Origin of the sequence: Microcoleus sp. Pol12B5, from assembly GCF_036701335.1 — a bacterium.
Lineage (GTDB): Bacteria > Cyanobacteriota > Cyanobacteriia > Cyanobacteriales > Microcoleaceae > Microcoleus.
Genome location: NZ_JAUBQQ010000015.1, coordinates 1 through 104109, shown reverse-complemented (window position 1 = coordinate 104109; position 104109 = coordinate 1). Strand labels below are relative to the sequence as shown.

Sequence of the window (104109 nt, the reverse complement as noted above, 5' to 3'; positions counted from 1 at the left end):
TTTACTCTCTATCTTGATTTTTTTGACGAGGTTAATAGTGCTTTAAGCTTTCAAACTATTCTTTTTTCTAGGTTCAGTTTCTTGCCTTTAGTTCGTGGTTCAGTGAACCGCTTCCCTTCTGGCGCTTTATTAATATACTTATTCCGCAAGGTGTTGTCAAGCGTTTTGTGAAAATATTTTTGAGGTTTTTTTGAACCTATACACAGTAAAGGTTTCGGCATTTACGGCCTACTCCGGTATCCCTGGCTGACTCCTCTTTTAACTATGGGGTCTTTTTTTGGGTTAAAATACGGCTTTTATGATGATGGCGCTTACTGGGACTAGAGAACCCATTTGACATCTTTGAGGCTGCGAGTCGAGAACCCGTTGTCTGTCGAGCGTCATAAATATCTCAAATGGGTTCAAAAGAAGCGGTATTGACCGGATACTCCGGCGTTGCTGAAAAACTAATGGTTATCATGGTAAAAGAGGAATAAGTAGAGTGGACGGAGGTTAATCCCGATGAAGTGTCCTAATTGCTACTCAAGCGAGATATAACCCTCTTTTGTCACCCTGGGAGAATAAAAATAAGAGCCAAATTTTTAACTGTAGATAAGCTGTTGTGCATTTAAATAGGGTGTGAGGATTTGGTGAAAGGGAACAGGAAACGGGAAACAGGGAACAGACAATATGTAATTTAAATCCTCGACAGCTTATAGCGAGCATTTGAGCGTTTATTTTCTAACAGAATAGCTGAAATCAGGATTTTTGGTAAAAGTCTTATGCTCTAAGTGTTCCTGATTATTTTTTTCCGAAAGTGATAAAAGAGGGATATAGCAATCCGATCTGAGTCTCACAACACAATGCCCTATAGTCTTCCTATACTTGTTGTATAGCAAGACTTTCAGACTTTACGGATCTAGAAAATTACTTAGAATTGCTATATATGGATTTCCCTTAGGAAAGGATGTTCGTGCAACAGTTGCTGTCATCTCTGGAATTGACGAGCAGTGGCGGGGGTGAAGAGTCATAATAAATTATTTAATATGCTGCGTGATTACACCATCATTCTGCTTATTCAGGATGGCGAATCTCTGAGGGGTGAAACCCCTCAGAGATTCGCCAACAGTCTCTTTCAACCGCCGAGTCATCCGAATTTGGGTTCCCCCACATCACCGTTAGGATTACTGTATTAATGAAAATCGCCACCTGGAACGTCAACTCAATCCGCACCCGCCTAGAACACGTTACTAGCTGGTTGCACACAAACTCCCCAGACGTTCTCTGCCTCCAAGAAACCAAAGTTACAGACAAAGACTTCCCCCTAGAACCCTTCACCAACCTCGGCTACAACTGCTACATTTCCGGTCAAAAATCCTACAACGGTGTCGCCATTTTTAGCCTATCGCCCCTAACGCAAATCAGCAGCGGATTTGCCCCCCTTCTCGGCGACGAAACCACAGGTATTTTTGACGAACAAAAACGCCTAATAGCCGGGGTTATAGACGATATTGGCATTATTTGCGTATACGTTCCCAACGGTTCCGAAGTTGGTAGCGAGAAATATGACTACAAGCTAAAGTGGCTCAAACTGCTGCAAGAATACCTCAAAATAGCACTAGATACATCCCCCAACTTGTGCATTTGTGGCGACTTTAACATCGTCCCGGACGATCGAGATATCCACAATCCCAAAGCCAATGCTAACTCCGTCGGCTTGTCTGTCGCCGAGCGCCTCGCGCTAACAGAAATCATAGAATTAGGATTAAACGACCCCTTTCGGAAATTCACCACAGAAGGCGGTCATTATAGTTGGTGGGACTACCGCGCCGCCGCATTTCCACGCAACAACGGCTGGAGAATCGACCACCATTATCTCAGCCCTCCCCTCTACGAACAAGCAAAAAACTGTATAATAGATATTGCTCCTAGAAAATTAATCAAACCCAGCGACCACGCCCCCGTAATTGTCGAAATTTGATTTATAAGTTATAAGGTTAAGAGAAACTGAGATATTGCACCATTCTCAATAAGCCTTGGATGGGCGGGCAGGATGCCCACCCCACAAGAAAATTCAATCTTTGTGGAACAGGCATCTTGCCCACTATTGAGAAAAGTACAATATGTAAGTAACAATCAACAACTAAAAATCATGTTCTTAGTAACCGGAGCAACAGGCGCACTAGGCCGCCGAATTGTACGAGAAATCAGACAGCAAGAAAAGCCTGTCCGCGCATTCGTTCGCCTCGCATCTCGCTACTCTGAACTAGAAAACCGAGGCGCCGAGATTTTTATCGGCGACTTGAAACAAGACAAAGATATTAAAAAAGCCTGCCAAGGCGTGCAGTACATCATCAGCAGTCACGGCACCGGCGGGGACGTTCAAGCAGTACACTACCGCGCTAACATAGAATTAATCGACTGCGCCAAGGAAGCCGGAGTGCAGCACTTTGTCTTTATTTCGGTACTGGGAGTCGATCGAGGATACGAAGATTCCGCAGTATTCAAAGCCAAGCGAGAAGTTGAAAAATACCTGCAAAACAGCGGCTTGAATTATACAATCTTGCGGCCTGCCGGTTTTGCTTCCAGCTTGTTATCCCTAGCAGAAAGATTTCGAGAAACCGGACTTTACCTGCTAATTGGCGACGGCAAAAACCGCACATCTGTTGTCAGTACCGACGACTTAGCAAAGATGGCCGCAGACTCGCCAACAGTCGAAGGCGCCCGCAACCAAATTCTGCGAGTCGGTGGCCCGGATGTGCTGACAAGAGACGACATTCCCCGCATTTTTGGCCGCTTATTCAAGCGCGAACCTATGGTGATCAACCCGCCGCTGGTTGTATTTGACGGTTTGAGAAATGCCTTGGGTTTATTGAATCCTCAAGCTCAAAAAGACTTAGGAACTTTGCGGGTATTGCTGGGTAACGAGTATTTTTGCACTCCCGAAGAAGTGCAAAACTTGGAATCAATCTACGGCATCAGAATGGAATCCTTAGAAAACTTTCTGCGACGCAATTTGAGCGTTTAAAATGCTAGTTATTTTCGTTGGCAGGCTTTGCCTGGTAATGAAAACCCGGAGGCTCTGCCTCTAAACTCTTGTCTCATTTTAATGGAGGCAAAGCCTCCCGATATCTGTCCCCAGGCTCTGCCGGGCTACGAGCAAAATGTAGCGCCCAATCTCAACTGGAAACCATTTAAGCAGAAATAGGTACTGGTTCAGCACCAATATAGCTCGTAACTGCGATCGGGGGAGAAGTCGGCTTAGCAATCAAATAACCTTGAACCAAAGTTGCTCCCCGTTCTCGCACCCACTCAAACTCCTCCAAAGTTTCCACACCTTCAGCAACAGTTTTAATTTCTAATTGAGCGGCAATTTCTAACATCTTTTCGGTAATGAGTGCCTTATAATAATCCTGATGGACGTTGCGAATCAATTGCATATCCAACTTAATAAAATCTGGACGCAGTTGGTGCATCAAATTTAAATTAGAAGAACCGCTGCCAAAATCGTCCAGGGCAATTAAAAATCCTGCCTCTCGGTAAAACCTCAGAATATTAATCAAGTGATCGATATCAGGAGGGTGCTGAGATTCCGCTACTTCAAAAACAATATTGCTGTGAGGAATTCCCGCTTCATCAATAGCCTGTACAGTTCTTCGCAGGCACGTAGCGGGATCGTAAACTGAAGTCGGAGAAAAATTAATAAAAAGTAGTTCTTTGATATCGTAAACATGGGCTTCGCGGATAGCGCGAGTCCGAGCTAAAACATCTAGTTGAAAAATCAGACCTGCTGATTCTGCTTGGGCAAAAATCCGACCCGGATAAATTAAGTTTCCTTGCTCGTCAATTCCTCGGAGTAGGGCTTCATGGGCAAAAATTTTAGAAGTATCTGAGGTATAAACAATGGGCTGAAAATGTGTAGTAATGCGTTCTTCCCACAACAAATCTAACAGCCAGTCCGACTGGCTGAAGTTAATAAAAGAGCATAAGGAAGTGCTGCGATAAAAATCGCTAAGTTGTGGCTTTTGAACTTCGCGCATCCACAAAACTTTTGTTTCTTTCAACTCTTGAGTTGTCAGCACAGATGATGCGAGGGCGCTAAACTTTTCTTTGGCAATTCCCTCAAGCATAACGTACAAACACTTGCTTTCTTCTAACAGCCGGAATTCAAGTTCAGCCTTGGTTAATGCAGAAATAACCTTTTTGAGCGTGTGCGATACTGGAAACCACAGGTATAGACCTCCACTGCCCTCTATTTTTGCGGGTATTGTTTCGCAGCTAGAGCAGGAGCCGAAGGCTTTGCCACTTATTTGCATTGGAATATCCTCCGGTTTTTAGGTTAATTTTAGACAGGCTAACTACTCTGTTATATTATAAGCTCATTCAGCTATTAATTCATCTATCTCAAGATGTAAATCTTAATGAACTTGTATTTAAGAATTATTGCAGTATTTATACTTGTCTCCGGTTTCAAACCTTGGTCAAAGTTCTCAGCATCGAGCAAGTAGGTGTGATTAAACACAGTCCCCAATCATCACAGACTGAGAAGGCGAAGACTTGTTCTCTACTCTCTACTGCCGATCTGATTGTTTACGTTTTATTCTATAGTTCGCTGTGCCAAAACAGTCGCTACAGCTAATTGTTTAGCAAAGGGGAATTCAAACGCCCGTGAAGCGCAGCTATCCCGTAGAGAATCGCCCGATCGACTAATTTATGCGTACCAGAAATCTACACACCCGGACGATCGCCCAAAACAAACTCACTTGCTGGGGCATATCCACTTTAATTTTATAATCGGGATGACAGGATTTGAACCTGCGACCCCCTCGTCCCGAACGAGGTGCGCTACCAAGCTGCGCTACATCCCGAAATTAGTCACTAGGTTTTAAGCTTATCACATTCAAGTAAAAATTTAGCAACCTCGTATATAATTATTTGTAAAACACTACTCAGGCGGAGACAGACGTGACAGTTAAGCCCCAGTGGTTGCGAGTTAAAGCCCCTCAGTGGGAGCGCGTCGGCAACGTCAAAGAAATTTTGCGGGATTTATCCCTGAATACGGTTTGCGAGGAGGCGTCGTGTCCGAACATCGGCGAATGCTTCAACGCAGGTACTGCGACATTTTTGATTATGGGCCCGGCTTGTACCCGCGCCTGTCCTTACTGCGACATCGATTTTGAGAAAAAGCCCCAACCTTTAGATCCCACAGAACCCCAAAGATTGGCGCAAGCGGTGCAGCGGCTCAAACTCAACCACGTCGTGATTACCTCTGTCAACCGGGACGATTTGCCGGATGGGGGGGCGTCTCAATTTGTCGAGTGTATTCAAGCAGTGCGATCGGAGATGCCCGATACAACTATAGAAGTTTTGATTCCCGACTTGTGCGGCAACTGGCAGGCTTTAGCAATCATTCTCACAGCCCGGCCAGAGGTACTCAACCACAATACCGAAACCGTAAAGCGACTTTACCGGAAGGTGCGACCGCAAGGAAAATACGATCGCACCTTGGAACTATTGCAGCGAAGCCGCGAACTCGCACCTGGAGTTTACACCAAATCCGGCATCATGGTGGGACTCGGAGAAACAGACGCCGAAATTCGGGAGGCGATGCAGGACTTACGGGCTGTCGGCTGCGATATTTTAACAGTTGGACAGTACCTGCAACCGACTCAAAAGCACTTGAACGTCGAAAACTTTGTGCCTCCAGAACAGTTTGATGCTTGGAGAAAGTTCGGCGAATCTTTGGGATTCTTGCAAGTTGTCGCTTCTCCCTTAACTCGCAGTTCCTATCACGCCGAACAGGTGAGGGAACTGATGAAACTTTACCCACGCTAGCAATTTTAATTGGAGTTGACTCGCGCCCGATCGCACCATTCTCACTAAAACCAGATCAACCGGGTAACAGCCAGGAAAAACTTGCGCTTGATATGTAGGCCTACAGCAAAAAACCCGGTTTTAGATGCTGGTGTTGTGGGCGTGATGTTAAGCGGGAAGCAGCAGCCAACACCAAAACAATTATCGGTTGATCGTCGTCTCCAAGTCGCGACTTACGCAAAAGAGATCCAGAAACCGGGTTTCTCCATCAAACTTCTAGGTTTTAATCAAGAAATTTGAGGAAGAAACCCGGTTTTTGCGTCAGCCAATAACTCAGTACAGCAGCCTCTAGCAACTCTGAAACCCATATTCTATAATGGATTAAACTTCTGCGCTCACTGTCGCGAATTTAATCAACAGCGCCGAGTTATATAAAGTTTTATTAAAAAAATGGCTAATTTTCCGAAGTGATCGGGAACCAGGTTATCGGTGATGAAGATTAACTTAACTTCTGACTAACGTCACTTGTTTCTAGCCAGTCACTATCTATACTAGCTACATAAACAAAGAAGTACAACACACTTTTCGGGCCTTCAACCTGTTACATCAGAAAGTTCTTAGCGTTTTCCAGAATCTTGGTAAAACAAGTGGGGCAGCAAAAGTTCGATCGAACAACAGCAGAAAAGTCAGAAAAGTTACTAAAGAAACACAAAGCGGTGATGCTTCGTCTTAACCAAATGGGCATCTTAATTATAAATAACCGCTAAGCGTAGCATCTTTTCACCCGGAGCCACTGAGAAAATCACTATGCCAGCCACCTCTTTTTACGCTGAAGCTGAATTCGACGAACAACTGCGAGTCAATCCCTTGCAAGGTGATGTGTTGGATGAAGATGCTGAAGAAGCTGGAGACGAACTGCTCGACCAAGACCCAGCAGAGACCGAAGATGCAGACCCAGCAGCCAAATTGCAAAAAAATGCCAGCCGTCGCACTACAGATTTAGTGCGCCTGTACCTCCAAGAAATAGGTCGGGTTCGTCTCTTGGGTAGAGACGAAGAAGTCTCGGAAGCTCAAAAAGTTCAGCGCTATATCAAATTGCTGGAATTACGCAACACCGTCGCCTCCCAGGAAGAAGGGCTAATTGGGCGCTTCGTGCATTTAATTGAGGTGCGCGATCGGTTAGCAGCACAGTTGGGACATAAACCTTCCCTGGAACGCTGGGCATTAACCGCCGGTGTCAGTGACGTGCCAGAACTCAAGCGAATTATGTCTGAAGGCAAGCGCCAGTGGGCCGAGTTAGCCGAGATGACGGTCGAGACGATCGAAAGAATTCAAGCTGAAGGCATCGAAGCGAAAGACCACATGATTAAGGCGAACCTGCGCCTGGTGGTTTCGGTGGCGAAAAAATATCAAAATCGCGGTTTAGAATTGCTCGACTTAATACAAGAAGGTACTCTCGGACTGGAGCGAGCTGTAGAAAAGTTTGACCCGACGCGGGGGTATCGGTTTAGCACCTATGCCTACTGGTGGATTCGGCAGGGAATTACGCGGGCTATCGCCACTCAAAGCCGCACCATTCGCCTCCCCGTCCACATCACCGAAAAACTTAACAAAATCAAAAAAGCCCAGCGCAAAATTTCTCAAGAAAAAGGTCGGACAGCTACGATAGAAGACATCGCGGTCGAGTTGGACATGACAGCGCCCCAAGTCCGAGAAGTTTTGCTGCGAGTCCCCCGTTCTGTTTCTTTGGAAACCAAAGTGGGCAACGAAAAAGATACAGAGTTGGGCGACTTGCTCGAAACCGACAGCATCTCCCCAGAAGAAATGCTGATGCGAGAAGCTTTGCACCGCGACTTGCAGCAACTGCTGGCAGATTTGACCAGCCGCGAGCGAGATGTAATTCTGATGCGCTTTGGTTTGGGTGACGGACACCCCTATTCGCTGGCAGAAATCGGTCGCGCCCTCGACTTGTCCCGCGAGCGCGTCCGTCAAATTGAAGCCAAAGCTTTGCAAAAACTCCGCCAACCTAAGCGTCGCAACCGCGTCCGCGACTATCTGGAGTCTCTGACTTAAATTTGGCCGGTCAGTCAGCGCGATTAATCAGGGAGCAAGGCATTGGGCACTTGTGCAGAAGGCATGAGGCATTCGGCAGAAGTAACGATATTTACTTCTAAACAACTTCTCTGTCCTCTGCAGCAAGTCAATCGATTTTAGATTTTAGATTTTAGATTTTAGATTTTAGAATTGAAGCCTTGACCCCACCCATAAATTCGGGGGGGAAGTTTCATCCGATACAGGTTTTTTATTTATGGACGGATGAATCCGGGGGCTTGTATCCTGGATGCTTTCAGTCATAAAGTTTGTTAAAAGTCAAAAAATATCAAAAACCAAATTTTTTCCTCAATCTTTTTTCAATAAGCTGCGATATTTGCAAAATATCTCGATCGTTGTGTATTATTGTCAATAGGCAGACTTTCTTGAGAGGGTCACTATGGCACTTTATACCGCGTCCTCATTCAAATCCGAACTCAATGACAAAGGCTGGCGGATGACTCCCCAACGGGAAACCATCTTGCACGTGTTTCAGAACCTCCCCAAAGGCAATCACCTGAGTGCGGAGGATTTGTACACTTTGTTAAAAAATCGCGGAGAAAACATTAGCTTGTCCACCATTTACCGAACTTTAAAGTTAATGGCAAGGATGAGCCTCCTCCGCGAACTCGAACTAGCAGAAGGTCACAAACACTATGAAATAAACCAGCCTTACCCGCATCACCACCACCACCTAGTCTGCGTTCAGTGCAACAGAACGATCGAATTTAACAACGACTCGATTCTGAAAATTGGTATGAAGCAAGCTGAAAAGTCTGGGTTGCACCTGCTAGACTGCCAGCTAACCATTCATACGGTTTGCCACGAAGCTTTGCGGATGGGATGGCCGTCTTTGGTTTCCAGCAATTGGTCTTGTCCGAGGTCGATCGCCCAGAACGGCAACAGCGCCCCGGATTCAATCGAGTGACATTACACTATTTTCGCATTTCAAGTACGACTTGTTACAAGTTTTAACAATAATCGGTAGCCCAAGTGCGATCACTGTTACGCGGAAACCGGGTTTCTTAAGAAAAATACATCATTTCAGGAATGAGTCGGAAAGCAGAAACCCGATTTCTTTGATGTAGCGTCCACAAGCTTGGGGCTAAAAAGTTTGGCTCAACAAATCGTCGCTGCTGACCCCGTAACTGCGCTGAGCTCGATCGAGGGCGTCTCTCGTCGGGGTATCAAAAACTCCGCTGATCGAGCCTGTGTAAAAGCCGAGGTCTTGCAGCCGCCTTTGTAATTGCTGAATGCTTGATCGAGAGTTGAAACTGCTGCTAATTGGAACAGCACGAACAGCTACCCGGCCAGCTAATCCGTTTTGGAGCGCAGCCAAAGTCGCCGGAGTGGCAATACCCGTCGCCGGTGACAAATTGCGTTCCTGCTGAAACGACAGCACCGCAAACTCGGTTTCGCCTCCAAATACTCCGTTCACCGGGCCGGGGTTTTTGCCCAGACTTCTGAGGGAAGACTGAAGTTGTCGGACAGCAGGCCCAGTATCGCCCCGTCGCAAACCAGCGGCAATTTGCGGCACAGGCGCTGCGGCCTGCCTGTTGCCTTGCCGCAAAGCCGATCGAGTGCTGCGATCGACTCTTCCAGTCCCGAACATCCCGCTATCTCTCTGAAAGCGGATCAAAGCTGCTTGAGTTGGTCGATCAAACCAACCGTGAATCTGGCTCCTGTAATAACCCAATTCTTGCAGCCGCCGCTGCACAAATTCTACTTCTCGGCCTCTGTCGCCCAACTCCAGAAAATCTCCGGCATTACTCTGTTGGTCATCTTCCTCAGTCCATGAGGTAATTTCAGCTTGCCTCATCTGGGAATCGATAGCAGTCAAAGTAGCAGTGTCAGCGCAGCCGTCAGAAACCAGATTGTAATCTTGCTGAAAACGAGTCACAGCGTAGAGAGTGCGTTCCCGAAACTTACCGTCAACGCCACCTTCAAAATAGCCCAAAGCTTTTAATTGTCGCTGGATCAAGTCTACCGTCGCTCCTCTGTCTCCGAACCGCAGCCCCTTGCAACCGCCATTTCCCGAAATATTCTCTGGAAGCGTAACGGGGGGAATCGGTCTGGTGGAACCAAACAGCAAAGCTAAAGTTTGCCTGTCAGCAACTCCAGTCACCCGCAGTCTATTAATTCGCTGGAAGTATCTCACCGCATGAAGAGTCACTTCCCGAAAACTCCCTGTGGGATGCGCGTTGAAGTAGCCTAGCTGCTTCAACCTGCGTTGGAGAGCAGAAACACCTGCACCCGCGTCTCCAAAACGCAGCTCCCGATAATTTGTATAAATAGTATTAAAAGGCCGATCGTCATCCCCGGCAAAACTGTTGAGTGCTATCACAGTAGCTCGATCGGGCCTACCGGTCAGCGACAGTTGATAGTCTCGCTGAAAGTTAGTCAGCGCTTGTTTTGTTACCGGGCCGAGTTGACCTGTCGATGATCTGGGAAAATAACCGAGTTCCCGCAACCTGTCTTGAATCGCTCGCACATTGGGATATCCCGGATCTATTTGAGCAAAAGCCGCACCGGCTGCACTCAAAACCGAGAGCATCAAAGCCAGAGACAACAAACGGACGTAAGTCTGACTCGATAGGTTTTGCCACTTGGGCTGATCAAAAATTTTCGACTCTGTGGGTGCTTCGCAAACAAGAGCAAGTTCAAGGTAAGCAAGAGATTCCATAATTTTTTAGTGTGAAATTGTGGGTGGGTTGTGTGAGCAAACTGCCAAAAATGATTTTTGGCACGCTTGGCTTGGATTCTATCAACGCTAAGTTCTACCTGGAAAGCGCGAAGCACCCGTTTTTCTAAAAAATTTACCGTCAAAAATAATTACAGGTAACAACTAAGATAGCATCGCTGCTTCTAGAGGCGCGAGACTCAGCAAAAAAGTTTGCAGGCATAGTCTTAGCCTTTAAGGCCAAAAAAGAATAAGTTCTGGGGTAGTGCTGGCTAATATTTTATCTGGCTGCAGCAGAAATTACCACAAGACTTGGGCGCAGGTTGTCATCACCTTAATTTGTTGTCGGGTAAAGAGCCTGAAATCGCAGGTTTTTTGTTAAGAAACGCGGCTTTTTCATGTGGCGAGTGCATCTGGGAAAGTACCGCTGATTAACCAAAAAACTAGCCACTAAAAATCCCCACTTTTGCTAATTGCAAATAGGGCGGGGATTTTCTGATAAGTTGACTTTCTTTTAAAAAATCGACGATCGCTTAAATTAAACCGAACCGATCGCAAATTACAGCTACTCCCGCTGCAAAAATAGTAATTGCGATGGCTACTAGCGGGTTTTGGCCTCTGCTCACCGCAAAAGAGGTAACGACCCCAGCTCCCAAAGCCGCAGTAACAGCAGCAGTCGCCAAATCTCGATCGGGACGTTTGTCGTACATATTTTTTATTGTTGGTAGCTGTTAAGCTGAAAACTTACATCTTGTAATCCAAGCTACCACTCTTGCCCCTGTGGCGGTTACAACCGCCTGGGTTTTGCAACTAACCTTAAAATTTTGCTAATTTTCTTAACATACTCTCCTGAAAACATAAGTTGGGATTATGTATTTTCGAGTTTTTCTGTTGAGTTTTAGCTTTGGAAACCTTTTGTCTGATGGGCTTTTATGTCAAATTCAGGATTTTGCAGTGGCGATCGCACCCACAATCTGTGCGCCTTAAACAGCAATCCCCTATATCGTAAATAAATTTAACTTGACTTTTTGTAAAAAATATGTACCTTGCCATTTGAAGCAAAAGACAGAAAAAAACCCGACCTTGGTGAAGAATCCACACACTGCGATTGCTTCGCTGCCCTCACAATCACAAGAGTATATTTTTTGTCTAATTTTTATTCGTCCTCAACTTTTTCAGTATTGCCACCTTTGACCCAACCTTCGCGATTGTCATCCTCAATCCGAATTCGCTGCCACTCTTTGTCGGGCGACTCTTCCAAAACTACGACTCTTTCCTTGTAACCAACACCGCCAATACGGTTCGAGTCTCGGCTACCAGTATCGCGGAGAATTAAGCCGATCGGCTGAGTCACCATCGCGCGGTAAGCTCCCGGTTCCAGCGGTTTGGGAGACGGGGCATCGCTAGATGTAGAAACAGGGCTAGCCTGGGCTGTTGACTTCGGCGCAGCGCCCGCAACCTGAGCTGGTGTTTTGTCGTTGGAAAAAACTGGTTTTTCGGGCAAAGTAGTTAGCTTAGCGGCAAAGTAAAGTGCAGCAGCCACGCTAGCACCTGCCATCAGGACGATCGCTAGCAGAAAACCTACTAAAAATTTGAAAACGCTATATACACTGTTCATAAAACCGCAAATGAAGGAAGTTCGGCAACGGATTGTGCAACGGATGTAACGGATAGAAGGTTGACGGTTGACTTCAAAAGCTTAACCTTGAATCCGGCGGCTCAGACTGCCGTATCGAGAAGCAAGGCGAGCTTTTCCAGCAGCGGCCCAATCTTGGAGAAACTGGATTTGTTCTTGAGCCGTTCTGGCTAAGGGCACCATCTGACTAGCTGATTCTAAAATATCATCTGTCGTAAAGTCTCGATTTTGGCTAAACCCAATGTGCATTGCTTCAATCAAAGTTTGCTCGATTTCGGCCCCTGAAAAATCGGGAGTTTCGTAAGCCAAGCGTTCTAAATCGTAATTTTTGATGCTGTGCGATCGCAACCGCAACAAATGTACCTCAAAAATCGCCCGCCGTTCCTCCTGGCTGGGCAAACCCACAAAAAATATTTCGTCAAACCTGCCTTTTCTCAGCATTTCTGGTGGCAAAGACTGGATGTTATTGGCTGTTGCTACCACAAACACCGGCGAAGTTTTTTCTGCTAACCAAGTAATAAATGTCCCGAACACCCGGCTAGTTGTGCCGGAATCCCCTTTACCGTCTAATCCCGCAAAAGCTTTGTCAATCTCGTCAATCCACAGCACGCAGGGGGCCAAAGCTTCGGCTAGCTGAATCATTTGCCTGGTGCGGGATTCCGATTCTCCTACTAATCCGGCAAACAAACGCCCGACATCCAAGCGTAGTAAAGGCAAATGCCAGTGGTGGGCGATCGCCTTTGCTGTTAAGGATTTTCCGGTTCCTTGAATCCCGACTAACAACAAACCTCTGGGATGCGGCAAACCGTATTGGCGGGCTCGTTCGGTAAAAGCACCGCCGCGCCGCAGCAGCCATTCTTTGAGATTGTCCAAACCACCGATATCGGATATATTTTCGCGGGCTGGGTAAAAATCCAGAATTTGAGTTTGGCGAATTGTTTGGCGCTTTTCTTCTAAAATCAGTTCCGCGTCGTCGGGATGGAGTTCGCCTCTGGTGGCGATCGCCTTGGCCAAAACTCGGCGGATTCGTTCGAGCGACAGCCCTTGACATGAGCGCACTGTTTCGTCCAGCAAACGCCCTTCAATGGCTTGTCCGGTAGCCCCTAATAGCCTTTCTACCTCAATTTTGATTTCCCCCGCCGCAGGCAGGGGAAACTCCAAAACAGTCATCACTTCGCTGAGGTCTTCCGGGATCGAAATTAGAGGAGATACGATGACAATATTTTTGGGCACTGATTTGAGTAGTCTCGCCAAATTCCGCAGCTTGCGGGAAATAGAGACATCTTCCAAAAACCGCTGAAAGTCGCGCAGAATAAAAATTGCCGGCGCGGTGGCGGGCAATTTTTCTAGAAATTCCAAAGCTTGCAGCGGGTTGCGCTTGCCAAAACCGACATCGTTGGGATTGCCTTGGTAGCCATCAACAAAATCCCAGATGTAGACGGCGCGAGAACCTTGTTTTTTGGCACTTTGGGCGATCGCCGCTTCTACGCGCTCTTCCTCCCGTGTGGGAATGTAAATTAGGGGGTAGCGCGATCGCAGCAGTAGTTCAAACTCGTCGCTAAAAATAGTCATTAGTTATTAGTCAACTGACTAAGGCAATTGCCGTTTAAGTGCTTCCAGAGACGCCCAGCGACTGTCTGAGACTGTTTCTGAGCTTTCTGTATTTGCATCATCAGTTAAAGAAATTCCCGGACATTCAGTATCGCATATCTGTTTGTGCGGCAGTTCCAAACACATTTGCTCGTACACCCAATCGCCCGGAGAGAAATAGCCACCTGGGGACAAATTTTCCACCAAATCTTCTAAAGCCACTTCTATTTCTGCTGAACTTGAATCTGTTTGATTTGCTGTTTCTTCGAGCCAGATTAGTTCAGATGAGTTGAGTGTCAAACGGTGATTGTATTGTTTCAAGCATCTGTGGCAGGTGAGAGTAACAATTGTTTCTGCTTTCGCCTTCACCTCAAGATAATTACCTTGGTGAGTTACTTGCAGTCGTCCTCGCACCGGAGTAAGAGTTTCTAAATCGGGGATAAATTCTTCAAAATCAATGACCTCTTTCCGCTCACTTTTTGTGAGGAGATGAGGGATATAAATTGTCTCCATAATCTTTTGCCTTCCTACTTCTTGAATTCAAAGGTCAAAAGGAATAGTTAATTTTTAACTTCTTCCTTCTTCCTTCTTCCTTCTTTAGCGTCCGCGCAGCCGCACTACCAAACGTCGATCGGGTTCTTGTCCTTGACTGTAAGTTTCTATATCCTCACATTCGCTCAAAAAGCTGTGGACTTGACGGCGTTCTGCCGAAGACAGCGATTTTATTTCAACTTCAACTCCCGTCGATCGCGCTTGATCTGCTGCGTACTCTGCCATCGATCGCAATTCCTCTTGGCGGCGGATGCGATACCCATTTAGTTCAACTGTATAAGGAATGGACTCCTCTACTTCCTGACCTATATTCTGAACCGTGTTGCATAGGTACTGAATGGCATCTATTACATTACCGTTTGGCCCGACTAAGATTGCAACTTGTTCTCGCGTCAGATTGCTTTCATCTATTGTCATCCAATAGCAATGTTCTTGTTGTTCGCATACCACTTTTGAAGGAATTGCGGACAGTTGTAGCAATTCTTCTAACCATTGCTGTCCGCGCTGCATTTGAGAGTCTTTCATTGTTGTTAAAATCAAGCCTTTTTCTTGGCACGCTTGGGCTCAAAGGGAATGGCATCTAATCCCTGGTCTTTTTTGGTTTTCGCCTCTGCTTCGTCCACTATTTTTTGCAGGTTTTCCGGCAGCGGTTCTCGCGACAAAATAAACGCCTGAACAGTCTGGAAGATGTTAGCAATCAGCATATACATCAACACGCCAGCAGGCAGTGGGAAGAACAAAAACATCCCCGAAAATATGACTGGCGTCAGTTTGTTGACTGTAGCCTGTTGGGGGTTGTCGTTTGGTCCTTGTGCTTGTCCCGAAAGAGTTTGGTTGATATACAAACTGATGCCGAAGCCCAGGATCATCACCAAAATATCCCAGTGGATTGTACCGTCTGAGTCGATCGCGCCAACGCGGCCTAGAGCTTCAATAAACAGGAATCCTTTGTTACTAGCCAATCCGGGGATTGTGCCTTGAACTGTGGCTTCACCGGGCGCTAATGCCGTGATGTTGCCCTGTTCATCTACCTTGACCAGTTGTTCGCCTTTGATGACTTTCCAGTGTGGTTCAAAGTCGATTTCGCTGTTATTTTCTGTCGCTAGGGCTTTGAGACGTTTGCCGTCTGGGGTTTGAAAATTAATCTTGGTTGTGTCGCCGACTGCGAGTTTGTCGCCGCCTGGAATTACGCCCACAACAGGAGCATGAAAAGTACCTGTGACGTAAATATTTTGTGGCGGTGTAGCAAAAGCTTGCGGTTGAACAGTTTCGATTTGTTCTTTCGGCAAAACTTGAACGTTGACGCTGTAATTTATGTCAGAAAACGGTGAACCCCGGAGCGTTGCAAACAGTGCAAACAGCACTGGCATTTGCAGCACCAACGGGAAGCATCCTGCTAGAGGATTACCAAATTCTTTGTATACCTTGCTCATTTCCTCCTGCTGTTTTGCAGGATTGTCTTTATAGAGTTTTTGAATTTGATCTACTCGCTCTTTCATCAATGGCTGCGCTACTTTCATGCGCCGCATATTGCGAAGAGAGCCTGCGTTTAGAGGATAAAGAGCAAAGCGAATCACAAGCGTCAGAGCTACGATCGCTAAACCGTAGCTTGGCACGATCCCGTAGAAAAAATCTAGGATCGGGAGCATGAGGTTGTTGGAGAGAAACGAGATACCGAAATCCATTCGCTTTGAGTTAATTTAGGTGCTCTATGTTTGCTGTTGAGAACTATTTTTACCCGCTGAAGGCGAGCCGCCTCAATTTTTAGGGTTTTGTCTCTATCTTAGGACATGGCCCGTCGATCGACCGCCCAGTCTGCGGGTTTGTTGTAAAGAGTTTGCCAATACTCGCACTCACTTTACCCTGATTTGAGGGCGAAGCGTTTCGGTTATTTAGCTTTGGCCGCGTTTGCTTTTTGAGCGGCTATGGGCAGTTTTTCGTTAATGTAGTCATACATTGCTCGAAATTTCGGCATAGCTCTGAGTTCCAAGCGGCTGCCATTTTTCATGGTGAGCACCATGTCTCCGTAAGTCCCGAAACCGCGAGGTACAGTGACGATTTTGACTATATCTGAGTAGATAACGTCTGTCTGTTCGCCCCCCATCCAACCGCTAGTTACCGACACTCGGCGGCTCGTGATCCGATAGCGCAGCCACAGAGCCCGGACAATTGCTCCTACTGCTAGGGGGATTCCCACCACAGTCAGCCCCAGGAGTAAATTCAGGATCAAGTCTCCCGGCGCGGGGCCGCCTTCATAATATACTTCCTCTCGAATTCCCATCTAGTACCTCGGCTTCTACCAACAACTGCTCTAATTCTTGCAGAATTTCTGCATAATTGCACTCTTGTGCGATCGGACGCACGACAATTACTAAATCCCACCCGAATTTTAATCGGGGCAATAGCTGTCGCAAAGCTGCCCGAATCTGACGCTTAATCCGGTTGCGGACTACAGCGCGTTTGCTGACTTTCAGGCTGATGGAAATGCCTGTGCGGGTGGGCTGCAAGGATTTTTCGTCTGTCGGTTTCGCAAATTCGGCGCTTTTTGGTTTACGCAGAGCTCTTAAACTGAAATGGGCCGAGTTGCGGCGCATTCCCTTGCGGTAGACGGCGCTGAAGTCTTTTCGGTGCTTAAGTCGGTTTGTCTCGGGCAACATGGCGTAGGGCGATCGTGGAGGCCTCTCAACCTTGATGCAGTGCTAGACTGCGAGGCGGTGGCGACCTTTGCTGCGGCGAGCTTTGATTACCAATCGACCGGTTGCGGTACGCATTCTGGCGCGAAAACCGGATGTTCTTTTTCTTTTGCGGCTGGTTCCGTGCAGGGTTTGCTGTGTCATTTTGATTTCTCCCGGCTTGTTACTTTACTTTTGATTAATATTCACAATCTTCTAGTGTACCATAGAGTGGTTTTCTTGGCAATAATGTTTTTATGATTTGAATTGAGACTAAGAGTGAAGTTGCGATCGCAGCCTTGAATGATTGGTAAAGGCTAGAACCCAGACTTCTTTTACGTGCTGCGGGGTTATGAACAGCTAACATCTATTGAAAGCATTGCCAAAAGAATTGGATGTTTAAAAAACAATCATGAAATTGAGGTGAAGGAAACAGCTAAGTGCCTTTGCTGAACAAAGTTCGATCGCCCTTCGTGCAAAAGAGAGAAAATAGAACAACAGCACGACACGGATAGCACGGATACACGGATGATATTGCAAGGGCGATCGGTTACAGTGTTTTTTAGCAAAGTAATATGGATGTAGTTTTTGGAGGGTTAGGGATAGGACTTCACAACCTAATGGAAAAGTGACTATCGTCCGCACAGAAAGGGGGCTGACGATCGCAGGGACACGCATCACCCTTTATGATGTAATAGATCATCTCAAAGCCCAGTATCCCCCTAAATTCATTCGTGAGGTATTTAACCTTAAAGATGAGCAGATCCGCGCTGCCATTTCCTACATAGAAGCGCACCAGACAGATGTAGAAGCCCAGGATCAAGAAATTTTGAAATCAGCCGAAGAAACTCGGCAGTATTGGGAAGAGCGCAACCACGTGAAGTGCTAATTCGCCGGAACTATTGAGTAAGCTAATGGCAATAGTTACCTACGGGTCAAACGCTCCATCCCACACTAATTATATTAGTCCGCTGCCTCCTATTCTGATGCTGTCTTGGGCAAAGGATTCAGTGGTTCCTCAATAACTTTCGCGTTCGGCATTTCAAAGGATACCAGCACCTGCAAAAACTTTCATTGAGTTGACTGGGTTCAACCACTACAGCATCAATAATTCTCAACAACACAGTGGAACACCGCCAGAGGAAAACAAAGCCGATTTTTCAAATCAAGACTCAGTAAGGTTGATCGCTTGGATCTTGAAATCCTTCGTGCAAAATGTTAAATCCCAACAGGAAAACTGGCTGAGTTACTTGGATAGCGATATTGTTAGTGCGATCGGATACACTGAATCAAGTTGCAAGGGTTAAACCTGTAGGAGTGTTAGTAGCGTAATTAATCACAGACAAAAAAAATCCGACCTCCGTTGGTGGGCCGAACTTGATTAAGAAAAGGAGATTCTGAATGTCCGAACGGCAACAACAATTGCTCGACAACATCGCTCGCGCGTTCCGTGGCGTCGAACTCGGTGACGGAGTCAGCCTCCACGAGACAACGCTCATCGACCTCTACGAAGGTCCCTCAGCGCGACAGGAGGCGAGATTACTGGACGAGAAGCATGGCTGGCGCAAGCTGGTCGGCGACCCTGCGTTGAGCCAGCTTCGCTGGGCGCTGTCCTTCTACGATGCGACTGGCCTCCGCTTCCATCTGCCGGCGTACCTGTCCCTAGCCGTGACCGACTTCGACCTTCGTGAGGATGCGGGCGATGTGCTGGAGAGTCTGATGTTTCTGCTCACGAACTTATCCGAGTACAACCAGGAGCGGTTATCGATCCTCGACAGTCCTCAACGGCGATGTGTCAAGGATGTGCTAGTTTATCTCCGCGATGAGTACGAGTACGAGTTGGAGGGTCTGGAACTTGACCAAGCTATTGGGGGTTACTGGAATTCAGAACCGACGGTGGAGAGACCGGCCTAACCAAACGCTAAAAAATCAGAGGCACGCTGCTAAGGCGCAGTCAGCGCGATCGTCAGCGCGAGTCCGGTAGTGTCATGGTAATACGTCCGGTTCCTCCCGAAGCCCACGGCGAAATCGATTGTATCGCCCTGAAGTACCGCAAGATTGCGATCGCCAAAGATGAGTTATTGCTCCAATTTCAGACTGGAAACCGGATTTCTGACCCAATGTCTGGCAAATTGGACTTTTCACAGTAATCCATCGGGATCGATACCTTGCGATCGCAGCATTTCCTCTAATCGTTCTACACATTGCTGGGCTTGCTCCTTCGCCTGTCGCTCTTGCTCCTTCGCCCGTCGCTCTTGCTCTGTGCGTTGTCTTTCCCGCTCTTGAGGGCTTAGTTCCCGATCCCCCGCTGCGTCAGCATTTTACTTTTGCGAGTGACTTACTGCCACGATCGATCGCACTCTTAGCACCAGCCGAGTGCCGGATGTCCGCCCTGCGAAGTGTGTTTACAATTCTTAATTGTTCTTAAACTAGAAAGAGTAAATCTAGTTTGCGATCGGAATTTATGTTGCTTCCAGCCGACCAACGCACCAAGTTAGACGACACCGACGACAATTTGTTCTATTCCGCTCCCCGGTTTGTGACTCACGTAGACGATGGATTCATTCAGCAACTAACCGATCTATATCGGGAACGGTTGAAACCGAATACTCGAATTTTTGATATGATGAGCAGTTGGGTTTCTCACTTGCCCGACGAGATGCAATTTGCCCATGTGGAAGGGCACGGCATGAATGAAGAAGAGTTGGCAAAGAACCGCAGACTGAATCATTATTTCGTGCAGAATTTGAACGCTAATGCCAAATTGCCACTGCCGGATGCAGAGTTTGACGCGGTTGTCAACTGCGTTTCCGTACAGTATTTGCAACACCCAGATGTGATTTTTGCCGAGATTCACCGCATTTTGAAGCCTGGTGGCATAGCAATTATCAGCTTTTCCAACCGGATGTTTTATCAAAAGGCGATCGCGGCTTGGCGGGAAGGTTCCGAGGGCGATCGGGTCGAATTAGTTAAGGGTTACTTTGATTCTGTCAAAGGAGCGAATATACCTGGATTTAGCAAGCCGGAAGTAATTGTTCGCAAGCCTAACTTGCCGAGTTTTATGCAAATGCTGCGAATATCAAGCGGCGATCCGTTTTATGCGGTAGTTGCTTACCGCCAAAGTTAGGATTTTGGGGCAGTAAGGACTTTAGGACTTTAGGTGGAGATTGAAAACACTAAAGTCCTTACTACAAAACGATCGAAAGCTACGCTCTTTAGGTTAGGATATATCTAATATTTGTTCCTAAAATATGGACAACCAACTTTTGCAGCGCATCACACTCGATCCAAATATCTGTCACGGAAAACCCTGTATGCGCGGTCTCCGATATCCAGTATAATTAATTATTGAATTACTTAGTTCGGGTATGAATGCTAAATAAATTATAGATGACTATGAGGATTTAGAACATAAGGATATTCTAGCTGGTTTGCTATTTGCAGCGCAACGGAATCAAGTGAAAAGCATATACTGAGTATTGTAGTTCATCAGTAATCATAAAGTAGGGTAAAACCTTGATATGAAACCATACCAGCAAATAGAGATAGACGAATGTGGCGAACCTTTAGTCCCTATTCCAGCAGAACATTTTGCATTTGAAATGCCGCACCCTTATCAAAAGTTGGGTGCACCGTATCACAACAGCAAAGCAGATTCCCCTTACTACTTGCGGCAAGGAGTTGTAGATAGTTTAATCGCCGCTCAAACCCAGCTACAGCAAAATTATCAAAATTGGAAAATTCTGATATTTGACGCTTATCGGCCGGTGGAAGTGCAGCAATTTATGGTAGATTATACTTTTAATCAAATTGCCCTAGCTCAAGGCTGCGAATTTCCGGTTTCCGAAGACAAACGCCAAGTGATTATAGAACACGTCTATCAATTTTGGGCAGTACCCAGCCTCGATCGCGCAACCCCTCCTCCTCACAGTACAGGTGCAGCTTTAGATATAACTTTAGTGGATGAAAACAATCGGCAAATTGATATGGGCTCTCCGATTGATGAAATATCAGAACGTTCTTATCCCGACTATTTTTGTAATAGCAAGAAGTCGCAAAAGCAGGAATATCACCGTCGCAGGCAAATATTAAAAAATGCGATGATAGCTGCGGGTTTTCAGCAACATCCTAACGAATGGTGGCATTTTTGTCAGGGCGATCAGATGTGGGCTTGGTTGACAAATCAAAACAATAGTGGTAGTCAATTGATTGCCCGATATGGCCGCTATTAAAAGGGTACACAATTAAATCGGAACGGGCGCAACCGCGACCTTAAGAAAGGGTTTTTTTGACCAAAAACCTCAGCTTTTAACTGCTTCCTGTGGCAATAAACCTGGTTTCTGACACTCTGTGCCTCCCGCACTATAAAACTATGAGCAAAATAAATCATTTGTGTCAGGATACACTGCAACTATTGCCAGCGGGGTAGCGGTGGTTTAAAATCAACGAGAGCTAACAAGTGCAGGCAATATTTGCCAGCACCGCAAACCCTAAAGGATAACTCAGAGTTCACCCAATGAAAGCACTCATCCTCTCTGGCGGTAAAGGAACACGCTTGCGTCCCCTCACCTATACGGGTGCTAAGCAGTTGGTTCCTGTAGCAAATAAGCCGATACTGTGGTACGGAATTGAAGGAATTGTGGCGGCTGGGATTACTGATATTGGGATTATTATTAGTCCCGAAACCGGGGAAGAGGTGAAGACGAAAACAGGAGATGGATCTCGCTTCGGGGCGAAAATTACTTATATCTTGCAAGCAGAGCCGGCAGGACTCGCTCACGCGGTAAAAGTTGCCAGACCATTTTTGGGCGATTCTCCGTTTATTATGTATTTGGGAGATAACTTAATTCAGAATCAGTTAGATCCGTTTTTAGAGATTTTTAACAAGCAGAAACTAGACGCTCTGATTATGCTGCGTCCCGTTTCCAATCCCTCTGCTTTCGGTGTGGCAAAAGTTGATGAGAAAGGCAGAGTTTTGCAGTTAGTAGAAAAACCCAAAGTTCCGCCGTCAAATTTAGCACTGGTGGGAATTTACTTTTTTGCTCCTACTATCCACGAGGCGATCGATCAAATTCAACCTTCGCCCCGGGGCGAACTCGAAATTACCGATGCCATTCAACAGCTCATCAATCAGGAAAAACACGTAGAAGCCTGCAATTTAGAGGGTTGGTGGCTGGATACGGGGAAAAAAGATGATTTGCTGAGTGCAAACCAAATCATTTTAGATAGCTGCATCGTAGCTTCAACTGAATTAAAAGTAGATGCGAAAAGTCAAATTATCGGGCGAGTGCAAATAGGAGAAGGAACGGAAATCATTAATTCTACAGTTCGCGGGCCAGTGGTAATTGGGGAAAATTGCCGCATTGAAAATTGCTTTATCGGGCCTTACAGCAGTATTGCCGATCGCGTGACGATGATTGATGCGGATATCGAACACAGTGTAATATTGCAAGGGGCGAAAATAGTTGGCATTCACCAGCGAATTGTTGACAGCGTGATCGGGCAGCGAGCTCAACTCACCAATGCACCTGCTCGTCCAAAAGCTCTGCGGTTTATGATTGGTGATGACAGTCAAATTGAGTTATAGCAATCCTTGCAGGAGTCGTAAACTTTTTACCCCACCCCACCCCTCCCCGCGGGTTCGGGGAGGGAGTAAGAAATCCACAAATTATTTAGGATTGCTATAGCTTAAATTGAGATATTGCCAATATCGGAAGCAATAATCCTGATTTAGCAAGAGATAAATTTTATTGTGGGAGTAGGGGTTGGGCATCCGGCCCGCCCTTGAACAGGTAAGATGCCTGTTCCACAATTAATTACAATTATTCACACAGCAAAGCGGCTTGTTCACAATTAGTTACAATGATTGCAACAGCGAAGATGCCTGTTCCATAATTAAGTCATAGTAAGTTATCTCAAGGAGAGGAAAGTTTGGAGTACGAAGAAATACCAACTCAACAGATAATACATAAATTGCGGCAAACTTTGGAGCCGCGAATTGGTATTGCTGAGCTGTCGCTGTTGGGAACAAAAAATAGTACGATCGCCCAAAATGAAGATGATGAAGATATCGCCCTTTTAAAGGCAGGTTTCGACATTTATAATATCCCCATTACCTCTTACCAAAGGCGACTCGGTTCCGCAGTCATCGTCGTTAGGAAAATAGTCCGAAAATTGCTCAGACCGGTACTCGAACGACAAGTAATTTACAATTTTGCTAATACGCGGGTCGTGCATACGTTAAGCACACAATTGCAAAAATTGCAAGAAAATCAACAAACTATCTTTGAAAAAATTGAATCGGAATTCAGCAGCGAATATCCCGAAGTTACAGCACAGCTTGAGACTCAACAAAGAGCCATCGCAACTTTTCAGTCTGAAATAGAGCAAATTAAAGCAGTGCAGCAGCAACATACTGCTATTTTAGAGAAGATTACCGCTCAATTGCTTGATCGACCACAATAAAGCATCCAAGATGACCACACCGCCCATATGCTCGTTAATTATAGTCAACTATAACGGTCTGCGCCACACGAAAGATTGCTTAAAATCTCTACAAAAACTTGCGTATCCCGAACAGCAACTAGATTTAATTGTAATTGATAATTGCTCTAAAGACGGTTCCGTTAATTCCCTGCGCGAACTCTTTCCAAAAGTTGGCATTTTTGTCAATACTGCCAACAACTTTGCTAAAGCCCTCAACCTCGGCATCAGCCAAGCGAAAGGGCAATATATCGGCTTTCTAAATAACGATGCTACCCTTGACAGTCGCTGGTTAGAGATTCTTGTAAAACGGCTAGAAACTAATAAAGAATTAGGTGCGGCTAGCGGCAAATTGTTGTTTAAAGACGGGCGAATTAACAGCGCTGGTATTCAGCAATTACCTAATTTTTATTGGCGAGATGTCGGTTTTGGCGAAAAAGATTCGGGACAGTACGATACAGAAGGGGAAGTCGAAGGGCTTTGTTGGGCGGCGGTGCTTTTCCGCAGGGAATGTCTCGAAGATGTCGGGCCAATCGATGAAGATTTTGTGATGTACTTTGAAGATGTAGAGTTTGCCCAACGCTGCCACAAACGCGGTTGGAAAATGCTTTATACTCCCGCCGCTATCGCCCATCACGAATATAGAGGTTCGAGTAAAGGCAGCAAACTTACCGAGTATTTCTGCAACCGCAATCGGTTTTTGTATTTGGCAAAACATGAACCTTTGCAATTAGTCAAAGGAATTCATACTTCAGATTTTTTCACTAACAAGCAGTACGATTTGCTGTTCGAGAGTTTATTTGTAGCGATTAAAAAGCTGCTTGATTATCAGAAACCAGAAATCATTGAAACTGTATTGCCGCAGTTGTCGGAAAAGTTGGCGGTGATTTACAGTCGCCTGAAGATCGATCGCATTTTGTCTCGATTGCAGGTGGTTCGGGGCGATCGCAAAATGTCGATCGCCATTTACGATCATGGGCTGCATTTTATTGGTGGCGGTCAAAAATACGTCGCTACCCTCGCCTCGCTGCTGCAAAATGAATTTGACATTACTTTTATCGCCAATAAACCAGTTGCTGTTTCCGACTTAGAATCCTGGTACGGACTCAACCTTTCAGGATGCAAAATTAAAATTATGCCCTTGGCGTTTTACGAGAAACGCGGAATGCAGTGTATCGATTCCAGCATCATCGTAGAAGATATGGAAAATCCCTTTGATGAAATTGCCAGAGAAAGCAAAAATTACGATATTTTCATCAACGCGAACCAACTGGAAAAAGTTAAACCACTGTCGCCAATCTCAGTATTTTTCTGTCACTTCCCCAATACCTTCCGCAACCGTCACTTTGCTGTCGATGATTACACTTTCATTATTGCCAACAGTCAATTTACCGTCAAGTGGTTGGAAAAACGCTGGAACCTACAGCCAACTTTTCTGCTTTATCCGCCTGTGGAAATGGCAACAGTTAAAGTGCCGAAAGAAAACATAATTTTGGCGGTGGGACAGTTTGAAGCTGGGGGAACAAAAAAGCAAATTGAACTAATTAAAGCTTTCCGTAGTTTGCTAGCGGATTATCCCGAAGATTTTCAAGGATGGCGACTAATTTTAGTTGGCAGCAGCATTCCGAAAAATCCTTATTTAAAGACTGTTCAGAATTTATTGAAGCAAGATTCAAGGGCGATCGAGTTAAAAGTCAATGTTGACTTCGATGAGGTAAAATCGCTTTATGCTAGAGCAAGTATATTTTGGCACGGCTGCGGTTTGGGTGAAGTCAATCCTCAAAGATTTGAGCATTTCGGGATGGCGACTGTGGAAGCAATGCACAACAGTTGTGCTCCGATTGTTTTCAACGGCGGCGGCCAACCGGAAATTGTGGAACATGGGCGATCGGGCTTTGTGTTCAATACCGTTGAGGAACTTTGTCAGCATTCACATCAACTAATTGTTAATCCTGATTTGCTAGCAGAACTTCAAGCTCGTGCACAGCAACGCAGTCAGAACTTTAGACTTTCACATTTTGAAAAAAAAGTCAATAGTTTTTTTGATATTATTCATCAAGAGTATGCTACAATTCGGCTGCCAAATCCTGCCGATATAGCTCAAATGCTCGATCGAACTTAAAGGCTAATTCAAGCGTGTCTAACCCACTTTTAATCAATTTATCCTTCTTAAGTCCTGAACCAACGGGAATCGGAACTTATGCAGCTAATCTTTTCCCGCAACTGCAAAAGCTAAAACCAACATTACTGACTTCCCAGCAAATTAACCATTATACTTGCCACCAAATTCCCGAAAGTCTGACACCGAATCGCGGCCCGAAAGGACAAATTAACAGGCTGCTGTGGACTCAATTTGACTTACCTAAAATTTACAAAAAATTGCAGTCAAGCCTGATATTTTCCCCTATTCCCGAAGCACCTTTGTATTCCGGCTGTCGCTACATTGTCACAGTTCACGATTTAATTCCTTTGCGATTTCCCCGACGGTTTTCTCGATTAACAGCTTATTTTCGCTACTACATACCGCAGGTTTTGCGGCAAGCAGAACACATTATTTGCGATTCTCAAGCAACAGCGGCAGATGTTGCTAATTTTTTCCACATTGCACCTGAGAAAATGACCGCCATTCCCCTAGCTTGCGATAATATTAATTTTAGATATCTCGACTTGCCAACCAAAAAATATTTTCTTTATACGGGTAGACACGATCCTTACAAAAACTTGGAGAGATTAATTGCTGCATTTGCGAGTTTGCCGGATCGCGCAAATTACGAATTGTGGCTAGCAGGGCCTCCCAATGCCTACACACCGCAATTGATAGCACAAGTTGAAAAATTAGGTTTACAATCTTTGGTAAAGTTTCTCGGTTACGTTCCTTATTCTCAATTGCCCGTACTGATGAATCAAGCGATCGCCCTAGTTTTTCCTACACTTTGGGAAGGATTCGGCTTACCAATTTTAGAAGCAATGGCTTGCGGCACACCCGTCATCACATCCAACCTCTCATCGATGCCAGAAGTAGCCGGAGATGCCGCATTATTAGTCAATCCTTACAGCGTCGGAGAAATAGCCGAAGCCATGCAAACAGTAGCAACAGATTCAAAAGTGCGATCAAACTTAAAAACTGCTAGTTTAGCCAGATCATCTCAATTTAGTTGGCACAAAACCGGAACAGCAACCGCCAACATCTTACAGCAATATCTTTAAATCTTCCCTCTCTTCCTTTCTCCTCTCTGCGTCCTCTGCGCCCTCTGCGGTTAAAAAAATCCCACCCACAAACCGCAATCTACATATTATCCCATGCCCAATCCCAAATCTAACTTACTAATTAACCTTTCTTTCCTAATTTCCAAACCAACTGGCTTAGCCATCTACGCCAAAAACCTATTTCCCCATCTAAAATCCCTCAATCCAACATTACTAACAGCCGAAAAATTCCCCAATAGTAATTGCTACCAAATCCCCCCAAACCTCACACCAGAACAAGGAACCAAAGGACACATCAACCGATTACTGTGGACACAAACCCAACTCCCCAAAATTTACAAACAGCTAAAATCTAACCTGTTATTTTCCCCAATTCCCGAAGCTCCTCTATTTGCAGGTTGCCGCTATATAATTACAGTACATGACTTGATAGCGCTGCGATTTCCCCGCCGCTTCGATCCTCTGACACCTTACCACCGCTACTACATTCCCCAAGTGCTGCGGCAGGCTGAACACATCATTTGCGACTCGGAAGCAACTGCTAAAGATATTAATAATTTTTGCAATATTCCTACTAATTTAATTACGCCAATTTTCCCCGGATACGATACCCGTTTTTTCCGTTTTTTAGACTTGCCAACAAGCAATTATTTTCTTTATATCGGCCGCCACAATCCTTATAAAAACGTGCAGCGAGTTGTAGCAGCTTTTGCGGCTGTTCATCATAATTCCGAATACGAATTGTGGATAGCAGGTTCGGAAGACAAACGCTATACGCCGCTGCTGAAGGCACAGGTTCAAGAATTGGGATTGGTCGATCGAGTAAAATTCCTAGATTACCTCCCCGCCGCCGACTTGCCTAAAGTCATCAACCAAGCGATCGCGCTGGTTTTCCCCAGTCTTTGGGAAGGATTCGGCCTCCCCGTGCTCGAAGCAATGGGCTGTGGCACTCCTGTCATCACCTCTAACCTGTCTTCAATGCCCGAAGTTGCGGGGGGTGCAGCCTTATTAGTCAATCCCTACAGCGTCGAGGAAATTGCCTCTGCTATGCAAGAGCTTGCAGCCGATGCCAAAGTTCGATCGCACTTGCGGGATCTCGGTTTAGCCAGAGCAAAACAATTTAGCTGGGAAAAAACGGGTCTGGAAACTGCTGCTATTCTCGATCGATATCTTTAACGAAGGAAGTTCGGCAACGGATGTAACGGATGTAACGGATGTCGAGAAGAAGGAAGAGGGAAGTTCGGCAACGGATGTAACGGATGTAACGGATGTCGAGAAGAGGGAAGAGGGAAGTTCGGCAACGGATTCGGTAACGGATGTAACGGATTTAACGGATGTCGAGAAGAAGGAAGAGGGAAGAGGGAAGAGGGAAGAGGGAAAAGGGAAGAAGTCAGTAGGCCGATTTAATGACCAATTCCCCATGCCCCATGCCCAATTCCCAATTCCCAATTCCCCCTCCCCCTGACAGCCTGAGTTAGGGACTGTAGACCCCTTTTACTTATTGATACCCAACTGATCGCCGCGCTTGTACTGCTGATAAGCAGCAAAAAACAGCCCCGCCAGAGTAACAAAGATTAGACCCAGAACAATACCTGAAAGTAGCGGTTCTACCATGAGAGCTCCTCAACGTTAAGATTTAACAACCTATTTTTAATATTACCAGCACTTACACAGATGAATTTTCCGAAAAACCCCCTTCCGGGAGTATTAGATCTTGCTCTCCCCGCTGCGAACGATTAAGCTATGTTATGAGAAATAAATTTTCTTGTAGATACTATTTTTAATTGAACTCCTTTGAATAACCAACTTGCCAGGAATGAAATTAAAAACCCGATCGAGCGACTTGCCATATTTGCGCTAGCGGTGTTGCTTGCCATCATGTTGGCGATTATCACAATACGTCAGTTTCAAGTCGCCGATCCTTACGTCAAAAGCGTATTATCCCTCACGGGCAACCCGTTTCAGGGTTCCGCCATCTTTCAAATGAACTGTGCCGGTTGTCACATCTCCGTTTCAGACAGTCAAGTCGGGCCCAACTTGCACGGAGTTTCCGAGCGCAAATCCGAATTGGATCTGATCCGGCAAGTCACCAGCGGGCAAACCCCACCAATGCCGCAGTTTCAACCGAGTCCGCAAGAAATGGCCGACTTGCTGAAGTATCTCGAACAAATTTGACAAAAGAAGGGGAACGGAATTCGTTCCCCTTCTTTGGCAGAGCCTCGAAACCCATGCTTCGAGGCTCTGCTTTCGGGTAGTCCCTCTGTTGGGACGAGAGGCAATTGTAGGATCGGTTGCAACTGCCGAGTTTTATGTGGGGACTAAACCAGCAAGTTAAAACTCTGAGCCGATAACTGGCTCGGCTGTACGCCCCTCAGTATAGCCAAAATCTGGTCGCTGTTTGCGATTCCGATCGCCGTCGAGCCATTAGTTTCGGTCAATGACAGTTGATTGAAGTCCAAGCCTCCCACCAACCCGATCAAATCAACTCCTGCGGTGAAGTTGAAAATCGTGTCAATTCCTCCGCCCGCTGACAAGACAAAGCCATTACTGCCACTGCCACCGACGAGGGTATCGCTGCCAATGCCGCCAAAGAGCAAGTCATCGCCGGTGTCAGCAAAAAGCAAATCATCGCCGCTGCCGCCAATTAAGGTATTGTTACCCTCGCCGCCGCAGAGAGTGTCATTGCCTTGATCGCCAAATAGCACGTCGTCGCCCGCGCCTCCCAAAATTACGTCATCGGCTTTGCCCCCGTACAATATGTCATTGCCTTCGTCGCCAGAAAGAGAGTCGTTGCCACGATTGCCATAAATCGTATCGTTACCGCGATCGCCAAAAATCAGGTCAAACCCTTTGCCACCAAAGAGAGTATCGTTATCGATGCCTCCGTAGATAGTATCGTTGGCTATATTGCCATTGATATAGTCACCGCCCCCTCGACCAAAGATCAAATCGTTGCCACCCAACCCGAAGATAGAGTCACTGCCGACACTACCCACGATCGTATCGTCGCCGTTAGGGCCGTTGCTCACACCCGCTGAAGGAGTGCCGGGCTGATTGGGAGTAGCGATCCTGGGGAAGTTCTCAGGGCAAACCAAATCTGTCGTTACAGGTGCAGGCGTCGGCGTCGTTACAGGTGCAGGCGTCGGCGTCGTTACAGGTGCAGGTGTCGGCGTCGTTACAGGTGCAGGTGTCGGCGTCGGTACAGGTGCAGGCGTCGGCGTCGGTGCAGGTGCAGGTGCAGGCGTCGGCGTCGGTACAGGTGGCAGTGGCGGCGGCGTCGGAGTCGGCGGCGGCGTCGGAGTCGGCGTCGGCGCTGGGAAGTTGCCAAAGTTGATCCCGCTGACAATAGCGCCCGAAGTTAGGGTGATGTCGGCGGGTTGGGGTGTGCTTTGGGTAAACCCAGGTTGGTTGATTTCCGTGACGCGGTAGGTTCCCGGCGTTAGGTTCGCGAACAGGTAGTTGCCGCTGTTGTCTGTGGTAGTGGTAACAGGAGCAGGAGCAGTTCCAGCTACAACATTGGTTAACTGAATTTGGAAATTGGGTAAACCCGGTTCTCCAGCATCCTGAGTGGCATTGTTGTTGGTGTCTTGGAACTTCAGACCTCGGATCGCCCCGGGTTGCGGCAGGAAGTTGCCGAAGTCAATGCCTGTGATGTTATCAGAGGGATTAACCGTAACGGGGGCGGGGTTGGGGGTCGTCTGCGTCCAGCCATTTTGCTGGACTTCCCTTACCTGGTAAGTACCTGCGGGTATATCTCGGAGAGTGTAGTTGCCCGCTGCATCAGTGATGGTAGTGGGTTCGCCCTGCTGAAAGATGCCATCGGGATTGATACTGTCGAGGAATATTTGCCAGTTACCTAGCCCCAATTCTCCGGCATCCTTAAGGCCGTTGTTGTTGAGGTCATTGAATTTTTGACCGCTAATAGTGCTGGACTGGAAGTTGCCGAAGTTGATATTAGCGATGTCTTGACCGCTGGTGACAGTGATGTCATCGGGGTTGGGGGTAGTTTGCGTCCAAGTAGGTTGCAAGACTTCCCGCACCTTGTAGGTTCCGGCTGACAAATCGAGGAATTTGTAGGTGCCTGCGGCATCGGTAAGGGTGTTCGGTTCCCCGGTGTCGAGAGTGCCGTTATCGTTGGTATCGAGGAAGAATTGCCAGTTGGCAAGCCCTAGTTCCCCGGTATCTTGTACCCGGTTGTTGTTGAGGTCATTGAACTTCAGACCGCTGATGCTATTGGGCTTGAAGTTGCCGAAGTTGTTATTTTGGGAGTCGGTACCGCTAGTGACGGCGATCGTAAACGCGCCGGAAAGAGTAGGCGTGGCTGCATTGACCAGGGGTACAGTTTGCGTCCAGCCTGTTTGTGGCACTTCCCGAACTGTATAAGTGCCGGCTGGCAAGTTGGTGAACTGGTAGTTACCGGCGACATCGGTGACGGCGGCGTTAGTGCCTGTTTCGGCGGCTACTGCGTCTTGGACGCCGTTGTTGTTGGCATCCAGGTAGATTGTCCAGCCTCCTAGGGGTTCTTCTGCTGGCGCTTCTTGGATGCCATTTTTGTTGAGATCGTTAAATTTAATCCCGCTGATTTTGCCCAACTGGAAGTTGCCGAAGTCTTGAGCCGTAATGTTTGTGCCACTGACTGGGTTAATTGGATAAAAAGTCGGGCCGGCGGTTTGTGAGAAACCAGTCGGTACGTCTTCTCTCACAAAGTGCCTACCGGAGCCGACGTTGGCAAAGCTATATGTCCCAGCAGCCGCTGCCGCTGTCCCGGTAACTTGAGAGGCAATTTCCGCATCACCGCTATCTAAAGTGCTGTTATCGTTAGTATCCTTGAACAAGCGAACGGTAGTGCCGTTGAGGGGGGTGTCGTCAGCAGAGAAGCCGTTGCCTGTGAGGTCGGTGAATTTGGTGCCGCTAACGGTGATGTTTTGGAAAATGCCGAAGTTTTGACCGGTGACGGGAGTACCGCTTTGGGCACTAACGAGAATTGCGGCAGCGGGGAAAGAGATGCTGGAGTTGGCTGGGGCAGTGGCTTGTATCAGGTAATTGCCGGGGCCTATCTCCGAGAATGTGTAATCTCCTGCTCCTGCAGTGGTTTGTGCAGTTCCGACAACAGTATCTGTGCCGACTTCTAGCGTGTTGTTGTTGTTGGTGTCTTTGTATAAGTTAACGGTGATGCCGTTTAATACGGTGTCATCGGGCGTGAAGCCGTTGCCCGCGAGATCGGTGTAGGTTTTGCCTGCGATCGATGTTTTCTGGAAATTACCGAAGTTGGCCCCCGTGACATTAACAATACCCGTATTTGCCGGAGTCGGGCTGAGGGTCTGCACCCAAGCAGTCGCAGGGGTTCCAGCGGGTGGCGCTTCTGTAATCGGAGTATCTGTTTTTACGTCGCGGATGATGTAAGTGCCGTCGGCTGCGGTAGTAGCGCTCTTCGTGCCTACAGAAATCACCCAGCCCGGAAGACCTGGTTCAGTCGCCGCGGCACCTTGCAGGCTATCTCCGTTAAGGTCGTTGAATTTAACGCCTGTGACGATCGGGCCGTACTCATAAGCACCGATATCAACACTAGCGCCGATCGTCCGGGGAAAGCCAGCACCCCGCTGGTCAGTTGCCCCGGCAGCCGCAGCCGCGGCGGCGTCGCCGCCATCGATCGCCGGATTAGGACTGTCCGCCAAAGCATAGGTGACAGGAACGCCTGTAGCCTGGTTCAATCCTGGGGTAGGGGCGATGACATTTGCTAGAGGAACGGTCAGTTGCTGGGTGGCAGGTAAATTGCTGCCAGCAACATTCCCGATCAAATTGTTGATACTGGTGGCGGCGAAAGAGGTTCCGAACACGTCAGGATTCGCGCCGCCAATATTACCTGCGACGATCGAATTTCTGACATTCACAGTACCGCCGTTAGTAGCAATGCCCCCGCCCACAGCAAGAGCAGGGGCAGTAGCAGTAGCAGTGTTAGCAGTAATGGTGTTGTTAGTGAGAGTTGCACTAGCGCCGAAGTTGACAAAAATCGCGGCCCCCGCGCCCTGGCCCGGTGTCGCCCCCGCGCCTCCGGTTGCTGTGTTGTTGAACAAAGTGCTGTTGTTCAGGGTCAAACTACCACTATTAACAAAAATTGCGCCTCCCAAACCAGCACCGCCGCCGCCGCCGGTTGGGCTGCCGGCGCCGCCTGGGGTGAAAGCTCCGACGGTCGTGCTGGTTCCGCCTATTGTACCGCTCCCACCTCCGCCACCGAAGCCGCCGACACCACCGTTGCCGATCGCACCTGCCACACTGCCGGTACCGCCAGCGCCGCCACCGCCGCCACCGCCACCGAATCCGGCAGCGCCGCCAGCACCACCAACGCCGCCAGCGCCTGCAGTGCCCGTACCTGCCTGACCGCCGATGCCGCCAGCGCCACCGCCACCGCCACCGCCACCCAAGCCTCCAGTGCCACCGATGCCGCCGATGCCTCCAACTCCGCCATTAGTACCGCCCGGTGTACCGCTGCCACCAACCCCTCCCGCGCCACCAATTCCGCCGTTGAGACCGGTTCCTGGCAATCCGCCACTGCCAGCGCCACCACTGCCACCAGGGCCGCCGGGCCCACCTGCTGCGCCGTTATTTACCAGGCCGGGAAGGCCTGCTTGACCGGGGCCGCCTGCGGAAACGAAGGGAAACAGGCCTGCAAAATCGGTGTTGCCGCCCGGGCCTCCGGCGGCGTTCGCGACGGGGGCGCTGCCATTGCCGCCCCTCGCGCTGTTGCCATTGAAGGTAACGTTGTTAACTGTGACATTGCCGCTGTTGATAAATAGTGCGCCGCCCATGCCTGCCGCACCGCCACCCCCCCCCGTACCGGGACCGCCTTGCGCTAGACCACCGGTCAATGTCAAGTTGGAAAATGTGACTGGGGTAGTGGCGCTGTCTATGAAGAAGCCCCGGTTATTGCCCATATCTAGGGTGAAACCGCCGCCGGTAAACGTGATGGGGGTGGAAATTCTGGGCAGAACCTGTCCCACCCCGAAGGTGATGTTGCCGGTGATGGCGATCGTGTCTGCATTGGGCAAAGCGTTAGCCAGAGTTATCGCATCTCGCAGTTCGCCAAATGTGGCGACCAAAACTGCACTGTAAGCTTCCCTCGCCTCTGCCGAAAATGCCAAAGGTGTTTCTATTTTGCCCGTAGTCACTTCCAGCACCCAGTCTCCACCCAGTGCCGCACTGCCGGTCAAGTTATCGGAAGCGGCAATATTTGCTCCCGTGAGCTGGCTCAGCCTTTCCACGAAGGCGACACCTGCTTCTGTGGCGGCGACGTTGCAACCGTAAAGCAGAATTTCGGGTTTAGCTGTAATTGGAGAGTTAGAGTTTGCCTCAGTTGTTGGCAAAGCAAACCATGTTTCTAAATAATTGCGGTAGGTTTCAATGTTACTGAGATTAAGTTCTGTACCCCCCAGTTGCAAGCTGGCTGCTGCGCCGTGAGACAAAATGTGGACGGCTGCAATGTTTTGCCGCTGTTTAAGTGTTTCGGCGATTTGCTCGATGCCGTCGCGATCGGCATTCAGAATAACAATTTCTGTATCGGGATTGACCGTTTCTGTTAAACTTTCGCAATCTTTAACTTGTGAATCTGCAAAAACTATCTGGTGTTTCCGTTCTTTATAGAGTTCCACGTTTAAATTCTCCTGGTACACGCACACATCAAATTCATATCACAAACCAACCGCAGCAGCGATCGATCTTTTTCCAGCGCGGATGAGAGTCGTTGGCGAAGCCCTCGAAGAGGATCGCCCCTAACTTTCACCTAAATTGAATATTGACAAAAACCTTTTTCTATGCTCCCCTGCCCTAACTGAGTTAGTTTGATTGTTGAGAAGTCTTAAAGGGGGATATTGTTCCGGCTGTTACAACAATTTTGGCAAAGACTTGCGCTGTTTATTGATACACCTGAGATGGAGAAAACACCAGATTTTATAAAAATTGTCAATCCAATAGTTAGCTGATGACGATCAATATTGGTTAATCAAGAGTCATCAGTCACGATTATTAGCTGTAAGCTAGTATTATTTGGTAGTTGTTTGCTGCTTAATTATCGGTATGTGCGATCCTCTTCGAGGGCTTCGCTAATGACCAACCGCCATCAAATTTGTTTGTAGTGAGGAATGCAAGTCCTGTGAGTTTTATGAAGACTGGCATTCCTCACTACAAAAGTTAGAACAGTTATTTTACAAAAATAGATAGGACTGATAAATCCTGACTCATGACTAATATTTATGGACACTATTATTATACTCAATAGGTCGGGAAGAGGAAAGAAAATTTGGCGTGACCGTCCAGAATATTAACTCCTCTTCCATTTGGGGCATCCAAGGCTCACTAATTACCAAGTTTCTTCATCGGGATGATTGGAATTGCTCCAGATTTCCACATCTAAATCATTGAGATAAATCAGAGCCGTTTCAATCTGTTTACTTGTACCGTTAAGTTCTAAGTCAAACCAACCATCATCTAAAGTTTTAACACCCAACAAAGCGGCATTAAAATTTACCGTCAAACCGTATTCAGAAATCAGGTTAGAGATCACAGGTTCCTGATGGTATTCTTTAGGAACACGAATGCGAATGCGGGTTTGAGTTGGTCTGCTGTCACCACTATCAGAGTGGGGAATATCTGATTCGTGGGTTCTGTGAAAATCGCCGATCGCCTCAAATTCCGATTCGCTAGTATTGTTAGCTAACATTTGGGACTCCTAATTTTTGTTTCAGTTTACACTTTGCACCAATATCTTGTAGAATGGGTCGCTGTGAGATTTTCGAGCTTCCAACCAGATTGTCGATAGCGCCGCATTTTACTAATGACTCGTTTGAGGGATGAGGTTCACAGCGCGCACCCTAATGACTAATGACTAATGACTAATGACTATTCTGCAACTTCTTTGATCCTAGTTTTTCGTTCTAAAATCTCCTTAAGCACGAGGGTAACAACTGCTAAAAGACCGAGAACTACCGCCGCCGAAAATGCGGCTTGCGTCGCGTACTGCTTGTAAGCATCCTCTACAAACAAAGGCAAAGTTTGCGTTTTTTTAGCAATATTTCCCGACACCACAGAGACGGCTCCAAATTCTCCCATTGCTCTAGCATTGGTCAAAATTACTCCGTAAAGCAATCCCCAGCGAATACTCGGAAGCGTGACATTCCAGAAAATTTGCCAGTCATTTGCTCCCAAAGTTTTCGCCGCCTCTTCTTGATCTGTTCCCACTTCTTCCAAAACAGGAATTACTTCGCGCGCCACAAAAGGCAAGGTAACAAAAGCAGTAGCCAGCACCATTCCAGGGAAGGCAAAAATAACCCTGATATTGGCCGCCTCCAGCCATGGCCCGAACCATCCCACTCGACCGTAAAGCAGTACAATCATTAAACCTGCAACTACGGGAGAGATGGCAAAAGGCACGTCTAAAAGGCTGATTAATAGCGTGCGGCCCCGAAATTTATTGCGACCAATTACCCAGGCTGCACACAAACCGAATACTGTATTTATAGGCACAACTATCAGAGAAATTACCAGGGTAAGTTGCGCTGCGTGCAGAAAATCCGGCGAAGTTAAGTTAGACAAAAATGGCTCAAATCCCTTTCTGAAAGCTTGATAAAAAACGTTGAGAGTGGGGATAAATAAGACCAGAGCGAGATAGCCGATCGCAATTCCGATCAAAGTTGGTTTTACCCAAGCTTTTTCCTGACTCCGGCTAGAACCACTGGGCGGAAATTTGTAACCAGCGGGTGAATTGATATTAGCCGTCATAGCGTCTTCTCCATGCTTGTAATAGATTTATGGCGAACAGCATTGCCAGGGAAATAGCTAACATGAAAGTGCCAATAACTGTTGCTCCTGCATAGTCGTACTGTTCCAACCTTTGGAAAATTAAAACTGGCGCGATCAAATCTTTGAACGGTATGTTAGAAGCTACAATTACAGTAGATCCGTACTCGCCAACCGCTCGCGAAAAGCCAAGTGCTACTCCGGTCAAAATAGACGGAAATAGTGGCGGCAAAACTACTCGCCAGAAGGTTTCAAATTGAGAAGCCCCTAAGCACCAAGCTGCTTCTTCGATATCTTTTTCCATTTCGTTTAAAACTGGCTGTACGGTTCTAACGATAAATGGCAAAGAAATAAATATCATCGCTATACCTACGCCCAATCGAGTAAACGATATCTTGATTCCCAAAGGTGCAAAAAGCGAACCAATCCAGCCGTTATCGCTGTAAACAGTGGCGAGAGTTAAACCTGCGACCGAGGTGGGCAGTGCAAAAGGCAAATCGACGATTGCATCGACAATCCGTTTTAAGGGAAAGTCGTAGCGGACTAATACCCAGGCAATTAATGTGCCGAATACTCCGTTAATTAATGCCGCAATTAATGCCGTAAAGAAGGTGACATCGTAGGCGGAAATGGCGATCGGACTGGTGGCAATTGCCCAAAATTCGGCGGGGTTGGCTGTGCTGGCTTTCAGCAGCATTGCTGCAACTGGAAGCAATAGCATTAAGCTGAGGTAGCCTAGGGTGATTCCCCAAGGTAATGTGATTTTGCCGATCGCCCTTTTGATATTTTCGATCGGAGATTGAGGGTTACTGATTGCAGATGATTCAGCCATAAGTCAATAGTTTTGAGTTGGAAAGAATAATTGCGCTCCGGGGCGGGTTTTACCAAAAATAATTGCCTAAAACCAATCATCTCGTAAACCCCCCCGGCCACTACTGTCTAATTGAACCTTGGATTTTGTCAAAAACAGCTCCATCATCGAAGAATTTCTTCTGAATATCTCCCCAACCTCCTAAGTCTTGAGCTGTAAATAGGGTTTTGATGGGGGCATATTTTTGGACAAATTCTGGTTCCGCCGCTACTGTCGCATCTACTGGGCGGAAGCCTACTTTGGCAAATTCTCGCTGAGCTTCTGGGGTATACAGAAATTTGACAAATGCTTCGGCGACTTCGCGAGTACCGTGTTTATCAACGTTTTTATCGACAATGGCAATCGGATTGTCGATCGAAACATTGACTTCGGGAATAGTATAAGTCGGTTTTTCGCCTTTCTCACCGGCCAGAAGAATCTCGTTTTCGTAGTTAATTAAGGCGTCACCTTGGCCTTGTTTGAAAAATACGTCGGTGGCTTCGCGGGCGTCTTTAGTCAGAATCGGGACGTTTTTGTAGACTTTGCTAGTAAAGTCTAATGCTTTCGTTTCGTCTCCTCCGGTTTTAACAACCGAACCCCAAAGTGCGAGGAAATTCCAGCGTGCAACGCCTGATGTTTTAGGATCGGCAGTAATCACTTTTACTCCGTCTTTGCTTAAATCTTCCCAGGTTTTGATGCCTTTGGGATTGCCTTCGCGGGTGACTATTGCTCCTACGGATTTGCTGACTATGCCTTCGTTAGGGACTTCTTTTTCCCACCCGGGCTCAATGAGTCCGGCTTTTTCGATTTTTGCGGTGTCGAGGGCGAGGGCTAGGTGTACGATGTCTGCTTCTAAACCGTCAATTACGGCCCGAGTTTGGGAACCGGAACCGCCGTAGCTTTGGTTGAAGGTGACGGTTTGGCCTTTTTCTTTTTGCCATTGTTCTACGAATTTGGGAATTATCGCTTCGTGGGCGGCTTTGGTGACGGCGAAGGATACTAGAGTTAATTCTACGTTGCCTTTGTTGGCTGCTGGGCTAGCACCGCCTGGAGTGGCTGCAGGATTGTTGGTGGTTCCCTGGCCGCAGGATGCAACGGCCAGACTTAAAGTTATTCCCACTAAAAATAGCGATACAAATCTTCTCATGGCAGTAAATGATTGATTTGTGCTGGCTGATCGCTGTTGCGGCCAGTAAAGGTGTTGAGTTAGGCGTTGCCACGGGCTCATTATATTTGTTCCTCTAGATAAACTACGGTTCTTGGGTAGGAATACCGTAATTATGGTTGTGAAGTACGATTATAGACAAGAGCGAGTCAAAAGGCAACAAAAAAAACAAAGTGGGGGAACTCAGGGTCGATCGCATATCCTGAAGTCTTTTCCGTCAGTGTTTTCTATTCAGATTCGGGGTAAAATGTAAAGTGTATAAATAAATATTATTATTAAGTTAAGGTGCTAAGCTGGCGCGGCTGCACGATTCGCCTGCACGATACGCCTTACATATAGCATCGGCCGATCGCCCAAATCTAATAGCCCTGCCAAGAGTCCCCGCCCCAGCGAGATATCCCTGACTCGCGCGATCGCCCTTAAGTAAGAAAAAGTTTTAACTGGTATGCCCTTACCCCGCCCCGTCTCAGACACCCTAATTGAACTGTTGAAGCCTGTAGCCTCGGAATTGGGAGAAAGATTGGGAGCAAGCGCTGTCAACGAACGCTATGCAGAAATTGAGCCATCTGGTTCTTCAGCTTTGAACCAGCAAATCAAAAAAGACCCCCGCTGGATTAAAGCACAAGTGAGATATTTGCAGCGGCAGCAGGCCAGAGAACAAGAATTAATCGCGATCGCCGACGCAGAAGAAAGGGTAAAGGAAGAACGGGCTAATCGAATTAAGGCACAAGAAGTAAGAGATAAGCGGGCAATTAGCCGGCTTTGCCGCGACTTAATGCGGGAGTTTCAATCAGAAGCAATTCGAGTTAAGCTGAGCGAAATTCAAACAATTTGGGACAGGGACAACTGGTTTTCTAATTTGAGCAGGCAGGAAACTGAACAGATTTTGCAGCAGCAACAGCACCGATTGCTGCTGTTAGTTGCTCCCGCAAAAATTAGCCAAGATTGCCCCGATTCGTTTCGCCACAATCTGAATATCGAGCTGCCGGCTAAGTTAAGAGCTTTTTTGAACCAGCACTACCCCCCGCACGGAGAGTTGTGCCCGGTTCAGTTTTACGGAGACTATTTCAAAAAATCCATTTCTGATATTGATGTGGAGCGGTTGCAGACTGTGTTGTCTCCCGTACCGACAGCTATACTGTACAGCGATATCAGCGATTATGAAGTTAATTTTCATGTGGGTTTTTGGGGAGTCATCAATCAGAGCGTTTCTCTAGTGGCGATGCAGCCTTGGAATTGGGAAGAGGTTTATCATCAGTTGGAGGCGGAGGGGAAAGATCAAAAGCTGAGCCTGCGGATTATTCGGCAAATAATTGTGACTATTCACAAGTTATTGGCCGCTTTTTTAGCTGATTTGTATTATTTAAATATTGATTTTACTCACGAACCTCAGTTATTTAAATTAGAGGCGGAATTTGCTCATGAATGGTTTTCTAAAGATTGGGCCCAACCGTATATTGAAACTCTTAAAGAAATTCAGGAGCAGCAGCGAATAGTCTATAAGGGAGAGATGCGGCGGCTGGCGCTGCGAGAGGCAAAAGCTAAGGCGGAACGCCAGCGTTTGGAGGAGGCTGAACTCAAACGTAGAGAGGAAGCTGAGGCGGCAGCTAAGCGGGTGAAGGAATTAGCTCACAAATTAAAACATCAAAAATGGCGGTGTGTATATACGCTGCCGGGACATTCATCGTTTGTGAATTCTCTGGCGATTAGCCCTGACGGTAAAATTATGGCTAGCGGTAGTTGGGATAAAACTATTAAGATTTGGAATTTAGAAACAGCGGAATTAATTGGCAATCTGACGGGACATTCCGATCGCGTAAATTCGGTTGCGATTAGCTATGACGGAAAAATGTTGGTCAGCGGCAGTTCGGACGAAACAATTAAGTTTTGGAATTTACACAGTGGCGATTTGCTGTGTACTTTTCCGGGACATTCTATGGAGGTGAATTCGGTGGCGATTAACCCGAAGCGCCTGGTAATTGCTAGCTGCGGCGGGGCTGATAATACGATTAAGCTGTGGAATTTGCGGAGTGGTGAGTTGCTGCGGACTTTGAAGGGTCATTCTGACAATGTGAATGCGGTGGTTTTTAGCCCGGACGGTAAAATATTAGCCAGTGGCAGTTCGGATGCGACGAGCAAGGTTTGGGATGTGGAAAGTGGCAAGTTGCTGCGGACTCTTTCGGGGTTGAATGTTGGGGTGAATTCTGTGGCGATCGCACCGGACGGTCAGATTCTTGCTAGCGTCAGCAATGATTATACGATTAAGCTGCGGAATTTGCACACGGGCAGTTTGTTGCGGATTTTAAATACTAATTCTGGAAGGGGAAAGGGTGTAACGAATTTAGGAACGAATGAGGCGGTGCATATTTTGCAGAATTATGTGAGTCGGGGCGAGTCGGTGGCTATCAGTCGGGACGGTTTGACTTTGGCTAGCGGGTGCGATGATAATACGATTAATATTTGGAATTTGCAGACGGGGGAGTTGTTGACCAGTCTTAAGGGACATTCGGGTACGGTGTACTCGGTGGCGATCGCACCTTCGGGCAATTTGCTCGCCAGCGGCAGTGCGGATCAGACGATTAAGATTTGGCGCTGCGATTAGTTAATTGGCAGTGGGCTGTGGGCAGCGGGCAGACAATTCCGGTTTTGCCCTTACGGGGAGGGGTTTTGGGGGAATTTGAAAAAAAAATTGGCTGGGGGGGTTGCGCTGATGACTATAAGTTTGCTATATTAAGTTTCACTGCTGGTGTAACTCAGTTGGTAGAGTAGCTGATTTGTAATCAGCCTGTCGCAGGTTCAAATCCTGTCACCAGCTTTATAGCAGTTTTCAATCGGATTAAATACAGTAGGGACATGGCAGTGCCGTGTCCCTATCTGATATATGCTATTTTGTACCTTTGGGGCGGGCTCGCGTGTCCACCCCACAAGAGTTTCCCGAAAAATAGGTGCACAAGTTAAATGTGCGACAAATTACAAGGCTTAACCTAACGCAGTGCAGGCTGTTTTCAACCATTCAATTACTGCTCCATCAAGTACGGGTTCCAGCTTCTCAACTACAGCAGCATGATAATTATTCAACCATGCTAGTTGAGTCTTTGACAGCCGATCGACATTAATCAATTTTTTGTCAAACGGAATATACGTCAGCGATTCAAATCCGTACCAAACCGTACCGTTTTTGGATGGCATTTCCCTGACAACATAGAGATTTTCGATGCGAATTCCGCCCCATCCCGGTTCGTAATATCCCGGTTCGATGCTCGTTACCATTCCGGCTTCCAGGGAATACTGCACAGATTTGCTGATGCCGTTTGGCCCTTCGTGACCAGCTAAAAACGCGCCGACTCCGTGCCCTGTGCCATGTCCGTAGTCTAGCTGTTCTTGCCATAATACCGCACGGGCGATCGCATCTAATTGCGCTCCCGCTGTTCCTTTGGGGAATTGCTGCATTGCACAGTTGATGTGCGCGATTAAAACTGTGGTGTAGTGTTCTATTTGTAGCGCCGTCGGTTCTCCGATACTTATTGTTCTTGTATCGTCGGTTGTACCTGCTAAATATTGCGCTCCTGAGTCGAGCAGCAGCAATTCTCCGGGTTTTAAGGTGATTTCAGGGCTGGGGGTTCCGTAATGTACGATCGAGCTATTGGCTCCCGCACCTGCGATCGTTCTAAAAGTTAAAGTCTGAAAATCTGTTTCTTGCTGGTAAAATTTTTCGATGCTTTCTTTGACATCAAACTCGGTCACTACCTTACCATTTTCTAGCTGTTCTGTCAACCACTTTAAAGCCAAAGTTTTGGCTCGACTTGCTTTGAAATTAGCTGATTTCATCTGCTCGATTTCAACCGGATTTTTGCGAGCTTTCATCCCTTCTACCGGATGAGTATAAAAAACTATTTCGATGTTGTAAAACTGCGCTTCTTGATGGTTTAATATTAACTGGTACGTGCCTGCTGTGCTGTGTTTAGGGTCTAAAAGTACCCGAACTTTATGTGGCAAATTTACGCAAGTTTCTAATGTATGCGGATAGTCTGCGTAGGGAAGCAAAGTTACATCCGCCCGCAATTCTTGCTTAATTTCTAGCGAAATTCGTTCGGGATTAGTAAACAAAAACGCTGAATCTGTGGTGATAATGGCATAGGATATGAAAATGGGAATATGGGGAATATCCGAGCCTCGGAGATTGAACAGCCACGCTATTTGATTCAGGTTGGTAATCGGAAGCACATCAATGTTGGCTTTTTGCATCGCTTCCCTGACTCTGGCTAATTTTTCGGCGGCGGTTTCTCCTGTCAGGGATACAGGTAAGCTAAATATGGGCTCTGCATCAATCGCGGGTAAAGTCTCTGCTGTTTGCCAAGGAGTTTGCGATCGCACTTTGTCTGTCAAATTCTCCCGGATTGGTGTGAGTTCAATATCCGCAGTTGCAAATTTTTTCACCCAATTTTGATATTGCTCTGTCGCTACGGTAAATGGGTCAAAACCCATGCGAATTTTTCTTGATTTTTCGGTCGATTCTACAGCCAGTTTTTCTAAAGTTTCAATTAAGGTTAAATTTCCTTCTAAGCCGAGTTTCGATATTTGAATAATTCCAGTATCGACTTGCAATTCGGCTTGTTCGTAATAGCGGGAATCCACAAACAACCAAGCGGAATCTTTGCCCACCAACAAATCACCAGCGGAACCCGTAAAACCGCACATCCAAGCTCGCCGCTGCTTGGCTGCTGGAACTGATAAATTTAAGTGTTCGTCAACCGCTGGGATAAAATAGCAATATAAGTCGTAATCTGCCATTAAATCGCGCAAATCTGCCAGTTTTGCGGCGCAGGTATCTTGAATCTTTGTATTTGCTTTTAAGTTCGTAGCAACCATTTTTATTTTTCCTATTTTACTTGTTTAAAATTGTCTTCAAACCTTTAACTAATCTCCTAATACCTGCGGTGGCGGTTGCTTTCTCCAAAGCACCATAAGCAACGCGCAAATAGCAGCCACTATCCATGCCAAAGGTTGTACCGGGAAGCACTGCTACGTGATATTCCCGAATTAAGTGTTCTACTAATTCCATTGTATCGAGTTCAGTATCAACTTTCAAGAAAAAGTAGAAAGCTCCGGCGGCAGGGGAAATTGTACACAAATTTTGGATAGTATTGAGTTCGTCTAATACGAGTTGTCGCACAGATGCGATCGCCCTTACATAATTATCGCAGTAACCTCTACCAACTTGCAAGGCTCCCAAGGCTGCATACTGAGAAATTACGGGCGGACAAATCAAGATTGTATCTTGAATTTTTCTCACTGAAACGAGCAAGTGTTCTGGTATTACCATATACCCGATCCGCCAACTCGCAAAACCGTAGGCTTTGGAGAGGCTAAACAGAGAAATTGTATGTTCGCTGCTGTTGGGAAAAGCGGCGGGCGAACAGTGTTTGACGCCGTTATAAGTAAAATATTCGTAGGCTTCATCGCTGATGTGATATATGTTGTGCTGGCGACAAAGTTCGTTAATTTCTCGGAGTGCTTCGGAAGGATAAACAACACCAGTGGGATTATTTGGGGAAATGGTAACTATGGCTCGCGTTTTGTCGGTAATTGCTTTTTTTATAGCATCGATATTAAGTTGATAATTGCCGTCAGTTTCTACTATCACAGGTCGGCAATTTGCCATAATTGCCGCCATTTCGTGGTTAAAGTAATAAGGTAATTGGATAATAACTTCGTCCCCCGCCGAGGTGATGGCGAGAATGGCGTTGGTAAATCCCATGTTGCTGCCTGCGGTAACGACAATGCAGTTTTTCCTGTTAATTTCTATGTCGTTATCGGTTTTAAGTTTGGCTGCAATAGCATCTTGTAATTGTGGAATTCCTTCCACGGCTTTGTATTTGTGATTATCGGTATTTGCGAAAAATTCGGGAATTCGGTCAAATGATTCTTGTGGCGGAGGGTAGTAAACTACCCCTTGTCCTAAAGATATTGTTCCCGGATTTTGGCGGATCAGTTCGCCAACTACTGGAATTATTGGCGACTGTACCGATTGCATTCGACTCGGGTGATTTTTCATCATATATCATAGGTAATTGTAGGGCAGGTTTCGTGATAATGTACGTCCTGAAGCAAGTTTACTATTTCACGCACTCGCCTCTCCGCTTCAGGATCTATGTACTTCTATTTTAGAACCTTGCGGGGATTTAGAAACTTTAACTTGTGCGGGCAATCTTTCGCCCAATTCTCGAACGTGGGTAATCACTCCAATCAGCCTGTCTCGCTGCCGCAAAGATTCTAAAATTTGAGTAACGCTTTCGAGAGTTTCGGTATCTAAAGTACCAAATCCTTCATCGAGAAACAAGCTGCCCAAGTGAGTTCCTTGAGACAGCTTTTCTGACAAAGCTAAAGCCATTGATAAGGAAGTGGCAAAGGTTTCGCCACCGGAAAGGGTTCGCACTCGTCTAGCTTCGCCACCGTTCCAATTATCTGCTACCCAGTATTCGCCGTCTTGGTTTATTAGTTTGTAGCGATTTTCGGTTAATTCTTGCAAAATTAATGTGGCGCTGCCGACTAATTCTGCTTCTAAATGTTCTAAAATGTAGGATTGAAATTCGTTGGATTTGAGATTCTGCGCTAAGGTGTGATAAGTTTGCTCTTGTTCTGTGAAATTGGTGATTTGCTGTGACAGTCTTTCGGCTTGTTCGAGATTTTGGGCTGCTACTTGAATCCAAGCTAACAGTTCGGCGCGGTTGTTGTTGGCTTGTTTAAGGTTTTCTTGGGCGGTATGTTTTGCCGATCGCACTTGTGCTAAATTATTCTCATCGGTAGTTCTGCCTGCGATCGCCTCGCTCAAATCTTTTGCCCGCGTCTCTAACTGAATTTTTGATTCGCGGTGAGAGCGAATAGCATTTTCCCATTCTGATTGTTCCTTAACTGTCGCAACCGCTGCTAAAAATGTCTCTTCTGTGAAATTAGCCGCCGTTAATTTTGCTGACCAATCCATGTTTAACTGCTGTTTATGAGCCTGGGCTTGTCCAAAAGCTTCTCCAGCTTGTTGCTCTCTCTCAGCAGCTTGAATAACCTTATTTTGAGCAGTTTGGTAGGATTTTTCGGCAACTTTTAGCAGATTTGCCAAGTCTTGCTTGTCTTGTTCTAAGGCTTTTGCTAAATTAGCATAAGGTTGATATTCGGTAATTTGATAAAGCGCATTTACACAACTTTGCAACTGCTGCTGGCGACGGTCTGATTCGGCGATCGCATCTTGATATTCCTGCTGTTTAGCTGCTTGAGTCGCCACAGCAAAATTAAATTTTTGTTGAAAATTATCATATTCCAATGATGCGAGTTGGAACTGCTGTTCGGTTTGGCGGTATTGGCGATCGCTCTCTTTAAGGAGTGCCAACTCCTGCTGCAACCCCAAGCTTTCCCACTGAGGATTTTCCAGCACATGAGTAATTTCCTGCTGCAATTGAGCAACTTTATTCGCAGTTAATTCCAACATTTGAGCAATTTCCGACTCTTTTTGCAGGCAGGCTGCCACTGCACTTTTTCCCTCAGCAGCAAACCTTTGAGCATCTTGAAAAACCTGATTTGCAGCAGCCAATTTTTGCCGCAAACCAGCCACATCGACAATGTTAGAATTGGGCAAAGGAGGGAGCCGATCGCTCTCAGGATGCACCCCCCCGCACACCGGGCAAGTATCGCCAGAATTCAGCGACATTCTGACAGCAGCCACACTCTCTAAACGTGCGGCTTCCGCATTAGCAGTTTGGGCTACTTCTAAGTCGCGATCACACTCTTTTAATCGGATTTCTGCTGCTTCTAAATTAGCGGCAACCTGCACATAATTCTGTTGAGCTTTTTCCTTATCTGCCAGAGATTTATCCAACTGTTCTTGCTGAGTCTTTTGCTGCTTGGTAATTAGCTGCAATTCCATCAATAAGGGTGAAATTTGCTGCAATTGCTCTAAACGCTTTCCTCCCGGCGCATACTGTTCGAGCTGTGCTGCTGCTTGAGTAACTCGAAAACCCGCGCCTTGAATTTTAGTGTTAGCAGCTTGCAGTTCTTTATCTGCTGCCATAAAAAAGCGGAGTTTTTCCTGTTGAATTTTTTGGGCAAGCGCAACTTCTTTTTCTAATTGAGCGCGTTGTTCTTCATATACTTTAGCAGCAGCTAGAGCATCTTCGCGAGCCTTAATTTGTGGCGCTAGCACCTCTTCTTTAGCTTTTGCCGCGTCAAGTTGCTGCTGCTCTACTGCTAGCTCAGAGCGAGCTTTAATTAACTGCTTTCGCGCTGCCACTGAGGCACTTTCGGCAGTTTCATACTGACTGCGAGCCGATCGCACTAAAGCCCAATCTCCCTGTAAATGATTGGCAGCTTGCGCTCTTTCTAAACGCTGTGCTAAAATTGTCACCTCGGCAGAATTAGCATTTAATTGGGTCAGTTGTTGTTGCAGCTCTTGCCAGCGAGCGATTTGCGAAAATAGCTGTTCCTCTTCATCTAGATCCTTCTGAGCTTTCATCACAGCGCGATCGAACTGGGGCAACTGCTGCTCTAAAATCAAAAGTTGCGATCGTCTTTGAGCCACCTCATCCGCTGTCGGCGCACTCAAATCCGCTAGCTGCCTTTCCACCATTTCCCGTTCCTGTTTCAGCAACTTTGCGAGTTCATTTGTTTCCTTCCGCATCTGCTCAAAAATCTCAAATCCCGCTAGCTGCCGCAAAATTTCCCGGCGTTTTGATGTATCCCCTTTAATAAACTCATCAAACTTGCCTTGAGGCAGAACAATTGCTCGCGTAAAAGTATCAAAATCCATTCCTAAAATCTGTTCAATGGTATTTTGAACAGCAACGATACTCGTCCCCAAAGTTTCCCATTGACCATTTTGCCAGTTGTCCAAAATCACCTTATTTTCGGGATATTTCGGACGAAAACGCCACCTTCGCGTCACCCGATACTGTGCCGAACCCACAGCAAAACGCAACTGTACTTTTAAATTTTCGCTGCCTTGACTCGCCAAATCACTGACTTGTTTGCCACTGCGAGTAGTAGTGCCAAACAGAGCGTAAGTCATGGCATCTAACAGTGAAGATTTGCCCGCACCTGTAGCACCAGTAATTGCAAACAAATCGAGTTGACCAAAATCTAAACGCTGTTCCTGGTGGAAGCTGGTAAATCCTTCGAGAATAAGTTCGAGTGGACGCATATTGATTTTAGTTTTAGGATTTGGGGTTTTAGATTGTTATATTCAGGTCTACAGTCTTCCCTATCCCCACTAACCCCCCTTAACAAGGGGGGGACAAGAGTATTATCAAAGTCCCCCTTCTTAAGGGGGATTTAGGGGGATCTAGACTCGACTACAAGCGACATTGAGCGTGGGTTTCAGTCTTAACACTATTTGAAAATTGAGATTTTGGATTTTGGATTGTATCTTTTTACCCATTTAATTGTTAACTGTTTCCTTAAACTTCTTGTACAAATTTTTAAATTCCTCCAATACTGCCGGTTTCGGTGTCGTTCCCAATCGGTTTTGATAATAGTTGCAAAACTCGGCTGCCGGATCAAAATTATTGGGATCGATATTAGTTATTTCTGTTGCTTTTAGCGCTGCATCTGGATAGCGCGGTTCAATTAACAGCGCTTGAGAACAGATTTGGCGAACACGATCTGCAAGTCCGATTTGCGGACTGTCTAGTTCGACAATTACTTTCAAGAAACCCGGATGGTACTGATGAGCTTCTAAAGTTTCATCAAGATTGTCGTTATGACATTTAAGCACTTTTAACGGCTTGTGGCAAGCCACAGGCTTAAATTCCACCTTTGCCTGACTTCCCGGCTCAACTTCTATCAAGCAAAATCCTTTTTCCTGTTCCGCTTCTCCAAAATCTAACTGAATCAAAGAACCGGAATAATAAGCGGGAGAAGTCTCAGAAATCCGTTGGTGAATGTGGATGTGTCCGAGGGCAACATACTGAGCTTCCGGCGGCAGAGTTTGCGATGACAGCAGGTATTTTTCTCGCGTGTAATAAGCGGCTTCAGATTTTGCCAACCGAGCGCCGTCAATACTCATGTGTCCCATGAGAATATTGACAGTATTGTCTCTAAAATCCCTGGTTAAATCTTCGAGTAAATATGCTACGATTTCGCGGTAGTCTTTTCGGCGATCGGCATCGCCAGACTGCCAGAGAGAATTAGCATCTAACAGTCTTTGTTCGGAAGCGAAAGGCATCGCTCCCACACAAAGTTTACCGCTTTTTGTATTAAGAGTAATTGTGCCGCCGTCTGCGGAAAGCCTGGGTTTGCCTAAAGCGCGAACACCGGCGAGGGAAAGCAATTGCGCGATGCTGTCGATGCGGGATGCCGAATCGTGATTACCGGCGATCGCAATTGCGGGAATTCCTGCCGCTTGGAGTTCACAGAAAAAGTTATAAGCAATGCGTTCGGCGTAAGCGGGTGGGTTGGGTACGTCGAAAATGTCACCGGCAACGAGCACAACATCGACATCCAAGGCTTTTGCTTGCTTTAAAATCTGTTCGAGGGCGATCGCAATTTCAAAAGTGCGATCGATCCCTCGAAAACGTCGCCCTAAATGCCAGTCAGCAGTATGAATTATTCGCATAGTACAAGGAGTTTTTTGTTTATTTTCATAGAAACCTGTAACTTTTCAATCTTCCTCATTTTCGTGAATTGCTGTTTCAATCTCATCACGATATGCCTCAGCATAACTAAAAGCATTCACCAAATCTGCTGCACAGAGATCGGGATGACCTTCTAAAATATGAGCATCGGTGGCATCTTGACGCCGATAGCTTATTAACAGCCAAACAGGAATCCGCGTTTTTCAGATACAGGCGGCACCACCCATGACACCGGGAGTCTTTTGAATTCCCGACCCAAGGTATTCTATCATTTCTACTCACTCCGAAGGACGGTTAACTCGAATCAGTAAACTTCTCACTGTTTCTCGATTAGCAATAGCTTCATTAATGCGTAAAGCCAACAGATCCCTATTTGAATCATCTTTACAAACAATGATACCAGCATGGTCTGGTTGTAATGTATGCAGCCTGATAAAATGGCGGCGATTGAGCGTTAAAATAGCGCGGTCAATACTCACTGCAAAAGCTAACACTTCTTCATCAGGAATTTTTTGATTAGCATTTCCTGCTTCCTGTACGGTAAGGACATCGTGACCTAAAGTCCTCAATAATTCCACAACCCGCTTCGGAAATTGTTCATCTGCATAGAAACGCGCCACTTTTCAATCTTCCTCATTTTCTTGAATTGCTGTTTCAATCTCATCAGGATATGCCTCAGCATAAGCCCAAGCATTCGCCAAGTCAGCGGCACGCAGAGTCGGATAGTCTTCTAGGAGTTCAGCTTCAGAAATACCTAAACGGCGAGCATTCACCAGCACCCAAATAGGAATTCGCGTTTGTCTGATGCAAGCATCGCCGCCGCACACGCCGGGAGTCTTTTGAATTCCCGACCAAAATTTTCTTAAACTTTGGGCTAGTAATTCTATAGCTTGAGCCTTCTCTTCGGGAGTTAAAGCCAAGAGTTGCGGTTGCAATTCTTTCAGTGTCATCTTTGCAATTATTGAGGTCATGAATATTAATTTTTTTTGCCATACAGGTATTCTAGCACTGGTAGCTAAATCAAAACTTTCATTCCACAGGCTTCACATCGTGAAACCGAGTATAATCAACCACCCGCCCTCCCGTCGCCGATTTCAAAAGAATATCTACAAACCGCATATTCCACATAATTTCAGATGCCACAAAAGAATGTCGCGCATGAATAGTTTGCGAAACAGTTTCGTCAATTCCTGTTAACGTAATTACAATTTCCGCTTGCTGTTCCATCAAGTCTTTGGCAGTAAGTTGGTACAAAGGACTGCTCTCCTCAATTGCGTGCATAACCGTCCAAGTTAATGCAAAAACCGGAGAGTGACTCCGCATCAATTGCAAATCGTAAAAACGCCGCATAAATTCTCCTTCCGCTGTTACCTCGTCACGGATCAAAGTAGCTCGCTGCTGCGCTTCTAAAATTTGGTTAAAACGCTGATTTGCAGTGCGGTACATCAGAGTCGGAACGCCGTTGAAAGGAGCGATCACAGCTACGCGGCTGAAGATAACTCTAGCTGTTGGTCTGGAAAATCTCGAAAAAGCCAGTCCCGTCACCATCGCGACTCCCCACAAAGCAAAAAGCGCTTGGATCGCGACTATAGTATTAGCGTAATCCGTGCGCGGATACATAGCGCCGTAGCCGATCGTCGCCATTGTTTGGATGCTGAAATAAAAGGCATCTGGGAAAGAACCCGGCCGCGCGTTAGCAATGCAATCTCCTCCCGCCAAGTAAGCTAAGGCAAATAAAGAATTCGTGACTGTATAGGAGAGACAAATCAGCATGAAAAATTGTGGCCAAGAAAGAGTTAGTAGCCTGTGGTAGAGGTCGGCAAAATGCAGGCGAGGTACTCCCAACTTGACAATATTTAAGGGGAATTGTCCTTGGCGACTGACTAAACGAGCCTGTGGCTGGCGGTTGCGGGGAATTTTCATTGCGATTTGTAACTGCGGCTGTTTCAATTTGTAACTATTGCTTTGACCGGGAAAACTTATCCTTTAGACTGATGTCTGATTCCAAAAATTCGGATAAAAGCGGAGTTTAGAAATGGTTGAGCTTAACTGGCATGACTATCTCGTTATGGTTTCTTTTGTGGCTTCTATTGCGGGTCTAGTCCTGCTGGGTGATAATCGCAACTCGCAGCCAACGGACGATTCCCTAGGGGATAGCTTCGCCGCGCGTACTTTGAGCGAAGAAATCCTAATCAAGATGAGCTTTACTTACTGGATAGTGTACTGCATTTCTTTTTTCGGGCTGAAACTTCACCTACCAGAAGATAGCTGGTTATTGCTCAGTTTGAAGCTGACTACTGTTCTTTCTTACTTGTTAACTGCTTCTAGCATACTCAGCCTGCCGCTCCAACGCATGGCTGTTCGACAAATTGAAGATTAAAAAAAGTGTTTGTAGTGAGGACTTCAGTTTTTTCGATCGCGGTGAAGAAAAACTCAAGTCCTGACTGCAAAGCTATTTGAGTGATATTACCGGGCAATAAGCTCACAGTTAGCTGTGAGTATGCCACAAACTCGGTTGCTTAGGATTTAAAGCCTTTAGAGCTTTTCTTTTTCTCCTGCGGTTTAGACTTTGACTTATTAACTTCGCCTAAAGCTTCCTGAAATAAGTTGTGCAGGTGCACGGGAACGCTGGCAATTTCGGGGAGTTCGGGTTCTAAGGGTTTTTTAAACTCTTGCAGCAATGCATCTAAATCGCGTTCGATCTGAAAGTCTTTACGTTCCAATACAGTTTGCAAAATTTGTTCTAATTTCGTTGGATTAACTTTAGCTAACCGTTGCCAAATCCAGACATTAATTCCAGCATCTTCTAGATAGTTACGCACCAGCTTTTCGTAACCGGGAACGGTTGAAAAATCTTCGGCTGCTAGCAGTGCAGTAAATTGAGTGTAAGTAGACAAAAAGGTTTGTCCCCAGCGAGGATGAGAAAGTGCTGTCACCTGTTCGGCTTTCTTGAAGCGATCGGGCAATTCAACTTTCGGCATTACCATTTTTGAGTGAGGATCGCTATCGATCCCTACCTCCACTGAAGACGGATCTGCACCGGCTGCTGCTATAGCTGCTGCTTTAATTTCTTCTGCATCGACTCCAGCATCTTCAACGATCTCCGCCAGAGATTTATGTTCATCAATGCCGATATCCGCTAGGCGTTTTTTAGTGATGAATTCCTGAAATTCAGCCAACTGTTTATTCAGGTGATATCCCGATAGCGTAACTTCCTCGCTGCCAAAAAATTCGGTAAAATCTTCGTGGTACTGTTCTACCGAATGCCAAGCTTGCTCTAACAATTCCGGCGCATCGCTGTATAGGTTATTTTTGTGATTTTGCTTGAAATTGCCGATCGCCACCGCCAACTTCGGCTTGCCCAATTTCCCCATCGGTATCGGAGGGCCCGATAGTATCCACCAGTCATCGGTGAGAGGAGCAATCCGAACCCGCAAGATTTCTCCTAACTTAAAGCGAGACATTTCTGCAAGAAAATTAGGACTGTTGGGCTTGACCACGTAGTGCTTAGCCGTCAGCCAGTTCATCAGTTCAAACCTGTCGGGGGAAAGTTGAGTGATTTCAAATAAGCCGGTGAAGCTTCTGTGTTCCCAACTTTCCAGCAAGCTACGATCGCTCTCGGTTAAATCTGGCTGACTTTCGACAAATAGCTCGATCGGGGTTTTCTCTCCGACTTTACCTTCGATGGTAAAACTGTCAATCACTTGATTTTGCTGAGCAATATCGTAGCGCTCGCCGGTAGAGCGAGCTGCAGCATAAGCTTCCAAAGCTACCGCCAACTCTCCCTCAGCATCCAGCACAAAGTCAATTAAATTTTGCTTGAGTGTCCAAGCTCTTTCCAACATTTCATCCACAAGTAATACCAATTTTGAATGAGAAAATTTAGATTAACAATTATCGGACTTGAAGCCACCGACCCTTTACGATCCGGCTCCGATTGAAGAAAGCGCATCGCGCTCGATGTCTCAGTCCTGAATAAGTTTAATTTTAAGGCTAATAGTCAAAAAAAAATGTTAATCTCAAACGGAATCCTCCCGATTTGGTAAAAAGCATTTTTTAGGAGTGCGATCGTCCCGCACAGCAAAGCCTCTACGTCTCTGACGAGTTCTCACAGCGAACCGTCCTGTGAAATAAGAATCGTGCTGAAAAATGCGATTTCAAGGGAGCATAAAAATACCCTCTCCGATGTAGAGAGGGGCTTAAAATCCCCAAAAACTTCGCTAAACTCGCGTTAAAAACTGTGCTATCTATCAACAACAGTCCAAGACGCTGCAGCCGGGTTTTTTTGATCAAACACTTTCCTCCATTCCGGTACCCGGCTAAAAATAACCGGAACGCTTGAGTTTGTGTGTCTCCAAGACACAGAAATACTTGGCGTAAGCCCTTAGCGGCCGTCTTTGTCAATGTCACCAGGAACAGCCCGTTCCACCCGATCCCAAGCGTCGCGCGTGGCGTGCTTAGCTTTTTCCCAACTCACTTTAGACTTACCGCGATTTGTTTCGTAGTCGCGCTGCAAATCCGGTTCGATCTCGTTGAATTTCTTACCAGTAGAGCCATAGCGGCTGTATCCCTCATAACCGGTGCGGTATGCAGGCTGATAGTCTTCATAAGTTGCGCTAGTGTCCACGTAAGGACGGGAACTGTAGTTGCTTTGCCAGTAAGCATCTTCTACCGTGGGGTCGATCGCCTCGCCCACACCTTTGCCCACCAAACCGCCGCCAAACGAACCCACCACAGCGCCGACAACTGCTCCTACAGGCCCGCCGATGGCACCGCCGATCGCAGCACCCGCAGCACCGGCACTCGCCGCACCGATACCCGTTGCCACTGGATGAGCCCCTGTTTCCCCCGAAAGCGGGTCGAGGTTAGCATCAGGTTCATGTACCGTTTTTTTGTCATCGCTCATGATATTTTTTCCTTTTATCTAAATGTAACTATTATTAAATTTACCTTTTAAATTTATATCTATTCATCTGCCTTAAGGATGAAGCTGCTAGCTGCAAAAGGAGGGAAATAAGAAAATACTTCTCGTATCAAAAAGTAGCTTTACACACTACTCTCAAGCGATAAGGTGCGCCGAGGCGCACCCTAAATCATTATGTTCAATTGAGTTCTGAGATCGGCTTTATTGTGTACTCACTGAAGCTGTGTATTTACCAGCAACTTGAGTTATATATAAATCTCTTGATTTATTAGTTGCCTGTGACCTTTTCGATCAAATCTTCAGCTTTTTGAACTATTCCTTCTTGCGGGTGTTCTCCCTTGTACTCTTTTAAGCTTTCGTCGTAAGCTTTCTCGACCTTTGCAGGATTTTGAGAGGTTTTGACTATTTCTTCGTAAGCTGCTTGGGGATTGAGATCCTCGAAACTTTCTGCGGGGTCAGTAATTTTAGCTTCTGGCTGCGCCTGAGTCCTGTCTTGACCTGCGTAAGCAGCCTGACTGGGTACTACCGCTAGACTTAACAGACCAATGAACGCCAGGGTACAGACCAGCAAAATGCTTTGGCTCAATGTTTTTCCGAGAGCTTTTAAAACCCGCTTCATATCAACTTCTCCTCGTATTTTTCCGCAAAAATTATGGTGTTTGTCGCCCCTTCACTGCGATCGCACATTTACAACCTTGGTTCAAGCGCAATCTTTGTCGCAGCTACCGCATCTAGACCGAGCCAAAAGGGATGTTTCCCGTGACATCCCATATCTTAAGCGCCTGCTTGTTACTATTACTTCTACCAAAAGATAGATTAGTTAGACAAGCGGAACTCATCTCCTATGAGGGGCGCTCGCAATTCCTGCGAGGAACCCTATCTAGGGGTTTTCTCATCAATTACGAAGCCCCTGACTCTTCTTTTTCGGCGCGTCTTTCGCATCTTCGCATTTCTGGAAAAAATTCCATTTTTGAACATTTTAAATTGCTATAAATAACCTAACTCACTACAAAACCACCTGCTCTATCTCTAGGTTTCTGTTCTGCATAGCTCGTTCAAATAGCTCAGTAGAAAGAGCTTGCTCTACCGACCAAACGCCCGGTTTTTCCAGTTTACCTTCTAACATTAATTGAGCTATGCTGCCAGTACCGATGCCCGTAGCGACGGCAGCACTGGGGTGTACCGCTGTCGAGCAAACTTTAGTCAGTTTGCCGTTTTTGAGACCAGTCACTTGCGATCGCACTGCCACACCAACCCCACTAAAACTATTAGTAACACTGGTCATCCCATAACTGACATAGGAGAGAAATTCAATCACGGAGTTATTTTTGAGCCAGCTAGCCGGCCAATACTTGGCAACAAACCACGTAAGGTGATTGTAAAGGTCGGGAGACGTACCGAATTTAGTCACAACTGATTTGACGGGGAAAGTTTCGGGCAAAGTGATTGCTTCCGGCATATCGAACCAGTAAACCCCTGTGTTGCCGTAGGGTGCGGGAAATTCAATTGTTTCGCGATCGCTGTAGGGTTGTACTTGCTGCCACTTGCGATCAGCCCAAACGTCAAAAGGGGTTTGCAAACCTAAAAAAGTGGTTCTCATGACGGTAACGCCAGCGCCGCCCGAACCTCCGACAACATAACTCAAATGGATGTGTTCTGCTTCATCTAATTGTTCCACATCTCGCCGCACCATGCTATTAGAAACACCGGGAAAAATTCCCGTATTAATAATAGCCGTTATCCCAGCCTTCTTAGCAGTTTCGCGCAATTCTAAAGCCCTGCGAGTAAAACTGCGGCTGTCGCTGACATCAGTATAATTAACGCCTGCTTCTATGCAAGTTTTCAATACACTGGCGTCTCGGTAGTGAAAAGGCCCGGCACAGTGAACGACGAGATTAGAGGATGAAACCGCTTGGTGCAGGGCTGCACTGTCTGCTAAATCTAAAGTTTGGAAATGCACCCGATCCGGCGGCAATCCCCGCCCAATAGAGGCTTCAGAATTGCGTCCGGTAACAGTAATTTCCGCGTCGGTATGGGTAACAAGGTCTTGGGCAACGCTGCTGCCAATTCGTCCCCGACCGCCGACAATCAAAACTCGGTTTGCCATCGCTAAAAAAAGGGTAACGCCACTTTTCAGTTTCTCAAATTGGGGCCAGCGTTTTCATCCGCATAAAGTATGAATTGAGGAGAATGCGAGATGCTGGGGGATCGGCGGCGATCGCCCTGATCCAGAGATGGGCAGGGGCGAGAGACAAAGAGAATGAGTTATTAATTTAGTTGCCCGTACTAGCTTTACAAGTCGGGAGGAAAAATAAACCCCCAAGAAGTAACTCTGACTCGCTCTAGCCCTAGAATTTTAGCAATCTGAACAACTCGATCGTATTTTTTCGCTTCCAGGATTGTTTTTAGGAATGAGAATTAAATAACTTCCACTCTTGAAAGTGGGACGGGCGTCCCGCCCATCCCACCATAACAATTAAAATTGTAAGTTATTTAATTCGCGATCCTTAGCTAGATATTTTAATGCCTCATATTTGATTAATTCATCAGTTATCAATAGAGCAAATTTTTAAATTTTATCCAAATAGGTTTGGGTGTTTTTTGAATATACTTCTTGCCAACTAATTTTAGTTAAACTATAAAAAAAATTGTTTAATTGGAGCAGAGTGGGGAGCATCTCACATGGGCAGCCCAGCTAAAAATTGGAGGTGGGAACCCGATCGAAATCGTCGCCGCTGTTATAGTCTCCGTTGTAATTTGTTGTCAGCACTTTACAATTATAAGATCGCGAAGGAAACTAACAGAAACAGAAAAACTTTACCTCCGAGGATTGCTTTCCGGTTGCAGTCCCACTGAAATCGCTCGCCAACTGTTTCAGAGTTCCAAAAGTGCAGAATTTTATTTATGTAAAACTTTATACCAATATGTTAAAAAACTCGCAGATGTACCTAACGAACCTGTAGGCAATTGGCGCAATATTTGCGATCGGCTACAGGAAGCCGGATCGAAAACTCTGTCTTCTCCTGAATTTAAAATAAATAATTCTCGGCGTTGTTTAACCAGGGTATGAAAAAAATCACTTAAAAATCCCGAAGTTTTGTGAATACTGGTTTCTATGACTTGCATATTTAGCCTGTCATACCCTAAATCAGCAACGCCTAATTCTCTACCCACAGAAGCATTAGTAAAAATAGTTGGTATAGGTGTGATTGAGAAAAATACAATATCAATTGATATTAACATTCGACTAGAATTCCCCTCTACTGAGGAAACTCCGAAAAAAGAAGATTTGGATAAAGAGGATTAGATGGGCGATCACACTTGGGGACAGAAACGGCGATCGCCCCTGCACAGAGAGGCAAAAATGTTAATAATCTTATAGCTGATAGTTTGAGAAGGAACTTTTTGATAAAATATCAAAATTAAAACTGGTCGCACCCGTTGCGATTTTAACTAAAATAATCAAATTAGTCAAATTTATGTCTCGATTAAGTATCAGATCGAACAACAAAGCTCTGGGCTTTGTGCTGGGTTTATTAATTTTTGTCATTTTTATTCCCGGATGTTGGGCTTTAACAACTAATATTGCTCCCACACCAGTACGGCAAGTAGATAACAAAGTAGCGGTGCGTGCAGATGTACAAAACACATCAAATTCTCGCTCTTCTTTAGGAGTTGGGCTTAATGGTATTGCTGACTACTCCACACAATTACCCTTTTTAGATGCTTTCAAATCTTCTAGACAATGGATAACTCAATGCGTTAGCGGACAACCAAACTGTAAAGGTGAATGGGATACAGAGGAGTATAATCTTTTAAATCTTGATGAAAATGGGTGGGTGAAGTCTCTCCCATCCCCCGAAGATGCTCCTAAATATACCAGGGTAAGTACGCTATTACTTAGGGAAATCCCCAATCGCTATCCTTCAGGACAATATATTGTTACTTATGAGGGTGAAGGTGCGATCGAATATGGCTTTGATGCCAAAAAAGATGAGGCTGCGTCGAAACCTGGGAGGGATATCCTTAATGTCGATGCCACACAAGGCGAAGGCATCATGATTATAATTACTGCTACCGATCCCAAGAAAACAGGGAACTATATCCGCAATATTAAAGTTGTTCACTCCCAAGATGAACAGCTTTTTCAACGTGGTGAAACATTTAATCCGCTGTTTATAGACAAGATTAAAAAATTTAGAGTCTTGCGTTTTATGGACTGGATGGGGACAAATGGTTCAGAACAAAAAGAATGGTCAAACAGACCTAAACCAGAGAGTGTATCCTATGCTGACAGAGGAAATTTTCCCATAGAAGTTATGGTGAATTTAGCTAACAAAGTCCAAGAAGAACCCTGGTTTAATATGCCACATCAGGCTACGGATGAATATATGACTAACTTTGCTAAAATGGTCAAAGATAGTTTAGATCCCAAGCTGAAAGTTTATGTAGAGTATTCTAATGAGGTTTGGAATTGGTCATTTCCACAATCGAATTATGCTTTGGAACAAGGTAAAGCGAGGTGGGGAGATAAAGGCGATGCTTTTATGCAATGGCACGGAATGCGTAGTGCTCAAATGTGCGATATATGGAAAGGCGTTTTTGGGGATCAAAAGAATCGAGTTGTCTGCGTGTTAGGAACTCAAAGAGCCTGGAGAGAGTTAGAAACTTATTCTTTAGAGTGTTCCTATTGGGTGGCTGAGGGCAATAAACCTTGTTATCAACACGGTATTGATGCCGTAGCCATAGCGGGATATTTTAGCGGAAACTTGGGCGGGAAAGAAAGTGTTAGTACAGTAGAGTCTTGGTTGAATGACGCAGATGGCGGATTTGGCAAAGCTTTTAAGCAATTAAGAGAGGGCGGGTTACTGCCGGGGTTCAAAGATAGTTTGCCCGATGTTGAGAATGACTTTAAGTATTTCTTAGATGTGGCTCAAAAAAAAGGCCTCAAGTTATTTGTTTACGAGGGCGGTCAACATATTGTAGGTATTGAAGGAGTTGAGAATAACGAAAAACTGACTCAGTTTTTTATGGAATTAAATAGGCGCCCAGAAATGTATGATATCTACACCCAATTACTGAATAGTTGGAAACAAGCTGGAGGGAGTCTTTTCATGCACTTTGTGGATGTGAGTTCATTTAGTAAGTGGGGAAGTTGGGGCGCTTTGGAGTATGTGGAACAAAAGGGTTCGCCTAAGTATGATGCTTTGATGGATTTTATTGATAAGAATCCTTGCTGGTGGGAGGGCTGTGCTGTCGAGGGATGATCGGGAATTGGGTGCAATCAAGAATCGTTCGATCGCACTTCCTCAAACTCTTCAGCATTCCCCGGCAAACCCGAACCCTCGCTACTCCTCAACCTGGGCGATTCCCCATTACTCGCACCGGCACCGTAACCCCCAGAATATCTGTCCTCCAAACCCGACTCCCTCAGCGCCAGCGCACTTCTTTGACTCGGCGACAATCTCTCTGTTGAACGGCGATTTGTCCCAGAAATCGGCGGCTTGCGAGTTAAAGTTTTCCAAGCAGCCTTAATCCCAGTCACCACGCTGCGAGTAGTTACCTGCACGTTTTGCGCCTGCTTTTTGGCGCTACCAATACTTCGATCGACCTGTTTGACAACCTCGCCCGCACTTTGCACTCCCTCGCTGACATCATCCGTTAACTCGCTAATTTCCAGCCCCGTCAACCGAATCGCCTCCAAAGTGGGCGGAAATTCGCGAGAAAGCGTGTCAGCGAGCTTTTCCACGCTGCGGGCTGCGCGTGCCAGCGCTTGCACCGCAGGTATTAAAGTCACTAAAACAGCAGTCAGGCTAACTGCCACTAGCAAAATCGAAAGTCCTAGCCAAAATATGGGATCACTCACTTGAATCTGGGATTGGGGGTTGAGAATTTCATGCCATTTAGCGGATGGGAGGGCGCGACGGGGGACTCACTTCAGGTTCAGCTTCCGACAGGGTTTGGCGTTCCCGCTGAGTCGCTTCTAAACCCGCTGCGATCGCCTCTTTGAGTCTAATCAAAGTTTCGTCCCAATTTCGGATTGCAGTTTCAGAAAGTCGATCGGCCTGCAACTGCACGCTAGTCGATAAATCTTCCGCCAACTCGGGCAAAGCATCGGCCGATTTTTTCAATATCTGCCGCGTCTCCTTGCCGGGTCGCGGTGCTATCAGCAAGCCAGTCACGGCCCCGATCGCAGAACCCACAAGCAAACCGCCAATAAAGAATCCTGAACGTTTAGTTGACATTTGTATAACTTCTCTCCATACACCAATTTTAGGGGCGTTTGCCCGATCGCAGCCCTTTACAAAGGTAGAAATATTGTTGAAAATCCTAGGGAGTCAGCACGGGCGGCAATTTTAGGATAGCTTACCTGAAAGGTCGATCGCGCCTGGACCAAAGCATCCGTCCCAAACCCAGCAATCCCAAAAGTTGCTGAACCTGTTGCAGTTGCAACTCTAGTTGTTGATAACGTAGTCGCAGTTGGTGGGTACCTTGCTGCCTTTTACCAAGGAAATCCGGCGACATAGTGAGGACATTGCTGCTACAGCGTTCGATTGCTGCGATCCGAAGTTCCAAACGTGCGATCGTCCGCCTGATTTTCCACACCTTCGCAGCTATATAAAAGCAAACCAGAGATATTAGTAAATTGATAATTACAACAGCAGTCAGCATTTATTACCTGTTTTAAAACTACTAACATATTCGGCTTTTTATGGCGGGCTAGAAGCCCGCCCCACCAGATATTTTGTAGGGACACAACAATGTTTTGTAATTATCTATGTGTCCCTATCCCTAAGCTGGGTCGATTTTCAAGCCTGAGACATAGCAGGCAAACAAACCTTAGTACCGCCCAAACCACAATAACCGTTCGGCTCTTTAGCAAGATACTGTTGATGATAGCTTTCTGCGTAATAAAACTCAGGAGCATCAATAATTTCAGTGGTAATCTTGCCGTAACCGGCCGCCGTCAAAGCCTGCTGGTAAGCATCTCGCGAAGCTTCAGCTAACTGCATTTGGCTGGCTGAATACGTGTAAATGCCCGATCGATACTGAGTACCCGAATCATTGCCCTGACGCATTCCTTGAGTAGGATTGTGACTTTCCCAAAAAACTTTGAGCAGCGTTTCGTAACTAATTACTTTGGGATCGAACACAACCAGAACTACTTCATTATGTCCCGTCATCCCGCTGCAAACTTCGTTGTAAGTAGGATTCGGAGTAATCCCGGCTGCGTAGCCAACAGCCGTCGAAAAAACTCCATTTTGCTGCCAAAATTTGCGTTCTGCTCCCCAAAAACAGCCCAGGCCAAACAACGCAGTCTCCATGCCGTTTGGAAAGGGAGGTTTGAGCGGATTGCCGTTAACAAAGTGAGTTGCCGGTACCGACATCGACTCTGCCCGTCCCGGTAATGCCTCTTGGGGAGAGGGCAGGCTCGACTTTTTGCCAAATCCAAATAGCACCATAAGTTTGTGAGGGGATCTCTGATAAACGTCTTTACCTTACTTAATAATATCAGATGTATACTGAAAATAGTGGCCCTCTTAAAGGTAGAAGGTAAAAACCAGAAGGCAGATTTTTTTTACGGAAGGTTTTTGGTGATACTGCTCACTGCCAACGCAGTTTTAAATCACATCATGCAGTGTTCTATGTCACCAAAATATACCTAAAATATCACCTATTGTTCAGGTATAAATCACGCGGATTTGAGGCAAAATAGCCGATTATTAAAGGTATGGTGTTGTAGTAGTTATTCAATACCATTTATTGGGAGTGTGTAGAAATGGCCGCTAAACCTTGCAGTCAACCTTTAAAATCTAATCCGTTTATTACTTATCGCGACCCACTTACAGGCAAGTGGATTGTGGTAAATCAGACTTTGCCCAAAGCAGTAGAACAAGTACAGCTAGCAGCAGCTTGAGTTCTCATATTAATTTTTGACCTAAAAATTAACCATTCTTTCAAACTTCAGGACTTACGCAAAAAGTTATTGGACGCGCTACTTATATTCGTAAGGTGCTTACCTAAGCACCTTACTTTGAAACATTTCTCATCTCTTTTTGCAGTTCCAAATACCGATAGAGATATTCCGAAATTATCCCGTGCAAAAACAAGTCGCGTGCCGCATTAAATGGACTGTTGGGCGCTAGCGGATGGCGGTTAACAATTACATGATTCCAGTCGCAATTTCCGGTAATCTCGCTGACGTACACTCCAAAGTTTTCATCTAACTGAAGCGACATCACTGCTCGAGCAAATTCGTCGCTAGTCAAACACAGAGAATAAAAGACTTTAAACAATTCGATCGCAGATTCTAAATCGAGAATGTTTAGCCATCTGCGTTTTTCAAAATCTATGGCAACTTCTACTGGTTGAATGCTATCATAATTTATTCCCCGTTTTTTGACGGCTTGCAACCAGTTAGGATTTGTCAGCATTGCCTGGTTGTAATCCCAGACAAAGTTATAGAGAATTAAGTCATGTTCGAGAAACGCATTGTCAGCTAAATCGCTAACTGTGCGAGGATAAAGCTTTGACTTTTCAATCTGGGTATCGGGGCCGTTGTCAATCAAGAAGTTGATAATGTTGGACCCGACGCAAATATGCCGGACAATTAAATAACAAGCTTCTGGCGAGACAAAGTTATTCAGGAAAAATGCAGCAGATTTGTGCATTAAAGTGTAAGCGCGAAATTGAAAGGGCAATAAGCGCTTTGTTATCATAATTACCGCCAGCAATACGTTAGCAATTACTTTGATTGGGATGAGCAAATAATTGCGAGTCCAGCTTTGCAAATCCCGTATCATGTAGGCTTTTGCTACTAAATCGACGGGAATCGACCGATCGCAAAATAGCACATCCCAAACATTCGGATCTCGGCGGTTGTAGGGTTTGGTAGCGTAAGGTATTTTTCGCTGATCTGGGAGATTTTCGGTATCTTGTTTTTGCAGCTTTTGCATTAGCGAATTTCCTCCAACTGCAGCAAATATAAACGAGCCGTGACGCGAGCAGTTTTGACAATGCGGCGGGCAATATCATCTGTCATCCATTCGGCATTAATCAAATTTTCCAGTTTAGCTAAATGCGACTCGTCATTAGCTCCGTGGTACGCTAAAAACGATACTTGTTCATCTTGTAAACCGAGAGTTTCTTGAATTTGTTTTGCCCACTTTCCCGCCAACTGATTTCCCAATCCTTCGATAATAAACATACTGCCAATTAAATCAACCGGATTTTCCCGCGATGCTTGGTGGAAGATAAAAGCTGATAGTGCTTCGCTGCCAATATTCTTATCATATTCCACAATTTTTGCCAATTCACCGCCCACAGAAACATAATTTTGTTCTAGCATTTGATAGTCGCGGTGTTCGTCTTGGGCATGGCCGATAAAAGTCGATCGCAGGCGAAAGTCACTCATGTTAGAAGCAGCGCGAGCAATCCAGCGAGCTCCCTCTACAACTTGTGGCCGGAGATTGCACAGCAAAGCTTGATAATCTTCTATTGTAAACTCTGCTCGGTACAATTTGCGGACAATAGGAACAGAACGAATTTCGCGATCGAACTTCAGCCAAATCCATGCTAACTCCCGCAACAAATAAGCTTGCGGAGAGTTGGGGTGTTCGGGTTTAACGCTTTCGAGAGGCGAAGCTTCGGGAACCTCGTGAAAGTTAGAAAATTGAGAACTCATAAGCTTATGGGTATTTTCCACAGCAGTTAACATCATATATGCCGTTGTAAAGCGCCCGCTTTCCGGGACAAAACAAAAGATTTTCTGTCCCGCCTGCAACTTGCCCGAATTGAACAATTCCTCTAACATCAAATAAATCGAGGCGCAACCTGTATTTCCCCGTGTGTATAAGTTGGTAAACCATTTTTCTTGAGGAATCATGCAGCCTGCTTGTTCCAGAAGTTCTACAATTTGCCCCCGGAAAAAGTGAGACGAATAGTGGCACAGCAGCCAGTCGATTTCCTGCGGACAAACTCTCCCGCCTTTAATCAACTGCAGCCAACCTTCAACGCCTAATTTCATTACATTGTCCAGCAAGCGAATATTTTGCCGCAAGTCAAAAGCTCCTGCTGTGGCTGCATCGAGGTAGGAGGAATAATCCAACCAGCTTTTAGTTGATGTTTCGTTGGCTAATCCTGAATACATACAAACAGGATAAGCATTGGCGTGAGAAACGAGTTCAATCCATTCTATTTTTAAACTAATTCCTGTTGCGCTAGGATGGTTTTGGAGCAAGAATGCTCCGGCACCGTCGGAGAGCATCCAGCGCAGAAATTCTGTATCGAAAGGCAGGGGTTTTCCCGTTTGCACTGAAGTCTCTGTTTCAAATTTGGTGTTTTTGAACAGGCGCGAGGGAAATTCGGAAGCGACGGCAATTGCTGTTTGTTTTTTGCCGAGTTCGATTTGAGAGGCGGCGTAATTTAAAGCACTAACTCCGGCACAGCAAACTCCTTGAGTTGACACTATTTCTAGGGGAGATAATTCGGAAAGTTCCCCATGTACTGTGCTGGCAAATCCCGGTACTAATAAATCTGGTAAAGTAGTAGCGCAGGCCAGTAAGTCGATAGCCCCTGGTGCCAAATTTGCCTGGGCGATCGCGTCACGGACGGCCAAAGCTGCCATTTGGCTGTTAGAATATAGTGTTTGCTGCTGTTTGTCGATCGCGTAGTAGCGCTGTTGAATGCCGTTGCTGTTGAGAATTCGCTGCCTGACTCTCGAAGGGCGCGAGGCAACTTTGCCGAGATATTCTTCCATCTCATCATTATTAATCGGTTCTCCCGGCAAAAATTTTCCCATTTGATTGATATAAGCACTGTACATGGGGTAAACCTCTAAAGTTGCTAATTTACTCAGGTTCGTTGCTTTGTTAAACCAAGCCAGAAAATATCTAAAATTGATGGTGCTTTGTGAAGCAGTGAACTTGCAAGGAGGAAGCAGCTATCTTGTAGAGTCACCGGAAATCAGGCAAGTTGAGCAACAGCGACAACAAGTTACCTGAAGCGGGGTGAAGTTTTATGTAATTGAGCCAATATGTAACTAGAGTTCCTTCGCAGCTTCCCGACTGAAATGGATATTGCAAAACTAGATACTTGGTATTCTTCTTCTCAACGCCGCACGGCTGTTTCGCTGTTGATGAAACGAGTAGGCGTAACTCGCACTAGGGCTGAATGCTTTATCAGGCTTTGGGTTTACTTATCGGTGAAACAGCTTCAGGAAAGCCAGCCCCGTCTCAAACCACCGCTGGCAAAACTGGAAGTGCCAGCAACAGAAGTGCAGTGTACTCACCGGGAAGCCGCCGAACTATTTTACTCCGATTCCGATCGCGGGAGCGATCGCGCCGCCGGAATGATGTTAGATAAATTAGCAGCACTCGGATTAATCGCAAAACACTTTGATGGTAACGCTACGGCAATTCAAATTCAACCAGTTTCAGAAATTTTAGAAACCGCCGAACCTCAAAAGCCAGTACAACTCCAATTAGATGACTTCAACCCTCGGTGCGACGCGATTCCCGTTGCCAATTTATTAGCCACCAATTACAACTGGATGAACCGCAACACTAACGCCGTTCCCCACAAAATTGCTAAAATCCTCCGCCTTTTTGCCAGTCAATACTCAAAGGGAATGCGAGTTTTACGCCGTTCAGATAATTTCAATCCAGTCGGATTTTACTTACTTTATCCCACAGCTAGCGAATCTGAAGTAAATTTTTTTAATGCTCCTAGTAAAGGGCTTCATTTAAGTTCTATTTCCGATATCGATCCTTTCAAGATGGCGCTACCAGGAGATATAAATTGCCAGTCAGTATTTGTCCGCAGTTGGATGATCGATCCGCAGTATTTGTCAGAATACCGCATTGCTTTTCTCGAAGACGCACAAAAAGTTTTAGGCGAAATGCAAACAGATTTTCCAAATCTTTGCGACTTGTACACCCTGATGATTCACCCCATGTACGAAAAACAGTCCCTGGCTTTGGGATTTCATAAGACTAGCAGTGATAGTCAGTTATCTGTTTACTGGATGTATCTAGCATTGGATAGATTTTTGGCATTAAATATCAAAGAAGCGTTGCTCAAACTGTAATAGACATCTGGTAAATAGCCAGTCAATGGCAGGCAGGATGCCTACACCACAAGAGTTCTACTCGTTACCAGGCTCTGCCTCCAATTTTCGCAAGCAAGCGAGGCAGAGCCTCTCGACATCGGTTCCCAGGCATAGCCTGGGCAACCAGTTAATTGCCGAATCATCTTGTTGTCTATAAAACTTCCCGTCCCAAATAGGGTTGTAAGGCTTCCGGCACTTTTACAGTTCCGTCTGGCTGCTGGTAATTCTCCAAAATAGCCGCCATTGTCCGGCCCACAGCTAAACCGGAACCGTTAAGGGCGTGAACGAATTGAGTGCCTTTTTTACCCGCTTCTTTAAAGCGAATATTTGCCCGTCGCGCCTGAAAATCTGCGACGTTGGAACAACTGGAAATCTCGCGGTATTTGCCCGCAGATGGCAGCCAGACTTCTAAATCGTAGGTTTTGGCGGCCGCGAAACCTAAATCGCCGGTACACAGCTCGATCGCCCGATAAGGCAATTTCAACGCCTGCAAAACTCCCTCAGCATCCTGCACTAACTTTTCGTGTTCTGCCTCGGAGGTACTCGGATGCACCAGTTTTACCAATTCAACTTTATTAAATTGGTGCAATCGAATTAATCCCCTCGTATCTTTGCCGTAACTGCCAGCTTCGCGCCGAAAGCAAGGAGTATAAGAACAGTGATAAATTGGCAACTGTTCTGCTGTCAAAATTTCACCTCTGTACAAATTGACAACCGGAACTTCGGAAGTAGGAATCAGCCACAAATCATCTTGGTCGCACTTGAAACTTTCTTCAGCAAATTTGGGTAATTGACCCGTAGCAGTCAGGGATTCAGTGTTAACTAAAAATGGGGGAATGACTTCTACATAACCTGCTTTTGTGTGGCGATCGAGCATGAATTGAATAATCGCTCTTTCCAGGGCTGCACCCGCTCCCATTAAGCTGACAAAGCGGGGCTGAGCAATTTTTACTGCCCGTTCAAAGTTGATAATTCCTAATTTTTCGCCGATTTCCCAGTGCGGTAAAATACCGGAATTTTGGGGAATGTATTCGTCTCCCCAGCGCCGGATTTCTACGTTTTCCTCTTCATTTTTGCCGATCGGCGTTGAGGAACCCGGCAAGTTTGGCAGCGGTAGCAATAAAGCTTCTATTTGAGCTTTTAGCTCTTTTTCCTGTGCTTGCAATTCGTTCGATTCAGTGCCGACTGCGTTGCCTTCTGCTTGCAATTCTTGAATTTCGGGAGATTCGAGGGGTAAACCCGATTTTCTTTTTTGACCGATGAGTTTGGCAATTTCATTGCTGCGGGCTTGTAGTTGCGATCGCTTGCCTTCCAACTCCCGCTGCTGTTTGTCTAATTGCAAAATCGGCTCGATTTCATAGTTACCTCCGCGCAGGTTGAGGCTTTCTTGCACGGCTTGCGGGTTTTCTCGGATTAATTTGAGGTCTAGCACAGATTTATTCTAAATCTTAAATTTTAGAGCGGCTGGGACAGAACGAGATGATATAGCAGCTTTGTTAATCATTGGCATATTGAATCATAATTTATTCTGACTCAAAATTTTCGTTGGGTGTCACCCCTGGAGGGTGACACCCCACAAATGTATGTTATAGTTGCAAATATTAGTAGATGCACCCTGATAATTTTCTACCCCAGCCAGCGATGGTAGGGGTTTTTTGTTGTGTGGCATGGAATTGAAGCCCTGGATGCACTATCAGTCTAAAAAACCCGGTTTCTCGCGATTATCGTCTCAAATGAGGCAATTACGTCAAGAAACTGGGTTTTTGCGTCCTGGACTAGGTTACTAAAATCTCTTTGCGGTTAAAAGTTAAAGCCTGTGCGAAGCAACCAAACCCATTGAGTGTCGTTGCGACTGTCATTCTCAGGATTAACAACGACCCAAGCAGCAGGGGTGATGGAAATGTTGTCGTTGACCTGAAAGCGATAGAACGCTTCAATGTGATAGGAAGTATCTCGCTCGCGGCGCACATTACTGCTCGTCACGCGACCGGGCAAACCCACCAAAATCCCCGGTAGGTTGCCTTGACCTCCGACATCTGGGAAACTTATCCCGATCGCTGCATACACAACATCGGCGCGATCGTCACCGTCAACATTTAGCAAAACCACGCCACCTCTACCATCAGAAACGCTGCTAACACCAGAATTTTCGGCATTGGCGCGAGTATAAACGCCCCAACCGTGAACTTGCAACCGGGGAGCAAGGCGGTAGAATCCTTGTACGCCTACAGAATCACTGGATGTAGCAATATTGTCCCCAAACGGTCGCGCAGCCAGAAAACTGCCCGTACCGCCGGTGAGGTCGGCTTTACCGCTTGGTGCAAAGGTTCGAGAATAGGCTACGCCAATGGCTCCGCGATCGCCCCGGTAGGCAAGCTGAACCAGAGCATTGTAGGAACCGTTGAATAAACCGTTACTTTGCTGCGAGAGATTAGGATTTCCGCCTACATAGCCCACAGTCAGGGTGAGGTTTTTGACGATCGTCCAGTTGACAGCAGCACCGCCACCTCCCCGGCGGTAGAGGGGATTGTATTGTCCGAACTTCGAGGGAATTCCCTCACTATCGCTGGCGATCGTTGGAGGAGTCAGCAAATCCGTAATATCGGGATACCCGACACCTGTGGGGCCGACGGTCAGCGCCAGATTAGAGGTCAGCGGGGTCACATACAATACGTGAGGGACGGTGATTGTGTTATCGACATTGCCATCAAAGTTCAAGGCCGTCATATTTGTACCCGTCTCATCGGCAATCGTCCTGCCCAAGTTGCCGAATTCCAAACGGGTTCTGAGCATATCGCGACCGGTGAAGCTGGTTTCAAAATTTAATCGCCCCCGGTTGGCAACAATAGTATTGGTGCGATCGCGCGAGTCCCCAACACTGTTACCGGAGGTATCTGTTACCACCACGATAATTTCCGCATTCAGCTTCGTCGTAGTCGAGAACTGATTCGTTTCTAGTTCGGCTGTGCGTGCATCGAGAGTATCGACTCGACCGCGCAACACCGATAATTCAGTTCCAAATTCTGCTTGCAGCTTTTGGACGATCGCTAAATCTTCCGCAGTAATCTGGTTGGTTGTTCCTGCGGCAATTAGTTCGCTGACTCGATCGAGACAGCTATTCAATCCTGCGGCAAATTCGTACCGCGTCAGCGCCCGGTTTCCTCTGTAAGTTCCATCGGGATAACCGACAATGCAGCCGTAGCGTTCTACTAGAGATTGCAGCGCCTGAAACGCCCAGTCAGTGGGTTTTACATCCGACAGTTGAGAGACCGAATTCACCTGCGCGAAGGGGTCTTCTGTCAAGGTATTTAACGGTTGAGAAGCAACTAATCTATCAATTGGTGCAGCAAAAATTGGGGATGATGTTAGTAGAAATACACCCGGTGCTCCCAGTATAAAAGCAGTAATCAGGTGAGGAAAATGCTGGATGTGCATAGGACAAAGCTCCGCATAAGGAACCGATCAACCGAATTAGCAATACCTTTACGCTGCGCTTGAACCGGTGCGAAGTTTGTCAATTGTCACTGCGATAATTATCACCAGACCTTTGACAACTAACTGCCAGAAGAAAGACACGTTCATGAGAGTTAGTCCATTGTTGAGCAGGGCAATAATTAAAGCCCCCAGCAAAGTACCCCAAATAGTGCCAATTCCACCTGTGAAACTCGTTCCTCCCAAAATTACAGCAGCGATCGCATCTAATTCGTAGCCTTGCCCTAACATCCCCGTCGCACTGTAGAGGCGCGACGCACTCATAATTCCACCTAAACCAGAAAGCAACCCACTCACGCCATAGACAAATAACAGCACGCGACTCACCTTAATACCTGTCAATCGTGCTGCCCGAATGTTGCCTCCCACGGCATAAATATGCCTCCCCAGAACAGTCCGCCTCAAGACAAACCAACTCGCTAAAACTGCAAGGAAAGCGATAATAACCAACCAGGGAATTGGCCCGACATAATTGTTACCTACCCAAGCAAAATTCAGATTTCTATTGATAACTGTAGTGCCGTTAGCTACTAAATAAGCAACTCCCCGTAAAGCAGTGTAAGAACCCAGGGTTACGATGAACGGAGGCAAACCTAAATAGGCAACTAGGGAGCCGTTAAGCAATCCCAAAAAGACTCCGGCTATTAACGCCGCCGGTACGGCAAACCAACCCAGACCTGGAACTAAGGAAACCAGCACGCCGACAACTGCCGTCACGCCCAAAATTGAGCCGACAGAAAGATCAATTCCGCCCGTCAAAATCACAAAAGTCATGCCGGTAGCTAGGACAATATTGATCGATGCTTGCCGGATGACATTGATCAAATTTCCTACGGAAAGAAAGTTGGGCGTTACCAGGGAAAAAATTATACAGATGCCAACCAAAATCGGCAGGATACCGGCCACTTGGATAAAATTTCTCCAAGCTTGAGATTTACTGGCTTTTTGGCGATCGCTCCCTGAACTTCTGCTGGTTTTTGTTTGCGTTTGACTCATGATTTTACTACCTCTTTTGCACCAGTGGCATAAGCCATAATGTTTTCTTGCGTAATCTTTTCCCCAGTCGATCCGCCTACTTCACCGACAAGGCTTCCTGCGCGCATCACTAAGACGCGATCGCTCATTCCCACAATTTCAGGCAGTTCGCTGGAAATCATCAAAATAGCTACACCTTTGGCTGCCAAATCGCTAATAATTCGATAAATTTCGCTTTTTGCGCCAATGTCCACACCTCGCGTCGGTTCATCTAGCAAAAGTACCTTTGGGTTGATAGCCAACCAACGCGCTAGCAGCAACTTCTGCTGATTTCCCCCAGAAAGATCCATTGCCCTGATGCTCGGACTTGCAAGGCGAATCTGCAAATTATTAATAGCATCATTGACAACTTTTAACAGAAAATTTGAGTTAATAATGCCAGCTTTTGCTTCTCGATCGAGGACATTCATGGTAATATTCTCACCCGAACTAGCCTCTAAAAAGAGTCCGAGAGCCTTGCGATCTTCTGGCACGTAAGCAATTCCGGCGGCCATTCCTTCATCGGGTGTCGAGACATTGAGAGGACGACCTTCCAGTTTTATTTCACCACTTACCTTCCGATCTGCACCAAAAATTAGGCGGGCAAGTTCTGTTCTGCCAGCGCCAACTAAACCCGCCAAACCCAGAATTTCGCCCGCATGAATTTGAAAACTGGCAGGCTTTACTTTGTTGCCGTCGCTTAAATTTGTTACCTCAAGAACTACTGCACCCGGTGTTATTTGATGCTTGTTTTCGTACAAATCCTCTAAAGAACGACCCACCATCATTTCCACCAGGCGTTCTGCCGAAATTTCGTGCTTTTCAAGAGAGCCAATATACCCGCCATCTCGGATGACGCTCACGCGATCGGCAAGGGCATAAATTTCTGCCATTCTGTGGCTAATATAAATAATAGCAATACCCTCATTCCGCAAGCGGCGAACCACTTCAAAAAGCTTATCTGTTTCGCGGTCTGAAAGCGCTGCAGTCGGCTCGTCCATCACTAAAATTCGGCTATTATGTTTGAGAGCCCTAGCTATTTCCACTTGCTGCTGTTCGGCAATTGAAAGTGTTGAAACCAGGTCTCCCGCCTCAAAATTTGCATCAAGGTTTTTCAAGACCTCCGATGCCTTGCGCCGCATTTCATCTTGGTCTAAAAACGTACCCCCTTTCTTCAACTCGCTGCCCATAAAAATGTTTTCAGCAACTGTCAGATTGGGAGCGAGATTGAGTTCTTGATAAATAATCGCTATCCCTAAATCTCTGGCTTGAGCGGGGTCTGTCATCTTAACAGCTTGACCGTCTATTTTGATTTCACCTGCATCGGCTATGTAGGCTCCCGCCAGAATTTTCATCAGCGTACTTTTGCCCGCACCGTTTTCCCCCATGAGGGCGTGGACTTCGCCCGGGTAAACGGTGATATTTACATCGTGCAAGGCTACAAAACCGTTAAAGGTTTTTTTAATACCTTGCATTTCGAGGACGGGCTTAGTTTTAATTAAATCTTGAGTGCTATTTACCATCGCAAGTACCGTAATTTTATGCGAATTACAAGTCTAGGTCTGCTGCATCAATTTGTAAAGTTAACTGCAGGTATATCTGTAGGTACGCATTGCCAACCCTTACTCCTGACAATAGCCGAATGACTACTAAAAAGAAGTAATTTCGCAAACAAACCAATTCCCAGCGATTCCTGATTTATTCACTTGTCCAGCCTTTATGTTGATTGACGTTTTCGCGAGTAATCAGCGCGACTGGAATCAGAATGTTTGGATTGGCTGGCTTTTTTCCTTTCAGAATGTCGTTCCCGACTTCAACGGCTTTGGCTGCCATGCGAAATGGATCTTGAGCTGCTGTAGCCACAAAGAGACTGTTGTTCTGCTTGAGCGCATCTAAAGCTTCAGGTGCACCATCAACTCCCACAATGAAAAACTCGCTTCTTTGTGCTTGTTTGGCTGCTAATTCTGCACCGATGGCACAGGGGTCATTAATTGCAAAAACAGCATCAATTTTTGGGAAGGAAGTAAGCAAATCGCTCATGACTCTCAATCCGCCATCGCGGCTGCCTTCAGCGTTCTGATCTTTGGAAAGAACCTTGAGATCGGGATATTTGGAGAACACACTCTGGCAACCCTGAACTCGCTCGACCACTGAAGCGACGGGAGGCCCGTTGATAATCACAACGCTGCCTTTTCCTTTCAAGCGATCGGCTATATATTGACAGCTTACTTCGCCAGCTTGCACGTTATTTGAAGTAACTGTGGCATCAACGCCTCCCTCCGCGGCGGTATCAACTGCAATTATCGGAATTCCGGCTTGCTTTGCTTTTTCGACAGCCGGGGCAATGCCTTTTGTGTCAGCAGCATTGAGTACAATCATGCTGACATTAGAGGCAATAAAGTTTTCGATTTGATTAAATTGCTGATTTAAATCGTCGCCGCTGGAAACGAGAGTTGTCCTCACGTTTGGACCGCCGATTTTCTTGGCTGCGGCCTCAGCGCCCTTGCCAACTTGTACGAAGAAGGGGTTGCCGAGGTCGCGGACTGCTACAGCAACTGATGAAAGTTCGGAGTTGCTTTTTTGCGTGCTGTTTTGAGCGTTCTGGGAAGCTGCGGTGCAACTCGCCAGAGTGCTGCTGAGTAGACTAAAAAGACTTAGTGCGATCGTTACTCGTTTCACCTCAAACTCCAATGAAGGCTCGTTTGGAGAGAGTCGCTCGTAAATATGACGTTGCCAACCTAACATTAGCTTTTGTCAGGTTTAAGCTCGAATACCTAATGTTTTAGGTGACAGGCTTTTCTTCGTACATGATTGTACCAAACCTTGTTTCTTTTCTTCTCCTAAAACTTTCTGTCTCGGCTCGTTAGACTGCTTTTGCAAACAGACAAGATACAAATATCAGTCTCTGTCCTCCCTGCAAAAAAAATCAACGATGCTTGATTTTTTTAAATGCTTTATGAGCATTAAATTTTGCTTTGCAGTGGTTGAGAAAATTTTAGGAGAATATTTTCGACAAAATTTTTCAGAAATTGTTTTTAAAACCTGGCAGAGTCATATTGAATTTAACTCTCTATGTTTGCTGATGATAACAGTTCAATACTGGCTCGATATCTATCTTTGGATAGACAAAACTTTTAGCAAAAACTAATGATGGGAGAGCCTCGATCGACACCGATATGCTGCTCCGCAGTCTGGTCGGATGCACCGCACCAACTCAATAAATCTTAAATTTTGGTTGGGGTAGGATATTGTAAAAAATCATTAAGTTTACAGTCAATTACGGTAGATTATAGTAAACTGCAAACAAAGTTTCGCACTCACCTATGCCACCCGTTAAAAAGCCATAGTAAAAAAGCAGATTGTCGCTCAAAACCAACGGTGAGAGTGGGCGAGTCTAATATTTGTCTGTAAAACCTGCAATTACAGTCATCATGACATGGTTTAAAAGCTCTGGACAATGGCGATCGCCCGGATTGGCAAAATCACTATACTGCAATAATTGTCTGCGCTGTCAATGGGTAAATCTGAGATGCGATCGACAAATTACGTGTTCTGTTTCCTAGAAATATTTGCCAGCGAAGGCGGCATTCAATCCTACGTTAAAGACATTTTCAAAGCTTACCTGTCCATAACCGCAGGGACAAATTCGCCGCAAGCTGAAGTTTTGCTGCTGCGAGATTCCCCACACTGCAACAATGCTTACGAGTCAAGAAATCTGAAATTTTATTACCTCAAAACCCAGAATCCCGGCTTAGGTCGTCTTAAGTTTGCTACAGTATTACTAACTCGCTTGCTGCAAAAACGACCGCAGCGGGTTTTTTGCGGTCACATCAAACTCGCACCGCTAATTCAAATTCTGTGCCAACCCTTGGGAATTCCCTACACAATCTTAACTTACGGCAAGGAAGTTTGGGAACCGCTTGGGCCCAAATATCAAACAGCAATGAGTAAAGCTGACAGTATTTGGACTATTAGCAGGTACACGCGCGATTCCCTACGGCATAGCTTCGCTTCACGCACTTGCGAAATTAACAACTTAAATCCCGAAAAATTCCAAATAGTGCCTTGTACTGTAGATGAAAATATATTTACCACTGGGCCCAAGCCACAGGATTTATTAGAGCAGTACAATTTGGTTGGTGCTAAAATATTGATGACTGTAGCCAGATTGCGATCGACGGATATTTACAAAGGTGTCGATGTCACAATTCAAGCTTTGCCACAAATAGCAAAAACGTTTCCGAATGTGAAATACTTAGTTATTGGACGCGGAGACGATCGCTCTAGATTAGCGAAACTCGCTGATGATTTGGGAGTTACCGAAAGAGTAATATTTGCCGGTTTTGTACCGACAGAAAATTTACCAGCACATTACCAGTTGGCCGATGCTTATGTAATGCCCTCCCAGGAAGGGTTCGGTATAGTTTATTTGGAAGCGCTGGCTTGCGGAGCACCCGTACTCGCGGGGGACGCGGACGGGTCAGCCGATCCGCTGCAAGATGGTAAACTAGGGTGGCGAGTTCCTCACCGAGATGCAGCAGCAGTAGCGGTTGCTTGTGTGGAAATGCTGCGAGGAGAGGATAAAAGGTGCGATCGCCACTGGTTGAGGGAACAAACCCTCGCAAGATTTAGTTTTGAATCCCTTTGTCAATCCTTACTAGGAATTTTTCAACCCTCTGACTCAGATAAGCTTATGCCGTAGAGAGCGGTTTCTGGGTGTACAATGGGAAAATTAACTCGATCAACCGCCTGAATTTCTGAGTAGGATAGAGTTATGCCTACCTGCAAAGACACCCAAGGAGACCACCGTGAACCAAGGCAGCCCCAAAATATCTTTCAAGCTACCCCGTATTAGCAATTGGCTGATACTGCTGGGCATCGCGTGTTTGTTGGTGTCTATTGGTTTGGGTTGGATAGTTAAATCAGTGTTGATTGTAGTAGCTTTTTTGTTGCTGACACCTGTGGTCGCATTTTTCGCGCTTCAGTGGTGGCTGAAACGCAATTTAATTGAAGATAAGTGTCCAGTTTGTCAATACGAATTTACAGCTTTAAATCAAACTCAGTTTCAGTGTGCCAACTGCGGCGAACCTCTGCAAATAGAGGAAGGTCATTTTAGTCGCTTGACACCGCCCGGTACGATCGATGTTACCGCAGTAGAAGTATCATCGGTTCAACAGTTAGAAGATTAACCCTTGGGAATTGGGAATTGGGCGAAGCGAAGGGGAGGGATGGGGCATAGGGCATAGGACATGAGTTAGTTGTTGGTTATTATTTGTTTGTTGTTATTTGCTATTTGTTACTTGTTGGTTCTAATAACCAATTCTCCATGCCCGATGCCCAATACGCAATGCCCAAAATTACTTTTCCAAGCGCACTGCATACCACTGCAAATATTTTCCCTGCCCGACATCTAATTCACAATAAGTATCAATTAAATACTTGGCTTGAGCTTCCACGCCAGATATTTTATGCAAGTCCTGCGGCAAATCTTCGTGTTCCTCAGTTAACACGGCTTTCAGCTTTTCTAACAGTTCCGCCGCAGTCAAAAACTGCTCTGGCTGGTTTGTTTCTAACACCACAAAGGTGTCTTCGTCATACAGTGACATAGTTTCAAAGGTTGAGGTTAATTATTTCTAAAGTTTCGTACACTTAAGCGAACCAAAGTATAAACTCTTAATTACAATTTTTCAGGCCCGGCTCGATCGTGTTACAATTGAACAACATCAGAATTCCTACCGGATTACCGTTATTAACTTACTTGTTAACTGACTTGTTAACCGAGTTGTCAACATATCCGACACAGCATTTCTGAGGAGATTTGTCAAGTGCAAATTTGTCAAGTGTCAAATTGTCAAGAAATATTCGATCGGCTGTATCTAATTATAACTGGCACTATACATTCCCATGATCACATCTTCCACTTCAACCCCTGTTGCGCGCAAGCCCTCTAAATCAGAAGGTCTCAAAGAACGCAGCAACTATTTACGAGAACCCGTTGCGACTGAACTGTTACAAGAAACTACCCACTTCACCGAAGACGGGATTCAGATTCTCAAATTTCACGGCTCGTACCAGCAAGACAACCGCGACAATCGAGTTAAAGGACAAGAAAAAGACTATCAGTTCATGCTCCGCACCCGCAATCCCGGCGGGTTCACTCCGCCGCAATTATACTTAGCCTTAGACAAGCTATCTGAAGAATACGGCAACCACACGATCCGCGTCACAACGCGACAAGGTTTCCAACTGCACGGCGTGTTGAAAAAAAATCTTAAAGCAGTGTTTTCCTCAATTATTAAAAATATGGGGTCAACCTTGGGAGCTTGCGGCGACTTGAACCGCAACATCATGGCACCGCCAGCACCGTACAAAAATCGCCCAGAATACAAGTATGCGCTGCAATACGCCAGCAATGTGGCCGATTTGCTAACGCCGCAAACCGGTGCTTATTACGAAATTTGGTTGGATGGCGAAAAGGCTGTTTCGGCCGAGGAAGACCCCGCAGTCAAGGCCGCGAGACAGAAAAACGGCAACGGCACAATCTTTAGCGACGACAAAGAAGAACCGATTTACGGCAGCCATTATATGCCGCGGAAGTTCAAGTGCTCCGTTACCGTGCCGGGAGATAATTCAATTGACTTGTACTCTCAGGATTTGAGCTTGGTGGTAATTACCAATAAAGCTGGCGAGTTGCAAGGTTTTGACGTGTTTGCTGGCGGCGGTTTGGGCCGCACTCACAACAAAGAAGAGACTTTTGCGCGGGTTGCGGATGAGATTTGCTATGTGGCCAAGGATGATGTTTACGATTTGGTCAAGGCAATTGTAGCAACGCAAAGAGATTACGGCGATCGCACAGACAGACGGCACGCGCGGCTGAAGTACCTGATCAACGACAAAGGCGTACAGTGGTTCCGCGAAAAAGTAGCCGAATATTTTGGCAAGCCGCTAGAAGCCTTTAAACCGCTGCCTGAGTGGAAGTATATTGATTTCTTGGGCTGGAATGACCAAGGAGACGGCAAGCTGTTTGTCGGCATTTCTGTGGATAATGGCCGGATTAAGGATGAAGGTTCATTTCAGCTAAAAACTGCTTTGCGGGAAATTGTGCAGAAGTACAACTTGCCGATACTGGCGACGCCGCACCAAAACGTGCTGATTTACGATATTTCGCCGGATATCAAACAGGAAATTCAGGGAATACTCGATCGATGTGGCATTCAGCGGGAAACTGCGATCGACCCATTGGTGCGCTATGGGATGGCGTGTCCAGCAATGCCGACTTGCGGGTTAGCGATTACCGAATCTGAGCGCGTGATGCCGAGCATTTTAGAGCGGATTCGCGCACTTTTAACCAAAGTGGGCTTGGAAGACGAGCATTTAGTGGTGCGGATGACTGGTTGCCCAAATGGATGCGCCCGCCCTTATATGGCAGAATTGGGGTTTGTCGGGAGTTCCCCGGAATCCTACCAGATTTGGCTGGGCGGTTCTCCAGAACAAACGCGGCTGGCAAAACCCATTGAGGAAAAGCTGCACGTCAAGGATTTTGAAGCTTTTCTGGAGCCGATTTTTGTTTATTTCAAGCAAAAACGGCAACTGAGCGAGAGTTTTGGCAATTTTTGCGATCGCGTCGGGTTAGAATCTATCCGTCAATTTGTAACCAACTACCAATCTGCTGACTCGATGACAACTGAGATTAATGAATTAGAAGTTACGTCTAGTAACGACGATGAAAACGAGACTGCCACTGCTGGCGGTGGCAAAGTCCGCCGTCGAATTAGCGTCCGCGATGAAATCTACAACGAGCTCAAGGAAGAAGCAGCCCGTCAGGGCAAGCCAATCACGCAGCTAGCTACAGAAGCGATTTCCACTTATTTAAAGAAGATTAAGGAGGAAGCATAAGCCGATTTTCGATTATCGATTTGTGATTTTCGATTGTATTCAATAGACTTCTGGCAAAAGTAATATAAAGGCAGAGCATTTGCAGAAAAAAACTTGAATTTGTAAAATAATTCCGGTTGTAGATGCTTTGCCTTTATTGTTTTTTGAAGAGTTGAAACCCCCCCTGCCTATCTCTTCTCATTCTCTCTTCCTCTGCGTTCTCTGCGTTCTCTGCGGTTAAATAAAAAATCTCTAATAGAAAACGAACAATCCCCAATTCAATGCCTCAATTACAAAGATTAGCAGTTACTGCGACTCAAATTTGCGATCGCAAAATCGACTTAACTAGGGAACAGCAGCATTATTTAAACCGAGTGCTACGTTTGCAAGCGGGCGATCGATTTATTGCAATGGACGGGCGGGGACATTGGTGGTTAGCAGTCCTAGAAGTACGGGAAACCGGGCTATTTGCCTCCATAGCCGAGGAGATTGCTGTGAACAGGGAGCTACCCGTGGAAGTAACTTTGATGGCGGCATTACCCAAAGGAAACGGCTTTGACGAGGTTGTGAGACAAGCCACGGAGTTGGGTGTGGTAAGTATTGTGCCGGTGACGAGCGATCGAACTTTGCTCAAACCAAGCGATCAAAAAGTTGAGCGGTGGAGAAGAATTGCTGCGGAGGCGGCGGAACAGTCGGAACGTCAAATTGTGCCGACGATTTTAGAGCCTGTTTCGTTTGATGTTGCTATTAAAGATTGCGGTCAAAAATATCGATATATTTGTGTTGCTCGCGGGGAAAATCGGCATTTGTGGGATTGTTTGAGTGGTATTTTCTATCCCCCCTTTGTAGGGGCGGTGCCCCCGTCCCCGCCCCCGGCTGGGGGAGAATTATCGATTGTCATAGCTATTGGCCCGGAGGGTGGATGGACTGAGGGTGAGGTGAAAAGAGCGATCGAATTGGGCTTTGAAGCTGTTTCTTTGGGGAGTAGAATTCTGAGAGCGGTGACAGCACCGATTGTGGCTTTATCTTTAATTGGCGCGGCATTTGAGAAGTGCTAATATCAACAAATAACAAAGAATTTATCAGAGAGGTGGGTTGAGGGGGAATGAAAATAGAGTTGAGGAAAGGTCGATCTGGCTTTTAACAATTTTAGGTAAAACATCAGTTTTTGGACGATCTCCTCGCTCTCCATTGCTCAACAGATTAATTGCGATCGTCCTCACGATCGGCTCAGCTCCCGCTTGGCTGTTTTATGTAAAATTTTGTGACAAAAATTGGTATTTTGCATAAAAATATCAGGTTGAACATGAAGAAAGATCTAGGCTTCTGGGTGATGATTACGGCACAAGAGAGGAAAGAACATGAAAGGGCGATCGATTTTTAATATAGCGGTGAGCTTAGTTATTTTTGGCTCTAGCTCTTCGCCTGTATTGGCAGAGTTAAAACAGGCGATCGAAGTGAAATCTGATCGGATAGCTCAACAACAGTCTAATTGCCCAGGTTCAAATAATATAGAGATTCAGAGATGTCTCCGGTTAAATTACGAAGCGGCGGATCGACGGCTGAATGAGGTTTACAAACAACTGACTTCAAAATTGAGCCGTGAAGAGCGATCGATACTTTCTGAAGCACAGCAAGAATGGATTAAGTTGCGGGACAAAAACTGTGAGTTTGAAGTTTACCAGAATCGAGGCGGTACAGGTTATAGAGGTTTTCTTAATGAATGTTTGGAACGCATGACTAAACAGCGGACAGGCGAACTGGAAAAGTATTTAAAACCGAGATAAAGGAGGCAGAGTTTTTTATGCAAAATCTCAACAATTTAACCAAGTTTTTTACGTTATTAATTGGCACGAGCTTTATTGTTTTGGTGTGGGTAACATCAGTCAACGCTCAAGCGCAACTCACAGAGCGATCGAAACTAGCAATAAATGGCATAGGACCGATCAGAGTTGGAATGACCGTTGATGAAGCCTCACGCTCTGCTCGAATTAAATTAATTATACCAAGTCGCAGTGGTAGTTTTGACGATGATCTGTGTTCCTACGTTCATCCACAAGGACTACCAAAAGGAATTTCCTTTATGGTAGCAAAGGGTCGTATTGCCAGAGTAGATATTGACAACGAGCGTATCACTACCCTCAAAGGAGCTAAAATTGGGAATACTCAAGAGCAAATTATTAAGCTGTATCCAGGGCAAATTAAAATAACTCCACATCATTATGTTGGCGCCCCACCTCAAAATGGTAAATATTTAACTTTTGTGCCTAAAGATGCGGCTGACAAAAACTACCGTATCGTTTTTGAGACAAGCAGTAATCGGGTAACAAGATTTAGATCGGGGAAACTTCCTGAAGTTGAGTATATAGAAGGCTGTTCTTAATACGGCGAGTAATTTTTTGTTGGAGATTGTAGTTAAAATAGAGAGGGGAAATCATGAAAGGGCGATCGCTTTTTAGCTTGACAATCAACATCATAGCAATCCTAGCCACCAGCATCCCAGAAGTTTTCGCTCAGCCCAGCCCAAGATACATAGATAAAAACTGCCACCTCAACCAGGAACTACCACAAATAGAAAGATTTACTCTGTTTCACAGATCGGATTTTACAGCTAACGGTCAAAACTACTGGTTTTACACCGCCCGCTATCAAGACGGAGGCGTGCTTCTGTGCATATCAAAACCAAATTTTAACCAACCCAAACCTTTAAATGAACAAAAAATCGCAGCCAACTTTATTGATAAAATAGTGCGCGACCCCAACAACAAAACTGCCTTTATCATCGCAGTCAGAGAAGGAAATGGTTTTGAGACCCCAGTGACAAATTATGGCTTAGATTTGAGCAATGTCGATCGCCCAAAACTCACCTCTCTCTCCCTCCTCCAGCGCCGAGAAACCTTAAAAGAAGGGGAATCCCGCGCCTACACCTTTCCAGGAAGCGCAGGTCAATCTATCACGATCGACCTCAAAAGCAGAGCATTCGACCATAACATAACACTGTTCGACGCCAGCGGCAAAAATATTGCCCAAACAACAGGTAACTCCCAGAATCGCCGAGAGTCTCAACTCACCGTAAAATTGCCTAGTAACGGCACTTATAAAATAATTGTTAAAGGAGGCGATCGCACAAGCAAAGGTTCCTACAGCTTAAGCATTAATTCCAATCACTTATAACTAAATCTAAACCAACCGCTAGGCAAACTCGAAAACAGGTGTTTCAATCACCCTAATAGGCTTTCTATCTTCCCAAATCATCTTCTGCAACTGTTCCACAGCTTCAGGTGAAAAAAATCGCTCTCCAGTTTCCAAACACACTCTAGCAGGAACATTTTCAATAATAATAAACTTACCGTTGATTTCAAGGGTATAATTTACTTTTTGTTCCACCATTGTTTCTTGCCAAATATTATTGTTCATTTTGATTTATCCTTAAGTTAAAATCAATCCAAATTTTCGGATCGGGTTCGTATAAAGTAATGATTTTTACCAAAGGAGGAGATGGATAACTCCACTGAACGTGCAAAGGTCTATTGGCAATGGTCAAACCGAAAATCAAACAGCTTGGGCAATATTTGTCATCGGGATATTCTTCGATAACTTCACCAGTCATTATTGCTTCCCGGAGTTCTTGTACCCTGATACGGGGAACTATGCTTTGGTTTACTGCGTGTGGTGAAAGCTCAAAATCATTTTTGAAAATTTTGACACGTATTTTTTCAATGATTGTCATAGTTTCATATCATATCTATAAGTTAACACAACAGCAAAAATTGTTAACCAGTGGCGGAAGCAACCAAACATCAGCCAAGATAGAAACAACCGCATTGCCGCAACCGCCATGACAGACATCAACCAAATAGCCGCCGCCTTAGAGAATAAAGACTACAAACAAGCTGCCCAACTCATCAAACAACTACAAAAAGAATCCCCCGAAAATCCGTGGGTGCAATACTACATCGCCCGCTACTACGAACTCACCAACAACCTCGAAAAAGCCCAAACAACCTACAAACAAATACTCCGCGACATCACCAACCCCAAAATCGTCTCCCAGACCCGCCAAGCTATTCAACGGGTTGAAAGCGTACAACAAAACCTTCGCCAACAAGCCATAGAAACCGCCAAAAACGACCCCAGTAACCTCGAACCCGGACTCCTTATCCTCGAACCAGTGAGTCCCGAAAACAAACCCGCCGCCATTCAAAATATCAGCAGAATCTTTAAAATCGACGCCTACACAACCCGGATGCAAATCCAAAGCCGCGGCTGGAGACTCTACAAAACTGGCCCCATCGCCGAACTCCGAATTTATGGTCAAGAACTCCTCAACGCCGGCATTCCCGTATTTTGGGCAACCCTAAGCGATATTCAAAAAATCCAAATCTTCCGAGTCCAGCACTTCCAGTCTCTCTCTTCCCCAGCCGTTGTTTGCAAAGATAAACTCGATCGACTCGGTGCGATCGAATTTAGGTGGTCAGAAGTTACCCAAAGAGTAGAAGGCTTGTTGCCGATGTTCATCGAAGTCATGGACTACTCCCCCAACCGAAGAAAGGAGCAATTTCGCCACAGAGAAATCAGGCAAGATTACGCTCAAATCTGTGACTTACACATTCCCAGCAGAAACTGCATTCTGCGAATTTGCGACCAAAGTTACGAATTTCAACAAGGAGTTGACTTCACCAAAGCTTCAGCCGAACTTCCCACTTCACCGAACCCGAAAAACAAAATATCCAGAGTCAAAAACTCTCAACAAATTCCTCAAAGTACCACCCGAATTAACTGGAATAACTTAGTGGAAATATTCGATCGCCAGATTGACGTTACAGTTTGGTCAGAATTTACGCCCTTTGCCGAGACCGTGCTCGATTACACTAATATGTTGAGCAAGATCGAATCTCATATAGAAGTCGAGCGCAAATCCGAAACTCCTTGGGACTCAGCTTTTCAGCTATACAGCGGATTAGCCTTCCTCAGAAACCAAGAAAATAGGGAATAGAAACAAGAGTTAAAATTAAAAATGAGTAATACCATTTTTAAACTTTTTAACGCCCGCATTGGGAATTATCCAATGCCCAATTCCCTATTATCAATTCCCAATTTCCTACTTCGTTTTCACCTGACGAGCCATTTCCCGGAAATTGTTCATGCTGGGGCCAGGGCTCCGACGACTTCCAGTTGGTGTCGGCATTAAATTATTAGGAGCAAAAGTCCGATTCGGTTCAGCTTGACTCGGCACTTTCCCGTTAGTTGCTGCCGCTGCCGGTACCTTCGCGGGTGCTGCATTATTAGCAGGAACGCTAGCGACTGGTTCGTTTTCTTTCTGCGACTTTTTCTCTACCTTAGCCTTTTTAGCTGGTTCAGACTTCTCAGACTTAACAGACTCAACTTTTGCCGGTGAGATCGCAACAGGCTCAGCTTTCGCAGGCGCAACTTTTGCTGGTTCCTTCGCTCCCGATTCGCCCAAATCTAGGAAATATTCAGACTTTTTCAAGCCCAACAGTCTGGCAAAAAAGCCGAAAATACCGCCGAAGAAATTTTTGATAAAACCAAACATTAGACTTACTCCTTTTGTTCTTTTAGAGAAATTTGTACAAGCTTGTCAACAAAGTTAGATTACGAGGTAAGGCAACTTTTGTCTACATTTCTTAATCAAAATTTACATTTTGCTGTATCTAAGCTACCTCATCAAAGCAAATTACTAAGTATAAATACCAGGCGACTTTGCACTTATTTACAAGTATCTCAGAATTTGTTAGCGATTCCCACTAATTGTCGATCGTACCTCGATCCGATTCGCTAGCTGTCCTAGTAGGGGTAAAACTCCCTAGAGGAGTGATTTATGCTTTAATCACCAAGCAATTTTCTTTTCAAATGAACAGTTCGCTCGATCGCAATCCCGTCATCCTCATACACGGCATCTGGGACACAAAGATTATTTTCAACACAATGTCCGCCCGCCTCACCGAACTCGGATGGTCAGTCCACAGCCTCAACCTCACCCCTAACGACGGCAGCCTCGGCCTCGACTTACTGGCCAAGCAACTCGCAGACTACATCTGTGAAACCTTCGATCCAGAACAATCTTTAGACATAGTAGGCTACAGCATGGGGGGCATCGTCAGCCGCTACTACGTCCAGCGACTCGGAGGAATCAACCGCGTACAGCGTTTCATCACCCTCTCTTCCCCCCACCACGGCACCATCACCGCCTATTCCCTACGCCTACCAGGATACCTGGATATGCGCCCCGATAGTGGCTTGCTGCGCGATTTGAATCAAGATGTGACAATGCTTAAACGCATAAATTTTACATCAATGTGGACGCCATTTGACATCATGATTGTACCGGCGAACAGTTCCCAAATGCCAGTAGGTAAAGAAGTTAAAGTCAACGTTTTGCTGCACCGCCAAATGGTGACAGAACCCCTAAGTATTAACGCATTAGTTGAAGAACTCAAAGCACCTATAGAAAATAAAATTCCCACTTAAAAATGAATAGCAATTTCAGCCGCAACCCAGTCTTGCTAATTCACGGAATTTTCAGAAAATCGGGAATTTTTCACAAAATGTCTGCCTACCTGACCCAACTGGGATGGTCAGTCTACACCCTCAATCTCTCGCCCCATTGGGGCAACGCCAGCATAGACGAATTAGCCAAACAAATAGGAGATTATATAGACAAAACCTTTGCGCCAGAACAGTATATAGATATAGTAGGATTGAGCATGGGCGGTTTAGTAACTCGCTACTACCTGCAAAGGTTAGGCGGCATTAAGCGAGTGCAGCGCTTTATTGCCATATCTTCTCCTCACAGTGGTACTTGGATGGCTTACACTCTCTGGGGAAAAGGCTGCATTCAAATGCGTCCCGGCAGTGCTTTTCTGGAAGATTTAAATCGAGATGCAGCTTTGTTGGAAAAGCTTAATTTTACTTCGATTTGGACAGATTGGGATTTCATCATTGTACCGGCTTCTAGTTCCCAAATATCTGCTGCCAAAGAAGTAAAATTATCCGTTTTCGCCCATGCCATGATGGCTAGGCATTCCAGCAGTTTAAAAGCGGTCGCTGAAGCACTGTCAGAACCATTGAAAGTTCATGATTAACCGTTTGATTTATTCTTGTATAATTTCAATTATTGTATGGGTTCACCTACCATAATTGCCTACCAGCAATCTGGTAAACCCGCCCCACAGGAGGCAAATCGCTACCGGACTAGATATCAAACAGCATCACCAACTTCAGCGTATTCGCTGCGACCAAAAATTGCTTCAGCTTCGCAGTAATACTTGAACTCAAGTATATTGTGGAAAGGGTCTTCTAAGAAGAAAGTACGGTGTTCTGTAGGCAAACCGACAAATCGCCGTCTCGGTTCTTGATAGAAATTTAAGTTGTTTTGCTGGGCTTTTTCTAGCAACCCTTCCCAGTCAGCTTCGGAAGTAAAAATTAACCCAAAATGCCGGGGATAGATGCCTCGCTGAGGCGTTAAAGGTTCGCGACTGACATGGGCGACAATTTGATGGCCACACAAACCCATAATCGCAGAATTCGGGGATTCGCGACCTAGTTCGCAGCCCAGCCCGTCTACATAGAACGCTTTGGTTTGGGCGATATCGGTCACGGGGAAGGCAAGATGAAATAAGACTTGGTTCATGGAGATAGTAAATGCAGAATTCAGAATTGTTCTTTAATTATTTATCTTGGTCTAATCCTTGGTTGGTGGCGATCGCCCTAAATACAGTTTTACTCGCGATCGCCACCATTGCTCCTAAAAAATTGCTCACTCCCGCAGGCCAATTTCACGGCTGGGCGCTGGGCGTCCTCATCTGGGGCTGTTTGGGATGGCAAGGCTATGCTGTGGTGATGTTTTACTTTCTTGTCGGATCGGGAGTTACCCGCATCGGCAAAGCCCAAAAAGAAGCAGAAGGCATAGCCGAAAAGCGTTCAGGCGCGCGAGGCCCGGAAAATGTCTGGGGTTCTGCTTTAACCGCTACTCTTTGCGCTGTGGGAGTTTTGGCATTATCTATTTTAGGAGAGACAGGCAAGATGTCTGTGCCACAAGATGTTATTTCCCTGTTATTGCTGGGTTACGCGGCGAGTTTTTGCACCAAACTTTCCGATACCAGCGCCAGCGAAATCGGCAAAGCTTACGGAAAGCGGACTTTTTTAATTACCAGCTTGCAGCCTGTACCTAGGGGTACGGAAGGGGCCGTAAGTTTGGAAGGAACGATCGCAGGTATTGTCGGCTCAATTTTGATTGCGCTTTTGAGTTGGGCCGTCGGTTTAATAGACTTGACAGGAATTCTTTTTTGTGTTATGGCAGCTTTTATTGCCACGAACATCGAGAGCGTGATTGGGGCGACGGTGCAATCAAAGTTTGAGTGGCTGACGAACGAGGTAGTAAATTTTTTTAATACACTCATAGGAGCGATCGCAGCGATTATTTTAGCGGCGACATGGAGAGCTTTTTTAACTTAGTTAATCCTGGACGCATTCGCGGCCCAATCAACCTGGTTTTTTACGATAATTCAAACGATTAACGCAATATTTTTGGAAAAAAAACCGGGGGCACCGTCCAGGGCTATTAGCTATTAATCATTAGTCATTAGTCTCAAGCAATCAACTCATGACTAATGATTAATAGTTAATCTAACTAAGCGTCGTCTTGCGGCCCAAAAACCATTTGTAAAATCATCGTCGGTTCGCCCCGCTTGTGATAGCGATCGGCCCAATTGCGAATAATTTCATCTAATTCCTCAAGGGCTTGGTCGAGCCGTTCCGGCGGAATATCCAAAGTCTCCATAATTCGCATCACATTTGGTTGTTTTTCCGCCCAATCCTTCATCAGCCGGAAATATCTAGCCGTATCCTCAACCATAGTAAATGTCCGCTCTTCCTGCTCTGCCGGAGAGTAAGTAGCGCGGGTGAGGGCATAAAACGGCATTCCCCAAGGAGAATCAATGCGAGTCACTGTCCCAGAATAGATCAAGCGCCGCTTAATGTGTTCTGCTAGAGCTTCGCTCAAAGGCATTCGCCTTTCTGGAGACATATCTTCTTGCGATCGCCTGTGCAGAAACTCGATCAACTCCATAAACTGAAAAGAATTGATCAGTTGAGCGTCTGGCGGATTCGGAGGAATCTTGCCTTCGAGATATTTTTTTTCATCTACAGTCAAATTGTTTCCCGGAATGCGAGGGCGTCCCGGCATCCAACCATACTGTTCCAGCCAGACATAAGGAAACTGAATCAAATATCTAGGTTCTTGGGAACCCAACATTTTCAGCAATTTTCCCTGAGTCAGAGCTTCCCGGACTTCCTCAACAATCACCTTCACCCGTTTAGGCTCAATGTGATGCAAGTGTCCGGTCATCCGCAGGTTGTTATCCTGCTCCATATAAGTCATATAAATGGCACACTTAGCCGCCGTTGCGGCCGCGTCTAGAAACGCCCCGTGCCTGTGCCCACTGGTTCTCATGGCGCTAAACGCCAGATATAGCATGATCTGATCCATTGCACTAGGGCTGAGGCTTTTGACCAGATCCAAAGAGTCATTTTTCATCACTATCCCCGAAATAGCCAAATTTGGAGGCATTTTGTCATCCTCCATTAAATTATTGCGAGAGCGCCGAATCAAGCATAGCCGACTGTCGCCGGAAAGCTTGCCAGCTACCCTAATATTCAGGTTAGTTAATTTCCCTGAGGTAACAGGGGCATGGGCTTAAAGGCTATCGACACCGCATAAGTGGTTCTTATTGGTGGCCAATTTAAGTAGATTGCTGCACCCTCTGCGCTGACAGTTTACCTATATATAAGTTAGTTATCGCAAGTTTATTATAGTGCAGCGGTTGAAAATTAAACCCTACCTGTGGGGGGTAGAAGGTAAATAACTGTTGCGATGCCAGGAATTTGAGGCGACTCCGAGCTCCTAATTCTTGAATAGTCATGGATGCCGAAACCCGGTTCGATCGACTAAAATAAGGCTGTTGCATAATTGCGGGAAGATTTTGATGGTTTTGTGGGATGGGATCTCGTAGCCCGTCCGCTGTATTTTCAGAGCAGGCAGGACACCCCACAAAAATCCTCGTCAAATTGTGCAACGCAAAAATAAGGCGTGGAAGGCGAGGGATATTGGTTGAAAAACCCAGATGATCCGAGGCCTGTGGTTAGTGCTTGTTTAATTGAAGCGTTTTCAATACAAAACCGCCACATACTAAAATCTATCTCTAGGTAGATGGCGGTTTCCCGTTTATATGCTAACATTTCTTACACTAAAAAGAATCTCCTCAGAACTGTCCACAAAAAGTGCAGTTGTCGCTTAACCTGAAAAACTAGAATCCCAGAAAATCCGATCGAGCGATCGAATGAACGGCCCGAAGCCACTCAGTTGTGGTCATCACTTGCGTCCAGTGTCATTAGAAATCTTGTAGCGGATGAGTGTAAACAGTAGGCTCAGTAAAATTTCTGCGTATGCCGCGCCTCTTAATACGAGGCTCGCCCTTTTGTTGAGTTTGGGCTGACAACATATATTGGGCGGTGGCAGTTTCGAGCATGGGGAGTGAAGATTCAAAAGCTTGAGCGGCGCTGGCACTCAAGGTAATGCCCAACAGGCTCAGTAAAGCAATTGCAGTGTAGGTTTTCATGGGTAGTATTCGTCGTGTCAGTATCTATTTAGAGATACGAGATTACCCAGGCTGATCAGGATTAATTTCCCTGAAATTATCAAACTATAGAATCAGGAATCAGGAATCAGAAGGAAGAAGAAGAAAAAGAAGGACAAAGGAAGAAGGAATCAGGCTTTAGTTAAGCTATCGCGCATTTAAACTGTCTCCTAAAATCCTTGTATAAAAAGCGGAAAATTATCGTTTCCTCTCCCTTTCTCACCATCTCCCCCTTCCGAAGCAACAGACACTTTAGATGCGTAGCATCTGATCTATGAGAGCTGTCTTAAGTCGATGTAAAAGGGAATAAATACAATCTCTGGCTTCACTAATAAAACAATTCCTAATTGCACTACCCAGACGGTTGCAATAATATACAAAACCGCCAAATAGGAGATTCAATCTCTCTATAGATGGCGGTTTAAGGTTTATATGCTATCATCACTCACATAAAAGAAGAGCCTAATGACTGTAAACAAGAAATGCAGTTGCCTTGGAAACCTGAAAAACTAGCATCCCAGGAAATCAGATTGAGCGCTCGACACGGGCGGCAGAAACTAACTCAATAACGGAAATAGCTTTCGTCCAATGTCATTAAAATGCTTGTAGTTGATGAGTGTAAAGATTAGGCTCAATAAACTCTCGGCGTCCGCTGCCTCTTTCTGGAGAACGATCGCCCCTTTGTTCGGTTTGGGCGGATAAAATGTATGAAGCGGTGGCAACTTCGAGCAGTCCCACTAGGGATTCAAAGGCTCGAACGACAGTGGCGCTCAAAGTAACGCCCAAAAGACTGTGTAAAGCAATTGGTGTGTAAGTTTGCATGGGGTTAGTATCCGTGTCAGTGTCTATTAACTGATACGGGCCCTCCCCGATCGATCAGGATAAATTTCTGTGAATTTTTCGGATCTCTGCAAAAAACCTTACCTCTTCAATTCTATGGATTCCACCAGCACCCAATCACCTGCCGAATTCAGCTTGCCCCATACTGTCAGAGGCTTTTCGGTTTCGCAACTGTGTAAAAATCTGTCGGTTTCCGAGTCCAAAGTCACGAGTTGCCAAGTTTGACCGGCTAAGGATGGGGGGCTTGTCAGCGTTAGTGTCCAGTCTTGTTCGCCGAGGCGACGGAAAATGCCCGAAAATTGGCTGTGGGTATTTGCTGTTTGACTGCTTTTTTTCTCTACTGACTCCTGACATTCGCCGCTGGCGGGATATGCTTGAGGTCGATCGAGATAATAGCGTTGCCAATCCAGCCAGTCCGATCGATCCCGTGTCAAATTAAATAAAGGAATAACTGCCGCACTCGCCTCGGAATCTTGCAGCAAAGCTTCCTGCAAAACTCTCACCGGCAACTCCCGCGGCTGACATCCAGATTCGGCGCACAAAGCCGCCGCCATCCCCGCCGCCTGTCCAATATTCATTACCGTCGGTTGCAAGCGAGTTGCACCGTTGGCGATGTGAGAGACGGAAATATTTTTTTCGCAGACTAGCAAACCGTCTGTACTCGCAGGAATTAGGGCGCTGTAAGGAATGGTAAACGGAGTTCCCGTCCAGCGCCCGCCCCAGCGGATCGATTTTGGCTGCAGAGGAATGTCGCCACTGGTGTAGTGGTGGTCATTGGCGTAGTTGCCGATCGCAATTGTTTCACAAATACCCTCAGAATTTATCGGCAACTTCGCGACTCTGCCACCGACAATAGGCAAAATATCTTTTTCTGTGACTGTACTTATCCCTCGCAAGCGCCGACTTTCTCGGTAGTAAGGATGTAAGGCAAAGGAAGAAAGAAGGGAAGATTTTTTTTGATGTTCGATCGTTGAAATCGGGAAAATATTCTGTGCTAAGCCGTAGCGGCGGCCAAGTTGCGTTTGAATGAAGCGGGCGAAACTTTGAGTGTGCCACAGACTTTCTTGCAGGAATTCTTGTCGAGATGCTTCAGATGCAATTAGTCGATCGACTCCTTCACCATAATCATTACCTCGAATTGGCCAATTAATCATCAACAATCCCCCTGGCAGCCTGCCGTAATTGAGAAATTGTTCGGGAGTGTAACCGTCCCAAGCACCGATAAATCGATCGGGATTTTCAACTGGCGGCGCGGGAATTTCTGGCCCTGCCGCACCTTTACCAAAATCCTGCATAATTGCCACCCAAGTCGGAGCTTGCACCGAATACCGCTCTGTCAGAGCATTAGAGGCTGTCGGCGCACTGGGTTCTCCCCACTCGGCTTGGAATTCCCAACCCCAGCGGTGCCCAACCTCCGCTAAAGCCAGCAAATCTCCCAATTCCGTTGCATCTAAAGTGATTTTGGCCGAAACCGTAAAATCTGCAAACTGAACACCAGAAATGCGATCTCCTTCATACAGCACATCGTCAGCTTTTTGTCCCGAAATCCAGCGCAAGTTCGGCAAACATTTAACCCAATCAGCGAAAATTTCAGCACCGATGCGGGGATCGTAAGTAAAAAAACTTACCCAGCCCCAATCCAAACCTCCCGGCTGTCGCTGCTGGAGTTCCCGCAAAAACGCGCCCCACAAACCGGTTTGAAAAGCTGCTAATTCATTGCCATCGGGGGCAGCAACGCCTGCGGCAGTAAGCATTCCTCCCAGCCAGGGGAATTCGCTTACTAAAATAGTTTTGGCACCTCGGCGGGCTGCTTGGACGGCTGCTGCGGTGCCGCCGGTGCCACCACCGACTACTAAAACATCTGCTTTTAAGGTTGGGGACATGGGGAATAGGATTTTAGATTTTAGATTTTAGATTGCAAGAGGCTCATTCATCATGTAAGGTGCGACCACAAGCACCCAGAGGATAGATGTTCGGCGTTGGCGATCGCGAATTAAATTTTACTGTCTAAAGACTTGACAAATAATAAATCGGGAATTATGCAGCGCTCACACAATTTTGTTACTAAATGACCGCAGGAGCGATCGCAAATTTTAATTTCTCACTTTTGGCGCGCCAATATTGGCAATATGACACCGCGAATAACGATAATAGAAAAAAGGGAACAGCATCTATAAAGTTTTACGTCTTAATAATTTCCTAGTTACTAATTAACGGCTGAAAATGGAAAAAGGTTTTATTTTGTGGTTCACCGGGCTCAGCGGTTCCGGCAAGACAACTATCACCAAAGCTCTCGAACCTGAATTGAAGGCAAGAGGTTGCAAAGTTGAAATATTGGATGGAGATGTCGTTCGCACCAACTTGTCAAAAGGTTTGGGATTTAGCCAAGAAGACCGAGATACTAATATTCGGCGGATTGGATTTGTCGCCAACTTACTGAGTCGCAATGGAGTTGTGGCAATTACGGCAGCTATTAGCCCCTACAGAGCAATTCGCGACGAAATTAGAGCAATGGAGCCAAATTTTGTGGAAGTATATGTCACAGCGCCATTAGAAGTGTGCGAAGTTCGCGATGTCAAGGGGCTGTACGCTAAGGCCAGAGCCGGAGAAATTAAGGGTTTTACGGGAATTGACGATCCTTATGAAGAACCGCTCAATCCTGAGATTATTTGTTACACAGAGCGAGAAAGTGTGGAAGAGAGTGTTAAAAAAGTTCTGAGCAAGTTAGAAGAGTTGGGTTACATTTGATGGTGGCGGGGTAGGAAGCGGATAGGGGCAAAAGGCGATGGCGAGCAAAAACTATTATTCAAAATTCAATACTGTCAAAGGTTTCACGGTCAAATTTTTAACAGTGTCAGTGCTCGCGGCGGTGGGTTCATCTCCTGCGGCGGCCCAGTTTATGCCTCCTCCTCCTCCTCCTCCTCCTGCTGATGCGGTTTCTCCTGTTCCTGTACAAGTACCCGCAACGCCTGGATTTCCGGGATTTCCGGCAAGTGAACCTTCAAGTGTACGATCGGAAGTTTACACTTTAGGCGCGGGCGATCGTATTCAAATGGACATCTTCAATGTCCCGGAATACAGCGGCCCCAACGGTCAACACCAAGTACAGGCAGACGGTTCCCTGAGTTTGCCTTTAATTGGCAGCGTTTCGGTGTACGGAATGACCCTAGAACAAGCTTCTAATGCTGTTAAAGACAAATACGGCAAATACCTTAAACGTCCTTGGATTACCCTGAAACTGCTGGCGCCGCGTCCTTTGCAAATTGCGATCGCGGGCGAAATCAACCGCCCCGGAGCCTATACAATATCCTCAGCAGCAGGCCCCGGAGGCACAGCAGAGCAAATGGGAACTCAAATGCCAACGATATCGCGGGCTCTGCGAATGGCCGGTGGAATTACCCAGTCAGCAGACGTGCGGCAAATCAAAATCCGCCGCCCCCAGCGCAACGCACCGGAACAAATTATTAGTGTGGATTTGTGGGAATTATTGCAAAACGGCGATTTGCGGGCCGATATGACTTTGCGCGACGGCGATACTATATTTATTCCCACTGTAACTAGCCTCAACCGCCAAGAAGCACCGACTTTAGCAGTAGCTAACATTACCGGGCAAAGCACTCAACCAATTAATATTGCTGTGGTGGGCGAAGTAACTCGCCCCGGTACTTATACTTTGGCAAAAGAGACTCAAAGTAGGGTACAAGAGAATGAAATGGGTGAAAATTCTGGTTTGTTTGCTGCCAGCGAAACCAACAGCGGGGAAAATGTTTTGCAGCAAACTGTAACGAGGGCAATTAAAATGGCGGGCGGCATTACGCCTGTAGCTGATATCAGACAAATACAAGTTCGCCGCCTGACGCGGGCGGGTACAGAACAAATTATTAATGTGAATTTGTGGCAACTTTTGGAAGGGGGAGATGTATCCCAAGATTTAGCGCTGCAACAGGGAGATACGGTAATTGTTCCTAAAGCCGAAAACCTCGATGCAACCCAAGACGAACAAGTTGCTAATTCTAATTTTTCACCTGATACGATTAAGGTGAACATTGTGGGAGAAGTCGTGAAACCGGGAGCGATTGCGGTGCTGCCAAACACTACTTTAAATCAAGCGCTGGTAGCAGCGGGAGGTTTTAATAAAGCGCGGGCAGAAATGGATTCGGTGAATTTAATTCGCCTCAATCCTAACGGCACCGTTTCGCAGCTAACTGTTAAGGTTGATTTTTCTGCAACTGCCAATGAATCAACTAATCCCAAACTGCAAAATAATGATGTAATTATGGTAAGGCGATCGGGCCGCGCTACGTTCTCTGATAATGTAGGCGGAACTCTCGCTCCTCTCAGCCCGCTGTTAGGAATATTTAGGTTATTCGATATTTTTCGGTGATTTGAAGAGACTAGCATTAATACCTCAGAAACCCGCTTTATAAAAAAATTGCGGTTTGGTAATGAAATATCGAGGAATCAACCGATTTCCTGAAAACTCGCCACCAATACAGACGTTTAAACTAATAAGTTGTAGAAATCCAATGAAACTAGGGAAACAATCTCAAATAGCACTGTTTAATCATAAAAAAACCGCTGATCTGCAAAAAATGTCTTCTGGGCTTTATGAAGAAGATCAATTTTTAGGAAGAAACAAAACCGAGGCAGAAGAGTTAAGTTTTTGGGAAGTTTGCCGCAGTCGATCAATCTTAGTCATCGGTGTAGCAGCGGCAGTGACTACGGGAGTTTTCGCCTGGACACTAAATCAAAAAAGCGAGTACGAAGGGCGCTTTCAATTATTAGTAGAGCCAGCGGTTACGCAAAATACTTTAGCCAAAATCTACTCCGGTGAGCTGAAACTGCAACCAGCGGCCCCGGCGACGCAAGAAAAGGGCGATTTTGACTACGAATCCCAAATTCAAGTTTTGCAAAGTCCGCAAGTAATGTCGCCGATTATTAAACAGTTGCAGGCTAAGTATCCCGAAATAAATTACAACTACCTCTTGAACCAAAAAGCAGATAATTGGCCGTTTTTTCAGGAAACTAGGTTGTCAATTAATCGCTTCAAAAATACCAAGATTATCGAAGTTAGATATCGGGATTATGACCCAAAAAAAATTCAGTTTGTTTTGGAAAAAGTTGCACTAGGCTACCGCAACTACAGCGTGCAAGATACCACAACTCAAATTAGTCAGACTTTGGATTTTGTGAAATCGCAAATTCCCAACCAGCAAAAGCGCCAACAAGCTCTGCAAACAGAAATTCAAAAATTGCGGCAGCAGTACAATTTCATCGATCCGCAAATTCAAACGCAACAGCTTTCGCAGCAAATCAGCCAACTGCAAGCGCAAAAATTGGACGCGCAAACGCAGTTAAACCAGCAGAGATTGCTCTATTCTAATTTGCAAAATCAGCTCGGACTGAACCAGCAGCAAGCGCTGATGGCATCGGCTCTGAGTCAAGCTCCGCGCTATCAAGGGATGCTGACTCAATTGCAACAATTAGAAGGACAAATTGCGATTAACTCGGCTACGTTTACAGACGAAACTCCGCAAATGCAATTGTTGCGAGAACAGCGCAAAAACCTGATTCCTTTGTTGAAGAAAGAAGCCCAACAAGTTCTGGGAACTGATTTAGCTAAGGTAAGTTCACAAGTGCTGGCTTTTCAAGATCCGGTGCGGATTAAGTTAATCGAGCAGTTTGTCGGTACTGCTAATTTAATTCAGGTGCTGGGTGTGCGGAATCAAGTTTTGGAACAAGCTGCTAAGCAGTTGAACCAATACTCTCAAAAATTCCCGGTGATTTTGCGGCGCTATTCCGATTTGCAGCGCGAGTTGGATTTGACTAACAATACGCTGAATGGTTTGCTGGCAAAACAGCAAGCTTTGCAGCTTGAAGCTGTGGGCAAAAAAGAGGTGGCTTGGGAAGTTATTGCTAAGCCGGAAATTCCGCGTTACAAAAATGGCGAGTTGAGGGCTGTTGCTCCGATTATGCCTTTGAATTTGGCTTTGGGGGGATTGACTGGTTTGCTGTTTGGTATGCTGGCGGCGCAGTTGGCGGAACGGTTTAAAAATAAAACGGTGTTCCAAACTCCAGAGGATGTTAAACAGTCGATTCGCCTGCCTTTGTTGGGGGTAATTCCTGCTAGCGATAAAATTTTGAGACTTCCTCCTGCTGAGACAAGCCCGGTGGATGTGGCAATTTCGCCGATGCCGACGGATGCTTTTCAAGAAGCTTTTCGATCGCTCAATGCTAATATTCGCTTACTAAACGTTGATACTCCGATTAATTCTTGCGTAATTACTTCTTGTCAAGTAGGTGACGGCAAGTCTACGGTAGCAGTAAATCTGGCGCGGGCGGCGGCTGCAATGGGGCAGCAAGTGCTGTTAGTGGATGGGGATTTACGGCGCCCGCAGGTACACGAAATGCTGGGTTTACCGAATTGGCAAGGCTTGCACAATGTGATCGCGGATGATGTGGATGTGCAACAGGTGATTGTGCGATCGCCCCGCGATGAAAATTTGTTTGTGTTAACTTCCGGCCCGGTTCCTTTCGATCCCACAAAGGTGCTTTCTTCCAAAAAAATGCAGCATTTAATGGCAGCTTTGTCAAGTCATTTTGACTTAGTTATTTACGATACTGCGCCGCTTTTAGGTTTGGCGGATGCGAATTTGTTGGCGGCTCACACTAACGGATTGATGCTGGTAGTAGGGCTGCATCAAACTGAGCGGGAGGCGCTGTTGTTGGCTTTTGAAGATTTGAAAATGGCGGGTATTCCGCTGTTGGGAATGGTGGCGAATAACGATAAAGGCAGCAGGTATTACTATCAGTCTTACGTGCAGGATTACGTTCAGGAAAAGTCTGTTTGAGGGAGAGGAATAGCATTAGATTCGGGTAGTTGACCTTCGGGTTGGCTACCCGAATCTTTGGTAGTTATATCAAATCCCTCTCTTTTCTTCCTATGCGTTCTCTGCGTCTCTGCGGTTTTAATCATTCAAATACAAAAGTAAACGGTATTAAATGGAAGAGTTTACGATCGAGCAGAAATATTTAAAATTATTATGATATAATTAGGATCATTAGCCTTAAAAGTAGCACCAGCGATCGGCCAGGAAATAGCTAAAATAGCATTGAAATAAAATGAGTCTCTCCGCTCGGAACGGCAGGCGATTCCCAGAGGAGAGTAGTACATTGATTCGCTTGAAGTAGCGATCGCTTACATCCGCAAGAGACGCACCTCAATACGGCTCGCTTAAGGAAAGAAAGGGGTACAAATTGAGTTAAGGCACGTTACCGCAATGACTCCACATACAATACTTGAATGAATTGACAAACCGATTCGCATTCTCCTCGCTAGATTCAGCCCTAAGTATATAAAGTACGTTTGTCTTAGCGTACAACCTGAGAACGAAAACTCCTTTTGGTGAAGCCTCCCGGAATTCTCGTCCGGGGTATCCGTCCAGCGGCATATTTTGTCCCCGATCTAATAAGTAAGTTTTGTTCAATGACTGTAGAATGTTGGACACCTCTCGATCGAAATTATTCTGGGGAATGCCACCGACGCCGTAATCTATATAAGTAACTCGAAAAAGAGAATTGCTATCTTTCCACTCGAATTTGCGCTGTCTAACTCTAGGCTGTCCCGGTGCCGAGTCTTGGGGTGTCCCCGGCATCTCGAATTGAAAATACTCTCCAGGTTTAACTGAAACCCAACTCGACTGAGCTAACAGCTTTGTTTCTACACTCTGTTCGTTGCTTTGTTCGTTGATGCTGGTGGCCTTGCTGGGTAGCGCTAACCCAAGGGAGGCGACTAAAGCAGCTAGAACTAAAATTCGACTTTTCATATTTATTCTCAATTTTGCTGTTCTTCCCAAGCAGCAACCTCTCGCTACCAAGATCCCCGATCTAGAATACGATGGTCAAGACATTGGTGAGGTGCGGCCGGATTTCTCAAAGCTTCTGCCAGTATCTCATAAATTAGCTCAGACCGCTTAGCAAACAATCCCATCCAAGGGTCTGTTGCCACTTTTCCTGCTGCTAGTAGTTTGATGACTTCTGCAACCAGTTCTGGTAATTTAAATTGGCGCTCAACCGCCCTCCGCGTCCTTCTAAGACAGTAATCGATCGTATGTCGCCTGCAAAATATTCGATCGCGCTCTTTGCGATCGCTCCCTTATTGTGTAGCCGAACAGAACAATATTTTCGGAGGGCTTGCAGACTCGATGTGCTTGATGCGTGTCAGGTGAGGCCGATTGCAGCAGCAAGCTCCGATCGCCCTTCTGCCAAGGTTTTTCTCGCCAAACATCAGTTTAAGAGTGGAATTTTCTTAAGATTTGCGCTCGATAATCTGCACTATAATTAAAATCTAGCAATTTAAAAAAAATCGCGGCACTTGCAAATTGACAAGACCTGAAAACGTGGCTGTAAATCCCATTTTTGTAATACCTTGATACAACTCCCCGCCTAGCTTGAAAACTAGAAGGGAGTTTTGTGTTTTTCACACAGGAGATGAAACAATGGCTATTGCTACTATCAACCCGGCAACGGGAGAAACGCTGAAAACTTTCGAGCCACTTGCGGATGAGGTAATAGAAGCTAAGCTGGAATTAGCACAGCAAGCTTTTAAGAAATACCGCCAACTGCCGTTTGAGCAGAGAGCTCTGTGGATGCAGAAAGCTGCAGACATCTTGGAGCGCGATCGCGAAATTTATGCTGAAATGATGACCCTGGAAATGGGTAAAACGCTCAAATCTGCGATCGGCGAAGTGGAAAAATGCGCCTTAGTTTGTCGGTATTACGCCAAAAATGCCGCTCAATTTATGGCAGACGTACCCGCAACCACTGACGCTAGCAGCAGCTTTGTCCGCTACCAACCCCTCGGCCCTATTTTAGCCGTTATGCCGTGGAATTTCCCATTTTGGCAAGTTTTTCGGTTTGCGGCGCCCGCACTGATGGCGGGCAATGTCGGCTTGCTCAAACACGCTTCCAACGTGCCTCAGTGCGCTTTGAAAATCGAAGAAATTTTTACGCTTGCTGGCTTTCCCGAAGGCGTTTTTCAAACTTTGTTAGTGGGCGCCGACAAAGTAGCCGATATCGTTGCGGACGATCGTATAAAAGCAGCAACTCTCACCGGTAGCGAACCAGCGGGTGAAAGTTTGGCAGCAAATGCGGGCAAAAATTTGAAAAAAGTAGTGCTGGAATTGGGAGGAAGCGACCCATTTATTGTGATGTCCAGCGCCGATTTAGCAGCAGCTTTATCAACTGCTGTGACATCCCGGATGCTCAATAACGGTCAATCTTGCATCGCCGCCAAACGCTTTATTTTAGCAGAAGAGATTGCCGACGAATTCATCAAAGGATTTGTCGAAAAATTCAAGCAATTAAAAGTAGGCGATCCGATGTTGCCAGAAACCGATATCGGCCCTTTAGCTACTCCCGCAATCCTCAAAGACTTGGACAATCAAGTGCAAACTTGCATCCAATCGGGAGCAAAAATTCTGACAGGTGGCAGCCCATTGTCAGAGAATGCCGGCAATTTCTACTTGCCAACTATTCTGGCAGACATTCCGTCGAATGCCTCTGCCCGTCAAGAAGAATTTTTCGGGCCCGTAGCTTTAGTATTCCGAGTTGCAGGCATCGATGAAGCGATCGAACTGGCAAATAGCACATCTTTTGGGTTGGGTGCGTCAGCTTGGACTACAGTAAACTCAGAGAGCGATCGCTTTATTTCCGAACTAGACGCAGGCGCGGTATTCATCAACGGTTTAGTAAAATCCGACCCGAGATTGCCCTTCGGCGGCATCAAACGCTCCGGTTACGGACGCGAGTTGAGCATCCAAGGAATGCACGAATTTGTTAACATAAAAACAGTTTGGGTGAAATAAGCTCCCACTCTATCAACCGATCGCACAAATCTACATAAGTCTGCGTTTATCTGCTTTTACCTGGGGTTAAAAAGTCCCATTTAGTATTTTTGCGATCGGTTGAAAAAGATTCACAACCCCCATTAACCGAGGAGAAAAACGGAAATGAACACAGCTCAACTATTGGTAAAATGTTTAGAAAATGAAGGCGTCGAATACGTCTTCGGACTTCCCGGAGAAGAAAATTTAGAAATTTTAGAAGCCCTGAGAAACTCTTCAATTAAATTTATTACTACTCGCCACGAACAAGGCGCCGCTTTCATGGCAGACGTTTACGGTCGTCTCACAGGCAAAGCCGGCGTTTGCTTGTCCACCTTGGGCCCTGGCGCAACTAACTTAATGACAGGAGTTGCTGACGCCAACTTAGACGGCGCTCCTTTAATAGCAATTACCGGACAAGTCGGCACAGACAGAATGCACATAGAATCGCACCAATATTTAGATTTGGTCGCCATGTTTGCGCCAGTTACTAAATGGAATGCTCAAATTGTTCGCCCCAGCACGACGGCAGAAATTGTCCGCAAAGCCTTTAAAGTAGCTCAAAGTGAAAAGCCGGGAGCAGTTCACATTGACTTACCTGAAAACATCGCAGCAATGCCTGCAGAAGGAGAGCCGCTCACCAAAGACAACCGCGAAAAAACTTTTGGCGCTTACCAAAGCTTGAATAAAGCCGCTGTGGCAATTTCCAAAGCAAAAAGTCCTCTGCTTTTAGTAGGAAACGGCGCGATCCGCGCTAGCGCCAGCGATGCTTTGACACAATTTGCTACTCGATTGAATATTCCCGTAGCTAATACTTTCATGGGCAAAGGTGTAATTCCTTACACTCATCCTTTGGCACTGTGGACGACGGGATTGCAAAAACGGGATTATATTAGCTGTGCTTTTGAAGAAACTGATTTAGTGATTGCTGTTGGCTACGATTTGATTGAATATTCCCCGAAGAAGTGGAATCCCGAAGGAAAAATTCCGATTATTCACATTGGATCTCTGCCTGCAGAAATTGACAGCAGTTATATTCCTCTTATAGAAGTTGTGGGGGATATTTCTGATTCCCTCAATGAAATTTTGCAGCGTGCCGATCGCATGGAGAAAGTAGACCCTTTTGCTAAGCAATTGCGGGCGGATATTCGCGCTGGGTACGAACAATATGCAGCCGACGATGGTTTCCCGATCAAGCCACAAAAACTCATTTACGACTTGCGGCAAGTCTTGGGCCCGGAAGATATTCTTATATCTGATGTCGGAGCTCACAAAATGTGGATCGCGCGGCACTATCATTGCGATCGCCCGAATACCTGTTTGATTTCCAACGGATTTGCGGCGATGGGAATTGCAATTCCGGGTGCAGTAGCTGCAAAACTCGTTTATCCCGATCGCAAAGTAATAGCAGCCACCGGCGACGGCGGTTTTATGATGAATTGTCAAGAGTTAGAAACTGCTTTGCGAGTCGGTACTAATTTTGTGACGCTGATATTTAATGACGGCGGTTACGGGTTAATTGAATGGAAGCAGCAAGATTATTTTGGTCATTCAGATTTCGTCAAATTTGGCAATCCCGATTTTGTGAAATTTGCCGAAAGTATGGGTTTAAAAGGCTATCGAGTGGAATCTGCCACGGATTTAATTCCGATTCTGAAAGAAGCCCTTGCTCAAGATGTCCCTTGCGTCATTGATTGTCCGGTAGACTATCGGGAAAATGCGCGTTTCAGTCAATTATCTGGGGATATGAGTTGCAATTTGTAAGAGTAGCTAGAGCCCCGGCTTCTTAAAGAAGTCGGGGCTCTAATAATGGATATTTTTCGAGATAGAGTTTTGTAGCTTGTTTTTGGGGGGTAACAAAGAGGTCTACGAAATAGACTGTATAAGGGTTGCAGCCCACATACCTTGTTGATAAAAGCGGCGTTTAGAAGGAGTTAACTTCATTAACTGTTCCACCTCCAAAGAATATTGTTCTAGATAATTAACCCACTTTTCTCCATCTAATCCAACACCAAATGTACTCCGTCTGCGATATTTTTTCGTAAGGATTCAGGTCAGAGGGTATTGACAAGTGTGACATTCTTGGCGGAAAATCACAATTATGGAAAAAAACCTGCCTCTTGAACTAGACCGTGAAATCCTGATACAGTTGGCTCCGGAACAACTGGTGGAAATCATTGTCGAGCATGCGCTCGCCACAATTAAACTAAACTCCCGAATTTTAGAGCTAGAACAAGAAATAGGAAAACTCAAGGCGACTAGAGATTTAAGACCTCTTGCGAAAGTGCGCTCTTTCTAGGTAAAATAAAATAAAAAATTAGCTTAATAATATGAACTACGAAGAATTACAAAAGTTAACCCCCAAAGAATTTAAACGGGTGCATCTCACTTTTGCAAATATATGAAAAAGGGCTAAAATGAAAAAGCTAGTAAAACTGTGAAAAAAGATGAGGTAAAAAAAATGACACCCGAAGAGCAACAACGCCTAAAAGCACACTTAAAAGGGGTAGCAGAAATTCTTTACAGAAATACAGATTCAACCGAACTTTCAAATTTTGAAAGTATCGAAAATTCTCTACGTCAAAAAATGTTAAAAGAAGTTGGATCCGAACTAGGTAGGTTTTTTTTTCAAAAGTATCAGGAATTAAAACAGGAAGACAGCGAACCATAAAATCATTAGTCGGGTTGCTGAATATTACAGACAATCAGGCGAAATATTTCGGGCTAAAACCTTATAGTCAACTCAGTCCAATGATGGAAAAGTGCGCTCTGATAATCAGCGCCAACGAGTCTTATCAAAAAGGAGAAAAAGATTTAGAAACATTCACAGGAATCCCAGTTTCTCATAGTACCTTACAGAGATTAGTTCAGAGCCAAGAATTTGAATTGCCTACATCTAAACAAGGAGTCCAAGAAATTACCTTAGAGGGAGGTAAAGTCAGGCTACGCAACGAAAACAAGGGTGAGCCATGTTATTGGAAAGATTATAAAGCCGTGTATTTAGATAATGTTTATTGCGGAGCATTCTTTCAAAATAATCAAGATTTAATTGATTGGAGTAATACCCAAAGATTGCTACATCCTATATATTGGATAAGGGATGGTCATCCCGGAATTTGGAACTTGTTTCAAGAAATTGGAGTGACTGAGCAAAGACAAGAAATCTTAGATTGGTATCATCTGAAAGAAAATTTGTACAAAGCCGGGGGTTCATTGAAACGATTAAAACAAGCCGAAAGCCTGTTATGGTCGGGTCTAGTTAATGAAGTTATCAATTTATTTAAAGAGTTGAAAAGAAAAGGATTTAAAACCTTTTGCAATTATTTAGAGTTCCATCGCAACCCAATAGTTAACTACCGATACTATAAAGAAGAATCTTTAAGTTCTATCGGTTCTGGAACAGTAGAATCAACGATTAAACGGATTGGACGCTTGGGTGAAATTATCGGGAGCGCAGTGGAATATAGAGAGTGTTTCCTCTATCCTTTCTCTTCGCTGTGCTTATCTCAATGGTCAACTTTCTACTTGATGTATCTGCAAAAGTGAGATGCACCCCTTTCATCAAGATATCGGAATCGAAGAAGACGCTTCGGATTAAGATTTAATTTGATTGCTGGTATTTATAATTATGAACTTTCTTTGAAGATAAATTAGCGCTCGCCTGAAACTTTCGCAAGAGGTCTAATCATGTTGCCGGAATTTTAGTGTCTAATTTAGGGAAAATCATTTCAGATATTGCGGAAGGAATATATTGGGAAATATCTGTAAATTCAAATTTCTTATATTTCGCCAAAAGCGCAAAAAAATGATACTAAAATTAGAAACTGTAGTTTAGACTAAATAAAGATGAGAACGGTGGCTTTCAGAAGAACTAGAGCCACCGCGCCGCGAGAGAATAAGGGTGAAAAATAAAACCTATCCACTCCCTAAATGAACAGTGAACGATTAAAGGACTTTCGTCAAGCAGCATACGAGTTATTGGTCAAAGCCAAGGATGCCACATTCGAGCTCATGGATGCAGTGATGACGACCAGGAATGCAGCCTGTTTGGCGGAATTTTCGCTCAATCCATTATTCCATCGTCAATGGCCAAGCGTCTACGAGGCATTGCAAGACTGTAGACCAGACCGGAAAAAACTGATGCTGCTGTATCTGGAGCAATTACAGGAGGAAGCACCCTCAACAGAACACG

Annotated in this window: 92 protein-coding genes, 2 tRNA genes and 3 pseudogenes; 43 read left to right on the top strand and 54 right to left on the bottom strand. The window is 45.8% G+C overall.

All coding sequences use genetic code 11. The features are described 5' to 3' along the window. Positions 1-1174 precede the first annotated feature (1174 nt). Positions 1175-1960, top strand: coding sequence for an exodeoxyribonuclease III (xth, locus tag QUA24_RS10540; protein WP_333229423.1), 786 nt, complete (start codon positions 1175-1177; stop codon positions 1958-1960). Between the two features lie 171 nt (positions 1961-2131). Further along, on the top strand, positions 2132-3007 hold the full coding sequence (locus tag QUA24_RS10535; RefSeq protein ID WP_333229421.1) for an SDR family oxidoreductase: 876 nt from the start codon (positions 2132-2134) through the stop codon (positions 3005-3007). 166 nt (positions 3008-3173) lie between these two features. On the opposite strand, the gene QUA24_RS10530 is transcribed toward QUA24_RS10535, so the two are convergent. Then, the gene (locus QUA24_RS10530; protein WP_333229418.1) at positions 3174-4295 is read right to left on the bottom strand and encodes an EAL domain-containing protein; all 1122 of its coding nucleotides are present in this window, start codon (positions 4293-4295) and stop codon (positions 3174-3176) included. A gap of 478 nt (positions 4296-4773) precedes the next feature. Continuing rightward, a tRNA-Pro gene (locus tag QUA24_RS10525) sits at positions 4774-4847 on the bottom strand. 91 nt (positions 4848-4938) lie between these two features. Here QUA24_RS10525 and lipA point away from each other — a divergent pair. The 3 genes and pseudogenes from lipA to QUA24_RS10510 form a co-directional block, all read left to right on the top strand. After that, a pseudogene (gene lipA, locus QUA24_RS10520) lies at positions 4939-5814 on the top strand (lipoyl synthase); the annotation flags it as partial. 786 nt (positions 5815-6600) lie between these two features. Next, positions 6601-7866 (top strand): RNA polymerase sigma factor SigC, encoded by a 1266-nt coding sequence (gene sigC, locus QUA24_RS10515; RefSeq protein ID WP_333161725.1) that lies wholly within the window; start codon positions 6601-6603, stop codon positions 7864-7866. A 418-nt stretch (positions 7867-8284) separates the two neighbouring features. Beyond that, positions 8285-8812 carry a transcriptional repressor gene (locus QUA24_RS10510; protein WP_333229416.1) on the top strand — a complete coding sequence of 176 codons (528 nt, stop codon included), beginning with the start codon at positions 8285-8287 and terminating at the stop codon, positions 8810-8812. 177 nt (positions 8813-8989) lie between these two features. Here QUA24_RS10510 and QUA24_RS10505 read toward each other — a convergent pair whose 3' ends face one another. From QUA24_RS10505 to rpmH, 10 genes are all read right to left on the bottom strand, one after another. Beyond that, on the bottom strand, positions 8990-10567 hold the full coding sequence (locus QUA24_RS10505; RefSeq protein WP_333229414.1) for a peptidoglycan-binding protein: 1578 nt from the start codon (positions 10565-10567) through the stop codon (positions 8990-8992). A 530-nt stretch (positions 10568-11097) separates the two neighbouring features. Further along, positions 11098-11274: a hypothetical protein gene (locus QUA24_RS10500; RefSeq protein ID WP_242724391.1), complete on the bottom strand. Its 177-nt coding sequence runs from the start codon at positions 11272-11274 to the stop codon at positions 11098-11100. Positions 11275-11720: 446 nt separating this feature from the next. Then, on the bottom strand, positions 11721-12182 hold the full coding sequence (locus tag QUA24_RS10495; RefSeq protein WP_333229411.1) for an SH3 domain-containing protein: 462 nt from the start codon (positions 12180-12182) through the stop codon (positions 11721-11723). A gap of 81 nt (positions 12183-12263) precedes the next feature. Next, positions 12264-13772, bottom strand: a complete 1509-nt coding sequence (locus QUA24_RS10490) for an AAA family ATPase (protein WP_333229409.1) — start codon at positions 13770-13772, stop codon at positions 12264-12266. 18 nt (positions 13773-13790) lie between these two features. Next, positions 13791-14303, bottom strand: coding sequence for a YceD family protein (locus QUA24_RS10485; protein WP_333229407.1), 513 nt, complete (start codon positions 14301-14303; stop codon positions 13791-13793). Positions 14304-14387: 84 nt separating this feature from the next. After that, entirely contained in the window at positions 14388-14867 is a 480-nt protein-coding gene (locus tag QUA24_RS10480) for a R3H domain-containing nucleic acid-binding protein (protein WP_333229405.1), read from the bottom strand. A gap of 11 nt (positions 14868-14878) precedes the next feature. Then, positions 14879-16027 carry a membrane protein insertase YidC gene (gene yidC, locus QUA24_RS10475; RefSeq protein ID WP_333229403.1) on the bottom strand — a complete coding sequence of 383 codons (1149 nt, stop codon included), beginning with the start codon at positions 16025-16027 and terminating at the stop codon, positions 14879-14881. Between the two features lie 203 nt (positions 16028-16230). After that, on the bottom strand, positions 16231-16623 hold the full coding sequence (locus QUA24_RS10470) for a PH domain-containing protein (RefSeq protein WP_333161710.1): 393 nt from the start codon (positions 16621-16623) through the stop codon (positions 16231-16233). Continuing rightward, positions 16595-16999: a ribonuclease P protein component gene (rnpA, locus tag QUA24_RS10465; protein ID WP_333083007.1), complete on the bottom strand. Its 405-nt coding sequence runs from the start codon at positions 16997-16999 to the stop codon at positions 16595-16597. Before rnpA ends, QUA24_RS10470 begins: the two co-directional genes overlap by 29 nt. A gap of 42 nt (positions 17000-17041) precedes the next feature. After that, the gene (gene rpmH / locus QUA24_RS10460; RefSeq protein WP_006632320.1) at positions 17042-17179 is read right to left on the bottom strand and encodes a 50S ribosomal protein L34; all 138 of its coding nucleotides are present in this window, start codon (positions 17177-17179) and stop codon (positions 17042-17044) included. Between the two features lie 463 nt (positions 17180-17642). Between rpmH and QUA24_RS10455 the strand changes: the two genes are divergently transcribed. The 11 genes from QUA24_RS10455 (at position 17643) to QUA24_RS10410 (ending at position 27880) form a co-directional block, all read left to right on the top strand. Next, positions 17643-17903 (top strand): DUF433 domain-containing protein, encoded by a 261-nt coding sequence (locus tag QUA24_RS10455; protein WP_333229401.1) that lies wholly within the window; start codon positions 17643-17645, stop codon positions 17901-17903. A 512-nt stretch (positions 17904-18415) separates the two neighbouring features. Further along, on the top strand, positions 18416-18928 hold the full coding sequence (locus tag QUA24_RS10450; protein ID WP_333229399.1) for a DUF6714 family protein: 513 nt from the start codon (positions 18416-18418) through the stop codon (positions 18926-18928). A gap of 74 nt (positions 18929-19002) precedes the next feature. Further along, entirely contained in the window at positions 19003-19164 is a 162-nt protein-coding gene (locus QUA24_RS10445; RefSeq protein WP_333229396.1) for a hypothetical protein, read from the top strand. Between the two features lie 314 nt (positions 19165-19478). After that, positions 19479-20141 (top strand): class I SAM-dependent methyltransferase, encoded by a 663-nt coding sequence (locus tag QUA24_RS10440; protein ID WP_333229394.1) that lies wholly within the window; start codon positions 19479-19481, stop codon positions 20139-20141. Between the two features lie 124 nt (positions 20142-20265). Next, the gene (locus tag QUA24_RS27295) at positions 20266-20355 is read left to right on the top strand and encodes a DUF433 domain-containing protein (RefSeq protein WP_445242598.1); all 90 of its coding nucleotides are present in this window, start codon (positions 20266-20268) and stop codon (positions 20353-20355) included. Positions 20356-20535: 180 nt separating this feature from the next. Further along, positions 20536-21246: a M15 family metallopeptidase gene (locus tag QUA24_RS10435; RefSeq protein ID WP_333229392.1), complete on the top strand. Its 711-nt coding sequence runs from the start codon at positions 20536-20538 to the stop codon at positions 21244-21246. A gap of 284 nt (positions 21247-21530) precedes the next feature. Then, positions 21531-22601 (top strand): glucose-1-phosphate thymidylyltransferase, encoded by a 1071-nt coding sequence (locus QUA24_RS10430; protein ID WP_333083001.1) that lies wholly within the window; start codon positions 21531-21533, stop codon positions 22599-22601. 344 nt (positions 22602-22945) lie between these two features. After that, the gene (locus QUA24_RS10425; RefSeq protein WP_333229390.1) at positions 22946-23479 is read left to right on the top strand and encodes a hypothetical protein; all 534 of its coding nucleotides are present in this window, start codon (positions 22946-22948) and stop codon (positions 23477-23479) included. A 10-nt stretch (positions 23480-23489) separates the two neighbouring features. Continuing rightward, positions 23490-25619: a glycosyltransferase gene (locus QUA24_RS10420; protein ID WP_333229388.1), complete on the top strand. Its 2130-nt coding sequence runs from the start codon at positions 23490-23492 to the stop codon at positions 25617-25619. 14 nt (positions 25620-25633) lie between these two features. After that, positions 25634-26704 carry a glycosyltransferase family 1 protein gene (locus QUA24_RS10415; protein WP_333229386.1) on the top strand — a complete coding sequence of 357 codons (1071 nt, stop codon included), beginning with the start codon at positions 25634-25636 and terminating at the stop codon, positions 26702-26704. A gap of 93 nt (positions 26705-26797) precedes the next feature. After that, positions 26798-27880 (top strand): glycosyltransferase family 1 protein, encoded by a 1083-nt coding sequence (locus QUA24_RS10410; protein WP_333229384.1) that lies wholly within the window; start codon positions 26798-26800, stop codon positions 27878-27880. Between the two features lie 318 nt (positions 27881-28198). On the opposite strand, the gene petG is transcribed toward QUA24_RS10410, so the two are convergent. After that, positions 28199-28318: a cytochrome b6-f complex subunit V gene (gene petG / locus QUA24_RS10405; RefSeq protein ID WP_006632329.1), complete on the bottom strand. Its 120-nt coding sequence runs from the start codon at positions 28316-28318 to the stop codon at positions 28199-28201. A gap of 180 nt (positions 28319-28498) precedes the next feature. Between petG and QUA24_RS10400 the strand changes: the two genes are divergently transcribed. Beyond that, the gene (locus tag QUA24_RS10400; RefSeq protein WP_333156793.1) at positions 28499-28879 is read left to right on the top strand and encodes a cytochrome c; all 381 of its coding nucleotides are present in this window, start codon (positions 28499-28501) and stop codon (positions 28877-28879) included. A 143-nt stretch (positions 28880-29022) separates the two neighbouring features. Here the strand turns inward: QUA24_RS10400 and QUA24_RS10395 are convergent, their stop codons facing one another. The 5 genes from QUA24_RS10395 to QUA24_RS10375 all read right to left on the bottom strand — a co-directional run bounded on the left by QUA24_RS10395 (position 29023) and on the right by QUA24_RS10375 (position 38571). Beyond that, positions 29023-34350, bottom strand: coding sequence for a DUF4347 domain-containing protein (locus tag QUA24_RS10395; RefSeq protein ID WP_333229382.1), 5328 nt, complete (start codon positions 34348-34350; stop codon positions 29023-29025). Positions 34351-35057: 707 nt separating this feature from the next. Continuing rightward, complete coding sequence (locus tag QUA24_RS10390) at positions 35058-35417, bottom strand: NIL domain-containing protein (RefSeq protein ID WP_333210550.1); 360 nt, start codon at positions 35415-35417, stop codon at positions 35058-35060. Between the two features lie 179 nt (positions 35418-35596). Continuing rightward, positions 35597-36475: a sulfate ABC transporter permease subunit CysW gene (gene cysW / locus QUA24_RS10385; protein WP_333210548.1), complete on the bottom strand. Its 879-nt coding sequence runs from the start codon at positions 36473-36475 to the stop codon at positions 35597-35599. Then, positions 36465-37325: a sulfate ABC transporter permease subunit CysT gene (gene cysT, locus QUA24_RS10380; protein WP_333210546.1), complete on the bottom strand. Its 861-nt coding sequence runs from the start codon at positions 37323-37325 to the stop codon at positions 36465-36467. The genes cysW and cysT overlap by 11 nt, the downstream gene beginning before the upstream one ends. Before the next feature lie 100 nt (positions 37326-37425). Then, complete coding sequence (locus QUA24_RS10375; protein ID WP_333210545.1) at positions 37426-38571, bottom strand: sulfate ABC transporter substrate-binding protein; 1146 nt, start codon at positions 38569-38571, stop codon at positions 37426-37428. A 382-nt stretch (positions 38572-38953) separates the two neighbouring features. On the opposite strand from QUA24_RS10375, the gene QUA24_RS10370 reads away from it, so the two are divergent. Together QUA24_RS10370 and QUA24_RS10365 are read left to right on the top strand one after the other, a co-directional pair. Beyond that, positions 38954-41110, top strand: a complete 2157-nt coding sequence (locus tag QUA24_RS10370; RefSeq protein ID WP_333229380.1) for a WD40 domain-containing protein — start codon at positions 38954-38956, stop codon at positions 41108-41110. 140 nt (positions 41111-41250) lie between these two features. After that, a tRNA-Thr gene (locus QUA24_RS10365) sits at positions 41251-41323 on the top strand. A 164-nt stretch (positions 41324-41487) separates the two neighbouring features. Here the strand turns inward: QUA24_RS10365 and QUA24_RS10360 are convergent. The 8 genes from QUA24_RS10360 to QUA24_RS10325 all read right to left on the bottom strand — a co-directional run bounded on the left by QUA24_RS10360 (position 41488) and on the right by QUA24_RS10325 (position 51047). Further along, positions 41488-43377 (bottom strand): aminopeptidase P family protein, encoded by a 1890-nt coding sequence (locus QUA24_RS10360; protein ID WP_333229378.1) that lies wholly within the window; start codon positions 43375-43377, stop codon positions 41488-41490. A gap of 16 nt (positions 43378-43393) precedes the next feature. Beyond that, positions 43394-44566, bottom strand: a complete 1173-nt coding sequence (locus QUA24_RS10355) for a pyridoxal phosphate-dependent aminotransferase (protein WP_445242597.1) — start codon at positions 44564-44566, stop codon at positions 43394-43396. A gap of 84 nt (positions 44567-44650) precedes the next feature. Further along, positions 44651-47692 (bottom strand): SMC family ATPase, encoded by a 3042-nt coding sequence (locus QUA24_RS10350; protein ID WP_333229376.1) that lies wholly within the window; start codon positions 47690-47692, stop codon positions 44651-44653. Positions 47693-47929: 237 nt separating this feature from the next. Continuing rightward, on the bottom strand, positions 47930-49105 hold the full coding sequence (locus QUA24_RS10345) for an exonuclease SbcCD subunit D (protein WP_333229374.1): 1176 nt from the start codon (positions 49103-49105) through the stop codon (positions 47930-47932). Between the two features lie 45 nt (positions 49106-49150). After that, positions 49151-49318 carry a DUF433 domain-containing protein gene (locus QUA24_RS10340; protein WP_445242599.1) on the bottom strand — a complete coding sequence of 56 codons (168 nt, stop codon included), beginning with the start codon at positions 49316-49318 and terminating at the stop codon, positions 49151-49153. 84 nt (positions 49319-49402) lie between these two features. After that, positions 49403-49744, bottom strand: a complete 342-nt coding sequence (locus tag QUA24_RS10335; RefSeq protein WP_333229372.1) for a DUF5615 family PIN-like protein — start codon at positions 49742-49744, stop codon at positions 49403-49405. Between the two features lie 3 nt (positions 49745-49747). Continuing rightward, positions 49748-50074: a DUF433 domain-containing protein gene (locus QUA24_RS10330; protein WP_333229370.1), complete on the bottom strand. Its 327-nt coding sequence runs from the start codon at positions 50072-50074 to the stop codon at positions 49748-49750. A 79-nt stretch (positions 50075-50153) separates the two neighbouring features. Further along, positions 50154-51047: an ion channel gene (locus QUA24_RS10325; protein ID WP_333229368.1), complete on the bottom strand. Its 894-nt coding sequence runs from the start codon at positions 51045-51047 to the stop codon at positions 50154-50156. 112 nt (positions 51048-51159) lie between these two features. Between QUA24_RS10325 and QUA24_RS10320 the strand changes: the two genes are divergently transcribed. Continuing rightward, complete coding sequence (locus QUA24_RS10320) at positions 51160-51504, top strand: hypothetical protein (protein WP_333229366.1); 345 nt, start codon at positions 51160-51162, stop codon at positions 51502-51504. A 139-nt stretch (positions 51505-51643) separates the two neighbouring features. On the opposite strand, the gene QUA24_RS10315 is transcribed toward QUA24_RS10320, so the two are convergent. The 5 genes from QUA24_RS10315 to QUA24_RS10295 all read right to left on the bottom strand — a co-directional run bounded on the left by QUA24_RS10315 (position 51644) and on the right by QUA24_RS10295 (position 57291). Beyond that, entirely contained in the window at positions 51644-52990 is a 1347-nt protein-coding gene (locus QUA24_RS10315) for a hypothetical protein (RefSeq protein ID WP_445242596.1), read from the bottom strand. Positions 52991-53508: 518 nt separating this feature from the next. Further along, entirely contained in the window at positions 53509-54030 is a 522-nt protein-coding gene (locus QUA24_RS10310; protein WP_333210530.1) for a hypothetical protein, read from the bottom strand. 286 nt (positions 54031-54316) lie between these two features. Continuing rightward, entirely contained in the window at positions 54317-54667 is a 351-nt protein-coding gene (locus QUA24_RS10305; protein ID WP_333082972.1) for a hypothetical protein, read from the bottom strand. Positions 54668-55054: 387 nt separating this feature from the next. Continuing rightward, the gene (locus tag QUA24_RS10300) at positions 55055-56155 is read right to left on the bottom strand and encodes a saccharopine dehydrogenase NADP-binding domain-containing protein (protein ID WP_333229364.1); all 1101 of its coding nucleotides are present in this window, start codon (positions 56153-56155) and stop codon (positions 55055-55057) included. Between the two features lie 791 nt (positions 56156-56946). Further along, positions 56947-57291 carry a hypothetical protein gene (locus QUA24_RS10295; RefSeq protein WP_333229362.1) on the bottom strand — a complete coding sequence of 115 codons (345 nt, stop codon included), beginning with the start codon at positions 57289-57291 and terminating at the stop codon, positions 56947-56949. 281 nt (positions 57292-57572) lie between these two features. Here QUA24_RS10295 and QUA24_RS10290 point away from each other — a divergent pair, with 281 nt between their 5' ends. Continuing rightward, a complete protein-coding gene (locus QUA24_RS10290; RefSeq protein ID WP_445242595.1) occupies positions 57573-59315 on the top strand; it encodes a cellulose-binding protein in 1743 nt (580 codons plus the stop codon). A 17-nt stretch (positions 59316-59332) separates the two neighbouring features. Here QUA24_RS10290 and QUA24_RS10285 read toward each other — a convergent pair whose 3' ends face one another. From QUA24_RS10285 to msrA, 4 genes are all read right to left on the bottom strand, one after another. Beyond that, positions 59333-59914 carry a DUF948 domain-containing protein gene (locus QUA24_RS10285; protein WP_333229358.1) on the bottom strand — a complete coding sequence of 194 codons (582 nt, stop codon included), beginning with the start codon at positions 59912-59914 and terminating at the stop codon, positions 59333-59335. Between the two features lie 37 nt (positions 59915-59951). After that, positions 59952-60293, bottom strand: coding sequence for a YtxH domain-containing protein (locus QUA24_RS10280; RefSeq protein WP_333229356.1), 342 nt, complete (start codon positions 60291-60293; stop codon positions 59952-59954). Positions 60294-60414: 121 nt separating this feature from the next. Further along, positions 60415-60720, bottom strand: a complete 306-nt coding sequence (locus tag QUA24_RS10275; protein ID WP_333158109.1) for a hypothetical protein — start codon at positions 60718-60720, stop codon at positions 60415-60417. Between the two features lie 137 nt (positions 60721-60857). Then, on the bottom strand, positions 60858-61511 hold the full coding sequence (msrA, locus tag QUA24_RS10270; protein ID WP_333229354.1) for a peptide-methionine (S)-S-oxide reductase MsrA: 654 nt from the start codon (positions 61509-61511) through the stop codon (positions 60858-60860). 317 nt (positions 61512-61828) lie between these two features. On the opposite strand from msrA, the gene QUA24_RS10265 reads away from it, so the two are divergent. After that, positions 61829-61966 (top strand): hypothetical protein, encoded by a 138-nt coding sequence (locus QUA24_RS10265; RefSeq protein WP_333229352.1) that lies wholly within the window; start codon positions 61829-61831, stop codon positions 61964-61966. A gap of 112 nt (positions 61967-62078) precedes the next feature. Here the strand turns inward: QUA24_RS10265 and QUA24_RS10260 are convergent, their stop codons facing one another. Both QUA24_RS10260 and QUA24_RS10255 read right to left on the bottom strand, forming a co-directional pair. Further along, complete coding sequence (locus tag QUA24_RS10260; RefSeq protein WP_333229350.1) at positions 62079-63005, bottom strand: DUF6999 family protein; 927 nt, start codon at positions 63003-63005, stop codon at positions 62079-62081. Continuing rightward, on the bottom strand, positions 63005-64873 hold the full coding sequence (locus QUA24_RS10255; protein ID WP_333229348.1) for a 3-oxoacyl-[acyl-carrier-protein] synthase III C-terminal domain-containing protein: 1869 nt from the start codon (positions 64871-64873) through the stop codon (positions 63005-63007). Before QUA24_RS10255 ends, QUA24_RS10260 begins: the two co-directional genes overlap by 1 nt. Before the next feature lie 246 nt (positions 64874-65119). Here QUA24_RS10255 and QUA24_RS10250 point away from each other — a divergent pair, with 246 nt between their 5' ends. Further along, positions 65120-66136, top strand: a complete 1017-nt coding sequence (locus QUA24_RS10250; RefSeq protein WP_333210511.1) for a hypothetical protein — start codon at positions 65120-65122, stop codon at positions 66134-66136. 172 nt (positions 66137-66308) lie between these two features. Here QUA24_RS10250 and serS read toward each other — a convergent pair whose 3' ends face one another. The 5 genes from serS to QUA24_RS10225 all read right to left on the bottom strand — a co-directional run bounded on the left by serS (position 66309) and on the right by QUA24_RS10225 (position 73408). Then, positions 66309-67589 carry a serine--tRNA ligase gene (gene serS, locus QUA24_RS10245; protein WP_333229346.1) on the bottom strand — a complete coding sequence of 427 codons (1281 nt, stop codon included), beginning with the start codon at positions 67587-67589 and terminating at the stop codon, positions 66309-66311. 368 nt (positions 67590-67957) lie between these two features. Continuing rightward, positions 67958-69592: an iron uptake porin gene (locus QUA24_RS10240; protein WP_333229344.1), complete on the bottom strand. Its 1635-nt coding sequence runs from the start codon at positions 69590-69592 to the stop codon at positions 67958-67960. 48 nt (positions 69593-69640) lie between these two features. Next, positions 69641-70645, bottom strand: coding sequence for an ABC transporter permease subunit (locus QUA24_RS10235; RefSeq protein ID WP_333229342.1), 1005 nt, complete (start codon positions 70643-70645; stop codon positions 69641-69643). Continuing rightward, a complete protein-coding gene (locus QUA24_RS10230; protein WP_333229340.1) occupies positions 70642-72186 on the bottom strand; it encodes a sugar ABC transporter ATP-binding protein in 1545 nt (514 codons plus the stop codon). Before QUA24_RS10230 ends, QUA24_RS10235 begins: the two co-directional genes overlap by 4 nt. A 175-nt stretch (positions 72187-72361) precedes the next feature. After that, positions 72362-73408 (bottom strand): ABC transporter substrate-binding protein, encoded by a 1047-nt coding sequence (locus QUA24_RS10225; protein ID WP_333229338.1) that lies wholly within the window; start codon positions 73406-73408, stop codon positions 72362-72364. Positions 73409-74177: 769 nt separating this feature from the next. Here QUA24_RS10225 and QUA24_RS10220 point away from each other — a divergent pair. Together QUA24_RS10220 and QUA24_RS10215 are read left to right on the top strand one after the other, a co-directional pair. Next, positions 74178-75365: a glycosyltransferase family 4 protein gene (locus QUA24_RS10220; RefSeq protein ID WP_333229336.1), complete on the top strand. Its 1188-nt coding sequence runs from the start codon at positions 74178-74180 to the stop codon at positions 75363-75365. Positions 75366-75471: 106 nt separating this feature from the next. Further along, a complete protein-coding gene (locus tag QUA24_RS10215) occupies positions 75472-75852 on the top strand; it encodes a hypothetical protein (RefSeq protein WP_333210495.1) in 381 nt (126 codons plus the stop codon). A gap of 168 nt (positions 75853-76020) precedes the next feature. Here the strand turns inward: QUA24_RS10215 and QUA24_RS10210 are convergent, their stop codons facing one another. After that, positions 76021-76269 (bottom strand): chlororespiratory reduction protein 7, encoded by a 249-nt coding sequence (locus tag QUA24_RS10210; protein WP_333082948.1) that lies wholly within the window; start codon positions 76267-76269, stop codon positions 76021-76023. Between the two features lie 298 nt (positions 76270-76567). Between QUA24_RS10210 and sir the strand changes: the two genes are divergently transcribed. From sir to QUA24_RS10185, 5 genes are all read left to right on the top strand, one after another. Then, positions 76568-78559 carry a sulfite reductase, ferredoxin dependent gene (gene sir / locus QUA24_RS10205; protein ID WP_333229334.1) on the top strand — a complete coding sequence of 664 codons (1992 nt, stop codon included), beginning with the start codon at positions 76568-76570 and terminating at the stop codon, positions 78557-78559. Between the two features lie 260 nt (positions 78560-78819). Next, positions 78820-79596, top strand: coding sequence for a 16S rRNA (uracil(1498)-N(3))-methyltransferase (locus tag QUA24_RS10200; protein ID WP_333229332.1), 777 nt, complete (start codon positions 78820-78822; stop codon positions 79594-79596). A gap of 303 nt (positions 79597-79899) precedes the next feature. Continuing rightward, positions 79900-80325 (top strand): lysozyme inhibitor LprI family protein, encoded by a 426-nt coding sequence (locus tag QUA24_RS10195; RefSeq protein WP_333229330.1) that lies wholly within the window; start codon positions 79900-79902, stop codon positions 80323-80325. 17 nt (positions 80326-80342) lie between these two features. Beyond that, complete coding sequence (locus QUA24_RS10190; RefSeq protein ID WP_333229328.1) at positions 80343-80921, top strand: hypothetical protein; 579 nt, start codon at positions 80343-80345, stop codon at positions 80919-80921. Between the two features lie 53 nt (positions 80922-80974). Continuing rightward, entirely contained in the window at positions 80975-81712 is a 738-nt protein-coding gene (locus QUA24_RS10185; RefSeq protein ID WP_333229326.1) for a PPC domain-containing protein, read from the top strand. A gap of 18 nt (positions 81713-81730) precedes the next feature. On the opposite strand, the gene QUA24_RS10180 is transcribed toward QUA24_RS10185, so the two are convergent. Both QUA24_RS10180 and QUA24_RS10175 read right to left on the bottom strand, forming a co-directional pair. Then, positions 81731-81955 carry a YgiT-type zinc finger protein gene (locus QUA24_RS10180; protein WP_333229324.1) on the bottom strand — a complete coding sequence of 75 codons (225 nt, stop codon included), beginning with the start codon at positions 81953-81955 and terminating at the stop codon, positions 81731-81733. After that, positions 81945-82268 (bottom strand): DUF4258 domain-containing protein, encoded by a 324-nt coding sequence (locus QUA24_RS10175; RefSeq protein ID WP_333229322.1) that lies wholly within the window; start codon positions 82266-82268, stop codon positions 81945-81947. The genes QUA24_RS10180 and QUA24_RS10175 overlap by 11 nt, the downstream gene beginning before the upstream one ends. A 108-nt stretch (positions 82269-82376) precedes the next feature. Here QUA24_RS10175 and QUA24_RS10170 point away from each other — a divergent pair, with 108 nt between their 5' ends. Beyond that, a complete protein-coding gene (locus QUA24_RS10170; protein ID WP_333229320.1) occupies positions 82377-83534 on the top strand; it encodes a tetratricopeptide repeat protein in 1158 nt (385 codons plus the stop codon). Between the two features lie 105 nt (positions 83535-83639). Here QUA24_RS10170 and QUA24_RS10165 read toward each other — a convergent pair whose 3' ends face one another. After that, on the bottom strand, positions 83640-84092 hold the full coding sequence (locus QUA24_RS10165) for a hypothetical protein (protein ID WP_333229318.1): 453 nt from the start codon (positions 84090-84092) through the stop codon (positions 83640-83642). A 317-nt stretch (positions 84093-84409) separates the two neighbouring features. On the opposite strand from QUA24_RS10165, the gene QUA24_RS10160 reads away from it, so the two are divergent. After that, positions 84410-85027 carry a triacylglycerol lipase gene (locus tag QUA24_RS10160; protein ID WP_333229316.1) on the top strand — a complete coding sequence of 206 codons (618 nt, stop codon included), beginning with the start codon at positions 84410-84412 and terminating at the stop codon, positions 85025-85027. A gap of 2 nt (positions 85028-85029) precedes the next feature. Continuing rightward, entirely contained in the window at positions 85030-85641 is a 612-nt protein-coding gene (locus tag QUA24_RS10155; RefSeq protein ID WP_333229314.1) for an alpha/beta fold hydrolase, read from the top strand. Positions 85642-85757: 116 nt separating this feature from the next. Here the strand turns inward: QUA24_RS10155 and QUA24_RS10150 are convergent, their stop codons facing one another. Beyond that, on the bottom strand, positions 85758-86189 hold the full coding sequence (locus QUA24_RS10150; protein ID WP_333044474.1) for a VOC family protein: 432 nt from the start codon (positions 86187-86189) through the stop codon (positions 85758-85760). An 11-nt stretch (positions 86190-86200) separates the two neighbouring features. Here QUA24_RS10150 and QUA24_RS10145 point away from each other — a divergent pair, with 11 nt between their 5' ends. Continuing rightward, positions 86201-87013, top strand: a complete 813-nt coding sequence (locus QUA24_RS10145; RefSeq protein WP_333229312.1) for a TIGR00297 family protein — start codon at positions 86201-86203, stop codon at positions 87011-87013. A gap of 175 nt (positions 87014-87188) precedes the next feature. Here QUA24_RS10145 and hetR read toward each other — a convergent pair whose 3' ends face one another. From hetR to QUA24_RS10120, 5 genes are all read right to left on the bottom strand, one after another. Continuing rightward, positions 87189-88094, bottom strand: coding sequence for a heterocyst differentiation master regulator HetR (hetR, locus tag QUA24_RS10140; RefSeq protein ID WP_333077431.1), 906 nt, complete (start codon positions 88092-88094; stop codon positions 87189-87191). A 205-nt stretch (positions 88095-88299) separates the two neighbouring features. Then, positions 88300-88524 carry a hypothetical protein gene (locus QUA24_RS10135; protein WP_333229310.1) on the bottom strand — a complete coding sequence of 75 codons (225 nt, stop codon included), beginning with the start codon at positions 88522-88524 and terminating at the stop codon, positions 88300-88302. A gap of 423 nt (positions 88525-88947) precedes the next feature. Then, the gene (locus tag QUA24_RS10130; RefSeq protein WP_333229308.1) at positions 88948-89175 is read right to left on the bottom strand and encodes a hypothetical protein; all 228 of its coding nucleotides are present in this window, start codon (positions 89173-89175) and stop codon (positions 88948-88950) included. A gap of 612 nt (positions 89176-89787) precedes the next feature. Further along, positions 89788-90015 carry a heterocyst-inhibiting protein PatX gene (gene patX, locus QUA24_RS10125; protein WP_190663642.1) on the bottom strand — a complete coding sequence of 76 codons (228 nt, stop codon included), beginning with the start codon at positions 90013-90015 and terminating at the stop codon, positions 89788-89790. Between the two features lie 98 nt (positions 90016-90113). Then, the gene (locus QUA24_RS10120) at positions 90114-91916 is read right to left on the bottom strand and encodes an FAD-dependent oxidoreductase (RefSeq protein WP_333229306.1); all 1803 of its coding nucleotides are present in this window, start codon (positions 91914-91916) and stop codon (positions 90114-90116) included. A 340-nt stretch (positions 91917-92256) separates the two neighbouring features. Here QUA24_RS10120 and cysC point away from each other — a divergent pair, with 340 nt between their 5' ends. The 3 genes from cysC (at position 92257) to QUA24_RS10105 (ending at position 96884) form a co-directional block, all read left to right on the top strand. Continuing rightward, on the top strand, positions 92257-92781 hold the full coding sequence (gene cysC, locus QUA24_RS10115) for an adenylyl-sulfate kinase (protein WP_333210465.1): 525 nt from the start codon (positions 92257-92259) through the stop codon (positions 92779-92781). A 37-nt stretch (positions 92782-92818) separates the two neighbouring features. Beyond that, positions 92819-94417 carry an SLBB domain-containing protein gene (locus QUA24_RS10110; protein ID WP_333229304.1) on the top strand — a complete coding sequence of 533 codons (1599 nt, stop codon included), beginning with the start codon at positions 92819-92821 and terminating at the stop codon, positions 94415-94417. Positions 94418-94625: 208 nt separating this feature from the next. After that, positions 94626-96884: a polysaccharide biosynthesis tyrosine autokinase gene (locus tag QUA24_RS10105; RefSeq protein ID WP_333229302.1), complete on the top strand. Its 2259-nt coding sequence runs from the start codon at positions 94626-94628 to the stop codon at positions 96882-96884. A 161-nt stretch (positions 96885-97045) separates the two neighbouring features. Here the strand turns inward: QUA24_RS10105 and QUA24_RS10100 are convergent, their stop codons facing one another. Both QUA24_RS10100 and QUA24_RS10095 read right to left on the bottom strand, forming a co-directional pair. Next, positions 97046-97207, bottom strand: coding sequence for a hypothetical protein (locus tag QUA24_RS10100; protein WP_333229300.1), 162 nt, complete (start codon positions 97205-97207; stop codon positions 97046-97048). An 88-nt stretch (positions 97208-97295) separates the two neighbouring features. Continuing rightward, a complete protein-coding gene (locus QUA24_RS10095; RefSeq protein ID WP_333229298.1) occupies positions 97296-97859 on the bottom strand; it encodes a hypothetical protein in 564 nt (187 codons plus the stop codon). A gap of 672 nt (positions 97860-98531) precedes the next feature. On the opposite strand from QUA24_RS10095, the gene QUA24_RS10090 reads away from it, so the two are divergent. The 6 genes and pseudogenes from QUA24_RS10090 to QUA24_RS10065 all read left to right on the top strand — a co-directional run. After that, the gene (locus tag QUA24_RS10090; RefSeq protein WP_333229296.1) at positions 98532-99899 is read left to right on the top strand and encodes an NAD-dependent succinate-semialdehyde dehydrogenase; all 1368 of its coding nucleotides are present in this window, start codon (positions 98532-98534) and stop codon (positions 99897-99899) included. 144 nt (positions 99900-100043) lie between these two features. Continuing rightward, positions 100044-101681, top strand: a complete 1638-nt coding sequence (locus tag QUA24_RS10085; RefSeq protein WP_333229294.1) for an acetolactate synthase large subunit — start codon at positions 100044-100046, stop codon at positions 101679-101681. 337 nt (positions 101682-102018) lie between these two features. Next, positions 102019-102216 carry a hypothetical protein gene (locus QUA24_RS10080; protein WP_333229292.1) on the top strand — a complete coding sequence of 66 codons (198 nt, stop codon included), beginning with the start codon at positions 102019-102021 and terminating at the stop codon, positions 102214-102216. Between the two features lie 162 nt (positions 102217-102378). After that, positions 102379-103446: pseudogene (locus QUA24_RS10075) on the top strand (ISKra4 family transposase). Between the two features lie 26 nt (positions 103447-103472). Then, positions 103473-103571: pseudogene (locus QUA24_RS10070) on the top strand (IS5/IS1182 family transposase); the annotation flags it as partial. A gap of 276 nt (positions 103572-103847) precedes the next feature. Continuing rightward, positions 103848-104109: hypothetical protein (locus tag QUA24_RS10065; RefSeq protein ID WP_333229290.1), on the top strand; the 262-nt coding region annotated here is incomplete at its 3' end.

Excerpts from the sequence above, each read along its gene's own strand:
- QUA24_RS10490 (WP_333229409.1), bottom strand. The coding sequence starts at position 13,772 with ATGACTATTTTTAGCGACGAGTTTGAACTACTGCTGCGATCGCGCTAC.
- QUA24_RS10100 (WP_333229300.1), bottom strand. The coding sequence starts at position 97,207 with ATGTACTACTCTCCTCTGGGAATCGCCTGCCGTTCCGAGCGGAGAGAC.
- QUA24_RS10185 (WP_333229326.1), top strand. The coding sequence starts at position 80,975 with ATGAAAGGGCGATCGCTTTTTAGCTTGACAATCAACATCATAGCAATC.
- QUA24_RS10195 (WP_333229330.1), top strand. The coding sequence starts at position 79,900 with ATGAAAGGGCGATCGATTTTTAATATAGCGGTGAGCTTAGTTATTTTT.
- QUA24_RS10260 (WP_333229350.1), bottom strand. The coding sequence starts at position 63,005 with ATGCAAAAGCTGCAAAAACAAGATACCGAAAATCTCCCAGATCAGCGA.
- QUA24_RS10210 (WP_333082948.1), bottom strand. The coding sequence starts at position 76,269 with ATGTCACTGTATGACGAAGACACCTTTGTGGTGTTAGAAACAAACCAG.
- QUA24_RS10470 (WP_333161710.1), bottom strand. The coding sequence starts at position 16,623 with ATGGGAATTCGAGAGGAAGTATATTATGAAGGCGGCCCCGCGCCGGGA.
- patX (WP_190663642.1), bottom strand. The coding sequence starts at position 90,015 with ATGCAAACTTACACACCAATTGCTTTACACAGTCTTTTGGGCGTTACT.
- QUA24_RS10175 (WP_333229322.1), bottom strand. The coding sequence starts at position 82,268 with ATGACAATCATTGAAAAAATACGTGTCAAAATTTTCAAAAATGATTTT.
- petG (WP_006632329.1), bottom strand. The coding sequence starts at position 28,318 with ATGGTAGAACCGCTACTTTCAGGTATTGTTCTGGGTCTAATCTTTGTT.
- QUA24_RS10150 (WP_333044474.1), bottom strand. The coding sequence starts at position 86,189 with ATGAACCAAGTCTTATTTCATCTTGCCTTCCCCGTGACCGATATCGCC.
- QUA24_RS10320 (WP_333229366.1), top strand. The coding sequence starts at position 51,160 with ATGGTTGAGCTTAACTGGCATGACTATCTCGTTATGGTTTCTTTTGTG.
- QUA24_RS10500 (WP_242724391.1), bottom strand. The coding sequence starts at position 11,274 with ATGTACGACAAACGTCCCGATCGAGATTTGGCGACTGCTGCTGTTACT.
- QUA24_RS10165 (WP_333229318.1), bottom strand. The coding sequence starts at position 84,092 with ATGTTTGGTTTTATCAAAAATTTCTTCGGCGGTATTTTCGGCTTTTTT.
- QUA24_RS10350 (WP_333229376.1), bottom strand. The coding sequence starts at position 47,692 with ATGCGTCCACTCGAACTTATTCTCGAAGGATTTACCAGCTTCCACCAG.
- QUA24_RS10510 (WP_333229416.1), top strand. The coding sequence starts at position 8,285 with ATGGCACTTTATACCGCGTCCTCATTCAAATCCGAACTCAATGACAAA.
- QUA24_RS10235 (WP_333229342.1), bottom strand. The coding sequence starts at position 70,645 with ATGAGTCAAACGCAAACAAAAACCAGCAGAAGTTCAGGGAGCGATCGC.
- QUA24_RS10135 (WP_333229310.1), bottom strand. The coding sequence starts at position 88,524 with ATGCAACAGCCTTATTTTAGTCGATCGAACCGGGTTTCGGCATCCATG.
- QUA24_RS10495 (WP_333229411.1), bottom strand. The coding sequence starts at position 12,182 with ATGAACAGTGTATATAGCGTTTTCAAATTTTTAGTAGGTTTTCTGCTA.
- QUA24_RS10485 (WP_333229407.1), bottom strand. The coding sequence starts at position 14,303 with ATGGAGACAATTTATATCCCTCATCTCCTCACAAAAAGTGAGCGGAAA.
- QUA24_RS10240 (WP_333229344.1), bottom strand. The coding sequence starts at position 69,592 with ATGCACATCCAGCATTTTCCTCACCTGATTACTGCTTTTATACTGGGA.
- QUA24_RS27295 (WP_445242598.1), top strand. The coding sequence starts at position 20,266 with ATGGACAACCAACTTTTGCAGCGCATCACACTCGATCCAAATATCTGT.
- cysT (WP_333210546.1), bottom strand. The coding sequence starts at position 37,325 with ATGGCTGAATCATCTGCAATCAGTAACCCTCAATCTCCGATCGAAAAT.
- QUA24_RS10480 (WP_333229405.1), bottom strand. The coding sequence starts at position 14,867 with ATGAAAGACTCTCAAATGCAGCGCGGACAGCAATGGTTAGAAGAATTG.
- QUA24_RS10370 (WP_333229380.1), top strand. The coding sequence starts at position 38,954 with ATGCCCTTACCCCGCCCCGTCTCAGACACCCTAATTGAACTGTTGAAG.
- QUA24_RS10225 (WP_333229338.1), bottom strand. The coding sequence starts at position 73,408 with ATGTTAGGTTGGCAACGTCATATTTACGAGCGACTCTCTCCAAACGAG.
- QUA24_RS10325 (WP_333229368.1), bottom strand. The coding sequence starts at position 51,047 with ATGAAAATTCCCCGCAACCGCCAGCCACAGGCTCGTTTAGTCAGTCGC.
- QUA24_RS10230 (WP_333229340.1), bottom strand. The coding sequence starts at position 72,186 with ATGGTAAATAGCACTCAAGATTTAATTAAAACTAAGCCCGTCCTCGAA.
- QUA24_RS10110 (WP_333229304.1), top strand. The coding sequence starts at position 92,819 with ATGGCGAGCAAAAACTATTATTCAAAATTCAATACTGTCAAAGGTTTC.
- QUA24_RS10355 (WP_445242597.1), bottom strand. The coding sequence starts at position 44,566 with ATGATGAAAAATCACCCGAGTCGAATGCAATCGGTACAGTCGCCAATA.
- QUA24_RS10305 (WP_333082972.1), bottom strand. The coding sequence starts at position 54,667 with ATGAAGCGGGTTTTAAAAGCTCTCGGAAAAACATTGAGCCAAAGCATT.
- QUA24_RS10265 (WP_333229352.1), top strand. The coding sequence starts at position 61,829 with ATGGCCGCTAAACCTTGCAGTCAACCTTTAAAATCTAATCCGTTTATT.
- QUA24_RS10280 (WP_333229356.1), bottom strand. The coding sequence starts at position 60,293 with ATGTCAACTAAACGTTCAGGATTCTTTATTGGCGGTTTGCTTGTGGGT.
- xth (WP_333229423.1), top strand. The coding sequence starts at position 1,175 with ATGAAAATCGCCACCTGGAACGTCAACTCAATCCGCACCCGCCTAGAA.
- QUA24_RS10530 (WP_333229418.1), bottom strand. The coding sequence starts at position 4,295 with ATGCAAATAAGTGGCAAAGCCTTCGGCTCCTGCTCTAGCTGCGAAACA.
- QUA24_RS10300 (WP_333229364.1), bottom strand. The coding sequence starts at position 56,155 with ATGGCAAACCGAGTTTTGATTGTCGGCGGTCGGGGACGAATTGGCAGC.
- QUA24_RS10090 (WP_333229296.1), top strand. The coding sequence starts at position 98,532 with ATGGCTATTGCTACTATCAACCCGGCAACGGGAGAAACGCTGAAAACT.
- QUA24_RS10440 (WP_333229394.1), top strand. The coding sequence starts at position 19,479 with ATGTTGCTTCCAGCCGACCAACGCACCAAGTTAGACGACACCGACGAC.
- QUA24_RS10535 (WP_333229421.1), top strand. The coding sequence starts at position 2,132 with ATGTTCTTAGTAACCGGAGCAACAGGCGCACTAGGCCGCCGAATTGTA.
- QUA24_RS10170 (WP_333229320.1), top strand. The coding sequence starts at position 82,377 with ATGACAGACATCAACCAAATAGCCGCCGCCTTAGAGAATAAAGACTAC.
- QUA24_RS10250 (WP_333210511.1), top strand. The coding sequence starts at position 65,120 with ATGGATATTGCAAAACTAGATACTTGGTATTCTTCTTCTCAACGCCGC.
- QUA24_RS10200 (WP_333229332.1), top strand. The coding sequence starts at position 78,820 with ATGCCTCAATTACAAAGATTAGCAGTTACTGCGACTCAAATTTGCGAT.
- QUA24_RS10345 (WP_333229374.1), bottom strand. The coding sequence starts at position 49,105 with ATGCGAATAATTCATACTGCTGACTGGCATTTAGGGCGACGTTTTCGA.
- QUA24_RS10155 (WP_333229314.1), top strand. The coding sequence starts at position 85,030 with ATGAATAGCAATTTCAGCCGCAACCCAGTCTTGCTAATTCACGGAATT.
- QUA24_RS10445 (WP_333229396.1), top strand. The coding sequence starts at position 19,003 with ATGGTAATACGTCCGGTTCCTCCCGAAGCCCACGGCGAAATCGATTGT.
- QUA24_RS10120 (WP_333229306.1), bottom strand. The coding sequence starts at position 91,916 with ATGTCCCCAACCTTAAAAGCAGATGTTTTAGTAGTCGGTGGTGGCACC.
- sir (WP_333229334.1), top strand. The coding sequence starts at position 76,568 with ATGATCACATCTTCCACTTCAACCCCTGTTGCGCGCAAGCCCTCTAAA.
- cysW (WP_333210548.1), bottom strand. The coding sequence starts at position 36,475 with ATGACGGCTAATATCAATTCACCCGCTGGTTACAAATTTCCGCCCAGT.
- hetR (WP_333077431.1), bottom strand. The coding sequence starts at position 88,094 with ATGAAAAATGACTCTTTGGATCTGGTCAAAAGCCTCAGCCCTAGTGCA.
- QUA24_RS10410 (WP_333229384.1), top strand. The coding sequence starts at position 26,798 with ATGCCCAATCCCAAATCTAACTTACTAATTAACCTTTCTTTCCTAATT.
- QUA24_RS10435 (WP_333229392.1), top strand. The coding sequence starts at position 20,536 with ATGAAACCATACCAGCAAATAGAGATAGACGAATGTGGCGAACCTTTA.
- QUA24_RS10275 (WP_333158109.1), bottom strand. The coding sequence starts at position 60,720 with ATGCTGACTGCTGTTGTAATTATCAATTTACTAATATCTCTGGTTTGC.
- QUA24_RS10130 (WP_333229308.1), bottom strand. The coding sequence starts at position 89,175 with ATGAAAACCTACACTGCAATTGCTTTACTGAGCCTGTTGGGCATTACC.
- rpmH (WP_006632320.1), bottom strand. The coding sequence starts at position 17,179 with ATGACACAGCAAACCCTGCACGGAACCAGCCGCAAAAGAAAAAGAACA.
- rnpA (WP_333083007.1), bottom strand. The coding sequence starts at position 16,999 with ATGTTGCCCGAGACAAACCGACTTAAGCACCGAAAAGACTTCAGCGCC.
- sigC (WP_333161725.1), top strand. The coding sequence starts at position 6,601 with ATGCCAGCCACCTCTTTTTACGCTGAAGCTGAATTCGACGAACAACTG.
- yidC (WP_333229403.1), bottom strand. The coding sequence starts at position 16,027 with ATGGATTTCGGTATCTCGTTTCTCTCCAACAACCTCATGCTCCCGATC.
- msrA (WP_333229354.1), bottom strand. The coding sequence starts at position 61,511 with ATGGTGCTATTTGGATTTGGCAAAAAGTCGAGCCTGCCCTCTCCCCAA.
- QUA24_RS10420 (WP_333229388.1), top strand. The coding sequence starts at position 23,490 with ATGACCACACCGCCCATATGCTCGTTAATTATAGTCAACTATAACGGT.
- QUA24_RS10105 (WP_333229302.1), top strand. The coding sequence starts at position 94,626 with ATGTCTTCTGGGCTTTATGAAGAAGATCAATTTTTAGGAAGAAACAAA.
- QUA24_RS10330 (WP_333229370.1), bottom strand. The coding sequence starts at position 50,074 with ATGACACTGAAAGAATTGCAACCGCAACTCTTGGCTTTAACTCCCGAA.
- QUA24_RS10080 (WP_333229292.1), top strand. The coding sequence starts at position 102,019 with ATGGAAAAAAACCTGCCTCTTGAACTAGACCGTGAAATCCTGATACAG.
- QUA24_RS10190 (WP_333229328.1), top strand. The coding sequence starts at position 80,343 with ATGCAAAATCTCAACAATTTAACCAAGTTTTTTACGTTATTAATTGGC.
- QUA24_RS10180 (WP_333229324.1), bottom strand. The coding sequence starts at position 81,955 with ATGAACAATAATATTTGGCAAGAAACAATGGTGGAACAAAAAGTAAAT.
- QUA24_RS10450 (WP_333229399.1), top strand. The coding sequence starts at position 18,416 with ATGTCCGAACGGCAACAACAATTGCTCGACAACATCGCTCGCGCGTTC.
- QUA24_RS10095 (WP_333229298.1), bottom strand. The coding sequence starts at position 97,859 with ATGAAAAGTCGAATTTTAGTTCTAGCTGCTTTAGTCGCCTCCCTTGGG.
- QUA24_RS10390 (WP_333210550.1), bottom strand. The coding sequence starts at position 35,417 with ATGTTAGCTAACAATACTAGCGAATCGGAATTTGAGGCGATCGGCGAT.
- QUA24_RS10360 (WP_333229378.1), bottom strand. The coding sequence starts at position 43,377 with ATGGTTGCTACGAACTTAAAAGCAAATACAAAGATTCAAGATACCTGC.
- QUA24_RS10310 (WP_333210530.1), bottom strand. The coding sequence starts at position 54,030 with ATGAGCGATGACAAAAAAACGGTACATGAACCTGATGCTAACCTCGAC.
- QUA24_RS10375 (WP_333210545.1), bottom strand. The coding sequence starts at position 38,571 with ATGAGCCCGTGGCAACGCCTAACTCAACACCTTTACTGGCCGCAACAG.
- QUA24_RS10085 (WP_333229294.1), top strand. The coding sequence starts at position 100,044 with ATGAACACAGCTCAACTATTGGTAAAATGTTTAGAAAATGAAGGCGTC.
- QUA24_RS10220 (WP_333229336.1), top strand. The coding sequence starts at position 74,178 with ATGGGTAAATCTGAGATGCGATCGACAAATTACGTGTTCTGTTTCCTA.
- cysC (WP_333210465.1), top strand. The coding sequence starts at position 92,257 with ATGGAAAAAGGTTTTATTTTGTGGTTCACCGGGCTCAGCGGTTCCGGC.
- QUA24_RS10255 (WP_333229348.1), bottom strand. The coding sequence starts at position 64,873 with ATGTACAGTGCTTATATCAATCAAATGGGAAAATTTTTGCCGGGAGAA.
- QUA24_RS10160 (WP_333229316.1), top strand. The coding sequence starts at position 84,410 with ATGAACAGTTCGCTCGATCGCAATCCCGTCATCCTCATACACGGCATC.
- QUA24_RS10430 (WP_333083001.1), top strand. The coding sequence starts at position 21,531 with ATGAAAGCACTCATCCTCTCTGGCGGTAAAGGAACACGCTTGCGTCCC.
- QUA24_RS10295 (WP_333229362.1), bottom strand. The coding sequence starts at position 57,291 with ATGTTAATATCAATTGATATTGTATTTTTCTCAATCACACCTATACCA.
- QUA24_RS10505 (WP_333229414.1), bottom strand. The coding sequence starts at position 10,567 with ATGGAATCTCTTGCTTACCTTGAACTTGCTCTTGTTTGCGAAGCACCC.
- QUA24_RS10145 (WP_333229312.1), top strand. The coding sequence starts at position 86,201 with ATGCAGAATTCAGAATTGTTCTTTAATTATTTATCTTGGTCTAATCCT.